Below are 112664 nucleotides of genomic sequence, written 5' to 3' on the forward strand. Positions count from 1 at the left end.
ACAACGTCGTCGACAACATCAGCCTCGTGCTCGGCGGCTTCGATCCCGCGACCAAGAAATATGTCGGCACCGAAGCCGTGATCAAGGCCCAGATCGCGCAAGTGCAGGCGGACAAGAAGATGCCGGCCAAGGACAAGAAGGAAGCGATCGACGAGCTCAACGAAGCGCTGAAGACGCCGGCGCCGCAGATCGAGAACAAGGCTAACATCGAGCTCGTCGGCAAGTACTACGACAAGCTGGTCGCCGCGCTCGGTGACGACGAGAATTGAGCGAGTTCCTGCATCGTCCTGGCGAAAGCCCGACTCGTTACCGAAAAATCGTCGTCGGGCGAACTGGCAATCACGAGTCTCCGCAAATTTGCTTCTGCGGTCATGGGCCTGGATCGGCACTGCTATGCTCGCTTGTCGAGGACGACGGAATGACTGGTCGGGTCGATCGACAAACGCAAAAGCCCCGGAAAACATCTCCGGGGCTTTCGTCGTTTCGGCGTTTGCAGCGCGATGCAGCTACGTCCGCGTCCGCATCCGCATCATGAAGCTGTCGAAGCTGAGCTCGGCGACCTGCATCCAGGCCAGCGACTCGCTGCGATAGGCGGTGAGGCTCGCATACATCTTGCCGAAATGCGGATTGCTCTTGGCGAGGTCGGCGTAGACCTCCCCGGCCGCCGTATAACAGCTCTCGAGCACTTCTTGCGGGAACGGCTTGAGGATGGCGCCGGCAACGAGCAGCCGCTTGAGTGCTGGTGGGTTGACCGCATCGTACTTGCCGGTCACCCAGGTGAAGGTATCGAGCGATGCACTCGAAATGGCCGCCTGATAATGCTTGGGCAGCGCATTCCACTTCTCGAGATTCATGATGTTGTGGCCCTGGCCGGTGCCTTCCCACCAGCCCGGATAATAATAGTACTTCGCCACCTTGACGAAGCCGAGCTTCTCGTCGTCATAGGGGCCCACCCATTCGGCCGCGTCGATCGTGCCCTTTTCCAGCGCGGGGTAGATGTCGCCTGCCGCGATCTGCTGCGGGACACCACCGAGCTTCGAGATGATGGTGCCGGCAAACCCGCCGACGCGGAATTTCAGTCCCTTGAGATCATCGACGGTCTTGATCTCTTTGCGAAACCAGCCGCCCATCTGGGCGCCGGTCGAACCTGTGGGCACGCCGATCGCGTTATGCTCCTTCAAGAGATCGTTCAGCATCTCCTGGCCACCGTTCCACAATAGCCAAGAGATGTGCTGGCGCGTGTTGAGCCCGAATGGCAGCGATGTGCCGAAGGTGAAGGCGGGATTCTTGCCCCAGTAATAATACAGCGCGGTGTTGCCGATCTCGACCGTGCCGTTCGAGACCGCGTCGAGCACTTGCAGGCCCGGCACGATTTCGCCGGCGGCGAAGGGCTGGATCTGGAATTTGTTGTCGGTGATCTCGGCGACCCGCTTACAGAAATATTCGCAGCCGCCATACAGCGTATCCAGAGATTTCGGCCAACTCGCCGCCAGGCGCCATTTCACCTCGGGCATCGATTGCGCGACAGCTGGCGCCGCGACTGCGCTTGCGGCGAGGCCCAGCCCGCCCGCCGTCAGGAATTTACGACGTTCCATGCGTTTCCCTCCTGTGATGTCGAGTCCTCGACGAGGGGATTGCGATCTTGGCGTCGCTTTGTCTTCGCCGGCGGCCGACGTTCCTTGGCGTCCGAAATTCGAATTCCGGATCGTGATCAGGATGACGAAAGGGCCGCAGCAAAGCAAGCGCACTTTGGTTGCGCTGCCGGCGACGCCCTCAATGCTGCGCTGCGAACGCGTCCTCCATGGCCTTGCGCGCCTTCACTGTCTCGTTGCCTGCATCGAACTCGACGTCGCTCCAGCGCACCACCGCGCCATGCGCGACGTCATGTTTCAGTTTCACACGATGCGCGAGACCGATCGGCAGCGCGCCGGCCTTCAGGCTCGCGGCCGCCGGTACCAGCTTGCCCCACACCGTGTAGCCGCCTTCGCCATCCAGCATCTCGCCGGCGCGCAGATTGCGTTTGGCCACAGCCGCGACGTCGCCGCGGAAGCCTGTGGCCTGTCCGGTCGGCTCGCTCCGCAGCGCCGCCGACAGCACCGAGATGTTCAGTTCGAGGCCGATCAGATGATAGGGCTTGTACATCGCCGCATAGCGCCCGCTGGCGTCGGTCTTCAGGCCGTATTGCCTGAAGCAATCGGCAGCATAGTCGTTCGGTGCCTCCAGCACGACATAGACGCCCCAGCGGAGGTCGCGAAACACCGGTCGGCCATCGCGCTCGAGCGAGGACACCACTTCCACCACGCCCGCTCGCTCCAGCACGCCGCCGCGTGAGCGCGGCCGCATGATATGTGGCAGATCGTCGACGCCGCAGGGCGGAAACAGTAGGCCGTCCGCGGGCACGTCGAGGGCGCAGGCATTGGCGATCGCGGCCATCTCGATCGCCGATTTGGTGCCGTCGAGGAAAGAGTTGAACATCTGCGGATTCATGCCGGCCGCCTGCGCTTCGCCCGGGGTGAGGCCGTAATGCTGCCAGACGCCGTCAGGCGTCACGTCATGATAGGCCGGCAGATATTTTGTGCCCTTGCCGGCGGCAACGACGCGGAAGCCGGTGGCCCGCGCCCAATCCACCATCTCCGCCGTCAGTGCCGGCTGGTCGCCATAGGCGAGCGAATAGACGACGCCGGCTCTTCGCGCTTCCTCGGCGAGCAGGGGGCCCGCCAGCACGTCGGCTTCGACATTGACCATCACGATATGCTTGCCCGCCGCAATCGCAGCGCGCGCATGCGTAATGCCGGCGGCGGGATTTCCGGTCGCCTCCACCACCACGTCCATCGCACCGCCGGCAATAGCGCGCACACCGTCATCGGTGAAGGTGGTCGCGGCGATGCGCTCGGCGGTCCAACCGACGGTGCGGCACGCCTCGCGGGCGCGATCGCGATCGATGTCGACGATGATGGGCACCTCCAGCCCCGGCGTGTGCGGCACCTGCGCCAAAAACATCGAACCGAATTTGCCGGCGCCGATCAGCGCGACACGAACGGGCTTGCCGGCGGACGCGCGGGCCTGGAGGAGGCGGAAAAGGTTCATGGGGTATGTCCGTAGTGTTAAAACCAAAGCTCGTCATTCCGGGGCGCGACGAAGTCGCGAGCCCGGAATCCATCGGGTCGGGCCGCAGAGACCGCGGATAAATGGATTCTCAGGTGCGCAATTGCGCACCGTAGTTCGCGCTTCGCGCGCCCCGGAATTTACTCCGCTGCCTGCCGCGGCGCACGCGCAAGCCGCAGCAGCGCGTCGTCCTCCACCGTCTTGATCGGTGTGAAATCGCGATGCGCGATGTAGTCCGGCCGCGTCGGGGTGCGGATGTAGTTCGAGACCGCATTCAGCGTCAAATACACGATTTTGCGCGGGTAGGGCGTGATGTTGCCGGCCGAGCCGTGCACGAGATTGCCGTGAAACATCAGCATGCCGCCGGGTTTGCCCGTGGGCGCAACGATGCCGCCCTGCTTGACGAGGCGTGTCACGGTGTCCTCGTCCAGCGTCCACAGCGGATAGGAGGTGGTGGCGAGGTCATGCGAGGCTTCGAGGTCGCCGGCATTCTGGCTGCGCGGCACCAGCATCAGGGGGCCGTTGATCGGCATCACCTCGTCGAGGAAGATTGCGATGTTCATCGCGCGCGGCTCCGGCATGCCGTCGTCGCGCTTCCAGGTGCCGTAATCCTGGTGCCACTGCCAGACGTCGCCGGTGAAGGCCGATTTAGCGTTGATCTTGAACTGGTGCATGTAGACCGGCTCGCCGAAGAGCTGCTCGACCGGCTCGATCATGCGCGGATGGGCGCCCAGGATGCGGAAGGCCTCGTTGTAGAGATGCGCGGCAAAGGCGGTGCGCGGCGCACCGCTCTTCTCGCGCCAGACCTCCGGCCGGTTGGTGTCATAGATGCCGACCGCCTCTCGCGCGAGCAGATCGACCTCCTCCTGGCTGAACAATTCGGGCAGGAACAGCCAGCCCTCGCGGTGGAAGAACTCCAATTGCTCCTGAGACAGTTTCATGGGTGGTCCTCCTGTTGTTTATTGTTGTCATTCCGGGGCGGTCCGCAGGACCGAACCCGGAATCCATTCATCCACAATCTCTGCCGCTCGATGGATTCCGGGCTCACACTTCGCGTGCCCCGGAATGACGGCGTTTGTGGTTACGCCGCCACCTCCTCAGTCGCCCGCAATCTCTCCTCGGTCATCCGTCCCGCCGTCTGCGCATGGGCCAGCGCCGCGCGTTCGGCAGCGTTCGCATCGCCCGCGAGAATGTGCTTGGCGATATTGGCATGCTCCGCCCAGGCGCTGGCGCGATAATCGAGCTCGGACAGCACGGTCGCCATCGAGCGGCGCATGTGTGGCCATTGCGGCGCCATCGTCTCCTCGATCACGGGATTGCCAGCGAGCTGGTAGATCGCGCGATGAAAATCGACGTCGAGCCCGATGAGTTCGGCCAGCGTCGTGTTACGGTCGATGGGGCGTCCGGCGGCAAGCGCCGCCTCCAGCCGCGCGCGACCCGCCGCGTCTGTGCCTGCACGCTCGGCAGCAAGCCGGGCGGCGAGCGCATCGATGGCGCCACGCACCTCGTAAAGCTGGCGGATGCGTGAAGGGTCAAGCTGGGTGACCTCAAAGCCGCGCTTGCCGCTCTCGGCGACGAGGCCCTGCCGGTGCAACAAATGCAGCGCGTGCGACACCGGCTGGCGGGAGACGCCGAGCTTGTCGGCGAGCTCGTTCTGCCGGATGCGCTGGCCAGGGGGAAGGGTGCGGTCGGAGATCGCCTCCAGGATCCGGGCATAGACCTGGTCGATCAAGTTCGGGAGTGGGTCGAGAGGGATCACGCCGGCAGCTCCGCGGGACATGAAAACGGAATACGGAATTCCGTATTCGAAGCTACGCGGTACGGCTGAGGGCGTCAAGCGGTCCTGGAGGATGGCCGCGTCTCATTTGGAAACGCGCTAAGCTATTGATATTGCTAGCACCGCCTACTGTGCATGGGGTTGTTTTTCGAGAAAAGGATCCGGCCCGGCGCCGTCCTACTTCATCTTGCCCTGCTCGATCAGCATCCGGCTCATCAGATAGAGCCGCGGCACGATCGAGTTGATGTCGATGAACTCGTCGCGGGCATGATAGCCGAAGCCGGCGAGGCCGAAACTCTCGACCACGACCGCCTTGCCGCTGCGGTTGGCGTAGCCGGCATCGGTGGCGCCTCCCGTCATCTCGGTGATGTCGAGCTTGCGGTCGATCTCGGCATAGATCGCCTGTCCCACCTCGGCCAGCGCGCGGCCGCGACCGCTCGCGACGAAGGGCGGGCGGCCTGCTGTGATCGTCACCTTGGTTTCGGTGTCGGGCACGAGCTTCTCCTTCACCTTCTCGTCGAGCGCCGCCTTCAACTTGGCGATGCCATCGGGAATGGTGAGGCGGATGTCGGCGCCGGCCTCGGCCTTTTCCGGAATCTGGTTGCGTACGGTGCCGGCCTGCGCCGTGGTCCAGTTGAGCTGCGTGCCGGGGATCGACTTGGCGAGGTCTTTGGTTTGCAGCAATTGATGGGCGAGCTCGATCAGCGCGTTGCGGCCGAGATCGGGCGCAGCGCCGGCATGCGAAGCGCGTCCTTTCACCTCCATCTTCGCCGTCGCGGTGCCGCTCGCCCCCAACAGCAAGGAGTCGTTCTTTGCCGGAGGCGAAGCCGCCGTCGGCTCGCAGGAGAGCACGACGTCGTGCTGGTCGGCGAGCTCCGCGATCATCTCGCCCGACCCGATCGACCCCACCTCTTCATCTGGATTGAACGACACGGTGAGCCTGGCATAATCGTGCCAGCCGGCATCCTTCAGTATCTTGAGCGCATGCAGCACCACGGCGATGCCGCCCTTGTCGTCGGCGACGCCGGGGCCATAGATGCGGTTGCCGTCGACGCGGTACGGCTCGCTCGCGAGGACGCCGCGCTGATAGACCGTGTCCATATGCGCGATCAGCATCAGGTTTCGCGTGCCCGAGCCCTTGAACGTGGCGATCACCATATCGGCGCCGGTGCCGGCGGTCGTCTTGCGTCGCTCGGTGGTGGCGCCGAGCGCCTTCAGGCGCGCTTCGGTGAAGTCGGCCATCTTCTTCAAGCCTTCGGCGTCGCCGCTGCCGCTCTCGATCATCACCATGTCACGCAGCGTCTCGATCAGCGGCGCCTTCTCCTGCTCGGCCGCGGCTTTCAGCTTCTCGTCGGCGGCCGCGACCGCGCTCGTAGCGCTGGCGGTGAGACCGAGCAGCGACAGAGCAAGCAAGGGAGTGAGGCGGAATGTCATGAGGTGTCCTTTCCCGTATCGAGCGGCGGCACCGCGCGATGCGACGGAACCGTAACACCTGGGCAATCCAGATGCCACGTTTGGCTAGCGCTCAAGCACCTCCACATCGAGCGCCGCAATCCGCTCGGCATCGGCCAGCGCCTCGATTCCCGCGATCCGGTCGCCATTGAAGGTGACACGAAGTGCGATGCGCAGATGTCCGTCGAGGATGACGGCGACGCCGATCTCGCCGTCGACCAGTGCGGTCCGTGCGGCCTGGGCGCGGCCCTTGTAGAGCTGCGCCACCGCATCGGCGCCGCGAATCTCGGGCAGCGAGCCGAGCCGCACCGCGGCTTGGTCGGCGCGGAATACGACGTCGGGATCGAGCACGGTCAGCAGGCCCTCGAAATCGCCTTCGCGCGACGCCTTGAGGAAGGCATCGACGATTCCGCGCTGGTGCGACAGGTCGGTCTCGGGCACCGGTGCGCCCTGCACCCGCCGCCGGGCGCGGCTCGCGAGCTGCCGCGACGCCTCGACCGAGCGGCCGACGATCGGCGCGATTTCCTCGAAGGGCACGGCGAACATGTCATGCAGCACGAAGGCGAGGCGCTCCGCCGGCTGCAAGGTCTCCAGCACGACCAACAGGGCCGCGCCGACGGAATCGGCCATCTCCGCCTCGCGCTCGCGCGTCTCGTCGATGGGCTCGGGCACGTGCGGGCCCATCGGATCCTCGCGGCGCGATTTCCGTGCGCGCAGCATGTCGAGGCAGATCCGCGCGACCACCGTCGTGAGCCAGCCGCGCAGGTTCGCGACATCGGACATGTCGTAGCGGCTGACCCGCAGCCAAGCCTCCTGCACGGCATCGTCGACCTCAGCACGCGACCCCAGCATCCGGTAGGCCACGGCGCGCAAATGGTCCCGGTTGGCCTCGAACTGATGGCTAAGAAAATTTTGTTCGGTCATCGGTCACATTCCCTCATTGCGATCCGTCATGCCCATGACGAAGCCAATCCGGCCGATGTGACCGGAACGTTCGAAATTCAACAGACGGAGACGCAAGATGATGCACGCTCGCATGAATCACCCGGTAATGGTCCTGCCTGAGGCCATGAACCATCTTCAATCCATTGGCAACCTGACCAAGCAGGGTCTGCCGGAAAAGCTCCTCGAACTGGTGCACCTGCGGGCCAGCCAGATCAATGGCTGCAGCGTCTGCGTCGATATGCACCCGAAGCTCGCCCGTAAGCTCGGGGAGACCGACGAGCGCCTGTTCGCCGTGTCCGCCTGGCGCGAAGCGCCCTATTTCACCGAGGCCGAGCGCGCCGCGCTGGCGCTGACCGAGGCGGTCACGCGCCTTGCCGATCGCGAAGATCCGGTGCCTGATGCGATCTGGAACGAGGCCGCAAAGCACTTTGACGAACGCGAGCTCGCAACGCTGATCCTCGCGATCGCGACGATCAACGTCTGGAACCGGCTGAATGCGACGATCAAGATGCCGGTCGGCGTTTGGAAGGTGTGAGGCCTCTTCCTTCCCCTTTCCCCGGACGCAGGGGAGGGGCGAAGAGAGCGCTCCTACTCCGCCAGGAACCTGTTCACCGCCTCGCCGAACTCCAGCGGCGCCTGTTCGAACATCCAGTGGCCGGCGTTCGGAATAACCGCCGTCTTGCTGCCCGCGATGTGCTCGGCGAGCACGCGCCACGTCACCGACAGGCTTCCCGTCGTCGCGCCGCCGCCGATCAGCAGCGTCGGCGTCCTGATCGCCTGCGCATCGGCGAGCGTGTAGGGCTTGCGCTGCTCGTTGATCTGGCCGAGGAAAGTGATCGCGTTGTCGCGCAGTTGCTGCTTGGCCGCCGCCGGTACGCGCCGCCAGGAGCCGTCGCCTTCGATGCCGTCGTAAAAATTCTGCAGCGCGCCCTCGATGTCGCCGGCGCGGATCATCTCGACGGAGCGCGCCGTGCGGGCGGCGAGCGGCGGATGCGCGGGCGTGCCTTCGGGAACCGGCAGGCTGGCATCGAGATCGCCGCCCGGCTCGGCCAACACCAGTTTTCGCAACAGATCAGGCCGTGTCTGCGCTACGCGGAAGGCGATGTGACCGCCGCGCGAATGCCCCATCAGGTCGACCGGTGCGGGCCTGACCTGCTCGATGAGGGCGATCACGTCGAGGACGTGCTGGGCCATCTTGTAATCGTCGCCGACGGCATCCAAATGCTCGGGAAAGAAGTGGCGCAGGCTGACCGAGATCACGCGATGATGCCTCGACAGCGGTCCGAGCACCGAATACCAGGTGCGGAAATCCCCTAACGTGCCGTGCACGCAGACCAGCGGCGGACCGTCTCCGACTTCGAGATAGGCCATGTCGTAGCCGTTGACGCGAAATGTCTGCATGATCAGCTCGCCAGAAAATCCAGGACCACTTCGGAGTATTTTTGCGGCGCTTGCTCGAACATCGGGTGCGTCGCGTTCGGGATGATCGCTGTCTTCGAATAGGGCACATGCGCCGCGAGCGCATGCAGCACCTTCGGCAGCAGGCCCTTGGTCCGCGCGCCCAGGATGAACAGCGTCGGCATTTTGATGGACTCCGCATCCGCCTTCGAGAACGGCGGGCGGTTGTCGCGGACCTGACCGATCAGCGTCATGGCGTTGTCGCGCAGATTTTGCTTCACCGTCGCCGGCAGCCGCGGCCAGGTGCCGGGGCCCTCCAGCGCGTCGACGAAGACGGCGAGGCCGCCGTCGACGTCGCCGGTCGCGATCCTCGCGGCCGACGCCGTAAAGCGCGCCAGCAGCGGCGAGGGGCCGCCGACATAATCGGGATCGAGGCTCGCATCGAGCTCGCCGCCCGGCTCGGCGAGGATCAGTCGCCGCAGCAAATCCGGCCTCCGCTGCGCCACGCGGAAGCAGATGTGCCCGCCGCGGGAATGGCCCATCAGGTCGACTGGGCCGAGGTCGAGCTGCTCGATGAAGGCGATGACGTCATCAACATGCTGGGCGATCGAATAGGTGTCCCCGACGCCGTCCCACCGCGCCGGGTAGAAGTGCCTCAAGCTGACAGCGATCACCCGATGTCGCTGCGACAACGGGCCGAGCACGCAACCCCAGACGCGGAAGTCGTTCAGCGAGCCGTGCACGCAGACCAGCGGCGGGCCGCCCTTGGCTTCGCCCACGTCCAGATAGGGCATGTCGTATCCGTTGACGTGGAGGCTTTGCATTCTGGGCCCGCGCGAAGGAACAGGAACTCTGTGCAAGATTCCCCGGAAACCGGGTGGATCGCAACTATTTCCAAGCCTAAATTCGAACGGACAACACAATCGGGCATGCGACAAGGACGCAGCCAGGAACCAAGCCATGACTGACCAGCATTTTGCCCTGTTCGACACCAGGATCGGCCTGTGCGCCATCGCCTGGGGCCCGCGCGGCATCAATGGCACGCAACTGCCGATGGGCGGCGAGCAGAAGATCCGCACCCGTATTCATCAGCGTCATGCCGAGGCGACCGAAGGCGAGCCCACCGCCGAGGTGCAACACGCGATCGATCGCATCGTCAAACTGCTCGCCGGCGAACCCGATAATCTCACCGACATCCTGCTCGACCTCGACGGCGTACCCGAGTTCAACCGCGGCGTCTACGACATCGCCCGCACCATCCCGCCGGGCAAGACCATGACCTATGGCGACATCGCCAAGCGGCTTGGCGGCGTCGAACTGTCGCGCGACGTCGGCCAGGCGCTCGGCCGCAATCCGTGCCCGATCGTCGTGCCCTGCCATCGCGTGCTCGCGGCCGGCAACAAACCGGGCGGCTTCTCGGCGAATGGCGGCGTGGTGACGAAGCTGAAGATGCTCGAGATCGAAGGCGCGCTGGTGAACCACACGCCGAGTCTGTTTGATTGAGGAGGCTGCCACCCTCCCCTGGAGGGTGAGCGCGCCCTAAATCTTCGCGACCGTGTTCGGCCAATATTTGTCGCGCAAGTGCCGCTTCACCAGCTTGCCCGTCGGCGTGCGCGGCAGCTCGGCTTCGAAATCGATCGAGCGCGGGCACTTGATGGCGGAGAGGCGGCGCTTGCAATAGGCGATCAGGTCGGCTTCGAGTGCTTTGCCGGCACGGCTCATGTCGTGCGGCTGCACCACCGCCTTCACCTCTTCGCCCATCTCCTCGTTCGGCACGCCGAACACGGCGACGTCGGCGACCTCGGGGTGGGTGATGAGCACGTCCTCGGCCTCCTGCGGATAGATGTTCACGCCGCCGGAGATGATCATGTAGGATTTGCGGTCGGTGAGGTAGAGGAAGCCGTCCTTGTCGAGATAGCCGACGTCGCCGAGCGTCGACCAGCCCTTGGCGTTGTAGGCCTTCTTCGTCTTCTCGGGGTCGTTGTGATAGGTGAAGGCCGGCGCGTCGGCGAAATAGACCGTGCCGATCTCGCCCACCGGCTGCTCCTCGTCGTTCTCGTCCAGAATCTTGATCGTGCCGACCACAGCGCGGCCGACGCTGCCGCGGTGCTCCAGCCATTGGTGCGAAGTGCAGACGGTGACGCCGTTGCCTTCTGAGCCGGCGTAATACTCGATCAGGATCGGTCCCCACCATTCGATCATCTTGGCTTTGACATCGACAGGGCAGGGCGCGGCGGCGTGGATCGCGCCCTTGAGCGTGGAGACATCGTATTCGGTGCGCACCTCGTCCGGCAGCTTCAGCATGCGCACGAACATGGTCGGCACCAGCTGCGACTGCGTGACCTTGTATTTTTCGACCAGCTTCAAAAATTCCTCGGCGTCAAAATGCTCCATGATGATGGAGGTGCCGCCGAGCACGATCGCCATCATGTTGAAGCGCAACGGAGCCGCGTGATAGAGCGGCGCCGGCGAGAGATAAATGCTTTCGGCGTTCATGCCGCACATGTCGGCGCAGAGCACGCGCAGAAACGGATTCGGCTCGTCGATCGCTTTGCCTTCGAAGGCCTTCTTGACACCCTTGGGCCGCCCGGTGGTGCCGGACGAGTAGAGCATATCGTAGCCGGCGACCTCGTCTGCGATTGGCGCCGTCGGCTGCGCGGCGGCTTCCTTATCGTAGGAGCGGAAGCCCGGTGAGGGCTCGTCCATCATGTAGAAGATCGGCTCGCCGGCGGCGCCCCTGATCAGGCCCTTGATCTGGTCGGCGCATTTCGGCGTGGTGATGACGACCTTGGCGCCGCAATCGTTCACGATGTAGTCGATCTCGTCCTGCTTCAAATAGCGGCTGATCGCGGTGTAATAGAGCCCGCTGCGTTGTGCTGCCCAGCAGATCTCCATGAAGGCGAGCCGGTTCTCCATCAACAGCGCGATGTGGTCGCCGGCCTTCAAGCCAAGCGAGCGGAACAGATGCGCGCCCTGGTTCGAGAGCTCGTCGAGCTCGCGATAGGTGATCGCCTTGCCGGTGCCGGCCATCCGATAGGCGATCTTGTTCGGCGTGGTGCGGGCGTGGATGGAGGGGTGAGTCATGGGCGTTTCCTCAAAACGCGAATGGCGAGTAGCGAATGGCGAGTAGGGAAGAAGGGCAAACCGCTCTTCGCCTGATCACCATTCGCTACTCGCCACTCACTACTCGCTTTTGTTTTTTTCTTACAGTCGTTCGACGATCGTCACGTTGGCCATGCCGCCGCCCTCGCACATGGTCTGCAGGCCGTAGCGCTTGCCGCGCTGGTGCAGGGCGTGGACCAACGTGGTCATCAGCTTGGTGCCGGAGCCGCCGAGCGGATGGCCGAGCGCGATGGCGCCGCCGTTGACGTTGAGACGCTCCGGGTCGGCGCCGGTGGTCTTCAGCCACGCGGTCGGCACCGAGGCGAAGGCCTCGTTGACCTCGAACAGGTCAATGTCACCGATTTTCATGCCGGCCTTCTCCAGCGCGCGCTTGGTCGCGTGCAGCGGGGCGTCCAGCATGATGACGGGATCGCCGCCCGTCATGGTCATGTGATGAATGCGCGCGAGCGGCTTGACGCCGAGCTGCTTCAGGCCGCGCTCGTTCACCACCATGACGCCGGAAGCGCCGTCACAGATCTGGCTGGCGCTGGCCGCGGTGAGCTTGCCGTTCTCGGCGATCAGCTTGACGCCCTTGATGCCGTCGAGGCTGACGTCGAAGCGGATGCCCTCGTCGATCTGATGGGTGTCCTTGCTGCCGTCCGCACGGGTAATCTCGAGCGGCACGATCTCCTGCTTGAAATGGCCGGCTTGCGTCGCCGCGATCGCGCGCTGATGGCTGTTGTAGGAATATTCGTCGAGCTCATCCTTGGAGAGGCCGTACTTCTCCGCCATCATCTCCGCGCCGGTGAACTGGCTAAAGACGATGTTCGGATACTTCTTCTCGATGCCCGGACTCTTGTAATTGCCAAAACCGTTCTTGGCCGGGAGCTGTGACGACAGGCCCATTGGCACCCGCGTCATCGATTCCACGCCGGCCGCGATCACGACGTCCATCGCACCGGACATCACGGCTTGCGCGGCGAAGTGCAGCGCCTGCTGCGAGGAGCCGCACTGGCGGTCGATCGACGTGCCCGGCACGCTCTCCGGCAGTTTTGAGGCCATCACCGCGTTGCGCGCGACGTTGTTGGACTGCTCGCCGACCTGCATCACGCAGCCCATGATCACGTCCTCGACCTGGGCGGGATCGACCTTGGTGCGGTCGACCAGCTCGTCCAGCACCTTGGCGGCGAGATCGGCCGGATGCCAGCCGGCGAGGCGGCCCCCCTTGCGCCCGCCCGCGGTGCGCGCAGCGGCGACGATGTAAGCCTCGGCCATGTCGGTTTCTCCCTGAATTCTTGATTGGGGTTGGTTGTCGGGGAGGGATTTAAGGGGCGTGAGATCGTTTAGTCAATCGATCAATTAACTCTTGTGATGCGGCGCGGCTTGGGCTTATCTGCGCGCCTCACGAGGCATGTTCAGGGATCTCTGTGGCTACCAGCGTACCGACCAAGCTCCCCAGCGGGAAGAATTCCACGGCAGAGAAATTGCTCGTGGCCGCAAGCGAGCTGATGATCGAACGCTCCTCGATCGAGATCTCGCTCTCCGATATCGCGCAGAAGTCGGGCGCCAACGCCGCATTGGTCAAATATCACTTCGGCAACAAGGACGGCCTGCTGCTGGCATTGCTCGCGCGCGATGCTGCGACCGAGCTGTCCAATCTCGAATACCTGCTGGCGCAGCCCATCACGCCGACGGCGAAGCTGAAACTGCACATCGGCGGTATCATCCGCGCCTATTACCGGTTCCCTTACATGAACCGGCTGATCCACTATCTGCTGCACGAGACCAGCGCGAGCTCCGCCGACGAAGTCTCGAAATTCTTCGTTGCGCCGCTGCTCGACTTTCACCGCCGCCTGCTCGCCGAGGGCGAGCGAAGCGGCGAATTCCGCGCCACCGATCCGGTGCTGTTCTACACCAGCCTGATCGGCGCCTGCGACCATCTGTTCTTCGGCCGGCACGCGATGTCTCGCGCGACCGGGGTCGGCCCGGTCACCGACGAAGTCTGCCGGCAATACATCAAGCACATGGAAACGCTGATCTGCGGCGGCATCCTCGCGCAAGCCGAGGAAGCTGTCGCGGCCGGATGATCCGGCCGAGCTTTCAAGTCCAGAGAAGAAACGCCCAAGGAAAGGTACAAGCGATGCAGTTGAAAGACGTAGCCGTTCTCATCACCGGCGGCGGTTCGGGGCTTGGTGCCGCGACCGCCCGGGCCATGGCCGCCAAGGGCGCCAAGATCGGCGTGATCGACCAGAGCAAGGAAAACGCCGAGAAGGTTGCCGCCGAGGTGAAGGGCGTCGCGCTCCATGCCGACGTCACCAGCGAAGAGCAGATCAAGGCGGCGATCGCCAAGGCAGAAGCCGCGCATGGCGTCGCGCGCGTACTGATGAACTGCGCCGGCATCGGCGGCTCGCAGCGTATCGTCGGCCGCGACGGCGTTTACCCGCTGGAAAAGTTCGCCCGCATCATCAACGTCAACCTGATCGGCACTTTCAACTGCCTGCGCCTGTTCGCCGAGCGCCTGGTCACGATCGAGCCGCTCGGTGAAGAGCGCGGCGTCATCGTCAACACAGCCTCGGTCGCCGCTTACGAAGGCCAGATCGGCCAGATCGCCTATTCGGCCTCGAAGGGTGGCGTCGTCGGCCTGACGCTGCCGGCCGCGCGCGACCTCGCCAGCCAGAAGATCCGCGTCAATACCATCGCGCCCGGCCTGTTCTTCACGCCGCTCTTGATGGGCCTGAACGAGGAAGCCCGCAAGAGCCTGGGCGCCCAGGTGCCGCATCCTTCGCGCCTCGGTGACGCCGCCGAGTACGGCATGCTCGCCGTGCACATCGTGGAGAACCCGATGCTGAACGGCGAGACCATCCGCCTTGACGGCGCGATCCGTATGGCGCCGAGGTAGACTCTCTTCTTTCCTTCTCCCCTTGTGGGAGAAGGTGGCGCGAAGCGCCGGATGAGGGGTCTCTATCCGCGGACGCAGACCCCTCACCCGAGCGAACTCGTGGCTACCGACGTGCATGCCCTCTCCCACAAGGGGAGAGGGCACAATAATAGGCACCTCACGCGCACATGCACGAGGCCCCAATGTCCCGACCGCTGCTGATCGAGCATGATGACGGCGTTGACCGGGTGACGCTGAATCGTCCTGAAAGCCTCAATGCGCTCGATCCGGCCTTGATCGATGCGCTCAATGTCTATTTCCAGCGCATTCAGCGCAATCGCGACACGCGCGTGGTCGTGCTGAAGGGCGCGGGCAAGAATTTCTGTGCCGGCCTCGATCTCAAGGCCGCGATGGCTCGTCGTGTCGGACAGCAGGAGCCGCCTGGCGTTACCGAGTCGCTGGATTCGCAGCGGCGCATCGCCGACATCGTGATGTTGATGCGGCGCTGTCCGCAGCCGATCCTGGCTCTTGTGCAGGGCGCCGCGGCCGGCGGCGGCTTTGCGCTGGCGCTTGCCTCCGACATCCGCATCGCCACGAAATCGGCGCGCATGAATTGCGCTTTCATCAAGCTCGGCCTCGGCGGCTGCGACATCGGCACTAGCTATTTCCTGCCGCGGCTCGTCGGGGTGTCCGTGGCGTCCGAGTTGATCCTGACGGGGCGTTTCATCGGCGCCGACCGCGCGCTCGCGGTCGGGCTCGTCTCGGAGGTCGTCGACGAGGACAGGCTCGATGATGCAGCCGCGCCTTATGTCAACGCGATGATGACGGCCTCGCCCGTGGGGCTGAGTCTCTCCAAGGAATGTCTCAACATGAGCGTCGATGCCGGTTCGCTGGAAGCTGCGATCGCAATGGAAGACCGCAACCAGGTCCTGTGCAGCCGTTCCGAGGAATTTTCGGAAGGCATCAGGGCCTTCCTTGAGAAGCGAAAGCCTGTCTATATCAAACGCTAAAGACAAAGATCCGCCAAGGACAAGAAATTCCGGGAGACGCAAAATGAGTGGAAGCGCGGCGGCGGTGATGACGAAACCCGCCTTTCGCAAGGTCGAGTGGCTCAAGCGCGACATCGCCGTCGAGCGCCGCGGCGACGGCACGGTGGTGCTGAAGTCGCGCATTCCGCTGCAGCCTTACGAGAAGCACATTCCGGCTTCGCTGGCGAAATGGGCGAAACAGGCGCCCGAGCGCATCTGGCTCGCGCAGCGCGGCGGAGCGAATCGCGAATGGCGCAAAGTGTCCTATGGCGAAGCCAAGCGCACCGTGGATGCGCTGACGCAAGCGCTACTGAACCTCAAGCTCGAGGGACGGCCCGTCACGATCCTCTCCGGCAATTCGATCGAGCACGCCCTGATGACGCAGGCCGCGATGCAGGCGCGCGTTCCGGCGGCGCCCGTGTCGCCGGCCTACTCGCTGATGAGCCACGATCATGTCAAGCTGAAATATCTGTTCGATTTGATCAAGCCGGCCGTGGTGATGGTGCAGGACGGCCCGATCTTCGAAAAGGCACTGAAGGCGCTCGACCTCACCGGCGTTACCGTCGTTCACGTCGCGCGTCCCTGCGACGGCATCAAGAGCGTCAGCTTTGCCGAGCTCGCCGCAACGCCGGTGACCGCCGAGGTCGAAGCGTCGATTGCACAGATCACGCCCCAGACCGTCGGCAAACTGCTGTTTACCTCCGGCTCGACCGGCATGCCAAAAGCCGTCATCAACACGCAAGAGATGATGTGCGCTAATGCGGCGATGATGATGCAGGTGCGGCCCCGTGATCCCACCGGTCCGATCTCGACCATGCTGGACTGGATGCCCTGGAACCACACCATGGGCGGCAATGCGGCGTTCCACCCGATCCTCGTCGAAGGCGGTACGCTCTATATCGATGACGGCCGGCCGATGCCGGGCCAATTCGAAGAGACGCTGCGAAACTTGCGCGAGATCTCGCCGACCTATTACGCCAACGTGCCGGCCGGCTATGCTGCGTTGGCGGCGGCGATGGAGAAGGACGACGCGCTGTGCCGCTCGTTCTTCAAGAACCTGTCGATCATGGCCTATGGCGGCGCGCGCCTGCCGGACGATCTCTACGATCGCATGCAGGCGCTCGCGGTGAAGACGACCGGTGAGCGCATCGTGTTCTACACCGGCTGGGGCTCGACCGAGACCGCGCCGACCTCGACCGGCACGTATTGGGAGACCGAGCGCGTCGGCCTGATCGGCCTCCCGTTCCCCGGGGTCGAATTGAAGATGGTGCCGTGCGGCTCGAAATACGAACTGCGACTGCGCGGCGTCAACGTCACGCCCGGCTATTTCGGTCAGCCTGAGCTAACGAAGAAGATGTTCGACGAGGAGGGTTTTTACTGCATCGGCGATGCCGGCATCTTCGTCGACGAGAAGGATCCGGTGCAGGGCATCATCTTTGCCGGGCGCGTGGTGGAGGATTTCAAGCTCACCACGGGCACCTTCGTGCATGTCGGCTCACTCCGTACAGATGCGATCGCGGCCGCAACGCCCGTCGTGCATGACGCGCTGGTCGCGGGACAGGATCGCCCGTTTATCGGCCTGCTGGCTTGGCCGAACCTGCACGCTTGTCGCCAACTCGTCGGCAATCCCGATCTGAGCTTTGCGGATGCGGTCAGGCACCCCGAGGTGATCGCCTGCTTCAGGCGCGGGCTGGAGACGCACAACCGGGAATGCGAAGGCGCCAGCAGCCGCATCATCGCGCGTGCCATGCTGATGGCCGAACCGCCCTCGATCGACGGCAACGAGCTCACCGATAAGGGCTACATCAACCAGCGCGCCGGCTTAGAGCGCCGCGCATCGCTGGTGGAGCGGCTTTATGCGGATGAGCCGGATGAAGATGTGATCGTACTGCGATGAATGCGCAACTCTCAACCTCGTCATTCCGGGATGGCCGAAGGGCCAGGCCCGGAATGACGGCTCAATGAGTACGACGAAAAGGTAGCCCGCCATGAACTTCGATTTCTCCGACGATCAGAAGCAGCTCCGCGACCAAGCGCGCAAATTCCTCGCCGAAAAGTGCTCGCCGAAAGCCGTGCGCGTCGTCCTCGACGGCAAGGCGCCCTATGACAAGGAGCTGTGGAAGGGCCTTGCCGAAATGGGGTTTCTCGGCGTCGCGATCCCGGAAGAGTTCGGCGGTGCGGGCGCCGGCCATCTCGAGCTCTGCGTGATCGCGGAGGAAATGGGGCGCGCGAACGCGCCGGTGCCGTTCTCCTCAACTGTCTACCTCGCCGCCGAAGCGCTGCTGATCGCCGGCAGTGACGCGCAAAAGAAAAAGTGGCTGCCCGCTATTGCCTCGGGCGAGGCGATCGGCACGCTGGCGCTGTTCGAAGGCAAGGGCAATCCGTCGCCGAAGAACGTCAAGCTGACCGCTTCGAATGGCGCGCTCAATGGAGTCAAGAAGCCGGTCGCCGACGGCGCCATCGCCAATTTCGCGGTGGTGGCCGCGCGCACGGGATCGAGCGGACGTGAGAATGACATCTCGCTGTTCCTGGTCGATCTCAGGGCCGGCGGCGCCGAAGTGAAAAGCCTCACCAACCTCGATCCGACCCGTGGGCAGGCCGAGATCACCTTCAAGGACTGTAAGGCCGAGCCGCTGGGGGGCGCCGGCGAGGGTTGGAGCATCCTCACCCAGGTGCTCGACCGCGCCGCGGTGCTGTGCGCGTTCGAGCAAGTAGGCGGCGCCGACCGCGCCCTGGAAATGGGCCGCGACTACGCCCTCGACCGCATCGCCTTCGGCCGGCAGATCGGCTCGTTCCAGGCCGTAAAGCACATGCTCGCCGACATGTATGTCTCGGCGACGCTGGCACGCTCCAACAGCTATTACGGTGCCTGGGCGCTCTCGACCAACGCAGCCGAATTGCCGGAAGCCGCCGCCGCCGCGCGCATCAGCGCGACGCAGGCGTTCCAGCACTGCGCCAAGAACAACATCCAGGTTCACGGCGGCATGGGTTTCACCTGGGAGTTCGACTGCCACATGTACTACCGCCGCGCCAACGCCATGGCGCTCGGGCTCGGCAGCCTCACCTATTGGGAAGACCAGTTGATCGACCGCATGCGCAAGAAGAACGCGGCCTGATGTGATTCCGGGACACGCGAAGCGCGAACCCGGAATCTCGATTTGAGTCGGTAACCTCTGGATTCCGGGTTCGATGCTTTGCATCGCCCCGGAATGACCGAAGAAGAGAAAGAGCCATGAACTTCGACGACACCCCGCAAGAGGCCGAATTCCGCGCCACCGCCCGCGCATGGATTGATGCGAACGCGCCCAAGCAATACGAAGAAGAGCTGCGCAAATCTTCGCTCGGCCGCACCCAGCTCAGGAACGCGAACATTCTCGAGGTCGCAAAGGCCTGGCAAAAGAAGAAGGCCGATGCCGGCTGGGCCTGCCTGCACTGGCCGAAGGAGTATGGCGGCCGCGGCTCATCGCCCATCGAGCGCGTGATCTGGCAGCAGGAGGAAGGTCCGTTCGGAAAGCTCTCCCACATGTTCATCATCGGCCACGGCATGTGCGGGCCGACCATGATGGCGTTTGCGCGCGAGGAACATAAGCGCACCTATCTGCCGCCGCTCGCTTCCGGCGAGAAGGTCTGGTGCCAGCTGTTCTCCGAGCCGGCCGGCGGCTCGGATGTCGCGGGGCTTCGTACTCGCGCGGAGAAGGACGGCGATGAATGGGTCATCAACGGCCAGAAGATCTGGACATCAGGCGCGCATTATTCGGACTACGGCATCCTCTTGACCCGCACCGATCCGACCGTGCCCAAGCACAAGGGCCTCACCATGTTCTTCCTGGACATGAAGAGCCCGGGCGTCGAGGTCAGGCCGATCAAGCAGGCGAGCGGTGCGTCCGATTTCAACGAGGTCTATTTCACGAATGTCCGCATCCCCGATCACCAGCGCCTTGGCGAGGTCGGTGACGGCTGGAATGTCTCGCTGACCACGCTGATGAACGAGCGCATGTCGATTGGCGCAGGCGTCTCGACCGGCTTTCCGGAGCTGTTCGAATATTGCTCCAGCCTGATGCTCGACGATGGTCCTGCGATCGATGATCGCGCCGTGCGCGCGAAGCTGGCGAATTGGGCGGCGAAGGCGAGCGGCCTGCGCTACACCAGCATGCGCGCGATCTCGGCGCTATCGAAGGGCGAGCGGCCGGGGCCGGAGAATTCCATCGGCAAGCTGGTGGCAGGCTCGATGATCCAGGACGTCGCGACCTACGCGCTCGAGTTGCAGGGTGCGGCTGGTGTCGTCAGCAGTCCAGAGGATGCCGAAGTCGCGGGCCGCTTCCAGGCGATGCTGCTGCGTGCACCGGGTACGCGCGTCGAAGGCGGCACCGACGAGATCATGCGCAACATCATCGCCGAGCGGGTGCTGGGCCTGCCGGGCGACATCCGTGTCGACAAGGACGTGCCGTTCAACAAGATCCCGACAAAGGGAAGAGGTTAATCATGTCCCGGACGCGGTACGGTACGAAGTACCGCTCCGCCGCGCCGGGACCCCGAGCTACAATGGGCCCCGGCTTGGCAGCGCACCGCTTTGCGCTGCGCGGCGTCCGGGTCAGGGAGAGGAGAGTTCGAAGATGAATTTCGACGACACCCCGCAAGAGGCCGCATTCCGCGAGACCGCGCGCAAATGGGTCGAGGCCAACGCACCGAAGGAACTCCATGCCGAGCTGTCAAAATCTTCGCTTGGCCGAATCCGCCTTGCCAAGCAAGACATCGTCGAGGTCGGCAAGGCCTGGCAGAAGAAGAAGGCGGAAGGCGGCTGGGCCTGCCTGCCCTGGCCGAAGGAATATGGCGGCCGCGGCGCGACGCCGATCGAACGCGTCATCTGGCAACAGGAAGAGGGCGTCTACGGCAAGCTGACGCAACCGTTCCAGATCGGCGAAGGTATGTGCGGCCCGACCGTGATGGCCTTCGGCAGCGAAGATGCCAAGCGCCGATACTTGCCGAAGCTCGCCTCTGGCGAGGAGATCTGGTGCCAGCTTTTCTCGGAGCCGTCGGCCGGCTCCGACGTTGCGGGCCTCCGCACCCGTGCCGAGAAGAAGGGCGATAGCTGGGTCGTCAATGGCCAGAAGATCTGGACCTCGGGCGCGCATTATTCCGATTACGGTCTCTTGATTGCGCGTACCGATCCGAACGTGCCGAAGCACAAGGGCCTCACCATGTTCTTCCTGGACATGAAGAGCCCGGGCGTCGAGGTGCGTCCGATCAAGCAAGCCAACGGCATGCAGGAATTCAACGAGGTCTATTTCACCGACGTCGTGATCCCCGACAGCCAGCGCCTCGGCGCCGTCGGCGAGGGCTGGAGCGTGTCGCTGACCACGCTGATGAACGAGCGCATGTCGATCGGCGCGCGGCTCGCAACCGGCGTGCCTGAGATATTCGAGTTCTGCTCGAATCTGATGCTGGAGGACGGACTTGCGATCGACGATCCCGCCGTGCGCTCGAAGCTCGCCAGTTGGGCCGTGAAGGCGAGCGGGCTGAAATACACCAGCTACCGCGCGATCTCGGCGCTGTCGAAGGGCGAGCGACCGGGCCCGGAGAATTCGATCGGCAAGCTGGTCTCGGGCATGATGCTCCAGGACATCGCGACCTACGCCATGGACCTCCAGGGCGCAGCCGGTGTTCTCACAGGCAGCGACGAGGAGACGGCGCAGGGCCAGTTCCAGCAAATGCTGCTGTCCTCGCCCTCGATGCGTATCGCCGGCGGCACCGACGAGATTTTGCGCAACATCATCGCCGAGCGGGTGCTAGGTCTGCCGGGCGACATCCGCGTCGACAAGGACGTGCCGTACAACAAGATCCCGACCAAGGGACGGTGATGCGGCATTGTAGGGTGGGTTAGCGCTGCGGATGCGCGAAGCGCGATCCGCTGGGCGTAACCCACCACTTCGGTGGCCGCGGAAACAAAAGAGGTGGGTTACGCCTTCGGCTAACCCACCTACGAGGAAAGCAACGCGAGCTGATCCATGGACGCACAAGTGAAACAAATCGACCGCATCGGCGTGCTCGAAGAGCTGCTCAACGAGCGCTACTCCGTTCGCGCTTTCCTCCCCAAGGAAGTCGACCGCGCCACGATCGAGCACGTGCTGAAGACGGCGCAGCGCACGGCGTCCTGGTGCAACAGCCAGCCCTGGCAGGTCGTCATCGCCAGCGGCGCGGCCAAGGAGCGCTTTCGCCAGGCGATCTATACGGAAGCCTCCGGCGGTCTTGGCGACGATTACGATTTCACCCCGCCGCGCGAATATGTCGGGGTCTATCTCGAACGCCGGCGCGAAAGCGGCTTTCAGCTCTACAACACGCTCGGCATCGCCCGCGGCGACAAGGCGGCCTATGCCAGGCAGGCGCTGGAGAACTACAATTTCTTCGGCGCGCCGCATGTCGCGATCATTCACACCAACGAGCCGCTCGGCATCTACGGCGCGATCGATTGCGGCGCCTATGTCTCCAACTTCATGCTGGCCGCGCAGGCGCTTGGGCTCGGCACCATTCCGCAGGCGGCGCTGGCGCGCCATTCCGGTCTGATCCGCCGCCACTTCAGCCTGCCCGACGATCGCCGGATCGTCTGCGGCATCTCGTTCGGCTATGCCGACCACGCGCACAAGGTCAACAGCTACCGCACCTCGCGGGCGAGTGTGGCCGATACCGTGACCTTCGTGGAGGAGTGATCGGCGCTGCGAGCTTGACGCCATCGGCGACGCGCAAAGGCGGCCGCGGAAGCGGCCGCCTTTGTTTGTCTCACCCAGTTGACGCCGCCGTCAGCCGCCGCTGCCGCCGATCACGGCCCTTACGGTCTCGTCGGGCCCAAAGTCCTCGGCGCCCTCGACATAGAGCAGCGCAGCGAGCTTCGAGCGGGCGCGGTTGACGCGGCTCTTGATGGTGCCGACCGCACAGCCGCAGATCGAGGCCGCATCCTCGTAGGAGAAGCCGGAGGCGCCGACCAGGATCAGCGCTTCACGTTGGTCCTGTGGAAGCTTGTCGAGCGCCGTACGAAACTCCTCGAATTCGAGATGCGCGTTTTGCGATGGTTGCGTCTTCAGCGTCTTGGCGTAGTTGCCTTCGGCGTCCTCGACCTCCCGCCGCCGCTTGCGATAGTCGGAGCGGAACAGGTTGCGCAGGATCGTGAACAACCACGCCGGCAGATTGGAGCCAGGCTGGAACGAGTCGATGTTGGCGAGCGCGCGAAGCAGTGTCTCCTGCACCAAATCGTCAGCGCGGTCCGCATTGCCGCTGAGCGAGATCGCGAACGCGCGCAGACTCGGCACGGCCGCCAGGATGTCGTTACGCAGGGAGTCGGTGAGAGGCATTAATCCCTCCCATTGCTGTTGTCGTTGGATCCGCCCTCATTTTCCACTTGGGAAGTCGCTCCTTGTGCATCAAGCTTCTTGATCAGTTCAGCGAACCGATCCGGAACCCCCTGCCGCACGACATCGTCGTACATGGCGCGCAGCTGATGCCCGATCCGGGATTGGATCTCCGGAGTGAGCCCTCCCTTGCCGGGGGTCGTGCTTTTGCTGGCTTGAGACTTAAGATCTTTCATGACCTGTTCCACGTTTCCCCGAGTTAAGTGACTGTAAAATCGAGAAATTTTCTCAACCGGGAGCCGTTCCCTGGATAGGCACAATGCGAGCTGCGAGAAAAAGTTCCGCGCAATGCGGAACTTTTCTGAAGCTGAGGCGTAAACAGCCGAGCAGGGGAACCCGGGCCCCCCGCGTAACGCCTGACCTAAGGGTGACCTCAAGGCTGGCCCGAAGATGAATGGAGTGGGGATGTCCCGTTCACAGCTCGTTGCTGAACACTTGCCGCTGTTGCGCCGGTATGCACGTGCCCTGACGGGCAGCCAGGCCTCCGGTGACGCCTATGTCGCCGCCATGTTGGAAGCCATGCTTGGCGATCCGTCGGTGCTCGACGAGAGCCATGGGCCGCGCGCCGGCCTGTTCCGGCTGTTCACCCAGATCTGGAATTCGGTCTCCGTCAACGACGATGCCGAGGTGACGACACTGCCGATGCCGCCGGAACGGCGGCTGTCGAACATCACACCCCTGCCGCGGCAGGCCTTCCTGCTGCTCTCGCTCGAGGGCTTTTCGGAAGAGGAAGTCGCCTTCATTCTCGGCACCGACGTGGGCGAGACGCGGCGGCTTGCGGACGCCGCCGGACGCGAGATGGCGGCCGAGATCGCCACCGACGTGCTGATCATCGAGGACGAGACCTTCATTGCCATGGACCTCGAGAGCTTGGTGAAGAATCTCGGCCATAACGTCGTCGGCGTCGCGCGAACCCATGCCGATGCGGTGGCGCTGGCCAAGAACAAGCGGCCCGGCCTGATCCTCGCCGACATCCAGCTCGCCGACGGTTCGTCCGGATTGGACGCCGTCAACGAGCTGCTCCGCACCTTCGAGGTGCCGGTGGTGTTCATCACCGCGTACCCCGAGCGATTCCTCACCGGCGAGCGCCCCGAGCCCGCGTTCCTGATCTCAAAACCGTTCCAGCCGGCGATGGTGTCTGCGGTGGCGAGCCAGGCGCTGTTCTTCCAGCGCAACTCGCGCAACCGCACGCCGAAGGCACCGGCGGCCTGATAGAGGCTCCCGCGCAAGATTGATCCGGCGTGCTGCAAGGGCACGCCGGATTTTTAGTGTTTGCGTGCCACGGCTTGACTGGCATCGAATTGGCCGCTCATACCTCGTGCATCGGACTTCCCTCGGAGGCGTGCACATGGACCAGCAACTCCTCGATCGCCTGGCCATCCGCGACCTCGTCGAGAACTGGGCGGTGTGGCGCGACGCCGGCGACTGGGAGCGCTTTGCCACGGTCTGGCATGATGAAGGCTGGATGTCCGCCACCTGGTTTCAGGGGCCGGCGCGGGATTTCATGCGCGTCAGCCAGGAGGGGTTCGCCAAGGGCGTGCGCATCCTGCATTTCCTCGGTGGCACCAGCATCGACCTCGAGGGCGAGCGGGCCATCGCCCAGACCAAAATGACGATCTCACAGCGGGCCCTGGTGCACGACGTGCTCTGCGACGTCGTCTGCACCGGACGCTTCTACGATTTCCTGGAGAAGCGGCACGGCCAATGGGGAATCGTCCGCCGCCAGCCGATCTACGAGAAGGACCGAATCGACCCCGTCGATCCCGCCGCGCCGCTTCAGCTCGACCAGAAAGCGCTCGCCGCCCTTCCCGAAGGCTACCGCCACCTCGCCTACATGCAGGAGCTGATCGGCTACAAGGTCAAGCGCGACATGCCGGGCCTCACCGGGCCTGAAGTCGAGAAGCTCTATGGTGAAGGGCGGGACTGGCTGGCGGGGACGGCCAAATAATGCGAAGCAAAAGTGAGCCCCAGACAAAAGTAAGGCGCGACTGGCATCACCACAGTCGCGCCCTACGTCGCCGGCTTATGGGGCAGGGGGGAATAGCCGGCTGCTGAGACGACTCCTGCCCGCGAAAGTCGTTCCACGCCTTGCAAAATATTTTGCGCGGCCGGCGACTTTTTTCGCACACGGTTAAGTGATCGTGACGGCCGAGAACCCCTGATCCTTCGTCAGCGTTGTTCCCGCGATCGCCATGGGGCGAGGGATCGACAGCCATGTCACAGACTCAAAAGGCATTTTTAGGCGCCGTCGCGATTGCCGCAACGCTGGGCGCGGTGCAATTGGCCTCCGGCCACGATCTGGCCGACCGCTGGCAGGCCGTCGCCGATATTCCCAGCCACAGCACCAACTACGCGCCAAGCCACAACGTCAACCGAACCGGCAAGGCCGACCGCCTTGGCGAGATCAAGCCGGCACCGGTTCCGACCCGAACCGTGTCGATGCGACTGAATGACCTTGCCGATACGTCGGTGCTGCTGCGGGTGCCGGCGGTGATCGAGACCGGCAATGCGAAGCCGCCGGTGCTGCTCCAAAACCAGAATCAGAGCCTGCAGAAGGCGCGCAGCAAGCCGACGATCGCCTGCGAGCCGATGGTCAGCTCTCTGACCGAGATCGCCAAGCTGCTCCAGCCCGGCCGCTGCGTGACCTGATCTGGGCATTCGTCCAGTCAAGGCAGGCTCTGCCGCGCCCCTTCACATCCTCTTGATCCGCCGTGTCGTCGCGCTATATCCGGGTTCCTCCCTTTGATTTGACCGGGTAAGCGCATGACGACGTTAGATACGGCTGTGCATACGCAGCCTTTCCAGGCCGAAGTTTCCGAACTGCTGCACCTCATGGTGCACTCTGTTTATTCGGAAACCGATATCTTCCTCCGCGAACTCATTTCCAATGCCTCCGATGCCTGCGACAAGCTGCGCTACGAGGCGATCGCAAGTCCGGCGCTGCTGGGTGAGGGCGACGCGCTCAAGATCCGCATCATCCCGAACAAGACAGCCGGAACGCTCACGGTCGCGGACAATGGCATCGGCATGGAGCGCCAGGAGCTGATCGATCATCTCGGCACCATCGCCCGCTCCGGCACCAAGGCGTTCGTGTCGAAGCTGAAGGAAGCCAAGGACGGCCTTGGCCTGATCGGTCAGTTCGGTGTCGGCTTCTATTCCGCCTTCATGGTCGCCGAGAAGATCGTCGTGATCAGCCGCCGTGCCGGTGAGAGTGACGTCTGGAGCTGGACGTCCTCCGGCGGCTCCGGGTTCGAGATCGCCCGTGCCAGCGACGAGGACGCGGCACGCGTGGCGCGCGGCACCGAGATCGTCCTGCACCTGAAGGACGACGCCAAAAAATACCTCGAGACCTACGAGATCGAGCGCATCGTCGGTGCCTATTCCGACAACATCCTGTTTCCCATCGAGCTCGTGCCTGGTGAGGGCGAGCCGCGCCAGATCAATTCGGCAAGCGCGCTGTGGCAGCGCTCGAAATCCGAGCTGACCGCAGACGACTACAAGAAGGCCTATCAGCAGATCGCCTCCGCCTTCGATGATCCCGCGATGACGCTGCATTACCGCGCCGAGGGCCGATATTCCTACGCCGTGCTGCTGTTCGCGCCATCGACGAAACCGTTCGACCTGTTCGAGCCGAACCGCAAGGGCCGCGTCAAGCTTTACGTCCGCCGCGTCTTCATCACCGATGATGCCGATCTGTTGCCGGGCTATCTCCGCTTCATCCGTGGCGTCGTCGACAGTGAGGATCTCCCGCTCAACATCTCCCGCGAGATGCTCCAGAACAATCCGCAGCTCGCGCAGATCCGCAAAGCCGTGGCGACCCGCGTTGTGTCCGAGCTCGAAAGCCTCGCCGAGAAGGATCCGGAGAATTTCGCCAAGATCTGGGATGCCTTTGGCGCCGTGCTGAAGGAAGGCATCTACGAGGATTTCGAACGTCGTGAAAAGCTGCTGGCGCTGTCGCGCTTTACCACGACGTCGGGTGAGAAGCGGTCGCTGAAGCAGGTGATCGCCGATTTCAAGCCGAACCAGACCGAGATCTACTATCTCGTCGGCGACAGCATCGAGCGGCTGAAGTCCAATCCGCGGCTTGAGGCCGCGACCGCGCGCGGCATCGAGGTGCTGCTGCTGTCCGATCCCGTCGACGCCTTCTGGACCTCGATGCCCTCGGAATTCGAGGGCAAGCCGCTGAAATCGCTGAGCCAGGGCGATCTCAACCTCGACCTGATCCCGCGCGTCGACGACAAGGACGAGGCGAAAAAGGATGAGCCTGAGGCGGATGAAGCCGCTACTATCGCGGTGATCAAGGCGGCGCTCGGCGAGCGCGTCAGCGACGTCAAGGCCTCGACGCGGCTCACCAGCTCCGCCTCGTGTCTCGTCGCCGACAGCCAGGGCCCGAGTCGCGAACTGGAGCGCATCCTGGCGCAGCAGAATCGCGGCATGAAAACCAAGCCGATCCTCGAGATCAATCTGCGCCATCCGATGGTGGGCGCGATCACCAAGGCGCAGGCGGGCTCGAAGGTGGTCGATGATCTCAGTCTGCTCCTGCTCGAACAGGCGCAGATCCTGGACGGCGAATTGCCGGAAGATCCGGCGGCGTTTGCGGCGAGGCTGAACCGTCTCGTGCTGCAGGGGCTCGGCGGCTAGCTTGCTCCACTCACCTTGCCGTCATCTGTCCCTGGGAACAGTCGCCTCTTGCGTGGTGTTATGCCATATGAGGCGGCTGGCATCCGCGCCGGCGCGCCTGACCAAATCGAGGATTTCGCCATGCGCCTGTCAATCTTGATGCTCATCGCGGTCGTCACGGTGCTGGGCGCGTCAGATGCCGGCGCCCAGACCTATGATCCGCGATACCCGGTGTGCATGCACGTCTATACGCCCGGCGGCTTCACCGGTGGCGGCGGTGACTATTTCGACTGCTCGTTCACCTCGCTGCCGCAATGCCGCGCCACGGCGTCGGGCCGCTCGGCCAGCTGCGACGTCAATCCTTATTACGCCTTCGATGAACCGCCGCCGCCGCGCCGCCGCCACAAGAAGGTGCACTAGCGCTTCCACGATGCGACCTCTGGGGACTGTCTTCATGCGCCACTCACTCGGCCTGATCATGACTTTCGGTGCCATGCTGGCGGCTGCGCCGCTGCATGCGCAGACCTTCGACCCCCGCTATCCCATCTGCATGCACGTCTATTCCGGCGCGAACGGCGGGGGCGGGGAGTGGTACGACTGTTCCTTCATCTCGATACCGCAGTGCCGCGCCACGGCGTCGGGCCGCGCCGCGACCTGCGACCTTAATCCGTACTATCCTGTCAACGCCCCGGCCTCGCGCCCGCGTTACAGGCTAAACGGTTAGCGCCGGGCGTATCGCCGCTCCGCCTCGCCTGGGGCTTACCGCTACACTTCCTGAACCCCGGCAACTCGACCACCTGCGCTAGCGATCGTCTCGGCCATCGGCATGCCGCCGATCCCTCCGGCTTGATCAAGGGTCACTAGCGTTAATCCCGTACTAACCGGGTTTACCCTGTCTCTTAACATCTGGGCAGGCTCGCAGGTCTAAGCTGCTGGATCAGCACACACGGCCTGAGAGAATGAACGGCATGACCACCAGTGTCATTGAGCAACCGAAAGTCGCGCGCGCGCCCTCAGCTTCGAAAATCTGGCTGAAGGCGATCGAGCTCACCGCGCGGATCGAGACTCTGCCGGGCCGTCTGTTCGCTGACGTCGTCGACGATTGGGCGCGACGCCAGCCCGATCGCGCAGCGCTGGTCACGGACGAGGCCACTCTCGACTACGAAGGTCTGTCGAAGAGGATCAACCGCTATGCGCGCTGGGCGCGCTCGGCTGGAATTGCCAAGGACGACACCGTTGCTCTGATCATGCCGAACGGCATCGACTATGTCGCGGCCTGGCTCGGCATCGGCCGTGTCGGCGGCGTGGCCGCGTTGATCAACACCAAACTCGTTGGGCAATCGCTCGCGCATTGCATCGATGTCGCAAAGCCGTCGCATGTCATCGTTGCGCATGAGCTGACGCGGATGCTGGATAGCGCCGCGCCGTATCTGAAGACCGAAGCAAAAGTCTGGACCCACGGCGATGCCCGCGGCGAACGCGCGATCGACGTGGCGCTGGCCGCGTTCGACGATGGAGCGCTCTCGCCGGACGAATATGGCAACGTCACCATCGATGACCGCGCGCTGCTGATCTATACCTCGGGCACCACCGGCCTGCCGAAGGCCGCCAGCATCAGCCACCGCCGCATCCTCAACTGGAGCTTTTGGTTCGCCGGCCTCACCGGGGCGACGCCGCAGGACCGGCTCTACGATTGCCTGCCGCTGTTCCACTCGGTCGGCGGCATTGTCGCGCCCTGCAGCATGCTGGCTGCCGGCGGGTCGGTGGTGATTGCGGAGAAGTTTTCGGCTTCGCATTTCTGGTCCGACATCGTCCGGCATGACTGCACGCTGTTCCAGTACATTGGCGAGCTCTGCCGCTATTTGCTCAAGGCGCCGCCGTCGGAATATGAGAACGCGCATCGTCTGCGGCTCGTCTGTGGCAACGGCCTGCGTGGCGACATCTGGGAAGACTTTCAGGCGCGCTTTTCCATTCCCCGCATTCTCGAATTCTATGCGGCGACCGAAGGCAATTTCTCGCTGTTCAACGTCGAGGGGCAGCCCGGCGCGATCGGCCGCATTCCACCGCTGCTCGCGCACCGCTTTCCCGCGAGCCTCATCAAGCTCGACCCCGACAGCGGCGCGCCGCTACGCAACGAAGAAGGCTTTTGCATCGCCTGCGCCCGCGGTGAGACCGGTGAAGCGATCGGCCGCATCGGTACCGCGGACCAGGGCGGCGGCCGTTTCGAGGGCTACACCGACGCGGGCGAGACCGAGAAGAAGATCCTGCGCGGCGTCTTTGCCCGCGGCGATGCCTGGTTCCGCACCGGCGACCTGATGCGGCTCGACGACAAGGGCTTCTTCCACTTCGTCGACCGCATCGGCGACACCTTCCGCTGGAAGGGCGAGAACGTCGCGGCGTCGGAGGTGAACGATGCCGTGCGCGATTTCACCGGCGTGATCGATGCCACCACCTACGGTGTCGGCATCCCCGGCACTGACGGTCGCGCCGGCATGAGCGCGCTTGTCGTGAACGAGGGCTTTGACATCGCCGCGCTGCCCGCGCATCTGGGACAGCGCCTGCCGCCCTATGCCCGCCCCGCTTTCATCCGCATCTGTTGCGAGATCGACGCGACCGAGACCTTCAAGCAGAAGAAGGGCGACCTCGCGCGCGACGGCTTCGATCCGGACGCGATAGCGGATCCGCTGTTCATGCTGGACCCGAAATCCGGCGCCTATGTCGCGCTCGACGCCGAGGCCTATGCGCAAATCGTGAACGGCACGATCAGGCTGTAACGCTGCGAAAATGCGCAGATAGGTCCAATTTTATCTGAATTGTCCAAGAAGCCATTTACTTCTGTCGGGTAAACAGGCGGTGATGGGGAGGCGGTCAGCAAGAGCCGCCGCAACGCGAACGATCGATAACAACAAGCGAGCCAGCCATGTCGGTAAGGTCTAAGGTCATTGAAGCGATCCAGCAGATCGCCAAGGAGCAGCACGTCACGCTTCCCGCACTCTCGGACGATCTGTCCCTGCACGAGACGGGCTTCGACTCGCTCGCCTTCGCGATCCTGGTCGCGCGCCTCGAGGACGAGACCGGCGTCGACCCCTTCACCATTTCCGAGGACGCAGCGTTCCCCGCCACCGTGGGCGATTTCGTGCGGGCCTACGAAAATGTCCCCGCGTGAGATCTTTGCGCTTCGCGACCATCTCGGCGCGGAGCTGAAGGGCCGCACGCTCTCGGACGCGCACCAAGTTGTGTCGCTGACGGACATCCTGTCGCACACCGTCCTGGGTGGCTGCCTGCGCGAATTGTCCGGCCGCTGCGTGCTCCTCAAGCTATCCGACCAGCTCCGGTCGGGCCTTGCCATGATCGAGCTCGACGGCATCGCCCGTCGCATGCTGTTGTGCCCGCCCGATCTCAATCCGGCGTATCTCGACACGTTGATCGCGGATGCCGGAATCGATGCTGTCGTCGCCGACGACGACGATGGCTGGACCAGCACCGATGTCGCGCTCATCGTCACGGCGAAATTGCCGCTCGAAGCGGCCGCGCCGGCGAAGACCGAACGTGCCACGGAATGGCTGATGCTCACCTCGGGCACCTCGGGCGTGCCAAAGATCGTCGGCCATACGCTGGAAGCTCTCACCGGCGCGATCGTCGCCGAAGGTCCGCCGCGCGGGCCTGCGCCGGTATGGGCGACGTTTTACGACATCCGCCGCTATGGCGGCCTGCAAATCTTCCTCCGCGCCATCCTCTCCGGCGGCTCCATGGTACTGTCGGATCCGCATGAGGCGTTGGCCGATCACGTCGCGCGGCTGAACGCGCGCGGCGTATCCCATATTTCCGGCACGCCCTCGCACTGGCGCAAGCTCCTGATGAGCGGCTCGACGACACAGTTCGCGCCGGCCTACGTCCGTCTCTCCGGCGAGATCGCCGACCAGGCGGTGCTGGACGGCCTGAAGGCGGCATTTCCCAATGCCTCGGTCGGTCATGCCTATGCCTCGACCGAGGCCGGCGTCGGCTTTGCTGTCAATGACGGGCTTGAGGGCTTTCCGGCCAACTATCTCGGCAACCGCAATGGCGTCGAGATGAAGGTGGTCGACGGCTCGCTGCGCATTCGCTCGACGCGCACCGCACATGCTTACATTGGCCGCGACGCTGCCGCGCTCACCGACGCGGACGGCTTTGTCGACAGCGGCGACATCGTTGAGTTGCGCGGCGATCGCTATTATTTCATCGGCCGCCGCGGCGGCATCATCAATATCGGCGGGCTGAAGGTTCACCCCGAGGAGATCGAGGCCGTGATCAACCGCCATCCCGACGTGCGGATGTCACGGGCCAAATCCCGCCGCAGCCCGATCACCGGCGGCATCGTTGTCGCCGACGTGATTCTCGCCGACGGCTGCGATCCTGCGCGCACGAAAGAGATCCGCGACCAGATTCTGGATCAGTGCCGCGCGCAATTCGCCTCACACAAGGTGCCGGCGGTCATCCGCTTCGTCGAGGCGCTCGATGTCACTCCGGCCGGCAAACTGGCGCGCACCGATGCATAACGTTCTGGTCACCGGCGGCAGCCGCGGCATCGGCCTTGCGATTGCAAGGCGCCTCGCCGGCGCAGGCTTCAACGTGATTGCGGCCGCACGGCGCGAGAGCGAGGAGCTCAAGGCCGGGATCGCGGCGTCCGAAGCACGCCTGCATTTCCGCGCCTGCGATCTCGCCGTGATCGATGCGATCCCGGCGTTCGCAAAGCTCATCCGCGACGAATTCGGCCCGATCTACGGCCTCGTCAACAATGCCGGCCTCGGCACCGAAGGCCTGCTCGCGACCATGCACAATTCCGAGATTGCGGCGCTGGTGCAGCTCAACGTGCTGTCGCCGATCATCCTCACCAAATACGTGGCGCGGCAGATGATGGCCGATGGCGCCGGCCGCATCATCAACATCTCATCCATCATCGCGACCACCGGCTATAACGGCCTCTCGGTCTATGGCGCCACCAAGGCCGCCGCCACCGGCTTCACCCGCTCGCTGGCGCGCGAGGTCGGCAAGCTCGGCATCACCGTGAACGCGATCGCGCCGGGCTTCATCGACACGGAGCTGACGCACAATCTCTCCGACGAGGGACGCAAGCGGATCGCCGGCCGCAGCGCGCTGCGCCGCCTGCCGGAGACCGAGGACGTCGCGCGCATGGTGGAATATCTGCTCGGCGAGGGCGGGCGCAACGTCACTGGCACCGTGTTCACGATCGACGCGGGGAATACGGCCTAAGTGGAACTCCGCTGCCGCCGTAGAGTTGATCCGGCCCAATTTCAATTCACCGGACGTGGTCGTAAGATGCTCGCAACCGGTTGGGTTACGTCAATCGATCTGCCCTAACCGACAGGGGGAGCAGTCCATGACCATGCCTGACATGACCGCTTCAAATCAGGGCCAGACGGAGCAATCCCGCGCGACGTCCGATGACGGCCATTGTCCGCCGATGACGCATCAGAATTCCGGTGGCAACGGCCATGAGATGTATCCGCAGCAATTCGTGCATCTGATCGGCTGTCATGACGCCTCTCTCGATGTCTTGCGCAAGCGTCAGGACGAGAAGCTGCACTAGCCGCTCACGTCCGGTGCTTCAAGGTCTTCGGCAAATCAATCAGCGACGGTGGCGGTCAGCCTTTCCGGCATCTTCACCGATTGCGGTCGAGGCCCGTATGCCGGCGTACGGCAATCATTTTCGATAGATCAAGAGTAAACACTATTTGCGATGCGCTGTTGATGTCGATCAAAGTGCGGCATTGCATCGCGGTGCGAGCTTGTTGTTCAGCTCCATTTGACCAATGATCGGGACGTCGCGGCGAGACCGGCCGGCGAACCCGGATCGGTCCTGCCGCGTACCTGTTTTGCAACGTGCCATCCCAACCATCCGGCATCTCCCGATGACATCAGGCGAATCCTTTTACAGCGGCATTCCGGTCTTCCGCGGTTTCACCAGCCTGATGGATCCGGTGCTGTATTCGCCGCTGCCGGACAATTGGAGCATCGGCGTTGCCGACATCGTCGATTCCACCAAGGCGATCGCGGCGCAGCGCTACAAAGCGGTCAACATGGCCGGCGCCGCCGTGATCGCGGCGGTGACGAACGCGTTGGAGGGGCGCGAATTCCCTTTCGTGTTCGGCGGCGATGGAGCGAGCTTTGCGGTCGCGCCTCACGATCTCGAACTTGCCCGCGACGCGCTGGCGGCAACCGCGACCTGGGTACGGGAGGAGCTCGATCTGAAGATGCGCGTCGCCCTGGTGCCGGTCAGTGCCATCCGTGCGCAGGGCCTCGACGTACGCGTCGCACGCTTCGGTCCGTCGGCGAACCTGTCCCATGCGATGTTCTCCGGCGGCGGCCTGGCCTGGGCGGACGCCGCGATGAAGCGCGGCGAGTTCGCGGTGGCTGAAGCGCCAAACGGTACGCAGCCCGATCTCTCCGGCCTGTCCTGCCGCTTCGAGGTAATGCCTGCGTCACGCGGATTGATTCTGTCGGTGCTGGTGATGCCGGCGCGCGGCGCTGACCCGCTGGCTTTCCGCAAGGTGATCGAGGACGTCATCCATCTCGTCGAGCGCAGTCCGGATGGCGGCCGTCCAGTGCCTGCGCAGGGGCCGCCGCTGAAATGGCCGCCGCAGGGGCTGGATTATGAAGCCCGCACCAAGCGCGGCGGCCCTCTGCTCGTGCGCCGCGCCACCGTCCTGGCCTACACGTTGTTCGCCTATCTGATCATGCGCTTCGACATCAAGGTCGGCGGCTTCGTGCCAAGCGTCTACAAGCGTCAGGTGGTCGAGAACTCGGACTTCAGGAAATATGACGACGGACTGCGCATGATCCTCGACTGCACGGCCGAGCTCGAACGCGCGCTGAGCGATCGTCTCGCTGCGGCCGCGCGCGATGGCATCGTGCGCTACGGCCTCTACCAGCAGGACGCGGCGATGATGACCTGCTTCACGCCCTCGGCGCTGCGCAGTGATCACGTCCATTTCATCGACGGCGCGCGGGGCGGCTATGCTTCGGCTGCCACGGCGTTGAAGGCGATGGTGGCGTGAACCGCTAGCGTCCCGCGCGCGTCCAGGTCTCGCCGCCGCAGAGTGCGCCGACGCAGCCTTCGACCCGCAACGAATCCGCGCCAGTCACCGTGACGCTGCTCGCATAGGTGCTGCCGTCATCGGCATTGTAGATCTGGCCCGACCATTTGTTCGGAGCTGACGGCTGCATGTCGCTGAACAATGGCAGGCCGATCATCGGACGCCTCGCGAGCGCGGGATTGGGATTCTTGCTGTCGGTCGCGGCCTGGCCGGTCGCGGTGTCATAGGGTTCGCGCAGCCAGACGATGTGGCCGCAGATGCCACCGCCGCATCTGCTGATCTTCACGCGCGCATCGCCTGCCTGGGTGAGCCACGTGCCGTCGGCGCTCTGCGCCTGGGCGCTCGTTGCGCCAAGCAGTGCAGCCAGGACGACGAAGGGAAGCGCGAATTTGCTGAACATGGAGAGTGCCCCGAAAATGAAGGCGCCTCCCATAGCAGGCCGGCAGGATAGTGCAACGCTGGATAGAATCACATTCCCGCGCTTATTGCCTGCGCCTATTCGCCTGCGCTCATTTGCCCCAGCGCACGAAGGCGACCGAGGCGGCAGTCGACAGCCCGAACACGACCATGGCGCCGCCGACCAGAGCGAACAAGGTCCAGGCCGGCGCCTGCACCATCATGAGGCTGACGCCGCCGACCGCGACGATCAGGAGCCGCGCCGTGGAGGCGAGCACGGGCCCGCCGACGCGCGCCGCGCCTTGTGAGGAGAAATACAACGATACGCCCATGCCGAAGAACACGAAAGCCGGACCTGCCCAGTAGAAATAGCTGTAGGCAGCGGCGGTTACGCCGGGATCCCGTGTGAAGAGCGCGACCCATAGCGACGGATCGAGCGCGATCACGAGGCCGATCAGGCCGACCGTGAGCCCGGAGGCGGCGGCCGCGGTCCAGGCCACGCGCCGCGCGCGCTTCAAATGTCCGGCACCGATCGCCATGCCGACCATCGGCACCGATGCGATGCCGAAGGCGAAGGTGATCGGGATCAGCAGGAATTCCAGCCGCGACCCGATGCCGTAGCCGGCCAGCATCTCGGTGCCGAAGGTCGCGAGGATTTTTGTGAAGATCAGAATGGTGAGCACGGTCTGGAGCGGCGACAGGCAGGCCACCGCGCCCACCTTGAGAATGTCCAGGAACATCGCCCGGTCGAAATGGAAGGCGCGGACGTCGAGCTGCAACCGGCTGCGGCCGGACAAGAGATACCAGAGCAAAAAGACCGCGGCGCAGCTGAACGCGATCAGTTGGCCGCTCGCGACGCCCGGCATGCCGAACTGCTTCACGCCGAACAGGCCGAGGCCCAGCGTGCCGCCGAGCGCGACCTGGAGCACGCTCGCCCCGATCAGCGTCATCGAAGGCAGACGCATGTCGCCGGTGCCGCGGATCGCCGAGGCCAGCGTGTTGACGAGCCAGATCGCGACCGCGCCGGAGAACAGCACCTGCGAATAGCCGCTGGCCTCCTCGAGCACGCGCTCGCGGCCCCCGAGCAGCGCAAAGAACGAGCGGCCGAACACGAGCATCATCACTGTGAAGAACAGCCCGCCGCAGAGGCCGATGATGGCCGCATGCAGCGCGAGCGTCGCGGCGCGGTCGCGATCTCCCGCCCCGAGCGCGCGGCTGATCGCGGAGGAGACGCCACCACCCATCGCGCCCGCGCTCATCATCTGCGTCAGCATTGCGAATGGAAACACCAGCGCGATCGCGGCGAGCGGGATCGTGCCGAGCCGGCCGATATAGGAGGTCTCGGCGATCGCAACCAGCGTGCTGCCGACCATCGCGATCATGTTGGGGATCGCGAGCCGCAGCAATGTCGGCAGGATCGGCGCCGTCAGCAGGCTGGCGATGGGGGAGACGACCGGCGCAATCGGCGGGACGGCGTCTGCAGAGGCGTCGATCGTCATGTTCACCGGGCGGGATTTTAAATGATGGCTGACATATTATAGGCGTGAGGCGGCCGGCGCAGCCCTCGCTCACGCAGGGCTCACCACGGCAGGCCGCATAGGTCGATGGTGCCCAGCGTCGGCGCGCGGACGATGTCGAAGACGTAGGGTGCCATGTAGTCGAAGCGGATTCGGCCCTCCGGCTGCTCGCAATAGACCTCGCCCTTGAAGGGCTGCCATCTGCGTGCCTCGTAGAACGCGAAATTGTGCGGCTCGCAGAACAACAGCGCGAAGCGCACCGCCTCGTTGGCGCGCATGGTGTGCACCGCTGCGTCCATCGCCATGGTGGCATAGCCGCGGCCGCGCCGGTCCTCGCGGGTGCAGACGCCGCCGATGCCGCCGACATGGACCTTCTGCCCGTTCCAGGTGACGGTTCGGAAGTAGACGCCGACATGGCAGACGAGACCATCCTCGGGCGTTTCGATCAGCACGCGGAGATCGGCATTGGCCCATTTGACATAAGCCCAGGGCTTATCCGCAACCATGTGCGGGCCCCAGACCGCCTGGTGCAGCGGCTCCGCGATCGGCCACGAGGCGTCGCCGTTCAGAATGTCGATTTCGATGCTCATGACTTTCTCTTTCGCGGTCGAAGCATTCGTTCTGCGATAAGCGCCTCAAAGGCAATGATATTTTGTACCAGGGCACCCAGCCGTGCGAATGCCCGTGCTGCGACGATTTTTGCAATCGTGCCAAGCGTCCGCCTCACGCATATTCGCAAATTGGCGGTATTTAACGGCGACGGAACCTTCTATAAGGGGTGACCGTTAGAACTCGTTCCCCACCAGTTGCGGACAAGAAGCCATGACCTTTACGCTGCCCCCCCTCCCTTACGCCTATGACGCCCTCGGCCAGTACATGTCGAAGGAGACGCTGGAATATCATCACGACAAGCATCATCAGGCCTACGTCACCAACGGCAACAACGCGCTCAAGGGGACCGAATGGGAAGGCAAATCCCTTGAAGAGATCGTCAAGGGCTCGTTCGGCAAGAACCCCGCGGTGTTCAACAATGCCGGCCAGCACTACAATCACATTCATTTCTGGAGCTGGATGAAGCCCAATGGCGGCGGCACCAAGCTGCCGGGCAAGCTCGAGAAGAAGATCAACGAGGACCTCGGCGGCTTCGAGAAGTTCAAGACCGACTTCCAGGCGGCCGGCGTCGGCCAGTTCGGCTCCGGCTGGTGCTGGCTCCAGGTCAAGAACGGCAAGCTTGAGATCTCCAAGACCCCGAACGGCGAGAATCCGCTGGTGCACGGCGCCACCCCGATCCTCGGCTGCGACGTCTGGGAGCACTCCTACTACATCGACTATCGCAACCGCCGTCCGGACTATCTCAAGGCGTTCGTCGAGAACCTCGTGAACTGGGAATACGTCGAGTCCCTGTTTGAGAAGGCGTAAGGTCTCACCTCGTTATCCGGGATGGTGCGCCAGCACCAGACCCGGAATCTCGAGATTCCGGGTTCGCACTTCGTGCGTCCCGGAATGACAGACAAGGCGGTCGCATGCGCGGCCGCCTTTTTGCTGTGCGGAATTCGTCTGCTCTGCGGAATTCGTTGGCGTCTCGCATGGCCCTGCGCAGGGCACGCAACGCGCCCGCCGCGCTAATGTTTGCATCGTGAGGACGGCGCCCCTAATCAGGACGGGCATCCCCTCGATCCGACCCAAGCCCGTTTGTCAGAACCTTCCCCGAAAGTCCCGGCGTCTGCCGAGGACGCGGACTCCGAGCCGCGGCCTGGGCGTGTGCGCAAGCCGATCGGCTGGTCGACCATCATCATCGCGGTCCTGGTGGTGGTGAGCGCCGCTCTGGTCTGGCGGCGTGACGGCACGGGCGGTGTTCTCGACATTCTCACACACGACCTTTCGCTATTCGGCGGCATCCTGCCGCGCGTGCTGGCCGGCTGTCTGCTCGGCGCCTTCATCTCGGAGATCCTGCCGCATGAAAAAGTCTCGCGCTCGCTCGGGCCGAAATCCGGCCTGATGGGGCTTCTGATCGGCACCGCCTTCGGCGCGATCCTGCCGGGCGGTCCCTTCACCGCCTATCCGGTCGCGAGCGCGCTGCTCGCGGTCGGCGCCGATTTCGGAGCCACCATCGCCATGGTCGTGAGTTGGACCCTGATCGGCTACGGTCGGGCTGTGGCGTGGGAAATCCCGATCATGGGCACCGATTTCACGCTGTGGCGGATCGTGATCTCGCTGCCGCTGCCGGTGCTTGCCGGCGCGCTCGGCCGCTTCGTCTATGTCCGGCTCTATCCGAAGCCGATCACGAAGGATGACGAGACGTGAGCGCCGCGTTTCTGATCGACATCTTGTTGTGGAGTTCGGTGTTCGGCGTCGGCCTGATCGCCTTCCGCCGCGGCCCTGCCGTGTTCAAGGCTTCGCTGCGCGAAGGCTCGATGGACTTCATCAACATCGTGCCGCGGATCGCGCTGGGAGTGATCGGCGCCGGCTACATCGCCGCCATCATCCCGCAGGAGGTGATCACCGGCTGGCTCGGGCCGGACAGCGGTTGGCTCGGGGTCGCATCTGCTGTGGTCGCCGGTGCCGCCACGCCGGGCGGACCTGTCATCGGCTTCTCCATCGGCACGGTGGCGCTGAAGTCGGGCGGCGGGGTGCCCCAGGTGGTTGCCTATGTCGTTGCCTGGGCCCTGTTCGCGTTCCAAAGGGTGATCCTGTGGAGATCCCGTTCATGCCGGCCCGTTTCGTCTGGTTCCGCTGCGCCGTATCGATGCCGTTCCCGTTCGTGGCGGCCGCCATCGCCATGCTGATCGGCAAGCCTTGAGCCCGGCGTGGACAGACGAAATGTTATAATATAACGTCCTGCCATGGTTCCCGCCGTGTCTCACGCCCGTCACCACGACCACTCCCACGACCACGTGCATTCGCACGGGCACGACCACACCCATGCCCATGTCCATGATCCCGCTTCGCCGCATCCGGCCCAGGCGGCCCCGTGGTCGATCCTGCGCATGACCATGGCCGGCCGCCTCGCGGCCGCGCTCGCCGTCTGCGCGGTGCTCTGGGGCATGGTCTTTCTGGCGATGAGGTGACCATGGCGGCGCTACACTTCCACAATGTCACGCTCGGCTATGACCGGCATCCGGCCGTGCACCATCTCAATGGCGAGGTCGCATCCGGCGCGCTCGTCGCAGTGATCGGCCCGAACGGCGCCGGCAAGTCGACGCTGCTGCGCGGCATCGTCGGCATCCTCAAGCCGCTCGACGGCAGCATCCATCTGGGCGGCCTCGACAGCAGGGACATCGCCTACCTGCCGCAGAGCGCCGAGATCGACCGCAGCTTTCCGATCTCGGTGTTCGATTTCGTCGGCACCGGGCTGTGGCGCGGGACCGGCCTGTTCGGCGGCATCGGCAAGGCTGCGCGGGACAAAATCCTGCGCGCAATCGCCGCCGTTGGCCTCAACGGTTTCGAGAACCGTCCGATCGGCACGCTCTCCGGCGGCCAGATGCAGCGCGTGCTGTTTGCCCGGGTGCTGCTTCAGGACGCGAGCCTGATCGTGCTCGACGAGCCTTTCAACGCCATCGACAGCAAGACCACGGCCGATCTGCTCGCGCTGGTGAAGGATTGGCACACCGAGGGCCGCACCGTGCTGGCCGCGCTGCACGACATGGAGATGGTGCGTACCCATTTCAGCGAGACACTGGTGCTGGCGCGCGGCCCCGTGGCCTGGGGGCCGACGGCCGAGGTGCTGACGCCGGAAAACCTGATGGTCGCGATGCGGATGTGCGAGGCTTTCGACGACAGCGCGGCGGCCTGCGCGGGCGACGACGGGCGGTCGCAGGCGGCGTGATTGCAAATGACCTATGACGCGCTGATCGGTCCGTTCACCGAATTCGAGTTCATGCGGCGGGCACTCGCCGCCGTGATCGCACTGTCGCTGGCAGGCGCGCCGATCGGCGTGTTCCTGATGCTGCGGCGGATGAGCCTCGTCGGCGATGCCATGGCACATGCGATCCTGCCGGGCGCCGCCGTCGGCTTCCTGCTCTCCGGGCTCAACCTGTTCGCGATGACCGCCGGCGGCCTGATCGCCGGCTTTGCGGTCGCGATCCTCGCCGGTGTGGTCGCGCGCTCGACCGGGCTGAAGGAGGACGCTTCGCTGGCCACCTTCTATCTGGCCTCGCTGGCGCTCGGCGTCACCATCGTCTCGATCAAGGGCACCAATATCGACCTGTTGCATGTGCTGTTCGGCAACATTCTCGCCATGGACGACCAGACGCTGCTGGTGGTGGCCTTCAACGCCACTGTGACGCTGCTCGTGCTGGCGGTGATCTACCGCCCGCTGGTGATCGAGAGCGTCGATCCCTTGTTCCTGCGCACGGTGAGCCGCGCCGGGGGCCCTGCGCATCTCGCCTTCCTCGCGCTCGTCGTGATCAACCTCGTCAACGGCTTTCAGGCGCTCGGCACGCTGCTTGCGGTCGGCCTCATGATCCTGCCGGCCGGCATTGCGCGATTCTGGTCGCGTGATCTCACCGCCATGATCTGCATCGCCGTGATGGCTGCCGCGGTCTCGGGTTATGCCGGCCTTGTGCTGTCGTTCCAGACCCGAGTGCCGTCGGGCCCTGCGATCATTCTGGTGGCGACGGTGCTCTACGTGGCCTCCGTCCTGTTCGGCCGCGTTGGCGGCATCGTCCGGCAATTGTTTCCCGGCCGGCATCTGGAAGCGTGACGATGCGGCTCATCCTGCTTTGCGTGCTGTTGCTGATCGCCTCGCCGCTGCACGCCGCCGAGCGGCTCAACGTGGTTGCGAGCTTCTCGATCCTGGCCGATTTCGTCCGCAATGTCGGCGGTAACAGGATCAATCTGACCACGCTGGTCGGCGCCGACAGCGACGTCCACGTCTACACGCCTGCGCCGAGCGATGCGAAGCGGATCGCCGATGCAAAGCTCGTCGTCGTCAACGGGCTCGGCCTCGAGGGATGGCTGCCGCGGCTCGTGCAGTCCTCGGGCAGCAAGGCGACGGTCGTGACTGCAAGCGCCGGTATCACGCCCCTGAAATTGGGTTCGGCCGCAGATCCGCACGCCTGGCAGTCCATCCCCAATGCCAAGATCTACGTCACCGACATCGCCAATGCGCTCGCCGCTGCTGCCCCGGATGACGCGGCGTTCTTCCGCGCCCGGGCCAAAGCCTATCTGGAAACGCTCGAAACTCTCGACAGTGAGGTCCGCGAAGCCGTGGCGAGAATCCCACTGGAGCGGCGCAAGGTGATCTCCACCCACGACGCCTTCGGCTATTTTTCCGCCGAATACGGTATCCAGTTCATCGCCCCCTTGGGCGTCTCCACCGAGACCGAGCCCAGCGCGCGCGACATCGCCGCGATCATCGGCCAGATCAAGGCCCAAAAAATCCCGGCTGTATTCCTGGAAAATATCAGCGACGACCGGCTGATCCGGCGGATCGCGGCCGAGACCGGCGCAAAGGTCGGCGGGACCCTGATTTCCGACGGTTTAACCGGCGAAAAGGGGCCTGCACCCACTTACATTGACATGGTCAGGCACAATATAAAGAGCCTGATCAGCGCGCTTGACCATTAGGGCAGGGGGCCACCCCGCCTCGCGTCGCGCGAAAGCCCGAAGTCCGGAGTTGTTATGTCTGAAGTGACCTCCCCAAAAATTCCCGTGACCGTCCTGACCGGCTATCTCGGTGCCGGCAAGACTACGCTTTTGAACCGCATCCTGTCGGAAAACCACGGCAAGAAATACGCTGTCATCGTCAACGAATTCGGCGAGATCGGCATCGACAACGATCTTATCATCGGCGCCGATGAGGAAGTGTTCGAGATGAACAACGGTTGCATCTGCTGCACCGTGCGCGGCGACCTCGTGCGCATCATGGACGGCTTGATGAAGCGCAAGGGAAAGTTCGACGCCATCATCGTCGAGACCACGGGCCTTGCCGATCCCGCGCCCGTCGCCCAGACCTTCTTCGTCGACGAGGACGTGCAGAAAAACGCGCGGCTCGACGCAGTGGTGACGGTCGCCGATGCAAAGTGGTTGTCCGACAGGCTGAAGGACGCGCCCGAGGCGAAGAACCAGATCGCGTTCGCCGACGTGATCGTGCTGAACAAGACCGATCTCGTCAACAAGGGCGAGCTCGCGGAGGTCGAGGCACGCATCCGCGCCATCAATCCCTATGCGAAGCTGCATCGCACCGAGCGCTGTTCGGTGGCGCTAGCTGACGTGCTCGATCGCGGCGCGTTCGACCTCGACCGCATCCTCGACATCGAGCCGGATTTCCTTGAGGCCGATGATCATGATCACGACCATGATCATCATCACCATGATCACGGCCATGGCCTGAAGCACTACCACGACGAGGACATGCAGTCGCTGTCGTTGAAAACCGACAAGCCGCTCGATCCGAACGTGTTCATGCCCTGGCTTCAGAACCTGGTGCAGGTCGAGGGCGGCAAGATCCTGCGCTCCAAGGGCATCCTCGCCTTCCACGATGACGATGACCGCTACGTCTTCCAGGGCGTCCACATGATGCTGGAGGGCAACCACCAGCGGAAGTGGAAGGAGGGTGAGCCGCGCGAGAGCCGCCTCGTCTTCATCGGCCGCGAACTGCCGGAAGAGGCCATCCGCAAGGGTTTTGAGAGCTGCATCGTCTCGTGATGAAAGAGTTTACGCCGGCTCCCGAGTCCGCCTCGATCGTCTCCGTCACCGACCGCGTCAAGCCGATCGCGCTCGGCATGGGCGTGACCTCGGCGCATTTCCTCGCCGATCGGGCCGCCTTCGTCGGCGGCGAGGAGAAAGTCGCGCTGGTCGACCCCAAGGGCGAGATCAGCACGGTCGCCGTGCACAGCGGCGGCATTCTCTCGACCGCCTCCGACGGCAAGCGCCTCGTCATGGGCGGCGACGACGGCAAGGTCGTCTCCCTCGATGCCAAGGGGGAGGTGACGCTGCTCGCCACCGACCCCAAACGGCGCTGGATCGATGCGGTGGCGCTGCATCCAGATGGCGCCTTAGCCTGGTCGGCCGGCAAGACGGCGAACGTCAAGAGCGGCAAGAACGAGGAGAAGTCGATCGAGGTGCCCTCGACCGTCGGCGGGCTTGCCTTCGCGCCAAAAGGCCTGCGGCTTGCGATCGCACATTACAACGGCGCGACGTTGTGGTTTCCCAACATGGCTGCCACAGCCGAATTCCTGCCGTGGGCCGGCTCGCATCTCGCCGTCACCTTCAGCCCGGACAACAAGTTCCTGGTCACCGCGATGCACGAGGCGGCGCTGCACGGCTGGCGGCTCGCCGATAACAGGCACATGCGCATGACCGGCTATCCCGGCCGCGTCCGCTCGATGTCCTGGAGCGCCGGCGGCAAGGCCCTGGCGACCTCGGGCGCCGACGCCGTCATCCTGTGGCCGTTCGCCAGCAAGGACGGTCCGATGGGCAAGGAGCCGGCCATGCTCGCGCCGCTGCAGGCCCGCGTGTCCGTGGTGGCCTGCCACCCCAAGAACGATATCCTTGCCGCCGGCTACAGCGACGGCACCGTGCTGATGGTGCGGCTGGAGGACGGCGCGGAGATCCTGGTCCGCCGCAACGGCACGCCACCGGTGGCCGCGCTCGCCTGGAACGCCAAAGGCACGCTGCTGGCGTTTGCGGATGAAAATGGGGACGGCGGCCTGCTGGAGCTTTAATCTGTCATGGTCCCGGCCGTATAGGGGGCCATGCGGTTTCTGACGACATTCCAAATTGCCGATTTCGCAGACACGCTGATCAGCCTGTTTACGGCCTTCGTGCTGGGGACGCTGATCGGCGCCGAGCGGCAGTACCGCCAGCGCACCGCGGGCCTGCGCACCAACGTGCTGGTCGCGGTCGGCGCCGCCGCCTTTGTCGATCTCGCCATGCATCTGGATGGCGCCGCCGGCGCGGTGCGGGTGATCTCCTACGTCGTCTCCGGCATCGGCTTCCTCGGCGCCGGTGTCATTATGAAGCAGGGCATGGACGTGCGCGGGCTCAATACGGCCGCGACGCTGTGGGCCTCCGCCGCGGTCGGCTCCTGCGCCGGGGCCGACATGGTCGCGCAGGCCGCGGCGCTGACCGTGTTCGTCATTGCCGGAAACACACTGCTGCGTCCGCTGGTCAATGCCATCAACCGCATTCCGCTGAATGAGCGGGCACTGGAGGCGACCTATTACTTCAAGCTGGCGGTGGCGGCCGACGCTCTGCCTGACATGCGCGACCGCCTCGTCGAGAGGTTGGAAGCCGCGAAATATTCGGTCGCTGATATCGACCTGGTAGAGATCGGCGAGGACATCCTGGAGATCGTCGCAAAGCTGGTAGCGACCGCGGTCGATCCGAACGAGCTGAACGCGGTCGCGACGGATCTCCAGCACCTTCCGGGCGTGCGCCACGCCACCTGGGAAGTCAGCACCACGGATTAAGCGCGGCGTTTTAGCGCGCAGGGGTGCAGTTCCCGCCCGGCCAAGCGCGGAACCCGCGCGCGGCCATTTCGTTGGTCCCGTGGACAAACGCGGTGATCGACATGACAGGCAATGACAAGCGCAGACTGAAACTCGACCTGATGATCGCCTGCACGCTGTTCGCCGCGGGCGTCGTGGTGTCGGGCCTGTCGCTGGCGCAGATTCGCGCCGAGAACCGGATGCAGATGGCGCAGGCAACGCCACCGCTCCAGGGCAGTCCTTCGGACGATCAGGGCAAGACGCCTGCGGAGTCCAAGCCCGGCGGTGATCGCCCGACCACGCCGGCTCCCGAGCCCGCACGGCCCGAATCCCAGACGCAAGGCGCGGCGACCAAGCCCGCGCTGCCGGCCGCGCCTGCGGAGAAGATCGCGCCGCCGATCAAAGAGAAATAACGACAGCCAGTTGCGGCGTCACGGGTGGGCTTGTCCCGGCCGTCCACGTTCTTGGCGTCCCGCGAAAGAAAGTGCGTCGATGCCCGGGACAGGCCGGACATGACAGCAGAGCCCTCACCGCACCAAAATATTCCGGAACTGCCACGGATCGCTCGTGTCGATATCTTCCGGGAACAGTCCCGGACGATCGGTCAGCGGCGTCCAATCGGTGTAGAAGCCCTTCACCGGGCCGAGATAGGGCAGCTGGATTTCCAAGAGACGTTCGAAATCCATCTCGTCGGCTTCGACGATGCCTTCGTTCGGATTCTCCAGCGCCCATACCATGCCGGCGAGCACGGCGGAGGTCACTTGCAAGCCGGTGGCGTTCTGGTAGGGCGCAAGCCTGCGGGTCTCTTCGATGGAGAGCTGCGATCCGTACCAATAGGCATTGTTGTCATGGCCGAACAGCAGCACGCCGAGCTCGTCGATTCCGTCGACGATTTCGTTCTCATCGAGGATGTGGTGCTTTTCCTGCATCTTCGCCGCGCGGCCGAACATTTCATGCAGCGAGAGCACGGCATCGTCGGCCGGATGATAGGCATAGTGACAGGTCGGCCGATAGATCGCGGTGCCCGATGCGTCGCGCACCGTGAAGTAATCGGAGATCGAGATCGACTCGTTGTGGGTGACGAGGAATCCATACTGCGCGCCGCGGGTCGGGCACCAGGTACGCACGCGCGTGTTGGCGCCCGGCTGCATCAGATAGATGGCGGCGCCGCAGCCCGCTTCGTGGGTCCGCGCATTCTCCGGCATCCATTTCTCATGGGTGCCCCAACCGAGCTCTGAGGGCTGCACGCCTTCCGACAGGAAACCTTCCACCGACCAGGTGTTGACGAAGACGTCAGGCTCTTTCGGGTTCCTGGAGCGCTGGGTGTCGCGTTCGGCGATGTGAATGCCCTTGACGCCGGCCTGCCGCATCAGGTCCGCCCATTCGGCCTTGGTCTTCGGCTTGGGGGCATTGAGCTTCAGATCCGCGGCGACGTTGAGCAGCGCCTGCTTGACGAAGAAGGAGACCATGCCAGGATTGGCGCCACAGCAGGAAACGGCCGTCGTGGAGCCCGCGGGGCGCGCCTTCTTGGCGGCCAGCGTCACTTCGCGAAGAGCGTAGTTGGAGCGCGCTTCCGGGCCCTTCGAAGCATCGAAATAGAAGCCGAGCCAGGGCTCGTTGACGGTGTCGATGTAGAGGGCGCCAAGTTCGTTGCAGAGCTCCATGATGTCGGTGGAGCCGGTGTCGACCGAAAGATTGACGCAAAAGCCCTGACCGCCGCCTTCGGTGAGCAGCGGGGTCAGCAACTCGCGATAATTGTCCTTGGTCACGCCCTTCTGGATGAAGCGTACATTGTGCTTCTCGCAATGCGCCTTGCGGCCCTCGTCCTTGGGATCGATCACGGTGACGCGCGACTTGTCGTAATCGAGATGCCGCTCGATCAGCGGCAACGTGCCTTTGCCGATAGAGCCGAAGCCGACCATGACAATGGGACCGGTGATCTTCGCGTAGATCTGCGAGGCGGGGCTCATGGGATGGTTTCTCCGGAACGTGATGGCAGACAAAGAGCGACGGTGTGGATCAGGCGCTGCGGCGCTTGGCGGTGACTTCGATCTCGACCTTCATCTCAGGCTTGTAGAGCGCCGAGACGACCAGAAGCGTTGCGGCCGGGCGGATGTCGCCGAGGACTTCGCCGCAGACGGCGAAATGGGCGTCAGCGTCTTTGATGTCTGTGAGGTAGTAGGTCGCGCGGACGATGTCGGCCATCTCGAAACCACCCTCCTTCAGGGCGGCTTCAATGGTCTTGAAGCAGTTGCGTGACTGGCTCGTGACGTCGGCCGGCATCGTCATCGTCGTGTAGTCATAGCCCGTGGTTCCCGCGACGAAGGCGAACTCGCCGTCGATCACGGCGCGGCTATAGCCGGCGGCCTTCTCGAATGGGGAGCCGGTGGAAATCAGGCGACGGGACATGCTCTCGGACCTCAACTGAAGAGGGGGATGTTTCGCGGGTTTAAAGGGCGTTTCTCGGGCCCGTGCAACCCCAAACGAACGCATCAAGTCAGCCGCAGCCGGGCATGGCCGCTGGCTGCGGCTTCGGTCGTTGCGATCACCGCAATGCCTTAGGCCGCGTGTGCCTGGAGAGCGCGAACCGCCCTCCGTTTGGGCAGGGCCGCTCCGGTCGGAACGATCATCCCTGCGGCGCCGTCGAGCGCACCTTCCGCAAACTCGATCGCCAGCAGCCGGTTGCGCTCGAACGGGCCGGGCAGCGACAACGCGCCGGTTTTCTCGGGCGAGAAGCCGAAGCGAGCGTAGTACGGGGCGTCGCCGAGCAGGATCACGGCACCATGCCCGCGCGCCCGGGCGGCGGCCAGCGCTTGATGCATCAGCGCGGCGCCGATCCCGAGCTCGCGGCAGGCAGGGTCGACCGCCAGCGGTCCGAGGACCAGAGCGGGCCTGCCTCCGGCGCTGACGTGCCACAGCCGCACGGTTCCCACGAGCTGTCCCTCGCGCACGGCCGACAGGGCAAGGCCTGCGGCGGGGGCGCGTCCGTCGCGCAGGCGCTGGCAGGTCCGGCCATGGCGGTTCTCGCCAAAGCAGGCATCGAGCAACGCTTCACGCATCGCGACGTCGGCAGCACGCTCCGCTCGGATCGCGAACGGAGCGGCTTTCGAAGTGAGGGCGATCTGTGGCTTCCGAGGAGCAGTCATGGCGCGTCAGTCCCCGCTTGAACGGACATGCGAGAGGCACATCGGTCCAAGACGTCGTCAGAAATCGAAATTGTGAGGGAGGAGCCGGCAAGCCGGCTCCCGGGTTCGTCAGGCCCCAAGAGAGAGGCGGATCAGATGTGGTACGTCTTCAGCGGCGGGATGCCGTTGAACGCCACCGACGAGTAGGTTGACGTATACGCCCCGGTGCCTTCGATCAGCACCTTGTCGCCGATCTCGAGCGTCACGGGGAGCGGATACGGGGTCTTCTCGTACAGCACGTCGGCGCTGTCGCAGGTCGGGCCCGCGAGCACGCACGGCGTCATGTCCGCACCGTCGTGACGGGTACGGATGGCGTAACGGATCGACTCGTCCATCGTCTCGGCGAGACCGCCGAACTTACCGATGTCCAGGTACACCCAGCGCACCTCGTCCTCGTCGCTCTTCTTCGAGATGAGCACGACCTCGGACTCGATGATGCCGGCATTGCCCACCATGCCGCGGCCCGGCTCGATGATGGTCTCCGGGATCTGGTTGCCGAAGTGCTTACGCAGCGCGCGGAAGATCGACCGGCCGTAGGTCACCACTGGCGGCACGTCCTTGAGGTACTTGGTCGGGAAGCCGCCGCCCATGTTGACCATGGAGAGATTGATGCCGCGCTCGGCGCAGTCGCGGAACACCTGCGAGGCCATCGCCAGCGCACGGTCCCACGCCTTCACCTTGCGCTGCTGCGAGCCGACATGGAAAGAGATGCCGCACGGCTCCAAACCAAGGCGCTTGGCGAGGTCGAGCACCTCGACCGCCATCTCCGGGTCGCAGCCGAACTTGCGCGACAGCGGCCATTCGGCGCCGGCGCAGTCATAGAGGATGCGGCAGAACACCTTCGCGCCGGGGGCGGCACGGGCGACCTTCTCGACCTCCGCGGCGCAGTCCACAGCGAAAAGCCGAATGCCCAGCGCGAAGGCGCGCGCGATATCGCGCTCCTTCTTGATCGTGTTGCCGAAGGAGATGCGGTCGGGCGTCGCTCCAGCGGCCAGCGCCATCTCGATCTCGGCGACGGTCGCGGTATCGAAGCAGGAGCCCATGGAGGCGAGCAGGGCCAGCACTTCCGGCGCCGGGTTCGCCTTGACGGCGTAGAACACGCGGCTGTCGGGCAGCGCCCTGGCGAAGCTCTGGTAATTGTCGCGCACGACCTCGAGGTCGACGACGAGGCACGGCTCGGTGTCGAGGCCATCCTTGCGGCGGTTGCGCAGGAATTCCTGGATACGTTCGGTCATGGCACTCTCCCAAACGGCCCAGCGACGGGCCCGTTCAAAACATGACGTCGGATAAGAGCGCTCTGGCCAAATCGCGCGATGGAGGCGCGACGAAGCCAAAAAACTCAAACCAGACTGTGCTGCCGTGGATTGGTTGGGAGTGTTCCCGCCCGCACACCTGGCAATGAAGGACAAGCCTTTTCAGTAGCCCGCGCCGGCGTTGGACTGCCGGTAGAGACCAAAAAAGCCCGATCCGTCGTTGCTTTAAGTCGCGTCCCCCGTTGAGAGCGGGGTGCGCCGGTTCGCCTCCGGCTGCCAGTCACGGTTGCAAAGAGTGAAGTCACCTTCGACAAGGCATCCCTTGAGAGAGATGCTGGGCGCTCCGGGTTTGCTTTCAGTCCGTCGACTTTTCAGTCTTTCGACTTTCAAGTCTTCCGGCTTCTGCACGTCCGAAGAGCCCCTCGGCTTCTTCACCCCTTGGCGGCTGTCCGGCCTCTTGTCCGGATACCTACCGACTGACACACGACCACAGGCACGTGCGAAATTGGGCAAGTCCGCACATAAGCGTTTTGAATCGGCTTCGCAAGAATTTTTTTAGGCTGAGAACAGAATTGCCTAACACCTGCTTGCGCAGTGTTGAGCGAGCGAGGCGGAAGATGAACGAGCGTTAAGTTTTTTCGTGCAGCGCGCGTATCTCGCGCGCGAAGACGCGTCAGCGGCGCTTCGTGAACGGCTCGATGCGCTGAGCTGTGCGGATGAACGCGGTCATCACCAGCACGCCGAGTGCGAACAGCACGGCCTGGAGGATGTGCGCGCCCTGGTCGCCGAGCCCGAACAGGATTGCGAGCGCCCAGCCGCCGGCAAACGCCGCGCCGAACACCTCCGCGCCGATCAGGATGGCGGCGCTGATGACGGTGATGACGCTCGGCCAGGCGATCTGGCGGGAAGAGGAGGCAGGCGCGTTCATGAGTTCAGGGACCCCGTGTCTTCGAGGGCCGCAATCTCCCCGAAAAGGCGGTCGGGAGCAAGGGCAAACGGCCCAAAAAAGCCCCATCGCGTGCTATAGCTGGCCACAACAAATCGGCTCAAAAACCGGGACTTGTGATGTCAGAACTCCGCCAAATTACGGACGCCGAGACCAACCCGCTGCTGAAGGCCTGGGTGACGCCGTTCGCGACCCCGCCTTTCGACGAGATCAAGCCGGAGCACTTCCTGCCCGCCTTCGAGCAGGCCTTCGCCGACCATGCCGCCGAGATCGCGGCGATCACCAACGATCCGGCCGCGCCCGACTTCGCCAACACCATCACGGCGCTGGAGCGCTCGGGCAAGCTCTTGAACAAGGTCGCGGCGGTTTTCTACGACCTCGTCTCGGCGCATTCCAACCCGGCCATCCTGGAGATCGACAAGGAGGTCTCCTTGCGGATGGCGCGGCACTGGAATCCGATCATGATGAACGCCGTGCTGTTTGGCCGCATCGCCCAGCTGCACGAGAACCGCGCCAATCTCGGTCTCACGCCCGAGCAGCTGCGCCTCCTGGAGCGCACCTACACCCGCTTCCACCGCTCCGGCGCCGGCCTCTCCGACGAGGCCAAGACGCGGATGGCGGAGATCAACGAGCGGCTCGCCCAGCTCGGCACCAGCTTCAGCCATCACCTGCTCGGCGACGAGCAGGACTGGTTCCTGGAGCTCGGGGAGGCGGACCGCGAGGGCCTGCCGGAGAGCTTCGTCGCCGGCGCCAAGGCTGCGGCAGAAGAGCGCGGCATGGAAGGCAAGGCCATCGTCACGCTGTCACGCTCCTCGGTCGAATCGTTCCTGAAGAGCTCGGCGCGGCGCGACCTGCGCGAGAAGGTCTACAAGGCCTTCATCGCGCGTGGCGACAACGGCAATTCCAATGACAACAACGCAACCATCGTCGAGATCCTGAAGCTGCGCGAAGAGAGCGCCAAGCTGTTGGGCTACCCGACCTTCGCCGCCTATCGTCTCGAAGACTCGATGGCCAAGACGCCGGAAGCGGTGCGGAGCCTCTTGGAGCGGGTCTGGACGCCGGCGAGGGCGCGCGCGCTCGCCGACCGCGACGACATGCAGGCATTGATCACGGCCGAAGGCGGCAACTTCAAGCTCGCCCCCTGGGACTGGCGCTTCTACGCCGAGAAGCTGCGTCTTCAGCGTGCCAATTTCGATGACGCTGCGATCAAGCCGTATCTTTCGCTCGACAACATGATCGCCGCCGCCTTCGACTGCGCCACGCGCCTGTTCGGCATCACCTTCGAGGAGCGCAGCGACGTTCCGGTCTGGCACCCGGACGTTCGGGTTTGGGAGGTGAAGGGCAGGGACGGCAAGCACAAGGCGCTGTTCTATGGCGACTACTTTGCCCGGCCCTCGAAGCGCTCGGGCGCCTGGATGACTTCGCTGCGCGATCAGCAGAAGCTCGACGGCGAGGTCGCGCCGCTGGTTCTCAATATCTGCAATTTTGCCAAGGGAGCCGGGGGCGAGCCTTCGCTGCTGTCGCCGGACGACGCCCGCACCCTGTTCCACGAGTTCGGCCACGGCCTGCACGGCATGCTCTCCAACGTCACCTATCCTTCGCTGTCGGGCACTTCCGTGTTCACCGACTTCGTCGAGCTGCCGTCTCAGCTCTACGAGCACTGGCAGGAGCGGCCCGAGGTGCTGCAAAAGTTCGCGCGCCACTACCAGACCGGCGAGCCGCTGCCGGACGACCTCCTGCAGCGCTTCCTTGCCGCGCGAAAATTCAACCAGGGTTTTGCCACTGTCGAGTTCGTCTCCTCGGCGCTGATCGACCTCGAATTCCACACTCAGCCGGCTTGCGCCGCGCAGGACGTGCGCGCCTTCGAGAGACGCGAGCTGGAGAAGATCGGCATGCCCGAGGAGATCGCGCTGCGTCACCGGCCCACGCAATTCGGCCACATCTTCACCGGCGATCATTATGCCGCCGGCTATTACAGCTACATGTGGTCGGAGGTGATGGACGCCGACGCTTTCGGCGCGTTTGAGGAGGCCGGCGACATCTTCGACCCTGCCGTTGCCAAGCGCCTGCACGACGACATCTACGCCTCGGGCGGATCGGTTGATCCGGAAGCCGCCTATGAGGCCTTCCGCGGCCGCCCGCCGGAGCCGGACGCGCTGCTGCGCCGGCGCGGCCTGCTCGACGCCGCGAAGGCGGCGTGATGGGCATGCGCGTCCTTCTCGGCCTGCTGCTCGCCGCCGGCCTGTCGCTCGCAGCGGGGCCGGCGCGCGCGCATCCGCATGTCTGGATCACCGCGACCAGCGAGTTGCTCTTCGCGGCCGACGGCACGATCACCGGCGTGCGCCACGCCTGGACCTTCGACGACATGTTCTCGGCCTATGCGGTGCAGGGGCTCGAGAGCAAGACCAAGGGCGCCTATACGCGCGAGGAGCTAACGCCGCTGGCGCAGACCAATGTCGAGTCGCTGAAGGAATACGCCTACTTCACCTTCGCGAAGGCCGACGGCAAGAAGGAGCGGTTCCAGGAGCCGGTCGACTACTTCCTCGACTACAAGGATACGGTGCTGACCCTGCACTTCACTTTGCCGCTGAAGAACCCCGTCAAGCCCAGGCAGCTGATGCTCGAAGTGTTCGACCGCTCCTTCTTCATCGACTTCCAGATGGCCAAGGACAATCCGGTCAAGCTGGTCGGCGCGCCCGCCGGCTGCCAGATGAAGCTGGAGCGACCGAACGACGGCACCGCGAGTGCGCAGAAGCTCAACGAGCAGACCTTCCTGAATGGCGAGAACTCGAATTTCGGCATGATGTTCGCCAACAAGATCACCGTGGATTGCCCTTGAAGCCGTATCTCTCCCCGTTCGCGCGCGGGCTGCTCGCCAGCGCCGCGGTTTGGTTCGTGGTGGCAGCTGCCGACGCCGCGCTCCACGATCTTCTTGCGCAAAATCCGTTCGGCGCGCCGCGGCCCACGCAGGCGGCGGAGCCTGAAGCCAGCGGCCTCATCGGCTGGCTGTTGGCAAAACAGTCGGAGTTCTATCGCCAGATGTCGGCGACCATCCGCGCCGCGAAGTCCGACGGCTCGGCGGTGTGGACGCTGCTCTTTATCTCGTTTGCCTATGGCATCTTTCACGCCGCCGGCCCCGGCCACGGCAAGGCGGTGATTGCCTCTTATCTCGTCGCCAATCGCGAGACCGCGCGGCGCGGCATCGCGCTGTCGTTCGCCTCCGCGCTGATGCAGTCGCTGGTGGCGATCCTGATTGTCGGGATCTCCGCCTGGATCCTGAATGCGACCGCCAAGACCATGTGCAAGGCGGAAGGCGCGATCGAGATCGCGAGCTATGGCCTGATTGCGCTGTTCGGCCTGCGCCTTGTCTGGGTCAAAGGCGGCGCCTTCATCCGCGCGCTTCAGGTAGCCCAGCCGGTGCCAGCGATGGCAGGCGTGCCGCATGACCATGGCCACGGCCATGATGCGGATGATCATCATGGCCACGATCATCATCACCATCACGATCGCAGCCACGCTCGCCATGAGCATGGGCATGGCCACGTCCATGACGAGCACTGCGGTCATTCCCATGGGCCCGCTCCGAGCGAACTCGCCGGCCCCGGCGGCTGGCAGCGCGGCTTTGCCGCGATCCTGACCGTCGGCATCCGCCCCTGCTCGGGCGCGATCCTGGTCCTGGTGTTCGCGCTGGCGCAGGGCCTGTTCTGGGCCGGCATCGCCGCGACCTTCCTGATGGGGCTCGGCACCGCGATCACGGTCGCTGCCATCGCGGTCGTCGCGGTCTCGGCTAAGAACATTGCCGCGCGCCTCAGCGCCGGCCGCGACGGGGGCGGCGCCCTCGTCATGCGCGGCATCGAGTTCGGCGCCGCCGGCCTGGTATTGCTATTCGGCGTCGGCCTGTTGTTCGGCTACATCGCCGCTGAACGGACAACGTGTTTTTGAGCCGCGCTCGCGTGCCCCGGCTCTGCGGAGCAGCGCATAGGGCGCCGGACCGCGTGCGGGCACGGCACCTTAAACCGGCAGAAACCGCTTTAAGGCCGGCATGAAGAAGATCCCGAGATTGATGGCAAAGCCGATGCTCCAGAGGATCGAGCGCAGCGTCGGGCGGTTGCCGAGATAGGTCAGCACATAGGCGATCCGCACGATCAGGAACAGTGCCGCGAGCTCATCGATCAGCCGCTGCGGCGAATCCCGGAATTCGGCGAGCAGCACCGCGAAGGCGAAGAACGGGAAGGTCTCGATGCCGTTCAGGTGCGCGCCGAGCGCGCGCTGCGCGAGGGCGTCCTCGAAGAAGGCGGGGTCGCGCGGCTGGGAATTGTCGAACGTGCGAAACCTGGCCCATTTGATCGAGACGATCGTTGCAAGGTAAAGCAGCAGCGCTCCCAGGACGCACCATTCCGCGAGTGTCATCTTCCCTCCCGCTTGGGTGCGACCCTAGCGAAATCGGCCTCATCTTGACAAGTTCGGAGCAACGCGCGACCCACGGAGCCATGACCAGCGTCGTTCCCATCGAAAGCGCGAAACCGGCAGCTCAATCCGCTCTGCCCCGCGTTGGCGTGCTTCTGATCAACCTTGGAACGCCCGATACTGCTGACGCGTCCGGCGTGCGGGTCTATCTGAAGGAGTTCCTCTCGGATGCCCGCGTCATCGAGGACCAGGGCCTGGTCTGGAAGCTGGTGTTGAACGGGATCATCCTGCGCAGCCGCCCCCGCACCAAGGCGCTGGACTACCGCAAGATCTGGAACAACGAGCGGGACGAGTCGCCGCTGAAGACCATCACGCGCTCGCAAGCCGACAAGCTCGCGATCGCGCTGTCGGATCGCAGTCATGTCGTCGTGGACTGGGCGATGCGCTACGGCAACCCGTCGATCCAGGCGGGCATCGACGCGCTGATCGCAAAAGGCTGCGAGCGCATCCTCGCCGTCCCGCTCTATCCGCAATATTCCGCCTCGACCTCGGCGACCGTCTGCGACGAGGTGTTCCGCGTGCTCGCCCGCCTGCGGGCGCAGCCGACGCTGCGGGTGACGCCGCCTTACTACGCGGACGCGGCCTATATCGAGGCGCTCGCAACCTCGGTCCAGACGCATCTGGCGAGCCTGCCGTTCAAGCCGGAGCTGATTGTGGCGTCCTTCCACGGCATGCCGAAGTCCTACGTCGACAAGGGTGATCCATACCAGAACCACTGCATCGCCACGACGGAGGCGCTGCGCCGCCGGCTCGGCATGGACGAGACAACGCTGCTGCTGACCTTCCAGTCGCGCTTCGGCAATGACGAGTGGCTTCAGCCGTATACGGACAAGACCATGGAGCGTCTGGCGAAAGACGGCGTGCGCCGCATCGCGGTGGTGACCCCGGGCTTTGCCGCCGATTGCCTGGAGACGCTGGAGGAAATCGCGCAGGAGAATGCCGAGATCTTCAAACATAATGGCGGCGAGCAGTTTTCCGCGATCCCCTGTCTCAACGACAGCGAACCCGGCATGGACGTGATCCGCTCCCTGGTGCTGCGCGAGCTTCAGGGCTGGATTTGACGTTTACGATGGGGCGGCAAATCCAACCTTTGGCGCTAGGTCCGCGCCGCATCCTTTCAAGAGCGCCCTCGCAAATACATAATCGTTGCCATTCCCGTTCTGTACGTCTTGTGCAGAATCGCGCCGGTACCGACGTTAGTCGCGACCGCTGAACCGGTAGGGTTGCGATCCCGACCAATGACAGCGCGGGAAAGGGCCTTTTCCCGTTTGGAGGAGATATGAGCGGTTTCGACATTTTCGCGATTGTTCTGGTGTTGCTCGTCATCGTTACGCTGGTGGCGGGCGTGAAGACGGTGCCGCAGGGCTATGATTGGACTATCGAACGTTTCGGCAAATACACGCAGACGCTGAGCCCCGGGCTCAATCTGATCGTGCCGTATTTCGATCGCGTCGGGCGCAAGATCAACATGATGGAGCAGGTGATCGACATTCCCGAGCAGGAGGTGATCACCAAGGACAACGCCACGGTGACGGTGGACGGCGTCGCCTTCTATCAGGTGTTCGACGCCGCGAAAGCGAGCTACGAGGTTTCCAACCTCACCCAGTCCATTACCGTCTTGACCATGACCAACATCCGCTCGGTGATGGGGGCTATGGATCTCGATCAGGTGCTTTCGCACCGCGACGAGATCAACGAGCGCCTGCTCCGCGTCGTCGATGCCGCGGTCTCGCCCTGGGGTCTCAAGGTCAACCGCATCGAGATCAAGGACATCGTGCCGCCAGCCGACCTCGTCGAGGCCATGGGCCGGCAGATGAAGGCCGAGCGCGTCAAGCGCGCCGACATTCTCGCCGCCGAAGGCCAGCGCCAGTCGGAAATCCTGCGCGCTGAGGGCGCCAAGCAGGGCCAAATCCTCCAGGCCGAAGGCCGCAAGGAAGCTGCGTTCCGCGACGCCGAGGCCCGCGAGCGGTCGGCGGAGGCCGAGGCCAAGGCAACCCAGATGGTCAGCGAAGCGATTTCCAAGGGCGATGTCGCCGCGCTGAACTATTTCATCGCCGACAAGTATATCAAGGCGTTCGGGCAATTGGCCGACTCGCCAAACCAGAAGGTCATCATGCTTCCGGTCGAAGCTATGAGCATGCTGGGTTCGCTCGCCGGCATCGGCGAGATCGCCAAGGCGACGTTCGGCGAGAGCGCCGCGTCCGCTGCACTCGCTCGCCGTCCCGGCTCGGTGCCGCCGACCGGCAGCACGCCGCCGGCCGCGCCGCCGCAGGGATAATCAAAGAGGTCGTATCATGGCCGACATGTTGGTATCGCTCGGCACCTGGAATTGGCTGATCTTCGGTTTCATCCTGATGGCGCTGGAGGTGCTGGCGCCGGGCATCTTCCTGTTCTGGCTCGGGCTCGCCGCGCTGCTGGTCGGCCTGATCTCGTTCACTGTCACCGTGTCCTGGCAGATCCAGCTCGTGATGTTCGCAGTCTTCGCTGCCGCCGCCGTGCCGGTGTGGCGCCGCCTGGCGCGGCCGAAGCCGGACGCCAGCGCCAGCCCCTTCCTCAACAAGCGCACCGAGGCGCTGTTAGGGCGCGAGTTCACGCTGGAGAAGCCGATCATTGACGGCGCAGGCACCGTCCGCATCGGCGACACGGTGTGGCGCGTGGCTGGCCCTGACACTCCGGCCGGGACGCGCGTGAAAGTCGTGCAGGTCGATGGCGCGAATCTTACTGTGGCCGCGGCGTAGCTTCCTTGCCCACCCCTCCAGGGGAGGTAAACAAGATCGCTACCTTTTCCATCGCTCGGCAAAACGGTGCAATGGCATGAATGTCTCGCACAGCTCGCGTCCGAGCGGCGTCAATGCGTAACCTCCGCCTTCGCCAAGCTCGACGAATCCCGCTGCGCGCAGCTCCGTCAGCCGCGCCTGCAGCACCGTCGGCGAGGCTTCGTCGCAGGCGCTGCGCAGCGCGCGCGAGGTGAGGGGCTCGCCGCGCAACTCCCACAATATCCGCAGGCTCCAGCGCCGGCCGAGCAGGTCCAGCAGCGCCATGATCGGCCGCCCGGTGCGCGAGCCGCGGACGCGGCGTTCTGATGCTGGCTGCTTTGCCATACCGGCCTGTTGCGTAGCGCTACAGATAATGTAGCGTATTGCTACGATAATTGTAGCAACGGAAGCAGTCCATGTCTTCTGCCATGTCACCCTCCTCGCCGCGTATTGCGCCGCTCGATCCGCCTTATCCCCCGGAGATCCAGGCGCAGTTCGAGCGCATCATGCGCGGCGCACCGCCCCTGGTGCTGTTCAGGGTGATGGCAAGCCACAGCCGCGCTTGGGACAAGTTTCGCGCCGGCGGCCTGCTCGATCCCGGCCCGCTGTCCCTGCGCCAGCGCGAGATCATCATCGACCGCACCTGCGCGCTGAACGAATGCGAGTATGAATGGGGCGTGCATGTCGCCATCTTTGCCGGGCCGGCAAAGCTCACGGAGGATGAGGTGCGTGCGACGGTGCTGGGCGACGCCATGTCACCGTGCTGGTCGCCGGCCGAGCAGGCGCTGATTGCGGCCGTCGACGCGCTGCATCATCGTGCGACGCTTGATGACGAGGAGTTCGCCGCGCTGTCCGCGCATTACGACGAGGCGCAGATCCTGGAAATCATGCTGCTGTGCGGCTTCTATCGCACGGTGTCGTATCTGGCGAACGGGCTGCGCTTGCCGCTGGAGGAGAACGCGGCGCGGTTTCCGGCGTAGGTCTCTCCGCCGTCATTGCGCGCCACACCCTCGGTGTCATTCCGGGGCACGCGAAGCGTGAACCCGGAATCCATTGGGCAGCGATCTCGGAGATGAATGGATTCCGGGTTCGCGCCCAAACGGGCGTGCCCCGGAATGACTCCCTGGAGTGTGTGCGCCTTACGCCACGCCCGCCCGCAACAGATCGTGCAGATGCACGATGCCGACCACCTTGCCCGCTTCGGTCACGACCAGGGTTGTGATCTTGCGTGTGTTCAGCACCTCGATCATCTCGGTCGCGAGCATCGACGGCGGCACCGTCTTCGGTTCAGTCGTCATGATCTCATCGACCGACGCAGCCAGCAGGTCGGGGCGCATGTGGCGGCGCAGGTCGCCGTCGGTGATGATGCCGACGGCCTCATCCGCATCATTGACGATACAGACGCAGCCAAGCCCCTTGGCTGACATCTCGACCACGGCCTCCGACATCTTGGTGCCGAGCGGCTTGACCGGAATTTCCGTGCCGGTGCGCATGTAGTCACGGACGAATTTCAGCATCGCGCCCAGCTTTCCGCCGGGGTGGAAATGCGCGAACTCCAGCGCGGTGAAGCCGCGGCCTTCGAGCAGCGCGATCGCGATGGCATCGCCAATCGCGGCCTGCATCAGCGTCGAGGTGGTCGGCGCCAGATTGTGCGGGCAGGCTTCGCGTGCCTTCGGCAGCTCGATCACGATGTCGGCGGACTGGCCCAGCGAGGACGCCGCGCTCGACGTCACTGCGATCATGGGAATCGCAAAGCGCGCAGAATAATTCACGAGGTTCTTCATCTCCGGCTGCTCGCCTGACCAGGACAGCGCCATGATGACGTCGTCGGACGTGATCATGCCGAGATCGCCATGGCCGGCCTCGGCCGCGTGCACGAAGAAGGCGGGGGTGCCGGTCGAGGCCAGCGTCGCCGCGATCTTGCGGCCCATATGGCCTGATTTGCCGAGCCCGGTGACGATGACGCGGCCCTTGGCGTTGCGGATCAGGTCCACCGCTCTCGCAAATGTCGCACCCAGCGGGCCGCGCAGGGCGGCGGCGAGCGCGTTGATGCCGCCGCTCTCCGTCTCCAGCGTGCGGAGCGCGGATTCGACGCTATCAGCAATGGGGCCGGATGATGCGGTCATCAGCGGTTTCGAACTCGGCATGTTCAGGTCCAGGGAGGAGGAGCGTTCGCCCGTTGGCACCTGCTTAGCACGCCCGGGCAGGCGAGGCGACGCGCCGGCCAAATCCCTCAACTGGTCATTAACCATAATTGTTTTAAGTCCATTAACGATGGTTCCCGCCAAGCGGTGGGAGCTCGTCGTGAAAGTAGTTGATTTCGTTGGAGTTCTTCCATCGTGGGGTCGCCTCCAGGCACCGGCCGGAGCAAACGCGCGCATTTCCTGCGCGCCGTATTGCCGTGCCTGATGCTGACGGCCCTCGAGCGTGCACCGGCTCTGGCCCAGAGCCTCACGCCTGATCTGTTCAATCCCAACCGCGGCGGCTTCGCTGCGCCCGAGACGCTGCCGACACGGCGCACCGCCGGCGTGCCGCAGGCGCCATCGGACGCGCTGCCGACGCTGCCCGATCCCAACGATCCGCGCAGGCGCCAGCAGCCCCCAGCGATCTCGCGCGCCGGCCAAAGCCCGACCGGTCAGGTCCCGACCTATGGCCTGCCCGCGGCCAACGGCGCGAGCGGCTCCGGCTACGATTCGCTCAACCGCAAGCGGCAGCAGCCAAAACTCTATCCCGGACAGCCGAAGCCGAAGCGCCCCGTCGGCCCCGGCTCAAAGGTCGCGCCGGCAACGCTGGAGCGGACGCTCGGCCCGCCGCGCATCGCGCCGCCACCCTCCGAAACCGCGCACAGGACGCCAGTGCCGCCGGCGATGGCCGGCAACGTGCCCGGCCAGCCGCTGCGCCGCCGCCTCAAGCTGGACGAGGATCCGTTCGGCGCGGTCGGGGACTATGCCGGCAGCTTCCTGATCAAGGGCGGGCTCGAGCTCTCCGCCGGCTACGACACAAATCCAGCGCGTCTCAACAAGCCTGTCGGTTCGCCGGCCTATGTGGTCGCGCCTGATCTGCTTGTGGTGTCCGACTGGGAGCGCCACGCGCTGGTCGCCGATCTGCGCGGCTCGTTCTCGGGCTACACCAACAACATGCCGGCGACCATCAACGGCTTCGCCTCGCCGTCGCCGGTCGAGGTCGATCGCCCCGATTTCACCGGCCATGTCGACGGCCGCCTCGACGTCACCCGCGATTTCAGGTTGACCTCGCAGCTCCGCCTGCGGCTCGCCACCGACAATCCCGGCAGCCCGAATGTGCAGGCGGGTCTTCAGAAATTTCCGGTCTACGCCGCCTATGGCGCGACCGTCGGCTTCGACCAGACCTTCAACCGTTTCCAGGTCGCCGCCGGCGCCACCGTCGATCGCACCGCCTACACCGATTCAAAGCTCATCGACGGGTCGACCTTTGCCAATACCGACCGCGACTTCAACCAATATGGCGGCGTGGGCCGGTTCTCCTACGATCTGAAGCCGGGCCTCAAGCCCTTCCTGGAAATCCAGGGCGACACCCGCGTGCACGACCAGGCCGCCGACCGCAACGGCTACTTCCGCGATTCAAACGGCGGCTATGCCAAGGTCGGCTCCTCCTTCGAGTTCTCGCGCATCCTCACCGGCGAGATCTCGATCGGCTATTCCGCGCGCAACTATGTCGACCCGCGCCTCAGCCAGCTCGCGGGCTTCCTCACCACGGGCTCGCTGATCTGGAATGCGAGCGGCCTGACAACCGTGAAGTTCTTCACCGACACGCAGATCGCCGAGACCACGATCCCGGGCTCTTCCGGCGTCCTGGTGCGCACCTATTCGGCCGAAGTCGACCACGACTTCCGCCGCTGGCTCACCGCCGTGGGCAAGTTCACCTACGGCACGCTCGACTACCAGAACCAGAATCGCAACGATAAGACTTACTCGCTCGAAAGCAATCTGATCTACAAGCTCAACCGCAACATCTGGATCAAGGGCACGCTGCGCCACGACATTCTGGATTCGAACGTCGCGGGGGCGAGCTCGTCGGGGACGGTAGTGATGCTGGGGGTGAGGCTGCAGAACTAGGTAAGACGGGGCGCGTCGCTCGAGGCCACGCTCTCTCGTCCCCACTCCGCTGTCATGCCCCGCGCAGGCGGGGGCATCCAGTGCGCCGCGGCGGATCTGGTGAGTGCGTGCTCTCTAAGGAGAGCCTCTGGAAATACTGGATCGTCCGCCTTCGCGGACGATGACAGCGTCATTTGAAGCTGGCTGCAGCGCGAGCCGGCGACTAGCGCGGCAGATCCGTCTTCCCCATCAGGAACGTGTCGATCGACCGTGCGCACAGCCGCCCCTCGCGGATCGCCCAGACCACCAGCGATTGGCCGCGGCGCATGTCGCCGGCGGTGAACACGTTCGGGCGCGAGGTCTGGTAGTCCAGTGTGTTGGCCTTGACGTTGCCGCGAGCGTCGAGCTCGACCGCGAGCAGCTTCAAGAGGCCCTCGTGCACGGGATGCACAAAGCCCATCGCGAGCAGGACGAGCTCGGCATCGAGCACGAACTCCGTGCCGGCAATCGGTTTGAACTTGTCGTCGACGCGCACGCAGTGCAGCTTCTTGACCTTGCCGTTCTCGCCCGAGAACCTCTGCGTCAGCACGGCGAATTCGCGGATGGCGCCTTCGGCCTGGCTGGAAGAGGTGCGCATCTTCAGCGGCCAGTTCGGCCAGGTCAGGCCCTTGTTCTCGCGCTCGGGCGGGGCGGGCATGATCTCGAGCTGGGTCACCGAGAGCGCGCCCTGGCGCAGCGAGGTGCCGATGCAGTCAGATCCGGTGTCGCCGCCGCCGATGACGACGACGTGCTTGCCGCCGGCCAGGATCTCCTGGACGCCGCCGAGCGGCTCCTCGGAGACGCGGCGGTTCTGCTGCGGCAGGAAGTCCATCGCGTAGTGAATGCCTTCGAGATCGCGGCCGGGGATCGGCAGGTCGCGCGGAGCTTCGGCGCCGCCGGTCAGTGCGACAGCGTCGTACTCGTTGAGCATCTCGCGCGGATCGACATTGCCGTCGGCGCCGACATGGCTGTTGTAGTGGAAGGTGACGCCTTCGGCTTCCATCTGCTTGACGCGGCGGTCGATGATGCCCTTCTCCATCTTGAAGTCGGGGATGCCGTAGCGCAGCAGGCCGCCGGCCTTGGCGTACTTCTCGAACAGATGCACGTCGTGGCCGGCGCGGGCGAGCTGCTGCGCGCAGGCCATGCCGGCCGGACCCGAGCCGATCACGGCGACCTTCTTTCCGGTCTTGACGGTAGCCACTTCCGGCGTCACCCAGCCATTGTCCCAGGCGCGATCGACGATTGCGCATTCGATGGTCTTGATGGTGACGGGATTGTCGTCGATGTTGAGCGTGCAGGAGGCTTCACACGGCGCCGGACAGATGCGCCCCGTGAACTCCGGGAAATTGTTGGTCGAGTGCAGGTTGCGCGAGGCTTCTTCCCAGTTGCCCTGATAGACAAGATCGTTCCAATCAGGGATCTGGTTGTTGACCGGGCAGCCCGGCGTGCCGGGCGCGACCGAGCCTGTGCCGTGACAATAGGGAATGCCGCAGTTCATGCACCGCGCGGCCTGGTCGCGCACCTCCTTCTCGGAGAGGGGAACGACGAACTCGTGAAAATGCTTCACGCGCTCGGCGACCGGGATGTACTTGCGGTCATGCCGTTCGATTTCAAGAAAACCGGTGATCTTGCCCATTAAACCCGTAGTCCCTGCCGCTTAGTCGTTTGCTCTCTCACTCCTCATCCTGAGGGGCGGCGCCCTTTCGCGCCGCGTCTCGAAGGATGAAGGCCCGGATGGTGGCCTCATGGTTCGAGACGGCGCTCCGCGCCTCTTCACCATGAGGTTATTCTCTACGCCCCGATTGCGATCTTCGGCTCGGCGTCCGCATTGGCGGCCATTTCGCGCAGCGCGCGCCGGTACTCGACCGGCATCACCTTGCGGAATTTAGGCAGCCATTCCTTCCAATTGGCAAGGATGTCGGCGGCGCGCTTGGAGCCGGTCGCTTTGGCATGGCGAGAGATCAGCACGTGCAGCCGCTCGACGTCGGAGGCGAGCAAGTTCTTGAACACGTCGACCCGGCCATGCGCCTCGAGGTCACCGGCATGGTGATAGGTGCCGGCATTGATCAGCTCTTCCGACAGCACCGGCTCGAGCTCGACCATCGACAGGTTGCACAGCCGGTCGAAATCGCCGGCCTCGTCCAGCACGTAGGCGATGCCGCCGGACATGCCCGCCGCGAAGTTGCGCCCGGTCTTGCCGAGCACGACCACGATGCCGCCGGTCATGTATTCGCAGCAATGATCGCCCGCGCCCTCGACCACCGCGACCGCGCCCGAGTTGCGCACGGCAAAGCGCTCGCCGGCGATGCCGCGGAAGTAGCATTCGCCCTCGATCGCGCCGTACATCACGGTATTGCCGACGATGATGCTCTCTTCCGGCACGATCGCAGAGTTCCTCGGCGGCTTGACGATGATCTTGCCGCCCGAGAGGCCCTTGCCGACATAGTCGTTGGCCTCACCCTCGAGCTCGAAGGTGACGCCGTGGGCCAGCCAGGCGCCGAAGGCCTGTCCGGCAGTGCCCTTGAGGCTGACATGGATGGTGTCGTGCGGCAGGCCGGCATGGCCGTAGATCTTGGCGACCGCACCCGACAGCATGGCGCCGGCGGAACGGTTGGTGCTGTTGATCGCGGCCTCGATCTTCACCGGCGCGCCGCGGTCGAGCGCAGGCGTCGCCTTCTCGATCAGCGTGCGGTCGAGCACGGCCTCCAGATGATGGTTCTGGCGCTCGGAATGATAGATCTTCTGGCCGTTCTCTTCCTTCTGCTTGACGAACAGCTTTGAGAAGTCGAGGCCCTTGGCCTTCCAGTGTGCGACCAGCTTGGTCTGGTCGAGCAGCTGCACCTGGCCGACCATCTCGTTGAAGGTGCGGAAGCCGAGCGAAGCCATGATCTCGCGGACTTCTTCCGCGACGAAGAAGAAGTAGTTGATCACGTGCTCGGGCTGGCCGGTGAAGCGCTTGCGCAGCACCGGATCCTGCGTCGCGACTCCGACCGGGCAGGTGTTGAGATGGCACTTGCGCATCATGATGCAGCCGGCCGCGATCAAGGGCGCGGTGGCGAAGCCGAACTCGTCGGCGCCCAGCAGCGCGCCGATCACGACGTCACGGCCGGTGCGGAAGCCGCCGTCGACCTGGACCACGATGCGGCTGCGCAGCCGCTCGCGCACCAGCGTCTGATGGGTCTCGGCGAGGCCGATCTCCCAGGGCGAGCCGGCGTGCTTGATCGAGGTCAGCGGCGAAGCGCCGGTGCCGCCCTCGAAGCCCGCGATGGTGACATGGTCGGCGCGCGCCTTGGCGACGCCCGCGGCGACCGTGCCGACGCCGATCTCGGAGACGAGCTTGACCGAGACGTCGCCCGCCGGGTTGACGTTCTTGAGGTCGTAGATGAGCTGCGCCAGATCCTCGATCGAGTAGATGTCGTGGTGCGGCGGCGGCGAGATCAGGCCGACGCCCGGCGTCGAGTGCCGTACCCTGGCGATGGTCGCGTCGACCTTGTGACCGGGCAGCTGGCCGCCTTCGCCGGGCTTGGCGCCCTGTGCCATCTTGATCTGCATCATGTCGGAGTTGACGAGATACTCCGTGGTGACGCCGAAACGGCCCGAGGCGACCTGCTTGATCGCCGAGCGCATGGAATCGCCGTTCGGCATCGGCTTGAAGCGGTCGGCTTCCTCGCCGCCTTCACCGGTGTTCGACTTGCCGCCGATCCGGTTCATCGCGATCGCGAGCGTGGTATGGGCCTCGCGCGAGATCGAGCCGAAGCTCATCGCACCGGTTGCGAAACGCTTGACGATCTCCTTGGCCGGCTCGACCTGGTCGAGCGGCACCGGCTTGCGCTTCTCCTCCTCCGCGTTCTTGATCCGGAACAGGCCGCGCAGCGTCAAAAGGCGCTCCGACTGCTCGTTGAGGATTTTTGCGAAGGTGCGATAGCGCTCCTGCGAATTGCCGCGGGCGGCGTGCTGGAGCAGCGACACTGACTCGGCGGTCCATGCGTGGTCCTCGCCGCGGCTGCGATAGGCGTATTCGCCACCGACGTCGAGCGCGGTCTTGTAGACCTGCGCCTCGCCGAACGCGTCGGCATGGCGGCGCACCGCTTCTTCGGCGATCTCGGAAAGACCGACGCCCTCGATGCGGGTGTGCGTGCCGGCGAAGAACTTTGCGACGAAGTCCGCCTTAAGGCCGACTGCGTCGAAAATCTGCGCGCCGCAATAGGACTGGTAGGTCGAGATGCCCATCTTGGACATCACCTTGAGCAGGCCCTTGCCGATCGACTTGATGTAGCGCTTGACGATCTCGTAGTCGTCGAGCGAGCCGGGCAGGCGGTCCTTCATCGCGATGATGGTCTCGAACGCGAGGTAAGGATTGATCGCTTCGGCGCCGTAGCCGGCAAGGCAGGCGAAGTGATGCACTTCGCGCGGCTCGCCGGATTCGACGACGAGGCCGACCGAGGTGCGCAAGCCGGTGCGGATCAGGTGGTGATGCACGGCGGCGCAGGCCAGCAGCGACGGGATCGGCACCCGGTCGGTGCCGACCATGCGGTCGGACAGGATGATGATGTTGACGCCCTCGCGCACGGCGCTCTCAGCGCGCGCGCAGAGCTCGTCGAGCACCTGGTCCATGCCGGCCGCCCCGAGGCCAGCGTGGAAGGTGGTGTCGAGCGTGCGCGACTTGAAGTGCGACTCGGCGACGTCGGAGATCGAGCGGATCTTTTCCAGGTCCGCGTCGGTCAGGATCGGCTGGCGCACTTCGAGGCGCTTGGTCGTGGCCATGCCTTGCAGATCGAACAGGTTCGGCCGCGGCCCGATGATCGAGACGAGGCTCATCACCAGCTCTTCGCGGATCGGGTCGATCGGCGGGTTGGTGACCTGCGCAAAGTTCTGCTTGAAGTAGGTGAACAGCGGCTTGGCCTTGTCCGACAGCGCCGAGATCGGCGTATCGTTGCCCATCGATCCCGCGGCTTCCTCGCCGGTGGCCGCCATCGGCGTCATCAGGATGGTGATGTCTTCCTGGCTGTAGCCGAACGCCTGCTGGCGATCGAGCAGCGACAGGTTGGAGCGCACGCCGGTGGTCGGCACCTTCGGCAACTCCTCCAGCACGATCTGGGTCCGCTCCAGCCACTCCTTGTAGGGATGGCTCTTGGCAAGCTCGGCCTTGATCTCGTCGTCGGGAATCAAGCGGCCTTGTTCGAGGTCGACCAGCAGCATCTTGCCCGGCTGCAAGCGCCACTTGGTGATGATCTGGTCCTCGGGGATCGTCAGCACGCCCATCTCGGACGCCATCACGATGCGGTCATCCTTGGTCACCAGATAGCGCGCCGGCCGCAATCCGTTGCGGTCGAGCGTGGCGCCGATCTGGCGGCCGTCGGTGAAGGCGATCGCGGCGGGGCCATCCCACGGCTCCATCAGCGCGGCGTGATATTCGTAGAAGGCGCGGCGCTTCTCATCCATCAAGGGATTGCCGGCCCACGCCTCCGGAATCATCATCATGACGGCGTGCGGCAGTGAGTAGCCGCCCTGCACCAGGAATTCGAGCGCGTTGTCGAAGCAGGCGGTGTCCGACTGTCCCTCATAGGAGATCGGCCAGAGCCGGTTGATGTCCTTGCCGTAGAGCTCGGAGCTCACCGAGGCCTGGCGCGCCGCCATCCAGTTGACGTTGCCGCGCAGCGTGTTGATCTCGCCGTTATGCGCGATCATGCGGTAGGGATGCGCCAGCGACCAGGCCGGGAAGGTGTTGGTCGAGAAGCGCTGGTGAACGAGTGCCAGCGCGCTCTCGAAGTCCTTCTCGTGCAAATCGGGATAGTACTTGCCGAGCTGGTCGGCGAGGAACATGCCCTTGTAGATCACAGTGCGGCAGGACATCGAGCAGGGGTAATAGCCCGCAAGTCCGCGGTCGCGGCGCTGGTAGATCGCTTGCGAGATCGACTTGCGCAGGATGTAGAGCCGGCGCTCGAATTCGTCCTCGGTCTTGGCGGTGCCGTTGCGGCCGATGAACACCTGCATGCAGGCCGGCTCGGTTGGTTTCACGGTGATGCCGAGCGAGGAATTGTCGGTCGGCACGTCGCGCCAGCCGAGCAGCGTCAGGCCCTCTTCCTTGATCTGGTCGGCGATGATGCTCTTGATGACGTTGCGCCAGGCGGTGTCGCGCGGCATGAACAGCGCGCCGATGGCATATTCGCCCGGGTTCGGCAGCGCGAAGCCGAGCTCCTTCGCCTTGCGGCTGAAGAAGGCGTGCGGGATCTGCACGAGGATGCCGGCACCGTCACCGGCGCGCGGATCGGCGCCGACGGCGCCGCGATGCTCCAGGTTGCAGAGGATGCTCAGCGCGTCCGCGACGATCTCGTGCGACTTCTTGCCCTTGATGTTGGCAATGAAGCCGACGCCGCAGGAGTCCTTCTCCAGGCTCGGATCGTACAGGCCTTCGGCTTTGGGGCGCGAATTGTGTTCCTGAATCGGATCGGTCGTTTTCGAGGCGACCGTCGCCGACAGCTGTTCTGCCACGATGTTTGCGCGCCCGAATTGCGACCCGTTCATTGTCCTGTCCTCTCCATGCGGCAAGCTGCCTCACCGCCATCTTCGGCGCACCTTGGGCGTTCCGCGGCACCCGCCTCTGGGTCACCGCTCGTCCGCTAGCGAGCCGCATTTTCTTAAATTCAGGCCTAGGCGTTCTTCGTCCCCGAGAACGGCTTTGCCTGCTACCTTCCGGCGCTCGAGAGCACCGCTTTCGCTGCAATCCCCATGCCGGGACCGCAAGCAAAATTGAGACAGCTTTCCTGTCCTAACCATCACCTTGCCAAATTTTTGTCTAGCACACAAGCGCGCACAAGTCCCGATTCCCGAGGTGTCATTTCCCTCTTTCATAGGGCCGCAGCCCCGGTTTTGAAGCAGACGTGCCCCGATCCGGCCCCGCGGCCGCCGAAATCCCAAATGAAGCTTCGGATCAACCCTTCGGAAGGCGCGCCACGCCGCGCGAAGCGAAAGAGGGCCGCCGTCGGGGGGCCTGACAGGAGCGTCTCGACCATGAAGTTTTTCACAGGATGTGTGGCTGCCGCCCTGGCTCTGGCCGCAAGTGCGGGCCATGCGCAGGTTCCCCCGAACGGTATCGCGAGAGGGGCCGTTATCGCAGTGTCGGATTTCGACGGACCCTATGCGCCGCCGGAGGCCGCGCCGCCATCGCCGCCGCGTTACGGCTATGGCTACGGCTCCGAGGGGCGCGGTCCGGCCCCGGTGCTGCTGCCGTCGAGCGAGGTCTATGCGGTGCTGCGCGAAAACGGCTTCTCGCCGCTCGGCATCCCGCGCCTGCGCGGCAGCGTCTACACCATCGCAGTGATCGACCCTCGCGGCGACGATGGCCGGCTGGTGATCGACGCCCGCGACGGACGGATCATCCGCTTCATGCCCGCCAGTGACGCCTACGGCATGGCGCCCGCCTATGACGAGCGCGCGGTCGCGCCTTACGGGCCGCAAAGCGCGCTGCCGCCGCCGATCGTGATCCGCAGCGGCCCGCCGCGCCCGCCGGCTTCGATTCCGCATGTCGCCAGCCGCACCGTGCCGCTGCCCAAGGCCGCCCCGCGGCTCGGGGCGAGCCCGGTGGCCGCGGCGAAGCCGGCCGAACCCGCGCGGCAGGAGGCTCAGGCGCCGCCGCCGGCACAGGCACAGCGCGCGCAGCAGACCACTGCCGTGGCCGCAAAGCCTGCCGAGGCTGCTCCGCAGGCGGCCCCGCCAACCGCCGCTCAGGCCAAGCCGGCGCCGGCGATCATGCCGACCCAGGAGATGCCGGCCGCACAGGGTCTGGATTAGCGAGCTGCTGCTTGAGCGACGGCCCGTGTCCTCGGTGTTGTCCTGGCTTGACCAGGACGCTGCGGAGAGATGTGGGAAAAAATAAAGGCGCCCGACAATCTCGGGCGCCTTTGCATCAGGCCATCGTTCCTCAGCTATGCCCATACCCCGCCGCGTTCAGGATCAGCTTCGCCACTTCCCTCGGATGCGACACCAGCGAGAGGTGGCCGGCATCGAGCTCGATCGTGGTGGCGTTCATGCGCTTGGCGAGGAAACGTTCGAGATCGGGATTGATGGTGTAGTCGTTCTTCGACACCGCGTACCAGGTCGGCTTGCTATGCCATGCAGCTTCCGTGGTGCGGCCGGCGAAGATTGAGGCGGCGGTTGGCCATTGCACCGCGTAGAGCTCCTTGGCCTGCTCCGGCTTCACGCCATTGGCGAAATATTTCAGGAAGGCGTCTTCCGAGAGTTTTGTGTAGCCGTCGCGCTCGACAATGCCTGCGCGGGCAGGTCCCGCCGGAAACTGCTTGGACAGCGCGACGAAATCTTCGTTCGCGTCGGGAGCACGTGCAGCGACATAGACGAGGCCGGTGACCTTCGGGTCAGTGCCGACCTGGCTGATCACGGTGCCGCCCCAGGAATGCGCGACCAGCACAGTCGGTCCGTCCTGTTCAGCCAGTACGCGCTTGGTCGCCTCGACCGAGTCCGCCAGCGACGACAGCGGATTCTGCACGGCGGTCACGTGCAGGCCTGCGGCCTGGAGGATCGGGATCACCTCCGACCAGCTCGAGCCGTCGGCCCAGGCGCCGTGCACCAGCACGACGTTGTTGGCTTTCACCGTTTGCGGTGTCTGCGCGTCGGCAAGGCTGATGGGGGCCGCCAAAAGGCTCGCGGCGACGAAAAGGCTGCGCCAGAGTGTCATGATCGTTTTCCGTCTCGTTTTGGTTTCGATGATCATAGGACGGAGGGAAGGGTGGCCGCGTTACGCGACTTCACTGCTCTGTGATGCGGTGCAATAGCGGCACAGAAAACGGTGTCGTGGCGAAGGCCAGAACCCATAGGTCATCGGCCGAGGTGAGGTGTTCGTGCCGGACGGCGAGTCTTCGCCAATCGTCTCGCTGGGGTGTGGGTCGTCGCCTTCGCCAGAACGACGGCGGGAGGCGTGACCACGAACGAAAAAACGCCCCGGGGCACCGGGGCGTTTTCGTAACTTGGAAGTGACGTGCCTTTACGCGGCGGCTTGCGCGGAGCTCTCGATCACCTGCGCCTTCGGGGCGCTGGTGTTGATCGCGATCTGGCGCGGCTTCTTGGCCTCGGGAATCTCGCGTACGAGGTCGACGTGAAGCAGGCCATTCTCGAGCGAGGCGTCCTTCACCTGCACGAAATCGGCAAGCTGGAAGGCGCGCTCGAAGGCACGCGCGGCGATGCCGCGGTAGAGCACTTCGGATTGCGAGTTCTCGTTGGCGACTTTCTCGCCCTTGATCGTCAGCGTGTTTTCCTTCGCGAGGATGGAGAGCTCATCCTTGGCGAAGCCCGAGACCGCAACGGTGATGCGGTAGGCGTTCTCGCCGGTGCGCTCGATGTTGTAGGGGGGATAACCGGGGCTGCCGTCCGATGTTGCCTGGTCGAGCAGGCTGAAGAGGCGGTCGAAGCCGACGGTGGAACGATAGAACGGGGTGAGATCATAGCTACGCATGGTCAAGTCCTCCAAAGAGCGACTGTTGGGTAACCCGCCCGCCAATCGGGCCGGGCTTTCGTCTGTGTGCAGCCTGATGTTCCGGTTCCGAAACACTGGTAGCGGCCTGCACGAAAATGATATGGGTGGAACGAGACGGCGTTCAAGAGGGCGGCATTTGCGCCTTTTCGGCGCTTTAGCCCCTTGATTTGCAGTACTTCCCGCCTATGACGCTGGTCTCGATCCCGTCCAATCCCGTCCCCGAAAACGTCGTCAGCGGCACCATCAAGACCCCCGATGGTGCCGAGTTGCGCTTTGCACGCTGGGCGCCGCCGGCGGGCCGCAAGGGCACGGTCTGCATCTTCACCGGGCGCAGCGAGCAGATCGAGAAATATTTCGAGACGGTCCGGGATTTGCGCGACCGCGGCTTTGCGGTGGCGATGATCGACTGGCGCGGACAGGGCCATTCCTCGCGCCGCCTGCGCGATCCGCGCAAGGGCTATGTGCGCGACTTCACCGATTTCGAGGTCGACGTCGAGACCTTCGTGCAGCAGGTGGTGTTGCCGGATTGCCCGCCGCCGTTCTTCGCGCTCGCCCATTCCATGGGCGGCACGGTGCTGCTGCGGGTCGCGCATGCCGGCAAGCGCTGGTTCGACCGCATGGTGCTGTCGGCGCCGATGATCGACCTGCCTGGCCGCACCACGTCGTTTCCGGCCCGCGCGCTCATAAAGACGATGCGCCTGTTCGGGCAGGGCAGCCGTTATGTCCCCGGCGGCAGCAGCCGCATCACCGGGCTCGATCCCTTCATCAACAATCCCTTGACCAGCGATCCCGTGCGCTATGCGCGCAATGTCGCGATCCTGGAGGAGGATCCGACGCTGGGACTGGCGTCCCCGACGGTGGCCTGGGCCGACGCTGCCTTCAGCGCGATGCAAACCTTCAAGCGCGTGAAATATCCGTCAGAGATCCGCCAGCCAATCCTGATGCTGGCGGCCTCCAGCGACACCGTGGTCTCCACCGCTGCGATCGAGGAGTTCGCCTATCATTTGCGCGCCGGCTCGCATCTCGTCATCGCGGGCTCCAAGCACGAGATACTCCAGGAGCAGGACCGTTACCGCTCCCAGTTCTGGGCCGCCTTCGACGCCTTCGTGCCGGGCACGCCGCTGTTCAAGTGAGAGCCCTGCTTCCGCAAGAGTGGTGCGAGGTGTGGACCTGCAGAGAATCCTCATTCTCCGCCATGCGGGGAGCTCTTGCGACGAAGCAAATGGCGGTGCTCACAGCGTCTTCAAATACTCGATCAAATCGTAGCGCTCTGCATCGTCCTTGAACGCGCGGCCGATGACGCCGGGGCGTTTCGGATCGCCTTCCTTGCGCTCGAAGGAATGGCCGAGCACGCTGTTGCCCTGGATCGGCTTGCCGTCCGATCCCGTCGCAGAAAATTCCGTTTCGCCGGTCTTGCAACGCTCGTTGGCGGTGACTGCAAAACCGACGGTCTCCGGATCATAGTCGCGGCGGCCCATGCAGAATTTTTGCGGGCGCTCGCCCGCCGGCTTCAGCAACCAATACAGTGAAGGTACCGAACCGTTGTGCAGGTAAGGTGCGGTGGCCCAGATGCCGTTCAGTGGCCGCGCGCGATAGCGCGGATCAGGCGCCGGATTGAGACAGTTCTTGCGCGCGAGATTCCACAATTTCGCCCGCTCGTGCTCCGGCATCTTCTCGTCGTCCATCCATTTGCGGGCGACGAGATCGACCACCGTCATGAGGCCGAGCGCATAGACCATCTCGTTGGGCGAGGTGCTTGCGGTCGGGATGTCGCATTGCCACCATTTCTGGAGATCGGCCGTGTTCACCTTCAGGAAGCCGGGCACATCGACGGTCCTCTTGCTGAGGACAAGGGACTGTTCGGGATCCGTCTTGATCTCGTCGAGGGGGATCGTCACCGCGTTCAGGACCTTGCTGTCGCCGCTCGGCTCCCAATGCTTCGATGACCAGAAGGCCGGGCTGTCGATGGCGGGCAGATGGCATCCGGAGCACATTTCGGTGTAGATCGCACGGCCACGTTCGACGCGATCAGGCTTCAGCCTCCAGGCATCGCCGAGGATCTGCGAGGGCCATTTCGGCGCGAGCAGGCCGCCGAACTTCGGACCGGAGGAAGGATCGACGGCCTTGAACGGATCGGGGCCTCTCAGCATGTCCTCGATCCAGCCGAGTGTCGTGATGTTCACCGAGGAGCGCCACAGCCTGTCCTCTGGATAGGCATCGGACAGGTTAAGCAGGGCCGTCACGCCGAGGGCTTCGCCGGCGTTGCGGATCAGCGGCTGCTCGATCGAGGCGTCGTACTGGGCGAACTTGAACCACGGCACGGTCCAGATCGCGGGATAGCTGACCGGCGCGTCCTGGGCGTGCAGGTTCTTCTCGAATCCCTTGACGCCGCTCAGAGCGAGATCTTGCGAAAAGACCTGATTGCCGATGCGGTTGAGGGCATCGAGCCGGCCGAACCCTTCCTCGGTATCCTTCTGCTGCTTGCCGTCCCAGGTCGTCTTGCCTTCGATCGTTTGTTGCTGGGTTTTTGCCCAATCGATCAGGAAGGTGCCGATCGTGCTGAGCTTCTGCTTGAGCGCGGCGCGGTCCGTCTTGCTGGCCTCAGCGCCGAGCACGCGATCGGCGAAGCGCTGAAAGCGGAACGGAACGTGCAGCGTGTAGGCGATCGACAGGCCCGTCGCGAGCTCGAGCTTCTTCAGGTCGGTCATCGCCGGACCGCCGTCGAAGCGGACGTCGACGCCCTGATAATGGATCTGGCCGGTATGACAGGCCGCGCAGGTCAGCCCGATCTTATCCTCTTCGCGGCGGCCCGTCGCGGGATCGACGACACCGGTCATCCGCGCGAAGCCAACCGGCAGGCCGTCGACGTTCTCCGCCGGCGTCCATCTCGTCGACCAGTCCGACACCTGCGTCGTTTCGTAGACATTGGCGTAGCCGAACCGGCGCAGCGTCGCCGTGTCGGTCAGGATCGACTGCGGGCTCGGGATGAAGCCGAAGCGCTCGAGATAGGCGCTGTCCTTCATCATGCCCGGCTTCGAGAACAGATGAAGGCGCGGTTGCTCCAGCGCCACGAACCACTCATAGGGCACCGGGAAGGTGGCAGTGCCCTGGCTGGCATGATGGAACCAATGCCGGTCCTTCAACGACCAGTTCTGCTCAAGCCAGTAAGCGGCCTTGGTTTCGTGGATCGCCGGCAAGGGTGGCGGCAGAAGATTCACGAGAATGCCCTTCTGCGGCAGCATGGCACGGATCTGGTTGGGGAATTCGGCGACCGCGATGAGGGCGAGGAGACCGAGACCGATCACGACCGCTGCGAGCGCGACGGCCCAGCGAAAGCCGAGCTGGCAGGCCGACAGCAGCGGCTGCGACACGATCCGCTGGCTGATACGGTCCGGGAATTTGCGCTGCTCGAACAGTGTGCGCACGTCGGCCACGCTGAGATAATGCTCCTCGCCCTTCTTACCCTTGCCCATGATCTTCAGGAGGATGGGCCATTCGAACCTCATCAGCAGCGGGTCGTACCAGCGTGCGGCGTTGCCGGCGCGCTGGAGGTTGTCGCGCATGAAGGTCTTGATTTCGACGGCGTTGAGGCCAACCTCGCCGATGCCGGTGTTGGGATCGGTGTAGGTCCGGCCGAAGCTCGCGAGCCGCGTGATCTCGTCCTCGTTGACCTTGCCGTCAACGCCGAGGATGCGCGAGCCGGCCCCTCGCTTGTCGAGCGGACCGCCGCGCAACGCGTCGAGCTGCGCGCCCGACCAGATGGTCTTCAGGACGTGACTGATACCGTTGGCAATGAGCGCAACGCCGCGAACCTGGATGCGGGCCGAGATCTTCTTCACCCCCGTCTCGCCGCTCGCATTCGCAATGGTCTGCGATAGCGTGTTGAGCGGGACGGTCTTGCCGTCGATGAAGCCTTCGCCGACGAGGCCGCGAAGGAACGGACAGGGATTATTTGGCGAAACCTGGATCGAAGGGTCAAAGGGCGGCTTCGAAGCGGCGTGATGCATGGCCCAAATCCGAATCGTGAAAAAGCAGGCGCGCCGTTAGAGCGCGAAAGTTCTAACAAACCGACAGCACGATATACGACTTCAGCGTGTGACGAAGTGTGGCGGATTTCACTGTCTTGGAAACAAGAGCAGACGTGAGGCTGCCAATGGACTACAATGGACCCGTGGCCCTGTCAGGACTCGGCGGCGCGCTTGACGTCGCTCTGCACCAGGGTCAGCTTGCCGAGCGGCACGCCAGCCTTCAGCAGACCCTCGCGGTAATGGGCGATGTCCTCAGGCCGCTTCCAGTGGAAGTTGCGCAAGTGCCTGTCGACATTCAGGGTTGGATAGTTTGTCATCAGCACGCCGACGGCCTCGCTCGCCTCGCCGCTCCGTCCCATTTGGGCCAATGCCGCGGCGCGGATCGCCAGCGCCTGCATGTGGTTCGGGTTGATGTAGAGCTGCTCGCGCGCCCATGACAGGGTCGCGTCATATTGGCGCAACAGATAGTGACTGAAGGCGTTCAGCGCCGCCCATTGGTAGCGCGGGTCGCTGTTGTCGCGCTGCGCCGCCATCGAGAACAGCTCGATCGCCTCACGGTGTTCGCCGATAACGAAATGGCAGATGCCAAGCACGCCCCGCGCGCCGTTGTCGTAGGGGTTGAGTGCGACCGCGCGCTTGGCGGCGTCCATCGCGGCGTCGTAATGCCCCTCCATGGCGTGGGCCCAGGACAGGAGCGAGAACGCGAAGGAGGAGCGCGGGTCGAGCCGGACGCTGGTCTCGGCGAGGTCCATCGCCTCGGCCCACATCTCGCGCGTGCCCTTGACCCAGCCGAACTGGATGCTCTGGATCTGGATCGTGCCGAGATAGGCATGCGCGATCGACAGTTTGGGGTCGAGGCTGATGGCCTCGCGGAACAGCTCGACGGCGATGGCCAAATCCTCCTTGGTCTGCCGATAGTAGTGCGACAATCCCTTGAGGAAGCGGTCCCAGGCGCTCACGTCGGTCGAGAGCCGCGCCGGCGCCGAGGCTTCGGCGCGGACGATCTCGGTGGCGATGGCGGCGGACAGGTTGGTGGTGATCTCGTCCTGCATCGCGAACAGGTCGCCAATGTCGCGGTCGTAGCGGCCGGTCCAGAGCTGCTCGCCGCTCTCCGGAGCGATCAGCTCGGCGGTGACGCGGATCTTGGCACCGGCGCGCCGCACCGAGCCCTGGATCAGATAGGTGGCATCGATCTCGCGCGCGATCAGCCGGGTGCTCGTGTTCTTGCCCTTGAAGGCGAAAGTCGAGTTGCGGCTCAGCACGCGGTAGAAGGATTGCAGCGACAGCGCGTGGATCAAATCCTCAGTGAGTCCGTCGGAGAAATATTCGTCCTGGGCATCGCTGAGATTGGCGAAGGGCAGTACGCCGACGATCGCGGTGCGGTACTGCTGCGAAAGGGCGGACGCCTCCCTCAGCTCGGGCGCGAGCGGCGGCGCGCCCTCGGGCGTCCAGGTCCAAACTCCGACCGCATCCTTGATGTTCTTGAAGCGATGGTTGCCGGCGTCGGTGAGCGGCACGGTGAGATGCTTGCTCGCCTCGCGATAGGCCTTCGCCGAGATGGCGAAGCCGCCCGGGCTCGCCACCGATTCCAGGCGGACGGCAATGTTGACGTCGTCACCGAACACTTCGTCCTCATCGGCGATGACGTCGCCCATGTGGATGCCGAGCCGGAACTGCATGGCGCGGTCGGCGGGCAGATGATGGTTTCGCTCCGCCATCAGCGTCTGCATCGCGATCGCCGCCTCGGTGGCGCCGACGATCGAGGGAAACTCGAGCAGGAAGCCGTCGCCGGTGTTCTTCACGACACGGCCGCCGTGATTGAGGATGATGGGGTGGATCGCGCTGCGATGGGCCTTGAAGGCAGCATGGGTGCCGGCCTCGTCGCTGCCCATCATGCGCGAATAGCCGGCGACATCGGCGCAGACAATGGCGGCCAGACGTCTTTCCATATCCCAGGAGCTCCAAGGGACCTGCGATCGGCCACGGCGTGGCAGTCGCCCCGAATCCCGCATTTCAAGAACCCTGCCTTTATAAAGCAGATGGGGCCGCGCGAAAGTATGATCCGCATTGCAAATTCGAGTTAATTCCACGCAATTGCGGCAGTGGACGGGGAGGGGCGAACCGACTAAGCCGCTTCAAGGCCGACGGGGGGCATCACATGCTGGGCATTCACGAGATCTGGCTCTTCATCCTGTCGGGCGTGCTGCTCAACATCACGCCGGGCCCTGATACCGTCTATGTCATCGGCCGCAGCATGCAGATGGGCTGGCGGGGCGGCGCCGCCGCCGCGCTGGGCATCAGTTGCGGCTGCTTTTTCCATGTCGCGGGCGCCGCGATCGGCCTTTCGGCCCTGCTGATGGCCTCATCGACTGCGTTCTCGATCCTGAAGCTGGTCGGCGCGGCCTATCTGGTCGTCACAGGACTTCAGATGCTGTGGTCGCGCCCGGCGCTGGCGGCGGTCAGGGACGAGGGCGAACGGAGTTCGCTGCGGCGCGTCTTCCTCCAGGGCGTCTTAACCAACGCGCTCAATCCCAAGGTCGCGCTGTTCTTCCTCGCCTTCCTGCCGCAATTCGTCGCAGCCGATTCACCGCACAAGCCGCTCGCCTTCCTGACCCTCGGGTTGGTCTTCATCTGCACGGGGACGCTGTGGTGCCTGGTGCTGGCCGCCTTTGCGGCAAGGGCGGCCCATCGCTTGCGGAGCTCCGAGGGCGCGATCGCCTGGGTCAACCGCGCGCTCGGCGGCCTCTTCATCTATCTCGGCATCCGCGTCGCCATGCTGGAGACGCGGTGACTTCCGTCAGGCAAATTCCTTCGCCAGCGCGCTGCCGGCAAGATAAAGGCCGAGCAGGATCATTGCGATCAGGAACCAGCGGCGGAACGCCTCCGCTGGCATCCGCGCCCGTACCGACTGGCCGATGAACATGCCGGCAAAGGCCATGGCGAGTCCCACGGCGCCAGGCACGGCGTTGGCGGGCGTCAGCAATCCGACGGCGGTCAGGTTGAAGGCGAGCGCCAGCGTCGCCGTTGTGAAGAACACGCCGAGCGCCTGCACCAGTTCGTCCTTCTCCATGCCGATCGCCTGCATGAACGGCATCGAGGGGATCACCTGCACGCCGGTCGAGGCCGAGATCACGCCGGTGACGACACCGACCACGCCGCCGACCCATTTCTCGTTCTTAGGCGCGACGCGGAACTGGAATTTGTTCAGGCCGATCACCGCGTAGACGACGAGCAGGGCGCCGAGCACGATCGTGCCGTAGCGCGCATGCGGGCCGGTCAGCGCGCCCGCATTGAGCCAGCATCCAATCACGGTGCCGATCATCAGCGGCCAGAGCCGCCTCAGGATGTCGCGCAAATGAGGGCCGACGAAGGTCTGCCAGATGTTGGTGATAATCGCGGGCACGATGACGATGGCGATCGCGCGGCTCGGCGCCATGCTCACCGCGAGCAGGCCCATGGACACCGTCGGCAGGCCGAGCCCGACGACGCCCTTAACGAATCCGGCGATCAGGAACACGGCGGCGACGGCAATGAGAAGGGGGTCGAACATATCCGCACATTGACCTAAGCCTTGCGCCGGCACAATCTGGAGGTTACGGAGACAGCCTTCGCTGAATACGAAGGCTGAGGAGAAACCGTCATGCGCTTCGACCTTGTCGACCTCCAGCTCTTCATCGCGGTCGCCGATCAGCGCAGCATCACCCGCGGCGCGGAGCGGTCGCACCTGGCGCTTGCCTCGGCCAGCGCGCGCATCAAGGGCCTCGAAGATGCACTCGGCGTCGCGCTGCTCAAGCGCGGGCGCCGCGGCGTCGAGCTGACCGCGGCGGGCGAGAGCCTGCTTGATCACGCGCGCCTCGTCATCCACCAGATCGACGCCATGCGTGGCGATCTCGCCGGCTTTGCCAGCGGCGTGCGCGCCAGCGTGCATTTCCTCGCCAATACCTCAGGGCTCTCGGAGCACCTGCCGAAGGCGCTGGCCGGCTTCCTGCGCGAACATCCCGACGTCGCCATCGACATCGAGGAGCGCGAGAGCACCGATATCGCGGCGGCGATTACCGCGGGGGCCGCCGACCTCGGCTTTGCCGCCGAGCACGCGCTGCCAGAGCATATCGAGCGCTTCCCCTTCAGCGAGGATCGGCTGACGCTGGTGACGTCGCGCCGCGGCCCGTTCGCGGGCCGCCGCCAGATCGACTTTCAGGAAGCGGGCGCCTGTGACTTCGTCGGGTTGACCAGCGCCACTGCGCTTCAGATGCATATTTCGAAACATGCGGCGCGGCTCGGCATGCGCCCGCATTTCCGCGCGCGGCTGCGCGACTTCGATGCGATCTGCCAGATGGTCGCCGCCGATGTCGGCGTGGCGCTTGTGCCCGAAGCCGCCGCCCGCCGCTGCGCCAAGACCATGCCGCTCTCCATGGTCCGCCTGCGCGATGCTTTCGCCAACCGGAAGCTCGTGATCTGCGCGCGTAGCTTCAAGACGCTGCCAAGACCGGCGAAGATGCTGGTGGAGCATTTGCGGGCCACGGCGGCATGAGTCGGGTGTTGCCGCGGAATTGCGGTGCGCGACAAGGCGAGCTGAGTTGTCTGCATCGCGCCCGCGCCACCTATGAGGTGGCCGTCCGGAAGTCTCTCTGCGAAATGGTTCTGGCGCTTGCCGCGTAGTCGACAAGCCGAGCCTGCCAAGAGCGGGCAAAAACGATCCTTGCAGCAGATTGCATCTCCAGTGCGTGGACGACAGACGCATCGCCGCGTCGAACGTTCCTACTTCGTCGAGAAGATCGACATGGAGCAGGCGTTGGTGCCAACCAGCGTCTTGGCCGTTTAACGCAGGTTGGTCTCGATGGATTGGCTGCTTCGATGCGCAAGCCTCGCGCCGCGGAGGCGCGATCGTCATAGGAACGCTTGCGCGAGAGATGGCTTGTTTCTCGCGGCAAAAGTGCCGGTTCGCGCACGGGTCATCAATGCAAGGCATCAGATGCTGCTCGCGACAGCGCCGGCATTCAGGGTCATCTTATTCGGTCTCTTGCTGGATGATCTTCTGCAGTTGCGTTGCTCTGTGCCGATCTGACGGAGGAGGTGACCATGGTGGAGTTCAGGCTTCCAAGAAACTCCCGCATCGGGCAAGGAACGGTCTGGCCAAAGCCGCGCAGCAAAAGCTTGCGCGAGTTTCACATCTATCGCTGGAATCCCGACGATGGCCGCAATCCCCGGCTCGACACCTACTTTGTCGACACGACGGATTGCGGGCCGATGGTGCTGGACGGCCTGATCTGGATCAAAAACAACGTCGACTCGACCTTGACGTTCAGGCGATCCTGCCGCGAGGGCGTGTGCGGCTCATGCTCGATGAACATCGCCGGCCAGAACACGCTGGCCTGCACCAAATCCATGAGCGAGGATATCCGGGATGGTGAGCCGCTCCGCGTGCTGCCCTTGCCGCATCAGCCCGTGGTGAAGGATCTGGTGCCGGACCTGACGAACTTCTATGCGCAACTCGCCCTCATCGAGCCGTGGCTGCAGACCAGTTCGCCCATGCCTCAGAGGGAATGGCGGCAAAGCCTCGAGGATCGGGCAAAGCTCGATGGCCTGTACGAGTGCATTCTCTGTGCCTGCTGCTCGACGTCGTGCCCGAGCTACTGGTGGAATTCCGAGCGCTTCCTGGGCCCGGCGGCCCTGATTCAGGCCGCGCGATGGATCAACGACAGCCGGGACGAAGCCACAGGCGAGCGCCTCGACATGCTCGAGGACCCTTTCAGGATCTATCGCTGCCACACCATCCTCAATTGCGCCAAGGCATGTCCGAAAGGTCTCAACCCGGGAGAAGCCATCGCCGCCCTGCGCCTCAAGATGGTCGAGCGGAAGTTCTGATCGCTGCAGACGCCACTCCGCAGACAGGAACCATGCCTGCGGCGCTTGCTTATCAATCTCCGAACGGAGGAGTTTGATGGGAAAGAAGCAGTTCGCCGCTTTGCCGTTTCGTCTGGATAATTCCGAACTGCGCGTGATGCTGATCACGACCAGGCGCAAGCGCAGATGGAGTGTCCCCAAGGGATCGCCGATGCGCAACAAGGAGCCGCATCTCACGGCTGCGCTGGAGGCCTACGAGGAGGCGGGTCTGGTCGGCATCATTGCGACACGCGCGATGGGCAGCTTCAAGCATCGCAAACGGAAGGGCGACCGCAAGCGGACCATGGACGTTGCCGTCTTCCCCATGAAGGTCCATGGTCAGGAGCGTTGGTGGCCCGAAAAAGGGGAGCGGGAAGCGATCTGGGTCTCCCCGGAAACGGCGGCGCGTCTGGTGCACAAAGCGGAGCTCCGGCGGTTGATTGCCCGCTTCGCGGCGCGAACGGAAAAGGGTGCGTCCTCGCTGCTGAGCGGCAGGCGGGCTTTCTTGTCCAGGAACCAGCGTCCCGCGCAATCATTCAAGCTAGATGAAGCAAAGACCGACAAGGCTTGCATCTGAGGAGCGGCCGCCTCACGAAGTTCTGGCTGCGGCCATAGAACGACGTCGCGCGGTGCTGTTCGTCGGCGCCGGCGTCTCGATGGCCGTCGGATTGCCATCCTGGCAGTCCCTGATCGAGCATCTGCTCGACGATCTCGGCCTCGAACGGGACGTCCTCGAGGGAATGCACGGCGGCTATCAGATGCTTGCGGAGTATTACCGGCTGAAGCGTGGGGGCATCGGCCCGCTCCGCAGCTGGCTCGATCGCAATTGGCGCGTCGATCCAGAGAGAATCGCCACCTCGGAGCTCCACCGGATCATCGTCGAGCTCGATTTTCCGGTCATCTACACAACGAACTACGATCGCAATCTCGAGACTGCCTTCGATGTTCTGAAAAAGCCATACGCGAAGATCAGCAACGCGAAGGAGATCGCGAGCGCTGGCGCCGGCGTCACGCACATCATCAAATTCCACGGCGACTTCGACGATGATGCCTCGCTCGTTCTGACCGAGACCGACTTTCTCAACCGGCTCGCATTCAATTCCCCGCTCGATATCCGTTTTCGCGCCGATGCTTTGGGAAGCACGCTGCTCTTCGTCGGCTACAGCATGTCCGATCCAAACATACGGCTGCTGCTGCACCGGATTTGGCAGATTTGGGATGAATCCGGGCACCGACAGGACCGGCCGAAATCCTTCGTGTTCGTCGCCCAGCGCAATCCGGTGCAGGAAGCCGTATTGGCGAACTGGGGCATCACGACCATTGCGCCGCCTGAGGGAATGGCCGCCGACGATGGTCTGACCCGATTTCTCCTCGACGTGCGTCAGCGTATCGATCGAAGCTCCTAGAGCGATCGCTATCGCCGGCGCACGGTGCAGATCCCGTTCCGGATCGGAGCGACGCTTGCTGCATATTGCATATCCAGAAGGCCCGCCCGCCACCGCTGCGCCACCGCTTCCGAAAGATCAAAGGATTTTTCAGGTCCGGCCTCTTCGCGACCCTGGCGGTAGCCCTGGAGATCGACGAGGTCGTCGCAAACAAGGTCCTGCAGCTCCGCGCGAAGCTGGCGGGCTTCCAGGGCATGGCCCAGGCGCTGAAATGTCTGGTTGCCGTAGGTCAGGTCGCTTTTGCGCTCGGCTGCAGCTTCATCGCCGAGCCACCGGCCGGCAATCTGCACTGGCGCGAACTCAGGGAGGAAGCCGCAACTGGCCAGAATGTGATCCATTTCGATCCGTTACGGCGGTGAGCTGGCGCTCTGCTGTCTCGGCGCCGCTCGGCTCAGCGGCGCGGTCAGTCAAGGCGGGCCCCGGTTGTCGGTCTGATTCAGGCTGATCACCGGTATCCCCTGTGGCGGCGTGCGTAGGCATGTCGAGGGTTGATGCCGCAATAGGCCTGCGTGCCCGATGCGGTCGCCATGCACTGAGCGTAGCTGGCGAACTGGCAATTGCCCGGATAGCCCCAAATCCGGCCCTGGAGGCAGTAGCGATCCTGTGCGACCGCCGTCGCAGGGCCGAAGCTCGTCACAAACGACAGGACGGCGGCAATCATCAGCAAACGATGTTTCATTGAAATCTCCAATTTCGACAATGAACGCGGCCGGTGAGGCTGCGTTCCAAAAGGGCGCGCAGCACGCGCGTCCCAGGGATTCAAGCGTGCGATTAACCTGTATGAAGCCGCTCGCAGTGGATCGCGGCTAGGGTAATCGCTGCAACGTCTCGATCGGAAGCAGGATACCCGAACAGTCTTCGAGCCTCAGAACTTCAGCATCAATTTGGTCCTCAGCATCCGCGACCAATAGCGTGCTGCGGCTCGTGCTCGCGCTCGACAGCGAGGTCGCCGCGCGCGTCGATCCCCATATCGGATTTGCTGCGTCGAGGCAGCGAGAAGCTGATAGAGGCCAAGGCATACCTCCACGCAATTCCGTATTTCGACCGGCTCGACAAACTATTTCCGGCGTCTGTGGGCTTTACTTTGCCGTCTCCACGCCGGCGTCCTTGATCACCTTCGCCCACTTCTTGGTCTCATCCGCGATGAAGCTGCGAAAATGCTCCGGCTCATCGCCGATCAGCGTCGCGCCTTGGGCTGCGAGCTTCTCCTTCACCGCCGGATCGGCCATCGCCTTCGTCGCAAGAGCATGCAGCGCGGCGACGATCTCGTTCGGTGTGCCCTTGGGGGCGACCATGCCGTACCAGTTCTCGATACGTAGCGCGGGAAATCCCGCTTCCGCGGTGGTCGGCACGTCGGGCGCGGTCGGTGCGCGCTCGGCCGAGCCGACCGCAATGGGGCGCAAGGCGCCGGCCTTGACCTGCGGCAGCAGCACCGGCAGGTCGAGGAACGTCATCTGCACCTGCTGTCCCAGAAGATCGTTCACCGCCGGCGCGGCGCCGCGATACGGCACGTGCACGATGTCGATCTTCGCCGTCAGCTTGAACAATTCGCCGGCGAGATGCGGTAGGCTGCCGGGGCCGGAGGAGGCGAAGTTGAGCTTTCCCGGCTGCGCCCTGGCGAGCGCAATCAACTCGCCGATGTCCTTGGCGGGCACGTTGGTCGCGACCACCAGCATTTCCGGCACGGTCGCAACCAGCGTCACCGGCGTGAGATCGTTGAGCGTGTCGTAGGCGACCTTCTCCATACTCGGGCTGATCGCCAGCGCGCCGGCTGAGGAGATCGCGACGGTGTAGCCGTCGGGCGCGGCCTTGGAGACGGCGTCAGTGCCGAGCACGCCGCCCTGGCCGCCGCGATTGTCGATCAGCACCGGCTGTCCCGACAGTTTCGACATGCGCTGGCCGATCACCCGGGCGATGATATCGTTGGGACCGCCGGCCGGGAACGGCACGATCAGCTTGATCGGCTTGGCCGGAAAATTCTGCGCGGAGGCGAGCGTCGGCAGTAGAAGCAGGAACAATCCGAGGAGCAGCCTGCGTGAGACGGTCATGCAAGCCCTCCGCTCGCGTTGTTATTGGTTCAATAGCTTGAGTGCTTCTTCGTGGACCCTGGGGTCGCCAGCCGCGATGATGCGGCCGCCCCCCTGGGCCGGCTTGCCTTCCCAGGTGGTGACGATGCCGCCGGCGCCGGTCACGATCGGGATCAGCGCCGCGATGTCGTAGGGCTTCAGCTCGGTCTCGACCACGAGGTCGACATGGCCGGCCGCGAGCATGCAATAGGAATAGCAATCGCCGCCATAGCGCGACAGCCGCGCGCCCTGCTCGATGCGGCCAAAGATGGCGCGGTCGCGCTCGTTCATCAGCAGCGGGCTGGTGGTGTAGGTCGTGGCTTGCGAGAGCGAGGCGCAGCGCCGGACCTGGAGCCGCCGCTCGCCGGAGGGCCCCTTGTAATTGGCCAAGCCGTTGTCGCCGGAGAAGCGTTCGCCGATGAAGGGTTGGTGCATCATGCCGAACACTGGCGCGCCCTTGTGCAGCAGCGCGATCAGGGTGCCCCAGATCGGAAAGCCGCCGATGAAGGATTTCGTGCCGTCGATGGGGTCGAGCACCCAGACATAGTCGGCGTCGTCGCGCTCATTGCCGAACTCCTCGCCGACGATGCCGTGCTGGGGAAAGCTGGCCTTGATCAGCCGCCGCATCACTGCCTCCGCGGCGCGGTCGGCTTCCGTCACGGGATCGAAATCCTTGGTCTTGCTCTTGTCGTCGACCGACAATGAGGTGCGGAAGAACGGCAGGATGGTTTCGCCGGAGACGGTGGCGAGCCGTCCGATGAAAGCTGAGAAGTCGATCACCGTCACGGCGTATCCTCGAAAGCGAAAGTCGAATGAAGCTCGCTTCTGCCTAGCTCAAATCGGCACAATCTTGCAGCGCTGTCTTTGAATGCTCCCTGGTATTTTGAATGCCGCAAGCCGGCTGCCTCATCTCAGTCATCTCTTGGCCAAATATCGATCACAGCGTTGAAAACTTAGTTCCAATGATGCCTCGTTCGTATGCAAACACCTATCAACCCATTGAATTTCCTTATCAATGGAAGTGAATCTGGGTTTCCATAGAAGCAACTGAGCCATGTGTGTTTTGCATGGGAAATCGCTCAAAAGCCCTTGCACTTTGTGCGGCGCGGTCGCATATTGTTGCGGTGCGGTAGCGCTTTGCGTTACCGCTGCCCTCCTTGGGCGTTTCCTCCCTAGACTTGGGCCGCTTCTTCATCAGAAGCGGCCCTTTTTTCTTTCGGAGCCTGTTTTCGTTTTCAGCGCGCCGGCGATGCGAAGCGAAACGCGCCCGCCGTTGCTCACGGCCCGGATCGTTCCGGAAAAATCCAAGCTATTCCGCTGCGGCCTGGAACGGGCCGAGATCGCCGAACGGGATCGTGGCCGCCAGCACGTCGGCGAGGATGGCGAAGTCGCTTGCGACTTGCGCAAAGCGCGGACCGCGCTCGCGCCGCCGTTCGTCCATGTAGATCGCGCGATTGAGCTCGAGCTGCACGGCGTGCAAGCCGCTTGCGGGGTTGCCGTAATGCTCGGTGATGAAGCCGCCGGCATAGGGCTTGTTGCGGCCGATCGAATAGCCGAGCCCCGTCATGGTCTCCTCGACGCGGTCGGGAAGCAGCGGCGTGCAGCTCGTGCCGTAGCGGTCGCCGATCACGATATCGGGCCGGCGCGGCTCGTCGCGGGAGACGCCGACCGAGGGCATCGAGTGGCAGTCGACCAGCACCACGGTGCCGAACATCTGGTGTACCTTGTTAATCAGCCGGCGCAGCGCGCGATGGTAGGGCTTATACAGCGTCTCGATCCGCCCCAGCGCGTCGTCGACCAGGATGCGGTCGCGGTAGATCTCCTGTCCGTCACCGACCACGCGCGGAATGGTGCCGAGACCCCCGGCGACCCGCATCGAGCGGGTATTGGCAAAGCTTGGCAGACGGCCTGTGAACATGCGCGGGTCGAGCTCATAGGGCTCGCGGTTGACGTCGACATAGGAGCGGGGAAAGTTGACCCGCACGGTGGGAAAGCCGCGATCGCTCAAATGGCCGATCAGCTCGTCCATGAAGGAATCTTCGGACCGCCGCAGCGTCGGCAGATCGATTCTGGAGGCGCTGAGGAATTCGTCCGGATAGGTCGAGCCGGAATGGGGCGAGTTGAAGATGACCGGGGCACGCCATTGCGCGGGCTCCACGATCTCAAAGGCTGGCGACGTCGCGCCGTCAAACCGGGTCATCTTCTCAGGCTTCGTCCCTTCGCGCCGGGATCTGGCGTGGTCCAGATCGCATTGATTCGGCCGATCGAGCGGCTCTTATGTGTCGTCATTGTCCGGAATCGCAACCATTCTGCCAAGCGAAAAGATGCGATGGCCGTTGGAACACGTCTTAACCGTGCGGGCAGGGAGGTGGGGATGCGTCGGCGGCTCGATTGATTCGATCTGCATTCCGGTTCACAAGGGACCGGCAGTGGCAGCTGTCTCAGGGTTAAGATTTTCACCCCAAATTTACCCTCTGTCGGGCTTAGTGACCTCTGCTGATATCCTCTGGGGATTCGACGTTTCCTGCCATGCCAAAGATCCTGCTCGCCGAAGACGACAACGACATGCGCCGCTTCCTGGTCAAGGCGCTGGAAAACGCCGGTTTTCAGGTCTCGTCCCACGACAACGGCATGGCCGCCTATCAGCGGTTACGGGAAGAACCGTTCGAGATGCTGCTGACCGACATCGTGATGCCGGAGATGGACGGCATCGAGCTCGCCCGCCGCGCCTCGGAACTCGACCCCGACATAAAAATCATGTTCATCACCGGCTTCGCCGCGGTGGCCCTGAACTCGGATTCGGACGCCCCCAAGAATGCCAAGGTACTGTCCAAACCCGTCCATCTGCGCGAATTGGTCAGCGAAGTGAACAAGATGCTGGCGGCCTGAATCGGCCCCTTCCGTCCTTGCACAGGCTCCCCTGAGCCGTTATAGGGACCCCACCCGATCTAGACGACCTCTAGGGCACGTAGCTCAGCGGGAGAGCACTACCTTGACATGGTAGGGGTCACAGGTTCGATCCCTGTCGTGCCCACCATCCTTCGCTCGCGAAGCGAGAGAAGGATGCCACGCCGAAGCCCAAAGGGCGCAGGCGGGCTTATCGCCGGCAAGCCACGATTCAACGGATACTAACGCGAAGCGTAGACGGACTGGGGTGTCCCTGGAACAGTCCGATGCCATCGGTATTGGTCCGCCATGCCGAAAACCTTCAAGCGCGGCGACCACGTCAGCTGGAATTCGGAGGCCGGCCGCGTGCGCGGCCGTATCCTGCGCGTGCACACCGCGAACGTCGACTACAAGGGCTACGTCCACCACGCCACGCCGGACGATCCGCAATACGAGATCAAGAGCGATAAGACCGATCACGTCGCCCTGGACAAGGGCAAGGCGTTGCGATTGTTGCAGAGCTGACGAACGTGAGGTGGGCAAGGCATCCCCATGGCTCATCCCTTCTTCACCATCGGTCATGCCACGCGTTCGATTGGGGAATTCGTCGAGTTGCTGCGAGGCAGCTCGATCACATATCTGGCCGACGTTCGCACCGTTCCCCGCTCGCGCACCAATCCGCAGTATAATCGCGACACGCTGCCGGAGTCGCTCGCGGCCGTTTCGATCGGCTACGAGCATATCGCCTCGCTCGGCGGCCTGCGCAGCCGCAAGGGCGAGGTGCCGCGCGAGACCAATGCTTTCTGGCAGAACGGCAGCTTTCATAATTATGCCGACCACGCCATGAGCGCGGCCTTTCACGATGGTCTGGCTCATTTGCGCGATCTCGGGCAGACGCAGCGCTGCGCCATCATGTGCGCGGAAACATTATGGTGGCGATGTCACCGACGCATCATCACCGATTATCTGCTCGCCGCCGGCGAAACCGTGTTTCACATTCTGGGACCAGGGCAGGTCAAACCGGCCGAGATGAACCCGGCGGCGCGCGTTATGGCTGACGGCAGCTTGGTTTATCCTGCGGAAAGTTAGCCAATCGTCGCTATCGCGGCTATTCTTGCCGCAGTCGTAGATCCTCTGCGGTGATGGTCGTCACCGTCACTCATAAATCTACGGCCTTGATCCAAGACGCGAGGCTGCCCATGAGCGTGTCCGTCATCGAACAGGCAAAAATCCAGGCGCAGGTGCTGGTGCCGCTGGTCAAGGCATTGCAGGCCGAGCTCGGCGAGGCGCGCGCCAACGCGCTGGTGCGCAAGGCGCTCGGCGATCTCTATCGCGGCTTCGGCGAGGAATTCTGGAAATCGAAGAACCTGAACAAGAACGAGACAGACCTCGGCCAGGCGGTCGGGTCCGCCTTCACGACCTATGCCCGCGGCGACGCGCTCGCCTATGACGTCATCGAGCAGTCCAAAGACGTCTTCGCCTTCGACGTGAAACGATGCGCTTATGCCGAGTTCTACAAGGCGCTCGGCGAGCCCGAGCTCGGCTTTCTCCTGATCTGCACCGCCGACTTTGCGACAGCAGATGGCTTCGGCCCTGACATCACGCTCACGCGCACGCAGACCATCATGCAAGGCGCCGATCATTGCGACTTCCGCTACCGACGCGACTCCGGCGAGCGCCGGTGAAGGGAGCGCCTCTCACGCCGACGCGTCTTTTGCCCCAGCAGCAGGTCTTTCAGCCCGGTCGGAAACAGGCTCGGGGCACCTTCCACGTCGAGATCGGCGAGATCGAACCAGCGGGCGACGACGTGCGCGCCGTTGTCCTCCCTGAAATCGATGTGGTCGTGATCGCGGAATGCAGCATCGGGAAACTCGACCTCGGAGATGAACATCACCTCGTGCCCGGTTGCTCCCTCGTGCGCGAAGATATTCTCCAGCATCAAGGGCTCGCCTTTGAGGACGACGTCGATGCCGAGCTCTTCGTTGAATTCGCGCGCCAGGGCAGCCCGCCAGCTTTCGCCGAACTCGATCTCGCCGCCGAGCGGGCGCACGCCCTTGATCCGGCCTGCATCGTCACGAACCTCGGCCGCCAGCAGGCGTCCGTCCCGCCAATGCAGGCCGATCGCGACGACCCTGATATGGGCATGAGGACGCCATCTGGTCATGGGGCACCGTTAGTCCGCCTCCGGCCTCTGTGCAACGCGCCGTGTTGCTTTCGCTTCGTCGTTGCGAGCACACCGCAATCATCAGCCGCCTCAAGGAGGGCCTTCATCGATTGGCGCCAGAGCAGCTTGCGGGGGCCGCTGGATCTAAACGCGGCGGCTCCTTAGGTGTCGGCAACAAGCGGTTGTCTCCTCTTAAGGGGACGGCGCCATTGCGAGCATCCGATCGCGCCACTCCAGCCAGGGTTCCGTTTGCCAGTTCCGGACGAAGCAGCCGATGGGCAGGCCGTCGATGACGAGATCGCAGGCGGGCATGCGCAGGAAGCCTGTGCCTTCGAGGAGAGGCGCAAAATGATCGGGGTGGACGGAAACCACGACATAGAACCTTAGATTGCGCTCGGTCGCCCAAAGGGTGGAGTGACAAATCTGCAAGGCGTTCATCGCCGGATTCAATCCGCGTCTTTCGCCCTCCGGTATCGTAAACCTGGACATCAACGATACGGCTATCCCATCCGGATCATGAAGTCCGTCGCCCAGCACCCCGCACACGGCATCCACGACCGGATCAATCGCGGCGCTGCGGTCGTCCAGTCCGCCGAGCCGCAGCACCAAGGTCACCCCACAAACCATGCCATCGCGTTGGCGCGCCACGAGCGCGCGGGTGGCGCTGTGTCGGCTCCAATGTTCAAACAACACGCGTTCGGCGGGCGGCAGCGCACCATCACGCAAGCGTGCGATGCCGCTCGAGTCAGCTTCCGTCGCTGGACCCACTGTTATGCTACCCATCGTGGGATAGTCGAAGTAGCGCTGCATCAGCGGCGAATGGCGGCCAAGGAACTGTAATTCGACTCCGGTCCGCAAGATGTCCCGGCCGTCGCGGAGGCGCCGAATCAAATGCCGACTGATCGAATGTTGAAGTCGTCGTAAGGCCTGAGGGTCTCGCCAACGCAGTTCTTCATCAATCGCCGCCCGCACCAGTTCATGCGGCTGAAGGCCGTGGGGGCTGACTCGCACATAATTCTGCATAGCGAGCCACTCGAACAGCATGGGCGCACTTGCCGAATCCACGACGTCGGACAACAACGGGGCCGTCGTTGTCAATGCCTGTGCACAGACTTCAAGCGCTGTCCGGTGCTGCGGGGTTGGGGCTTCGGCGACGCAGCGGCGGGTTAACTCCCGGACAATATCCGGACCCAATCCTTGAGGGACATGATCCGCGCGCCGAACCTCGGCAGCGAGCATGACCAAAGCTAGCGGATGTCCGTGGCAGAGATCGAGGATCGCGGCATGCGCGTCCTCCCCGACACCGTAAGCCGTGAGCAGATGCGCCGAATCCGTGCGGGAAAGAGAATCCAGGCCGATGCATTGCATTGCTGTGCACCACAGGGGATGCGCGGTCCAATGCGAGTCAGGCGGTTGACGTCCGGCCAACACCACGGTCGTTTGCGAAGGCAAGCTTGGGAGCAACGTATCGCGCACCCAGCCGCTGGCGGGCTCAAGGTGTTCAAACGAATCGATCACCAGCACGTTGCGACCGGATACCAGCCGGCCTGAAGCAAGCACGTCGATACCGTCGGCCTTACTGTCCGGTTCAATTGCGCTTCTTGCGGCACCAATGAGCGCCTCCGGTCTCGGTGGAATACCCGCGGCATCAATCATGAAAAAGCCGACGTCGCTTGTGACCGCTTCGGCGCGCAGCCGCTCCAGCAAGGTGGTCTTTCCGATGCCGCCGGGCCCGTGGATGAAATACAGCGACGTGCTCGGTGCGCTAGGTGAAATGGATGCGCGAAGCGCGCCAAGTTCGGTCTCGCGCCCGACGAAGCGTCTCAAGGCTACGCCACGGAGGCGATCTCCCATGCTGATGACGCTTGCACCTGCGGGGTCTTGCGGAGTAGCGGCATCGGTGCCGCGCTCAACCGTGACCAGCATATATCCACGGCGCGGGAGAGTTCGCAGCGCCGTGCGGCCGAACTTCCCGAGTGCCTGGCGAACGTCTCCGATGGCCTGAACAAGCGAGTCCTCGGTAACCTCGCAGTCGGACCAGACCTCGTCCAGCAATTCGCTCTTGCCGACCAGACAACCGACGCGGAGTGAGAGGAGCTTGAGCACGAGCCAGGCCCTCGGTCGCAACGGAACAGGCTCGCCGTGGACGTCGAGCAGCAGCTCGCGTGATAAGTCCACGGTGTAGTCACCGATCACAACCGTCTGTGGAGATGGCTTCACGAGTTGTCGCCGGCAGTTTCGGAAAATTTCGTCCCATTTTCGGGACTTGGCACTACTCATACCGCATTATTACGTCGCGGATAAAGCATGGAGGCGTACATGAAACGTTCTCTCGTTGCTGCAGCCTTATTGGTTACGGCACTGCATTCGCAGGCATTTTCCCAAAAGAGCTACGGACCCGGGGTAACTGATACCGAGATCAAGATCGGGCAGACTGTGCCCTATAAGGGACCTCTATCGGCGCTCGCCATATTTGGCCGCGTCGAAGTGGCTTACTTCAGGAAGATCAACGAGACCGGCGGGATTAACGGCCGCAAGGTCACACTGATCTCACTCGATGATGCTTTCTCGCCGCCAAAGACGGTCGAGCAAACGCGGAAGCTGGTGGAGGACGACCGCGTTCTTGCGATTGTGGGGTCGACCGGCACTCCGACCAATCTTGCGACCGTCAAATATCTCAACACCAACAAGGTTCCGCAAATCCTGATCCTGGCCAGCTCGCCGAAACTTCATGATCCGGAGAACCTGCCGTGGACCACCACATTCTTCATGTCGCAGGCCGTCGAGACCAAGTTTTATGCTGACTACCTGTTGAACTCGAAGCCAGCAGCAAAGGTCGCAGTGCTCTATCAGAACGATGACCTCGGTAAAGGCAACGTCACTGCGTTTCGGACGGCACTTGGAGCCAAAGCATCCGGCATGATCGTAAGAGAAGCCGCCTATGACGTGATGGACCCGACCGTCGACTCGCAAATCGTCGCACTCAAGGCATCAGGGGCAGACACCCTGTTCCATGCCTCGTCGCCAAAGTTCGCGGCACAATCGATCCGCAAGGCACACGAGCTTGGCTGGAGCGTCGAGCACATCCTGCTCTCGGGAGTGAGCGACATTCCGACGGTCCTTCGGCCTGCGGGGCTCGAAGCATCTCGCGGTGCCGTAACGGCACGCTGGATCAAGTCGATCGACGATCCCACATGGGCCGACGATCCTGCCGTGAAGGATTACCTCGCCTTCCTGAAGCAATGGATGCCCGGGGAGACGAATGACGATCCAAGCGCGATTCTGGCCTATTCGACGGCGCAAATGATCGAGGAAGTGCTGAGGCGTTGCGGTGACGACCTCTCGCGTGAAAATCTGCTGAAGCAGGCGACAAACGTCCGAGATCTTCAGCTTCCAATGTTTCTGCCCGGCGTGAGAGTGAACATCTCACCTGGCGACCGCATCCCGTGGCGCCAAGCGCGAATGGCGCGCTTTGACGGCAGCCGCTGGGTGTTCTTCGGCGACATCGTTGGCGTCTCCACTTCCACCGACTGAGGTATGCAATGAGCAGCACTGAAGGAGACGGCCGGCAGGCCGGAGCCTGGCGCATGCCAAGACGATCCCATCGTCCCATCATTGTGGCGCTCCTCCTCGTCCCTTACATCGTCCTGTTCGCGAGCGACGCGAGATCTCAATGCACGGCACGAGATGTCTTGCACAACCAACTGACGCTGAAGAAATCGCCGCTATCAAGCGCGCGACGAGCTCCAATCCGATCCGCCGTCGATGTTCCTGTGTGGAAAACGATCGCCATAGGGACGTTTGCAGATGTGTCTGCTCTCACCAATGCGTTGAATGCAGTAGGTTGTGGCATCGGAGACTCGGCTGGGGAAATTCTCGCGCGACCAGCCTTTTCGCTTAGCGTCACGAAGCGCAGCGTAGATCTATTTGCGGTGTCGGTCACCGAATTGGGCTTTCAGGCCGATACTGTGTCGCTATCGAATATATACGCACGCGCTCAGCAGCTTGGTTTTGGACTTGCGACGGCGGAGATTGCTCCACAACTGAGACTTCAATATTTTGATCAGCCGGTCGGTGAATTTCTAACCGTCGGAATGGCGCCAATTCAGACATGGAAGGGTGAGCCTGTCATCTTGACAGTAGCCAACGGTGGAGCGGGACTCATCGTCATTGGCCAGGATGGCAATCCGGATGCACAAGTCCCGGTGACGTCACGTTTTCTCTTTGTAAGGCCCGGGTCTTCCGATTGGCCCGATGAGGCCGCGGTCACTCATCCGCCGTCGGCGGGGGCAAGTGTCCTCGTGCGTGGAGACCAGTCGGCTAGCGCCCCAAATTCCAGCGATCGAGGAAAGCGATGAGCCGACGGCTCGAAGTTGCGATCACTGGCGCGGGCATTGGCGGATTGACGGCCGCCCTCGCGTTGCGGGCCCGAGGCTTGAAAGTGAAAGTCTTTGAGCAGGCGCCCGCAATTCGGGAAGTTGGGGCCGGCCTCACGTTGGGCCGCAATGCAGTGCGCTTGCTTAGGAGGATCGGACTGGAAGACCAACTCCAGCGCATCGGTTCGGCAAATATGGGTCTCACGCTATTGAACTCTCATGGGGCGCCCATCGGCATGTCTCCACTGCCTGCAAGGGCACGGCTTCCAGGCGAGTTCGACAGTTACTCCGTCCTAAGGGCGGAATTTGTTAGTCTGCTGGCAGAGGCACAACCGCCGGGAACGCTCCATTTCGGCCATAGATGCGTCGAGGTAGATGAGACGGGCGCCGGCGTGCGACTGACATTTGCGAACGGGGCCTGCGTCGAGGCAGACTTGTTCATTGGGGCCGATGGTATCCACTCCTTTAGCCAGCGCGAGATCGGTGTCAAAACGCAGCCGACGAGCGGAGGGACCATGGCCTACCGGGGCTTGGTTCCCGTCGAATGCCTACCCTGGGCGCGCGACCTGCGTTCATTAAGGATGTGGATCGGACCAGGCCGAAGTTTCATCTGCTATCCAGTCTCGCGCGGACGCCTCATCAACATCGTAGCCTTTGTGCCTGCGGATCGGTATGGCACCGAATCCTGGTCGGCCCCCGGTGATCTTGGGAGTCTGGCGGCGGAATATGTGGGCTGGGATGCTCACGTTTTGCAGATGATTGCCGCGCTTGATGAAACATTTCTTTGGGGCATCTATGATCGGGATCCACTGCCTTATTGGTCAACGGCACGAAGGTCGCTGCTTGGCGACGCTGCTCATCCAATGCTCCCGCACCTTGGACAAGGTGCCGGACAGGCCATCGAGGATGGCTTTGCGCTTGCCGTTTTACTGGAGAATGCCGGCACTGCTCAAATTCCGGAACGGCTGAAGGCCTATGAGCGACTACGGCATGCACATACGAGCCAGGTGCAGGCAGCTTCACGCGAAGCGGGCCGATTCTTTCATTCCGAAGATGGGGACGCCCCGCGCAGAGCGCAGCAACTGGCGAGTTGGAGGGCCGCGGGCAGATGGATCAACGAGTACGACGTCGAAACAGCCGCGACAGAACTGCTACATGAGGTGGCGTAAGCTGAGTCTCGATCGGATCAAACGGTGCTTGATAGAAGGCAGATTTGGCTCATGGCTGACAAAGCGTAACGTTCGCCAATCGCGTCGCTGTTGGCGACACAGCAAACCTCGGCGAAGGGGACCCAAGGCCTCGCCCTGCCTACATCCCTCCGCGCGAGTGGAAGAAGCGAAACAAGCGACGCTGGCCTTTCGATCACCCGACCAGATACTTCCTCACTGCCGCCTCGTCCCACGCAATCCCGTTGCCGGGCTCCTCGCTCGGCAGCGCAAAACCGTCCTTGATCGCGAGTCGCGTCGACAGCACCGCGTCCGCCCAGTCGACATATTCCAGCCAATGTGCGGTCGGCGTCACGCACAAGAGGTGCGCGCTGACTTCCGAGAACAGATGCGTCGACATCTCGATGCCGGCGGCGTGCGCCAGCGAGGCAGCGCGCAGCCAGCCGGTGACGCCGCCGATGCGCTGGACATCAGGCATCACGTAGTCGCAGGCTTCCGCTGAGAGCGCCGCCTGCATCGAAAACGCGCTGTCAAAATTCTCGCCGATCTGGACCGGGGTGTGCAGCGCGTCGGCAATGCGGGCGCAGCCGGCATAGTCGTCGTGGCGGATCGGCTCCTCGATCCAGCTCAAGCCCTCGTCGTCGAGCATCTCGCCGCGGCGGATGGCTTCCGTGACCGTCAGCGCCTGATTGTAGTCGCACATCAGCGTCACCTGATCGCCGACGGCCTTGCGCACCGCGCGCACGACGGCGAGATCCTCCCGCGCATCGGGCCGACCGACGCGGATCTTTGCCGCCCGAAAACCCTCGGCCAGCAGCTTGTGCGCTTCATCCACCGCGGCGCCTGCAGGCATGAGGCCGAGCCCCTTCGAATTGTAGGCCTTGACCGGCTTCGGCGCGCTGCCGAGCAGGCGGGCCAGGGGCAGGCCGCGTATGCGCGCGAGAGCGTCCCAGGCCGCCATGTCGATGCCGGATTGCGCCAGCCGTTGCAGGCCGGCGAGGCCCAGCAGCGTGAAGCGCTGGGCCAGCTTGCGCTCGATCTCGAACGGCAGCAGTTCGTCGCCGGCGACGAGGTCTGACATCTCCGTGACCATGGTCGTCAACGGCTTCAAGGCCGACGGCGTGATCGAGAACAGATAGGCGTGGCCGCGCACGCCTTGGTCGGTCTCGCAGTCGATCAGCACCAGCGGCGCTTTTGCGATTGCCCCCGTCGAGGTCTGGAGCGGCAGGTTCATCGGCACGATGACCGGCCGCGCATGGAAGCGCCTGATGCGGATAGTCTCGGTCATGGGTCTCTCCCGGCGGAGCGGATGCAGGAAGGCGCCGATCTTAAGCATTCGCGATCAAACGAAAAGGTGCCTGCTGCGACTCTCATGCAATGAGGTTGCGCCACCGCAGTGGTAAAGTCCGGTAATCCAGCGCGGGTCCGCTCGCTGCTGGAAAGCGCGCTGGCTTCGCTGAAGCCGGCGTGAAGGTTCGATCAGGCTTGTCTGATTGAGCCCCGTTGTGGCCGCGAGGAAGGTCTGCCCCCTCTCCCGCTTGCGCTACCAGATTCACACATCTCGAAAATGGAATCATCCTCAATGACTTAGCAAAAGCCAGGTTTTGGACGCTCACGCGCTGCAGAATCGAGACAAGTGACTCGGATGACTCACTTTTTGGGCTTAATCGGCGAATGGCTCCGACAGAGATGCGTGAATACGGTAGCTCGCTTGCGGGAGAGGGTTGGGGAGAGGGTGTCTCCTCAACGGGACAATCCCCAAGCGGAGAGAGCCCTCACCCGGCGCTTCGCGCCGACCTCTCCCGCAAGCGGGAGAGGTTTTAGCCCGGGGGGCCATATGTACCTCACTCACGCCTGAGGCGCCTCACCGCGCCGCGCCTTCGGTGAAGGCGGTCTCGATCACGTCGCCAAAAGGCTGCCAGGAACGGCCGTCGAACTGGACGAGCCGCATCTGCTTGATCGGCAGATAGCTATTGGGCGAGGTATTCATCCTGATGTCGGGCAGCGCAACGGAGGGGTGATGACCCCTAATCGACGCCGCCTGACGCATGATGTTCTCGCGCGAGAAGTCGTCGCCGCATTGCTTCAGCACGAGCGTCAGCGCCTCGGCCGCGGCGTAGCCAAAGACGGCCGCGCTGTTGTTCGTGCTTTCGACTTGATGGTATTTGTCCATGAAGGCGAACCATTCCTTCATGGCGGAATCGTCCTTCCATGCGGGATCGCTCGGATCCTTCAGAAAGACCGCGGAGATCACGCCGGCGGAGTTCTCGAGGCCCGCTGGCGCCATTGCATTGGCGATCGAGGCGGCGGCATCGTTCACGATGAACACCGGATGCCAATTAAATGAGGCCGCCAGCTTGATCACCTTGGAGGCCGTCGACGGCACGCCGAGAAAGATGAAGATGTCGGCGCCCGCGCGCTTAAGAATCGAGACGTGCCCGTCGAGATGCTCGTCGGCAATGTCGAAGGCGATGTCGACGAGGACATGACGGTTCAAATCGCCAAGGCCTTCCTGGACGCCCTTGTAGAGCATGCGCCCGAACTGGTCGTTTTGCCAGAGCACCACGATCTTCTTCCGGGGATAATAGGGTTGGATGTAGTTGGCGTAGATGCGTCCCTCGGACCGGAACGACGGCTGCCAGCCCATGGTCCAGGGAAACGCGCTTGGCTGGCTCAGCTCCTCGTCGCCGGAGGCGACGAACAGTTGCGGGATCTTCTTCTCGTTGAGATACCAGCGCGTGGCGAGATTGCCGGGCGTACCGAACGACCCAAACATCAGGTGCACGTCGCCGGTCTCGACCAGGTTGCGCGTCAGCTCCAGCGCCGTCGCCGGATCGGAATTGTCGTCGCGCGAGATGAAGCGGATCTTGCGGCCGTTGATGCCGCCACGCGCGTTGATCATGTCGAAATAGGCGGCCTCCGCCTGGCCGATGGCGCCGAACTCCGACAGCGGTCCCGAATACGGCATGACATTGCCGATGCGGATTTCCTTGTCGGTCGTGGGTTGCTCCGCATGTTGCTGCGACATCGCCCCGAGGGAGGCGTAGGCGAGGATCAAAACGAACGATAGTCTGCCGGTGATGCGCATGGTCGGCACCTCAACGTTGGCCCCGGAGAGGTCGGCTCGATCCCCACCAAGGCTGGTTGGTGTAGGTCAAGCGTTTGACGATCGTATGGCTTGATCGTCCGCATCAACGCAACTTAGGGACCGAATGAAATGGCAGGCCTGCTGTCACGCCCGCTATGGCAGTCCCCGCGCCTCGAGCTGATGCACCAGCAGCAGCGTCGGCTCGGCGAGGCTGTCGCCGGAGCCGTCGAGGCCGAAGGCGCTCGCGATGCCGTCGCGGCTGCGCAGTAGCGCACTGCGCGGGCAATGGCCGGCGCCGCAGAGCGTCTTCTTCAGGGTCTCGCCCTGCGCCACAACACCGGCGGAATCGTCCGCGGCCCAGGCCAGCACGATCGGCACGTCGACATTGAGGATGCCGGGGAAGACCGAGCGCTTGTTATATTGGCTGGCGTCGCTGCCGAGATAGGCCTTCTCGCTGTCGCTGGCGTCCTTGCCCGCACGGTAGATGCCGGACACCAGGATCACGGCGGCGACGTCGGCGCGGTCGGCCTGAAGCTCGGGATGCGCCAGCAGGGTGGCGACATGGAAGGCGCCGGCGCCGTAGCCGACCGCGACGATCTCGCGGGCATCGCCGTTGAACAGGTCGATATTGCCGTGGACCCAGGACAGTGCCGCCGCCACGTCGCTCGCGCCGGCGGGCCAGGTCGCGCCGGGCGCCAGACGATAGCCCACGCGCACCCCGATCATATCGTTGCGCGCGGCAAAGCACATCGCCTGGTCCTGGATCTGGCGGGCCAGCTCCGGCGCGGCGCGGTCGCCGGTGAAGGTGTCGCCGGCCACGAACAGCAGCACCGGCCGCGGGGTATCCGCCTTCGTCGCGCTGGTCGCGACGTCGAGCACATTGGCCTCGCTCTCGCCATAGCGCAGGCCGCGCGAGAAGGTAACCTGCTCGCACAGCCGCGCGGTGCCGCCGGCGGTCGTGTCGGAATCGGTGAGGCCCACTTGGACGAGATCGGAGGGCGGCGACGGCCGCGCCGGCAAGGGTCCGTGCGCGGAGGCCGAGGTCATGGTCAGAGTTAGGAAAAATGCCAGATAATTCTTCATGGTGATGCCGGCTTTGCGTGCCTCATATTGGCTTGCCGGTTTGGCCTGTCTATTCAATTCGCCGCATTAGTTGGCTCGGCTTGAGGCGATTTCACGGCACCTCGGTCGGCACGGGACGGACATCCCGCCCGGCCTGCAGCCGCTCTTGGAACGCAAGTTGACGGGCCGGAGGACGATTTGCGCGGCGCAGCCGTTTTATCTCGATCCGTCAAGCCGTTGCCCAGCGCCGCAAAGCCTCGAGCCGGAAACGGCTTTCTACTGTGCATGGGGTTGTTTTCGCAGTTTTTGTTTTGGACGGCCTGTCAGGCCCGCTTCATGGTTCGGAAGGTGATCGAATAGCGGCGCGCCTCGACCGGCGGAATGCTGTGCTCCCATTGCGACCGTGCCTCGCCGTCCATGATGTAGAGCGAGCGCGGCATGGCTTCGAGCGCGTGGCGCTCCCATCGGTCGCCGTTGCGGCGGCGAAAGCGGAATTTGCAGGGCGCGCCGAGCGACAGGCCGAGGACCTTGTCGAAATGCGGCTTGTCGCGGTGCCAGCCGATGCCGACGCCAACCTCATATTCGGTGCAGAGCACCTGCCGGATGTCGCCCGACGGCAGTCCCGCCCATGCCTCGACCTGGCGCGCGACGGGCGCCACCCAGTCCGGGATTGGCTCCGCCTCGGCCAGACGTTGCAGGGAGTAGTCGTAGCGATAGCCGAACGAGGCCACCCGGCGATTGCCCTCGAAGGCGCCGAACTGGAAGCGCTGGAGCGGCAATGCCGCGATGCGGCCGATCAAGGCCTGCTCAACGGCCGCCTCGATAAAATTGTCCGTATAGCGAAGCCCAGCGGGCCCTACTTGTGGTTCTGCGAACAAGCCTAGCTGCGTCATTCCTCGCACGTCCGTGATGGAACCTTATGGCGGCTGATGCGACTTACATAGGACGCGGGGAGTAATGTGCGAGGCTGTCATGGCAGAGAAGCATTCCGCCGATCCGGCAGAGATCATGCGGGCGACCGGCCATCCGGAGCTGGAATATGCCGCCGGCTGGACCATCGCCGGTCTGGTCACCATCGGCACCATCGTCGCCGCCTGGGTGTTCGCCATCTAGGCTACAGGGAATAGGCGACAGGGAATTGAAGTTCGAAAGCCGCGCCCTGGTCGGCCGGCTCGAGCCGGATTGCCATGGCTCGCCATTACCGTCTGTGCCATCGCCAACCCCATCCCGGTGCCGCCCTGTTGCGGGCGGCTGGTGCAGAAGGCGTCGAAAATCCGGCCGCGGTTGCGCAAGAAGATCGGCTCGCCGCAGGTCGAGTGCGGCATAATTGAACAGCACCGGCACCTAAGCAGTTCGCGATCGTCAAGAGCGAGAACGGCCAGTCAGCCAGCGCGGCCAGCGCAGTGCGAGGAGCAGCGCGTACCGCCCCGTAGAGGGGGGCGGTTGAACTCAGTGCGCACGCGTTCGCCAGATTCCTATTCGGCCTGCTCCAGTGCGGCGGGCATCTTCGCCACCGACATCAGCGACCGCGCCACTTGATTGAGCAGGAGATCGGCATTCTCTTCTTCGGCGAGCGACTTCGAGAGCAAGGCGACGACCGCGCTGTGACGGAGCTGCTGGGCCAGATTGCGTGCCGTGGTATAGCCGGACATCTCGTAATGCTCGACGCGTTGAGCCGCTGAGATCAGCGCGAGGTCGGCGGCTGCGTCTTCCTTCTCTTCGCCTTCCTTCATGACCTCCTGGCCTTCCTCGATCAGGCCCATCATGCCTTTGCAAGGCTTGGCCCGAGCGTTCTCGCCGAGGAGCTCGAAGCATTCGTTGATGCGTTCGACCTGGTTCTCGGTCTCGGCGAGATGCTGCTCGAACAGTTCCCGCAACTGGTCGAAACGCGCGGCCTGCGCCATCTTCGGAAGCGCCTTGGTCAACTGCTTCTCGGCATGGAGAATGTCACGTAGCTCGTGAAGCAGAAGATCGGTCAGGCCGGCTTCGTCGACGGGCGGCGAGCTCTCCGTGACGATCGTTGTGGTAGCGCCGGGCTCCGCGGACTGCAGTGCCGGGGACTCGGTGAACACCCAGTCTTCGCCTTCGTTCCACGGACCGCGGGTGTCGATTTCGCCGTGGTCACCGCTGCCGGTGGAGTCGTTGAAGTACTGGTTCACGAGGCCAGGAGTCGGAGCGATCCGGCCGACACTGAAGGCCGGTTTGGACAGGCTTTCGAGTGCGCGCGCGAAGGCCTTCATATGCGTAATCTCGCGCGTCATCAGGAATTGTAGTGCGTCTTTGCTGCCGGCGTCGTCGCAGAAATTGATCAGACGCTCGTAGACGATCTTGGCTCGCGCTTCGGCGGCGATGTTGCTGCGCAGGTCGACGTCGAGCTCCCCGGTGATCTTGAGATAGTCGGCGGTCCAGGGATTCCCCTGCGAATTGAACAGATTGATGCCACCGCCGCCGGCAATGGCAATGAGCGGATCGGCTTCCGCCGCCTGACGGTCGTTCTTTGAAGGCGCAAGATGCATCCGCGCCAGGCAGCCGACGACCTCGAGATGACTGAGCTCTTCGGTGCCGATATCCATCAACAGGTCTTTGCGGTCGGGGTCCTCGCAATTCAGCCCCTGAATCGAATATTGCATCGCGGCCGCGAGTTCGCCATTGGCGCCGCCGAACTGCTCGAGGAGCATATTGCCGAAGCGCGGATCGGGTTCGTCGACGCGCACGGTGAACATCAGCTTTTTGACGTGGTGATACATGGGGGGCTCGCGCTCTGGAAGGAAAGATACGCGACAACGAGGCGTCCGGACGTTCGTTCCTAAGCCCTCTCCAAGATTCAAGCTGTAGTTGCCCGAGGCATTGCCGCAGAAGCGATCGCTCTGATCTCGCGGCGAGGAGTATTACGGCGTCACCGCGCCGCGTTCGACCGCGCGGGGGGCGGTGAGCTTCTTCCAGGTCGAATTGGCCAGATGTACCGGCGAGAATGGCGGCCGCTCGACATAACGGCCGTCGCCTGCCTTGGCGCGCAGATCGCCATCTTTCCAGACGATGCGGCCACGGGACAACGTCGCGGCCGGCCCGCCGGTGCAGGAAAAGCCCTCGAACACGTTGTAATCGATCCGACTCATCTGCCGCTTGGCACTGATGGTCCTGGTTGCCTTGGGATCCCACACCACGATGTCGGCGTCCGATCCGGCGGCGACGGCGCCTTTCCGCGGATAGATGTTGAGAATGCGGGCGATGTTCGCCGAAGTCACCGCGACGAATTCTTCTTTGGTCAGCCGCCCGGTGGCGACGCCCGCGGTCCACAGCAGCGCGAGGCGGTCTTCGAGCCCGCCGGTGCCGTTCGGAATCTTCCTGAAGTCGCCGAGGCCGAACCGTTTCTGCGCGGTGGTGAAGGCGCAATGGTCCGTCGCGACGACCTGGAGCGAGCCGGCTTGCAGGCCGGCCCACAGGCTGTCCTGATGCGATCTGTCGCGGAACGGCGGTGACATCACGCGCTGGGCGGAGTGATCCCAGTCCTTGTTCTGGTACTCGCCGGCATCGAGCAACAGGTGCTGGATCAGCGGTTCGCCATAGACGCGCTTGCCGGCCGCGCGCGCCCGCGCAATCACCTCATGCGCTTCGCGGCAGCTGGTGTGCACGATGTAGACCGGCGTGCCCGTCATGTCCGCGATCATGATGGCGCGGTTGGTGGCTTCGCCCTCGACCTCCGGCGGTCGCGAGTAAGCGTGGCCTTCGGGGCCGGTGACGCCGCGTGCGATAAGCGCCTCCTGCATCAGGGCGACGACGTCGCCGTTCTCGGCATGGACCACCGGCATGGCGCCCAGATGAGCGCAGCGCGCGAACGAGTTGTAGAGCTCGTCATCGTTCACCATCAGCGCGCCCTTGTAAGCCATGAAATGCTTGAACGTGTTGATGCCGTAGGTTTTGACCACGGTCTCCATCTCGTCATGGATTTGCTTCGACCACGATGTCACCGCCATGTGGAAACCATAGTCGGCAGCCGCCTTCTCGGATTTGCGGCGCCAGTCCTGATACGCCGCGAGCATCGACTGGCCGGGATCGGGCAGGCAGAAATCCAACACCATCGTGGTGCCGCCGGCGAGCGCCGCTTTGGTTCCCGATTCGAAATCGTCGGCGGTGACGGTGCCCATGAACGGCATTTCGAGATGGGTATGCGGGTCGATGCCGCCCGGGAGGACGTAGGCGCCGCCGGCGTCAATCACTTCAGCGCCCGCGGGTGCATCGAGTGAGGCTCCGACCGCGACGATGGTCTCGCCGTCGATCAGCACGTCAGCACGGCGCGAATAATCGTGATTGACGACGGTGCCGCCGCGGACGAGGAGGGGCATAGAGAACTCCGGGGTGGGGCGAGGGGATAGGGCTGCGTGAAGGCTAAGCGCGGCAATCGCGATGCGACAGGCGAAATTTTAGTCAGCCACCGCCAACGGTTTTCGCCGCGCTGGCTCTACTCTGCGAGGGCGACTAGCCCAACCAGCATTGCGCGTACGAGGCCTGCGATTTCCTTGCGCAGCGCCGGCAGGGGCACGGCGACCAGCTTCTGTTCCAACCCCAGCGCCACCATGCCATGGACCGCCGAGAACAGGCTGCGCGCGGTGATGCTCAGTTCTTCCGGGCTGCGTGTTGGAAGCAGCGCGGACAGCGGCTGGTAGATGTGGCGGAACAGCTGCATCTGGTCCTCGATCGACCAGTCGGGGACGATCTTGTCGGCCTCCATGCGGTGCTCGAACAGCGCGCGCCAGAGCTGGAGATTTTCCGCGGCAAAATCACAATAGGCGATCGCGATGCGGACCAGGGCTTCTTGTGGCGATGGCTCGCTCGCGCTTTCGGCGGCGCTGAGCGCCTTGTCGAGCCGAAGCAATGTGCGCGAGCCGACCCGCAGGATCAATTCGTCGACGTCGGCGACGAGATTGTAGATCGCGCCATTGGCGCAGCCGATCTCGCGGGCAAGATCCCGGGTCTTCAGGCCAGCCAATCCCCGTTCGGCGATCATTCGTTCCGCCGCCAGAATTAGGTCTGATCGCAGTTTCTCTCGACGTTCCGAGGTTTTAGACATTTGTTTACCAAATTCGTGAGCGCCGCTCATAAATATCTTGAGCAATGCTCAAGATATGCTACAAAGCACGTGTGAGCAACGCTCATAACAGGGAGCAACAAATGTTCAAGACCGTGGTGACCCTTTTCCGCGGCAGCGTAGCCGCTGCGGGCGAGGAGCTGGAAGACCGGACCGCCCTTCTCATCCTCGATCAGCAGATGCGTGATGCGGCCGCGGCCGTCGAGCGCAGCAAGCGCACGCTGGCGCTGGCGATCGCGCAGGACCAGCAGGAGGGCCGCAAGCTCGAAGCGACGAATGCCCGCATCGCCGATCTCGAGACCCGTGCCGTTGCGGCGCTCGACGGCGGCCGCGAGGACCTCGCCAAGGACGCGGCGGAAGCCATCGCGAGCCTCGAGGCCGATCGCGATGCGTCGATGACGGCACGCGCGCTGTTCGCGACCGAGATCGCGCGGTTGAAGCGCCATGTCGCGAGCGCGCAGGCCCGCATCACCGACCTCGATCGCGGCCGCCGCATTGCCCGCGCATCGGAAGCGGTGCGCTCGCTTCGTCGCAGTGGCATCGAGGCTGCGCGTCCCTACGAATCCACGCTGCCGGAGGCGGAGGGCACGTTGAGGCGTTTGCGCGAGCGGCAGATGGAGGCCCAGGCCGCCGACGATGCCCTGGTGGAGCTCGACGCGACCACCGGTCCGCTCGCCACTGCCGAGAGACTCGCCGAACAGGGCTTTGGTCCCCGGCTCAAGACGACCGCAGACGATGTGCTGGCGCGGCTGAAGTCCAAGCGCATGCCGACTGCCTGATCTCAACCCCAATCTCCCGAACCAATCATCATTCGAACGACAGGAGACCACCATGAACAAGAACGGCCAGCCGCACAGCAGTGCTTGGGTGAGCTTCACTTACGCGTCCTTCGCAGCCTCCGCTTTCCTCGTCGCCATCGGCATCTTCTTCCTGCCGATCGACCTCTGGGTGAAGGGCTATCTCACCATGGGCATCGTCATGCTGATCCAGACCTGCATCACGCTGACCAAGACCGTGCGCGACAATCACGAGAGCAGCCGCCTCGTGAACCGCATCGAGGACGCCAAGGCCGAGCGGCTGCTGATGGAGGTGTCCAAGGCGGCTTGAGGAGAGGGGCGCGGAAGAGGAGCGCTCTATGGCGGGCGGCTGATGCTGAGCATCGCCCCCGCCGTATCTCCGGTCATTTGCAACAATCGTGGCATCGCCTGCAAAATGCAGTCGAACCATGATGGCGGGGTGTTGCGCTCATATGTTGCCGAGATCCTTTACATGCTGAGGCTTGCTACCTGGTTGTCCAGGTCAGAGCAGGCTTTGCCGATTGTGATTTGAACGCAGGTGCGATATGGCTCTCGCGCTTTCCAGAGGCGGAGACGAGCATTGTCGAAACAATCGTTGCGTGAGGAGGCCGAGCGCCTGATCCGCGAATCGATGGAAAAGAGATCCATCGTCGTCAAGCAGGGCACCACCCGCATCGAGGCCGTCTGCGGCAAGTGCGGCGCGCCGAACCGGATGCAGGCGGAAAAGGGCCAGACCCGCGTCAAGTACGCCTGCAAGGATTGCGGGCACAAGCAAGAGACGCTGTAGGCGGGCTGATCTCACGGTGCTGTCGTGCTCCAGCTCCTCAGCATGAGGGTCTGATAGTCAGTCGCCCTCCACAAACGTCTTGAACGCATCCGCGTAATCCGAGTGCCACCGCGACAGCGGAGGGCGGTTCTCGATGATGTCGCCGACGGCCCACAGCATGCGCTTCTCGTCGAGTGCGCGCGGCACGTCGTTGTCCGGGCACAGGATGTAGAAGTCGCCGGCCTCGATCCGCGCCAGCATGAAGTCGACGGTCTGCTCCGGCGTCCAGGCGCCTGCGGGCTTCTCGGTGCGGCCCTTCGCGGTAAGGCCGGTGAAGACGAAACCGGGGATGAGCAGATGCGCGGTGATGTGGCAGCCCTTCGTGTTGCGCAGCTCGTGCTGGAGCGCTTCCGTAAAAGCTTTCACGCCGGCCTTGGAGACATTGTAGGCGGGATCGCCCGGCGGGGTGGTGATGCCTTGCTTCGATCCGGTGTTGATGATGAGGCCTGGTTTGCCGCGCGCGATCATGCCCGGCGCGAAGATGCGCGAGCCGTTGATGACGCCCCACATGTTGACGCCGATGATGCGCTGCCAATTGTCCGGCCCGGCGAACAATGTGCTGCCGGGCTGGATGCCGGCATTGTTCATCAGAATGTCGGTGCCCCCGAAGCGTTCGCCTACGGCGCCTTCGAGTTCCGTCACGCTCTCGGCCTTGCTGACATCGGCGGTAAACGTCATCACATTCGCAGCACCTGCGACGGATGACAGTTTTGTTGCGGCCTCGGCCAGCCGCACCTGATCGAGATCGGCGATGCACAGCTTCATGCCGATGCGCGCGAACGCCGTGGCGGCGGCAAATCCGATCCCGGACGCGCCTCCTGTGATCACGGCAACGTTGTCTTTGACGATGGCGGGATGTGACATGGCGGCCTCCGGCGAAGCTACGTTGCGTTCCGCCGCGTTATAGCACGTGTCTCGTGCCACCCTGCACAAGTCGGCATGGGAGGTCTTCGCTCCGCGCCGCCTTTACGCCTCTCCGGCGCCGCTGTATTTTGTGGGACGAACGATCCCGCCCAGATCGAACCAATCAATCACCTGACAGGGAGTGCAGCCATGGCTGTGTCGCAGGCTATTCCGATCACGCGCCATCCATTCGCCAATGGGTCCTACAAGCAGATGCTGGTCGACGGGAAGTGGGTCGACGCTGCCTCAGGCAAGCGTTTCGAAACCCGCAATCCCGCCACCGGCGAGCTGCTCGCAACCGTCGCCGAGGGAGACAAGGAAGACATCGACCGTGCAGTCGCCGCGGCCCGCCGCGCCTTCGAAGGACCCTGGAGCAAGGTCAAGCCGTTCGAGCGGCAGAACCTGCTGCTCAAGCTCGCCGATCTCGTCGAGAAGAATTTCGACGAATTGTCGCAACTCGACACGCTCGACATGGGGGCCCCCGTCAGCCGGACCCGCGCCTATCGCCTGCGCGCCATCGGCATGCTGCGTTACTACGCCGGCCAAACCACCGCTATCCATGGCGAGACCATCGAGAACTCGCTGCCTGGCGAGATCTTCTCCTACACGCTGAAGGAGCCGGTCGGTGTCGTCGGTGCCATCATCCCCTGGAACGGGCCGCTGACGGCGACCATCTGGAAGATCGGTCCGGCGATCGCGACCGGCTGCACGGTGGTGCTCAAGCCTGCCGAAGAAGCGCCGCTGACCTCGCTGCGCATCGCCGAGCTTGCGATGGAAGCGGGCGTGCCGCCCGGCGTCATCAACGTCGTTCCCGGCTATGGCGAGACCGCGGGCGCGGCGCTCGCCTCCCATCACGACGTCGACAAGGTCGCCTTCACCGGCTCGCATGTCACGGGCCAGTCGATCATCCGTGCGTCGGCCGGCAACCTCAAGCGCGTCTCGCTCGAGCTCGGCGGCAAGTCGCCGGACATCGTGTTCGCCGATGCCGATCTCGATGCTGCGGTACCGGGCGCCGCGATGGCGGTGTTCGCCAATTCGGGGCAGATCTGCAGCGCCGGAACGCGCCTGTTCGTCGAGCAGTCGATCTACGAGGAGTTCGTCGGCCGCGTTGCGGAGTTCGGCAAGAAGCTGCAAGTCGGAAACGGCCTCGATCCCAACACCCAGATCGGCCCACTGGTATCCGAGCAGCAATTGGAGCGTGTCACCGGCTATCTCGATATCGGCCAGAAGGAAGGCGCCAAGGCGCTTGCCGGCGGCGGACGTGTCACCGAAGGCGCTCTGTCGAAAGGCTTCTTCGTCTCACCCACGGTGTTCGCGGGCGTCCAGGACAACATGCGCATCGCGCAGGAGGAGATCTTCGGTCCCGTCATCTCCGCGATCGCGTTCAAGGACATGGATGAGTTGGTCAAGCGCGCCAACAACACCACTTTCGGCCTCGGCTCGGGCCTATGGACCCGCGACGTCAGCAAGGCCCATGCGGTAGCGAAGAGTCTGCGCGCCGGGTCGGTGTGGGTGAACTGCTACCAGGCGATGGACCCGGCTGTGCCCTTCGGCGGCTACAAGATGAGCGGCTACGGCCGCGAGTCGGGCAAGCAGCACGTCGAGGAATATCTCAACGTGAAGGCCGTCTGGATCAAGACGGCGTAGTTTCCCTCCTCCGTTTCGCAAGGAGGAATATTGCCTTCGTGGGGCGGCGCCCTTCCGGTAGCCGCCCCGCTATATGATCGTCAGCCATTCGTAGCCATTTGAGGCCAGCATGAAATTCGAGGCGTTGTTTCGACCGTTGCAGGTCGGTCCGTACAAGCTCGCGCACCGCGTCGCGATGGCGCCGCTGACGCGCATGCGGGCGGAGCGCGAAACTTTCGCGCCGCGGCCGCTCAACGCCGAATATTACGGCCAGCGCGCGACGCCGGGCGGCTTGATCATCGCGGAAGCCTCCCCTGTGCTCTCGCACGGCCGCGGCAATCCGGCGACGCCGGGTATCTATTCGGAGGCGCAAGTTGCGGGCTGGCGCAAGGTGGTCGACGCGGTGCACGCCAAAGGCGGCATCATCTTCCTCCAGCTTTGGCATGTCGGCCGCGTCTCGCATTCCTCCTTCCACGGTGGCGCGCTGCCGGTGTCGGCCTCGGCGATCCCGATCAAGGCCGAAGGCATGAAGGCGATGACCGCCGACGGCAAGATTTCGGACTACGAGACACCGCGCGCGCTGGAGACCGAAGAGGTCAAGGACATCGTCGAGGCATTCCGGCAGGGTGCCAAGAATGCGCTCGCCGCCGGCTTCGACGGAGTCGAGATCCACGGCGCCAACGGCTATCTGCTCGAGCAGTTCCTGCAATCGCGCAGCAACCAGCGCACTGATCAGTATGGCGGATCGGTCGAGAACCGTGCGCGGCTGCTGTTCGAAGTGACGCAGGCCGCGATCGATGTCTGGGGAGCGAACCGCGTCGCCGTCCGGCTGTCGCCTCACGGCATCGCCAATGATTCCGGCGAGCCCGATCCGATGCCGCTCTATACCCATATCGTGACGGCGCTCGACAAGCTCGGTCTTGCCTATTTGCACTTCATCGAGCCGCGTTCCAGCGGCGCGGGCCGCGCCGATGTGCATTGGGAGAACGTGCCCTCCGCGATGGTGCTGTTCCGCCCGCTCTACAGCGGCGTGCTGATGACCGCCGGCGGCTTCACCGGCGGGAGCGCGAATGCCGCGATCGCCGACGGATATGCCGACATCATCGCCTTCGGTCGCATCTTCATCTCCAACCCCGACCTGCCGCGGCGTCTTCGGCACGGCTTCCCGATCACGCCGTACAATCGTGCGACGTTCTACGGTGGGGAGGAGAAGGGGTACACGGATTATCCGGCGTATGACGAACTGACGCCGGCCTGAACTGTTTCCGTCATTCCGGGGCGACGCAACGCCTCGAGCCGGGAATCCATGTCGCATCCTGGCGTGCGCCTGATGGATTCGGGCTCGCGACTTCGCCGCGCCCCGGAATGACAATCGTGTATTCTCGTCCTCGCAATGACGACGGAGAGAATCCCCATGGCCAAAGCCGCCGCCGCCGCAGGAATTGCCACCGGGCAATGTCTCTGCGGCAAGGTCAGCTTCGAGATCGACGTGCCTGCGCGCTGGGCCTGGCATGATCATTCCGCCGCCAGCCGCCGCGCCCATGGCGCGGCCTACGCGACCTACGTCGGGAGCTGGAAGAAGCGCTTTCGCATCACCGCTGGCAAGACTGCGCTCACGCGGTACGAGGACAAGGCCACGAACACCACCCGCAGCTTCTGCTCGCATTGCGGCACGCCGATCGCCTATGAGCGCCCGCGCGGGCCGCACATGGTCAACATCCCCCGCGCGCTGTTCAACGAGCGCACCGGCCGTCAGCCGCTCTATCACATCGCGATCGAAGAGCTGCAGGAATGGGCCTATGCCGGCGAGCCGCTGGTCCCGCTGAAAGGCTTTCCGGGCGTGGTCTGGCAGCGCTCGAAAAGGAAGAAGCGGGCGAGGGGCGAGGATCCGTTCGAATTGGGCCGGGAGGAGCTGTAGCGCACCGCGCACACAGCTCTCGTGCCCTGGACGCAGCGCAGCGCCCCTTCGGCGGTGCGCTGCTGAGCCGCGGCCCATGCTACCAACCATCGTCGTGCGAGTTCTGGGTCCCGGCTCTGCGTCGCAACGTTACACGTTTGCGCCGCGTCCGAGACACGGAGTGGCGCTCGCGCAACGCAGCCATGACCGCGCTTCCTTGCACGCTTCCTCCGACTTCGGCCATCATACGCCCGTCCTTGCGGCAACGTCCGCTCCTGGAGGAAACATGAAGAACAAGATCACCGGCCGCTCCGCCTTTCTCGCGCTGCTCAAGGACGAAGGCATCACTCATCTGTTCGGCAATCCCGGCACGACCGAGTTGCCGATCATGCATGCGCTGAAGGATCACCCTGATCTCACCTATGTGATGGCGATGCAAGAGAGCCTGGTCGTCGCGATCGCCGATGGTTACAGCCGCGCCTCCGGAAAGCTCGTCGCTTGCAACGTCCATGTCGCGCCCGGCCTCGGCAACGCGATGGGCTCGCTCTACAACGCCCAGTTCACGGGCACGCCGATGATCCTCACCGCCGGCCAGCAGGAGCAGGGCCACGGCTTGATGGAGCCGGTGCTGTACGGTCCCTTGGTACGCATGGCCGAGCCGCTGGTGAAATGGGCGGTCGAGGTGACGCGGCTCGAGGACCTGCCGCGCATCGTGCGCCGCGCGGCAAAGGTCGCGACCACGCCGCCGACCGGCCCCGTGTTCATCTCGCTGCCTGGCGACATTCTCAATAGCGAGGCGGGCATCGATCTCGGCCGTTCCACCCGCATCGACGCGCGTACCAGACCATCAGATGGCGCGCTCAGGGCCTTTGCTGCCCGGCTGCTGAAAGCCGAGCGTCCTGTGATCGTCACCATGGACGAAGTGGTCAAGAGTGACGCGCTGAAGGAGGCGGCTGAATTGGCGGAGTTGCTCGGCGCCGCCGCGTTTCAATCCTCGACAGCTTATGGTGCGCACTTCCTCTCGGAGAGCCCGAGCTTCGTCGGCACGCTGGCGCGGGTTCAGAAAGCGGCGCGCGATACGCTCGCGCCCTACGATCTCCTGATTGCGCTTGGCGGCGATCCGCTGCGGATGTCGGTCCATAGCGAGCTCGATGCGCTGCCGGATGGTCTCGGCATCGTGCAGATCGGTCTCGTCGATTGGGAGATCGCCAAAAATTACGGCGCCGAGATCGCGCTGAAGGCGGATTTGAAGGAAACGCTGCGCGCGCTGATCCCGGTGCTGAAAGAGATGGGCGGCGTAACACTCGCGAGCCGCGCCAAGCAGCGCCTCGCCGAGCTCGTGCCGAAGAATTGGACTGCGCGCCGCGCCGCGCTGATCGAGCAGATCAACAAGAGCGCCGGCCGCACACCGATCGACCCGGACTTTCTGGTGCTGCAAATGATCCAGGCCATGCCCGACCATGCCATTCTCGTGGACGAAGGGCTCACCTCCAGCCGCCAGATCACCAACCTGCGCCCGCATCGCGAACGCTACGGCTATCACGGTCTCGCCTCCGGCGGCATCGGCTGGGGCCTGCCTGCCTCGGTCGGCGTCAGCATCGCCAATCCGGATCGCCCCGTCGTCTGTTTCTCTGGCGATGGCAGCGCGATGTATTCGATCCAGGCGTTGTGGACGGCGGCGCATCACAAGCTGCCGCTCAACGTCGTCATCGCCAATAATGGCGGCTACCGCATCATCAAGCAGCGCCTGCTCGCATTCCATGGCGATGACAATTACGTCGGCATGGATTTCGTCGATCCGCCGGTGGATTTTGCGGGCGTCGCCAAGGCGCTCGGCTGCGAGGCGATCAAGGTCAGCGATCCCCGCGAGCTGAAGGCGACGCTGTCGTCGGCGCTTGGCCGGCCGGGGACGAAGCTGATCGAGGTGCTGGTGGACGGGAGGGTGTAAGTGGCAGCGCTGCCTCCAAGTTCTCAGCTGTCATCGTCCGCGAAGGCGGGCGATCCAGTATTCCAGA

General features: G+C 64.0%; 109 protein-coding genes, 1 tRNA gene and 2 pseudogenes (1 of these 112 running past the window's edge). 67 read left to right on the forward strand and 45 right to left on the reverse strand.

What is annotated here, in order from left to right; genetic code table 11:
* Positions 1-269 carry the 3' portion of a hypothetical protein gene (locus IVA98_RS01355; protein WP_247299105.1) on the forward strand. Its footprint begins 322 nt before the window's first position, so 269 of the gene's 591 nt are visible here — the last part of the coding sequence; the start codon falls outside the window, past its left edge; it ends in the stop codon at positions 267-269.
* Positions 270-506: 237 nt separating this feature from the next.
* On the opposite strand, the gene IVA98_RS01360 is transcribed toward IVA98_RS01355, so the two are convergent.
* The 6 genes from IVA98_RS01360 to IVA98_RS01385 form a co-directional block, all read right to left on the reverse strand.
* A complete protein-coding gene (locus IVA98_RS01360) occupies positions 507-1595 on the reverse strand; it encodes a TRAP transporter substrate-binding protein (RefSeq protein WP_247299107.1) in 1089 nt (362 codons plus the stop codon).
* 178 nt (positions 1596-1773) lie between these two features.
* Positions 1774-3087: an NAD(P)H-dependent oxidoreductase gene (locus IVA98_RS01365; RefSeq protein ID WP_247336567.1), complete on the reverse strand. Its 1314-nt coding sequence runs from the start codon at positions 3085-3087 to the stop codon at positions 1774-1776.
* 158 nt (positions 3088-3245) lie between these two features.
* Positions 3246-4046, reverse strand: a complete 801-nt coding sequence (locus IVA98_RS01370; protein ID WP_247336564.1) for a phytanoyl-CoA dioxygenase family protein — start codon at positions 4044-4046, stop codon at positions 3246-3248.
* Positions 4047-4186: 140 nt separating this feature from the next.
* The gene (locus tag IVA98_RS01375; RefSeq protein ID WP_247299113.1) at positions 4187-4864 is read right to left on the reverse strand and encodes a GntR family transcriptional regulator; all 678 of its coding nucleotides are present in this window, start codon (positions 4862-4864) and stop codon (positions 4187-4189) included.
* A 195-nt stretch (positions 4865-5059) separates the two neighbouring features.
* Entirely contained in the window at positions 5060-6316 is a 1257-nt protein-coding gene (locus tag IVA98_RS01380) for a M20/M25/M40 family metallo-hydrolase (protein WP_247299115.1), read from the reverse strand.
* An 84-nt stretch (positions 6317-6400) separates the two neighbouring features.
* Positions 6401-7258 carry a sigma-70 family RNA polymerase sigma factor gene (locus IVA98_RS01385; RefSeq protein WP_247299117.1) on the reverse strand — a complete coding sequence of 286 codons (858 nt, stop codon included), beginning with the start codon at positions 7256-7258 and terminating at the stop codon, positions 6401-6403.
* A gap of 100 nt (positions 7259-7358) precedes the next feature.
* On the opposite strand from IVA98_RS01385, the gene IVA98_RS01390 reads away from it, so the two are divergent.
* Positions 7359-7814, forward strand: a complete 456-nt coding sequence (locus IVA98_RS01390; protein WP_247299498.1) for a carboxymuconolactone decarboxylase family protein — start codon at positions 7359-7361, stop codon at positions 7812-7814.
* Positions 7815-7867: 53 nt separating this feature from the next.
* Here the strand turns inward: IVA98_RS01390 and IVA98_RS01395 are convergent, their stop codons facing one another.
* On the reverse strand, positions 7868-8680 hold the full coding sequence (locus IVA98_RS01395) for an alpha/beta fold hydrolase (protein ID WP_247299120.1): 813 nt from the start codon (positions 8678-8680) through the stop codon (positions 7868-7870).
* Between the two features lie 2 nt (positions 8681-8682).
* Positions 8683-9501 (reverse strand): alpha/beta fold hydrolase, encoded by an 819-nt coding sequence (locus IVA98_RS01400; RefSeq protein ID WP_247299122.1) that lies wholly within the window; start codon positions 9499-9501, stop codon positions 8683-8685.
* 136 nt (positions 9502-9637) lie between these two features.
* Here IVA98_RS01400 and IVA98_RS01405 point away from each other — a divergent pair, with 136 nt between their 5' ends.
* A complete protein-coding gene (locus tag IVA98_RS01405; protein WP_247299123.1) occupies positions 9638-10180 on the forward strand; it encodes a methylated-DNA--[protein]-cysteine S-methyltransferase in 543 nt (180 codons plus the stop codon).
* Between the two features lie 36 nt (positions 10181-10216).
* Here IVA98_RS01405 and IVA98_RS01410 read toward each other — a convergent pair whose 3' ends face one another.
* Positions 10217-11761: an acyl-CoA synthetase gene (locus IVA98_RS01410; protein ID WP_247299126.1), complete on the reverse strand. Its 1545-nt coding sequence runs from the start codon at positions 11759-11761 to the stop codon at positions 10217-10219.
* 120 nt (positions 11762-11881) lie between these two features.
* Positions 11882-13054 (reverse strand): acetyl-CoA C-acetyltransferase, encoded by a 1173-nt coding sequence (locus IVA98_RS01415; protein ID WP_247299128.1) that lies wholly within the window; start codon positions 13052-13054, stop codon positions 11882-11884.
* Positions 13055-13206: 152 nt separating this feature from the next.
* On the opposite strand from IVA98_RS01415, the gene IVA98_RS01420 reads away from it, so the two are divergent.
* From IVA98_RS01420 to IVA98_RS01455, 8 genes are all read left to right on the forward strand, one after another.
* Positions 13207-13866, forward strand: a complete 660-nt coding sequence (locus IVA98_RS01420; protein ID WP_346657673.1) for a TetR family transcriptional regulator — start codon at positions 13207-13209, stop codon at positions 13864-13866.
* A 53-nt stretch (positions 13867-13919) separates the two neighbouring features.
* On the forward strand, positions 13920-14678 hold the full coding sequence (locus tag IVA98_RS01425; protein WP_247299132.1) for an SDR family NAD(P)-dependent oxidoreductase: 759 nt from the start codon (positions 13920-13922) through the stop codon (positions 14676-14678).
* A 182-nt stretch (positions 14679-14860) separates the two neighbouring features.
* A complete protein-coding gene (locus IVA98_RS01430) occupies positions 14861-15667 on the forward strand; it encodes an enoyl-CoA hydratase/isomerase family protein (RefSeq protein WP_247299134.1) in 807 nt (268 codons plus the stop codon).
* A gap of 43 nt (positions 15668-15710) precedes the next feature.
* Positions 15711-17582, forward strand: coding sequence for an AMP-binding protein (locus IVA98_RS01435; RefSeq protein WP_247336561.1), 1872 nt, complete (start codon positions 15711-15713; stop codon positions 17580-17582).
* Positions 17583-17673: 91 nt separating this feature from the next.
* Positions 17674-18801: an acyl-CoA dehydrogenase family protein gene (locus IVA98_RS01440; protein WP_247299138.1), complete on the forward strand. Its 1128-nt coding sequence runs from the start codon at positions 17674-17676 to the stop codon at positions 18799-18801.
* Between the two features lie 116 nt (positions 18802-18917).
* Positions 18918-20165, forward strand: coding sequence for an acyl-CoA dehydrogenase (locus IVA98_RS01445; protein ID WP_247299140.1), 1248 nt, complete (start codon positions 18918-18920; stop codon positions 20163-20165).
* Between the two features lie 133 nt (positions 20166-20298).
* Positions 20299-21543, forward strand: coding sequence for an acyl-CoA dehydrogenase (locus IVA98_RS01450; RefSeq protein ID WP_247299142.1), 1245 nt, complete (start codon positions 20299-20301; stop codon positions 21541-21543).
* Positions 21544-21690: 147 nt separating this feature from the next.
* Complete coding sequence (locus IVA98_RS01455) at positions 21691-22389, forward strand: nitroreductase (protein ID WP_247299145.1); 699 nt, start codon at positions 21691-21693, stop codon at positions 22387-22389.
* A gap of 90 nt (positions 22390-22479) precedes the next feature.
* On the opposite strand, the gene IVA98_RS01460 is transcribed toward IVA98_RS01455, so the two are convergent.
* Both IVA98_RS01460 and IVA98_RS01465 read right to left on the reverse strand, forming a co-directional pair.
* Entirely contained in the window at positions 22480-23028 is a 549-nt protein-coding gene (locus IVA98_RS01460) for a sigma-70 family RNA polymerase sigma factor (RefSeq protein ID WP_008543571.1), read from the reverse strand.
* Positions 23028-23261, reverse strand: coding sequence for a NepR family anti-sigma factor (locus IVA98_RS01465; protein ID WP_247277731.1), 234 nt, complete (start codon positions 23259-23261; stop codon positions 23028-23030). Before IVA98_RS01465 ends, IVA98_RS01460 begins: the two co-directional genes overlap by 1 nt.
* Before the next feature lie 229 nt (positions 23262-23490).
* Here IVA98_RS01465 and IVA98_RS01470 point away from each other — a divergent pair, with 229 nt between their 5' ends.
* The 12 genes from IVA98_RS01470 to IVA98_RS01525 all read left to right on the forward strand — a co-directional run bounded on the left by IVA98_RS01470 (position 23491) and on the right by IVA98_RS01525 (position 34760).
* Positions 23491-24297 carry a response regulator gene (locus IVA98_RS01470; protein ID WP_247299147.1) on the forward strand — a complete coding sequence of 269 codons (807 nt, stop codon included), beginning with the start codon at positions 23491-23493 and terminating at the stop codon, positions 24295-24297.
* A 136-nt stretch (positions 24298-24433) separates the two neighbouring features.
* Positions 24434-25033: a nuclear transport factor 2 family protein gene (locus IVA98_RS01475; protein ID WP_247299149.1), complete on the forward strand. Its 600-nt coding sequence runs from the start codon at positions 24434-24436 to the stop codon at positions 25031-25033.
* A 266-nt stretch (positions 25034-25299) separates the two neighbouring features.
* The gene (locus IVA98_RS01480; protein WP_247299152.1) at positions 25300-25734 is read left to right on the forward strand and encodes a hypothetical protein; all 435 of its coding nucleotides are present in this window, start codon (positions 25300-25302) and stop codon (positions 25732-25734) included.
* 114 nt (positions 25735-25848) lie between these two features.
* Positions 25849-27726: a molecular chaperone HtpG gene (htpG, locus tag IVA98_RS01485; RefSeq protein WP_247299154.1), complete on the forward strand. Its 1878-nt coding sequence runs from the start codon at positions 25849-25851 to the stop codon at positions 27724-27726.
* Positions 27727-27846: 120 nt separating this feature from the next.
* Positions 27847-28125 (forward strand): DUF3551 domain-containing protein, encoded by a 279-nt coding sequence (locus IVA98_RS01490; RefSeq protein WP_247299156.1) that lies wholly within the window; start codon positions 27847-27849, stop codon positions 28123-28125.
* Positions 28126-28159: 34 nt separating this feature from the next.
* On the forward strand, positions 28160-28429 hold the full coding sequence (locus IVA98_RS01495) for a DUF3551 domain-containing protein (RefSeq protein ID WP_247299158.1): 270 nt from the start codon (positions 28160-28162) through the stop codon (positions 28427-28429).
* 235 nt (positions 28430-28664) lie between these two features.
* Positions 28665-30479, forward strand: coding sequence for a long-chain-acyl-CoA synthetase (locus tag IVA98_RS01500; RefSeq protein ID WP_247299159.1), 1815 nt, complete (start codon positions 28665-28667; stop codon positions 30477-30479).
* Positions 30480-30625: 146 nt separating this feature from the next.
* Positions 30626-30871, forward strand: a complete 246-nt coding sequence (locus IVA98_RS01505; protein WP_015688794.1) for an acyl carrier protein — start codon at positions 30626-30628, stop codon at positions 30869-30871.
* Complete coding sequence (locus IVA98_RS01510) at positions 30858-32240, forward strand: class I adenylate-forming enzyme family protein (RefSeq protein ID WP_247354231.1); 1383 nt, start codon at positions 30858-30860, stop codon at positions 32238-32240. Before IVA98_RS01505 ends, IVA98_RS01510 begins: the two co-directional genes overlap by 14 nt.
* Positions 32233-32955, forward strand: a complete 723-nt coding sequence (locus IVA98_RS01515; protein WP_247299162.1) for an SDR family NAD(P)-dependent oxidoreductase — start codon at positions 32233-32235, stop codon at positions 32953-32955. The genes IVA98_RS01510 and IVA98_RS01515 overlap by 8 nt, the downstream gene beginning before the upstream one ends.
* 127 nt (positions 32956-33082) lie before the next feature.
* Positions 33083-33292, forward strand: a complete 210-nt coding sequence (locus tag IVA98_RS01520) for a hypothetical protein (RefSeq protein ID WP_247299164.1) — start codon at positions 33083-33085, stop codon at positions 33290-33292.
* 322 nt (positions 33293-33614) lie between these two features.
* A complete protein-coding gene (locus tag IVA98_RS01525; protein WP_247299166.1) occupies positions 33615-34760 on the forward strand; it encodes a DUF3095 domain-containing protein in 1146 nt (381 codons plus the stop codon).
* Positions 34761-34764: 4 nt separating this feature from the next.
* Here the strand turns inward: IVA98_RS01525 and IVA98_RS01530 are convergent, their stop codons facing one another.
* From IVA98_RS01530 to IVA98_RS01540, 3 genes are all read right to left on the reverse strand, one after another.
* Positions 34765-35199 carry a DUF2147 domain-containing protein gene (locus tag IVA98_RS01530; RefSeq protein WP_247299168.1) on the reverse strand — a complete coding sequence of 145 codons (435 nt, stop codon included), beginning with the start codon at positions 35197-35199 and terminating at the stop codon, positions 34765-34767.
* Between the two features lie 109 nt (positions 35200-35308).
* A complete protein-coding gene (locus tag IVA98_RS01535) occupies positions 35309-36694 on the reverse strand; it encodes an MATE family efflux transporter (RefSeq protein ID WP_247299500.1) in 1386 nt (461 codons plus the stop codon).
* Positions 36695-36774: 80 nt separating this feature from the next.
* A complete protein-coding gene (locus tag IVA98_RS01540) occupies positions 36775-37302 on the reverse strand; it encodes a GNAT family N-acetyltransferase (RefSeq protein WP_247336546.1) in 528 nt (175 codons plus the stop codon).
* A 232-nt stretch (positions 37303-37534) separates the two neighbouring features.
* Here IVA98_RS01540 and IVA98_RS01545 point away from each other — a divergent pair, with 232 nt between their 5' ends.
* The 11 genes and pseudogenes from IVA98_RS01545 (at position 37535) to IVA98_RS01595 (ending at position 45557) form a co-directional block, all read left to right on the forward strand.
* Positions 37535-38131 (forward strand): superoxide dismutase, encoded by a 597-nt coding sequence (locus tag IVA98_RS01545; protein WP_027573470.1) that lies wholly within the window; start codon positions 37535-37537, stop codon positions 38129-38131.
* A gap of 273 nt (positions 38132-38404) precedes the next feature.
* Entirely contained in the window at positions 38405-39016 is a 612-nt protein-coding gene (locus IVA98_RS01550; RefSeq protein ID WP_247354232.1) for a permease, read from the forward strand.
* Positions 39013-39512 (forward strand): annotated as a pseudogene (locus IVA98_RS01555) (hypothetical protein). The gene IVA98_RS01550 and the pseudogene IVA98_RS01555 overlap by 4 nt, the downstream one beginning before the upstream one ends.
* Before the next feature lie 43 nt (positions 39513-39555).
* Complete coding sequence (locus IVA98_RS01560) at positions 39556-39780, forward strand: hypothetical protein (RefSeq protein ID WP_247299173.1); 225 nt, start codon at positions 39556-39558, stop codon at positions 39778-39780.
* Positions 39781-39782: 2 nt separating this feature from the next.
* Positions 39783-40538 (forward strand): metal ABC transporter ATP-binding protein, encoded by a 756-nt coding sequence (locus tag IVA98_RS01565; protein ID WP_247299175.1) that lies wholly within the window; start codon positions 39783-39785, stop codon positions 40536-40538.
* A 6-nt stretch (positions 40539-40544) separates the two neighbouring features.
* A complete protein-coding gene (locus IVA98_RS01570) occupies positions 40545-41414 on the forward strand; it encodes a metal ABC transporter permease (protein WP_247354233.1) in 870 nt (289 codons plus the stop codon).
* 2 nt (positions 41415-41416) lie between these two features.
* The gene (locus IVA98_RS01575) at positions 41417-42280 is read left to right on the forward strand and encodes a metal ABC transporter solute-binding protein, Zn/Mn family (RefSeq protein ID WP_247299179.1); all 864 of its coding nucleotides are present in this window, start codon (positions 41417-41419) and stop codon (positions 42278-42280) included.
* Positions 42281-42334: 54 nt separating this feature from the next.
* Entirely contained in the window at positions 42335-43360 is a 1026-nt protein-coding gene (locus tag IVA98_RS01580; protein ID WP_247299180.1) for a CobW family GTP-binding protein, read from the forward strand.
* Complete coding sequence (locus IVA98_RS01585; RefSeq protein WP_247299182.1) at positions 43360-44379, forward strand: WD40 repeat domain-containing protein; 1020 nt, start codon at positions 43360-43362, stop codon at positions 44377-44379. The genes IVA98_RS01580 and IVA98_RS01585 overlap by 1 nt, the downstream gene beginning before the upstream one ends.
* Positions 44380-44409: 30 nt before the next feature.
* Positions 44410-45126 (forward strand): MgtC/SapB family protein, encoded by a 717-nt coding sequence (locus IVA98_RS01590; protein ID WP_247336543.1) that lies wholly within the window; start codon positions 44410-44412, stop codon positions 45124-45126.
* 101 nt (positions 45127-45227) lie between these two features.
* Positions 45228-45557, forward strand: coding sequence for a hypothetical protein (locus IVA98_RS01595; RefSeq protein WP_247354252.1), 330 nt, complete (start codon positions 45228-45230; stop codon positions 45555-45557).
* A 114-nt stretch (positions 45558-45671) separates the two neighbouring features.
* On the opposite strand, the gene IVA98_RS01600 is transcribed toward IVA98_RS01595, so the two are convergent.
* The 5 genes from IVA98_RS01600 to IVA98_RS01620 form a co-directional block, all read right to left on the reverse strand.
* Positions 45672-47114, reverse strand: coding sequence for a homospermidine synthase (locus IVA98_RS01600; protein WP_247277706.1), 1443 nt, complete (start codon positions 47112-47114; stop codon positions 45672-45674).
* A gap of 49 nt (positions 47115-47163) precedes the next feature.
* Positions 47164-47553 (reverse strand): RidA family protein, encoded by a 390-nt coding sequence (locus tag IVA98_RS01605; protein ID WP_247277705.1) that lies wholly within the window; start codon positions 47551-47553, stop codon positions 47164-47166.
* Between the two features lie 149 nt (positions 47554-47702).
* Positions 47703-48290 (reverse strand): GNAT family N-acetyltransferase, encoded by a 588-nt coding sequence (locus IVA98_RS01610; protein WP_247299187.1) that lies wholly within the window; start codon positions 48288-48290, stop codon positions 47703-47705.
* 131 nt (positions 48291-48421) lie between these two features.
* Positions 48422-49564 (reverse strand): type III PLP-dependent enzyme, encoded by a 1143-nt coding sequence (locus IVA98_RS01615; RefSeq protein WP_247299188.1) that lies wholly within the window; start codon positions 49562-49564, stop codon positions 48422-48424.
* A 691-nt stretch (positions 49565-50255) separates the two neighbouring features.
* On the reverse strand, positions 50256-50510 hold the full coding sequence (locus IVA98_RS01620; RefSeq protein WP_247299190.1) for a hypothetical protein: 255 nt from the start codon (positions 50508-50510) through the stop codon (positions 50256-50258).
* Positions 50511-50647: 137 nt separating this feature from the next.
* Here IVA98_RS01620 and IVA98_RS01625 point away from each other — a divergent pair, with 137 nt between their 5' ends.
* The 3 genes from IVA98_RS01625 to IVA98_RS01635 are packed head-to-tail and all read left to right on the forward strand — an operon-like array spanning position 50648 to position 54470.
* Positions 50648-52729, forward strand: a complete 2082-nt coding sequence (locus IVA98_RS01625; RefSeq protein WP_247336541.1) for a M3 family metallopeptidase — start codon at positions 50648-50650, stop codon at positions 52727-52729.
* Positions 52729-53367: a DUF1007 family protein gene (locus IVA98_RS01630; protein ID WP_247299193.1), complete on the forward strand. Its 639-nt coding sequence runs from the start codon at positions 52729-52731 to the stop codon at positions 53365-53367. The genes IVA98_RS01625 and IVA98_RS01630 overlap by 1 nt, the downstream gene beginning before the upstream one ends.
* A complete protein-coding gene (locus IVA98_RS01635; protein ID WP_247299195.1) occupies positions 53364-54470 on the forward strand; it encodes a nickel/cobalt transporter in 1107 nt (368 codons plus the stop codon). Before IVA98_RS01630 ends, IVA98_RS01635 begins: the two co-directional genes overlap by 4 nt.
* Positions 54471-54539: 69 nt before the next feature.
* On the opposite strand, the gene IVA98_RS01640 is transcribed toward IVA98_RS01635, so the two are convergent.
* Positions 54540-54938, reverse strand: coding sequence for an MAPEG family protein (locus tag IVA98_RS01640; protein ID WP_247299197.1), 399 nt, complete (start codon positions 54936-54938; stop codon positions 54540-54542).
* A gap of 80 nt (positions 54939-55018) precedes the next feature.
* On the opposite strand from IVA98_RS01640, the gene hemH reads away from it, so the two are divergent.
* The 3 genes from hemH to IVA98_RS01655 all read left to right on the forward strand — a co-directional run bounded on the left by hemH (position 55019) and on the right by IVA98_RS01655 (position 57733).
* The gene (hemH, locus tag IVA98_RS01645) at positions 55019-56056 is read left to right on the forward strand and encodes a ferrochelatase (RefSeq protein ID WP_247299199.1); all 1038 of its coding nucleotides are present in this window, start codon (positions 55019-55021) and stop codon (positions 56054-56056) included.
* 218 nt (positions 56057-56274) lie between these two features.
* Positions 56275-57273: an SPFH domain-containing protein gene (locus IVA98_RS01650; protein ID WP_247299201.1), complete on the forward strand. Its 999-nt coding sequence runs from the start codon at positions 56275-56277 to the stop codon at positions 57271-57273.
* Between the two features lie 16 nt (positions 57274-57289).
* Complete coding sequence (locus tag IVA98_RS01655) at positions 57290-57733, forward strand: NfeD family protein (protein WP_247299202.1); 444 nt, start codon at positions 57290-57292, stop codon at positions 57731-57733.
* Between the two features lie 39 nt (positions 57734-57772).
* Here the strand turns inward: IVA98_RS01655 and IVA98_RS01660 are convergent, their stop codons facing one another.
* Positions 57773-58096: a winged helix-turn-helix transcriptional regulator gene (locus IVA98_RS01660; protein ID WP_247299204.1), complete on the reverse strand. Its 324-nt coding sequence runs from the start codon at positions 58094-58096 to the stop codon at positions 57773-57775.
* Between the two features lie 83 nt (positions 58097-58179).
* On the opposite strand from IVA98_RS01660, the gene IVA98_RS01665 reads away from it, so the two are divergent.
* Positions 58180-58731, forward strand: coding sequence for a carboxymuconolactone decarboxylase family protein (locus IVA98_RS01665; protein ID WP_247299504.1), 552 nt, complete (start codon positions 58180-58182; stop codon positions 58729-58731).
* 159 nt (positions 58732-58890) lie between these two features.
* Here the strand turns inward: IVA98_RS01665 and IVA98_RS01670 are convergent, their stop codons facing one another.
* Complete coding sequence (locus tag IVA98_RS01670) at positions 58891-59898, reverse strand: KpsF/GutQ family sugar-phosphate isomerase (protein WP_247299206.1); 1008 nt, start codon at positions 59896-59898, stop codon at positions 58891-58893.
* Between the two features lie 192 nt (positions 59899-60090).
* Between IVA98_RS01670 and IVA98_RS01675 the strand changes: the two genes are divergently transcribed.
* Positions 60091-61845, forward strand: a complete 1755-nt coding sequence (locus tag IVA98_RS01675) for an outer membrane beta-barrel protein (protein WP_247336535.1) — start codon at positions 60091-60093, stop codon at positions 61843-61845.
* A gap of 202 nt (positions 61846-62047) precedes the next feature.
* Here IVA98_RS01675 and gltD read toward each other — a convergent pair whose 3' ends face one another.
* Together gltD and gltB are read right to left on the reverse strand one after the other, a co-directional pair.
* A complete protein-coding gene (gene gltD, locus IVA98_RS01680; protein ID WP_247299210.1) occupies positions 62048-63499 on the reverse strand; it encodes a glutamate synthase subunit beta in 1452 nt (483 codons plus the stop codon).
* A gap of 155 nt (positions 63500-63654) precedes the next feature.
* Positions 63655-68388, reverse strand: a complete 4734-nt coding sequence (gltB, locus tag IVA98_RS01685) for a glutamate synthase large subunit (protein ID WP_247299212.1) — start codon at positions 68386-68388, stop codon at positions 63655-63657.
* Between the two features lie 486 nt (positions 68389-68874).
* Here gltB and IVA98_RS01690 point away from each other — a divergent pair, with 486 nt between their 5' ends.
* Complete coding sequence (locus IVA98_RS01690) at positions 68875-69654, forward strand: hypothetical protein (RefSeq protein ID WP_247299216.1); 780 nt, start codon at positions 68875-68877, stop codon at positions 69652-69654.
* A 130-nt stretch (positions 69655-69784) separates the two neighbouring features.
* Here the strand turns inward: IVA98_RS01690 and IVA98_RS01695 are convergent, their stop codons facing one another.
* Entirely contained in the window at positions 69785-70555 is a 771-nt protein-coding gene (locus IVA98_RS01695; RefSeq protein WP_247299218.1) for an alpha/beta fold hydrolase, read from the reverse strand.
* 306 nt (positions 70556-70861) lie between these two features.
* Positions 70862-71329: an Hsp20 family protein gene (locus IVA98_RS01700; protein ID WP_247299220.1), complete on the reverse strand. Its 468-nt coding sequence runs from the start codon at positions 71327-71329 to the stop codon at positions 70862-70864.
* 206 nt (positions 71330-71535) lie between these two features.
* On the opposite strand from IVA98_RS01700, the gene IVA98_RS01705 reads away from it, so the two are divergent.
* Positions 71536-72483, forward strand: coding sequence for an alpha/beta fold hydrolase (locus IVA98_RS01705; RefSeq protein ID WP_247299222.1), 948 nt, complete (start codon positions 71536-71538; stop codon positions 72481-72483).
* Between the two features lie 99 nt (positions 72484-72582).
* Here IVA98_RS01705 and IVA98_RS01710 read toward each other — a convergent pair whose 3' ends face one another.
* Together IVA98_RS01710 and IVA98_RS01715 are read right to left on the reverse strand one after the other, a co-directional pair.
* Positions 72583-75357, reverse strand: coding sequence for a di-heme-cytochrome C peroxidase (locus tag IVA98_RS01710; RefSeq protein ID WP_247336530.1), 2775 nt, complete (start codon positions 75355-75357; stop codon positions 72583-72585).
* A 173-nt stretch (positions 75358-75530) separates the two neighbouring features.
* Complete coding sequence (locus IVA98_RS01715; protein ID WP_247299226.1) at positions 75531-77327, reverse strand: adenylate/guanylate cyclase domain-containing protein; 1797 nt, start codon at positions 77325-77327, stop codon at positions 75531-75533.
* 209 nt (positions 77328-77536) lie between these two features.
* Here IVA98_RS01715 and IVA98_RS01720 point away from each other — a divergent pair, with 209 nt between their 5' ends.
* Positions 77537-78169 (forward strand): LysE family translocator, encoded by a 633-nt coding sequence (locus IVA98_RS01720; RefSeq protein ID WP_247299228.1) that lies wholly within the window; start codon positions 77537-77539, stop codon positions 78167-78169.
* A 6-nt stretch (positions 78170-78175) separates the two neighbouring features.
* Here IVA98_RS01720 and IVA98_RS01725 read toward each other — a convergent pair whose 3' ends face one another.
* Positions 78176-78928 (reverse strand): sulfite exporter TauE/SafE family protein, encoded by a 753-nt coding sequence (locus IVA98_RS01725; RefSeq protein ID WP_247299230.1) that lies wholly within the window; start codon positions 78926-78928, stop codon positions 78176-78178.
* 90 nt (positions 78929-79018) lie between these two features.
* On the opposite strand from IVA98_RS01725, the gene IVA98_RS01730 reads away from it, so the two are divergent.
* The 4 genes from IVA98_RS01730 to IVA98_RS01745 all read left to right on the forward strand — a co-directional run bounded on the left by IVA98_RS01730 (position 79019) and on the right by IVA98_RS01745 (position 82667).
* Positions 79019-79909, forward strand: a complete 891-nt coding sequence (locus IVA98_RS01730; RefSeq protein WP_247299232.1) for a LysR family transcriptional regulator — start codon at positions 79019-79021, stop codon at positions 79907-79909.
* Between the two features lie 548 nt (positions 79910-80457).
* A complete protein-coding gene (gene sdhB / locus IVA98_RS01735; RefSeq protein WP_247354234.1) occupies positions 80458-81243 on the forward strand; it encodes a succinate dehydrogenase iron-sulfur subunit in 786 nt (261 codons plus the stop codon).
* 76 nt (positions 81244-81319) lie between these two features.
* Positions 81320-81838: an NUDIX hydrolase gene (locus IVA98_RS01740; protein WP_247299236.1), complete on the forward strand. Its 519-nt coding sequence runs from the start codon at positions 81320-81322 to the stop codon at positions 81836-81838.
* On the forward strand, positions 81807-82667 hold the full coding sequence (locus tag IVA98_RS01745) for an SIR2 family NAD-dependent protein deacylase (protein ID WP_247299238.1): 861 nt from the start codon (positions 81807-81809) through the stop codon (positions 82665-82667). The genes IVA98_RS01740 and IVA98_RS01745 overlap by 32 nt, the downstream gene beginning before the upstream one ends.
* 8 nt (positions 82668-82675) lie before the next feature.
* Here IVA98_RS01745 and IVA98_RS01750 read toward each other — a convergent pair whose 3' ends face one another.
* Positions 82676-83044, reverse strand: a complete 369-nt coding sequence (locus tag IVA98_RS01750) for a hypothetical protein (RefSeq protein WP_247299240.1) — start codon at positions 83042-83044, stop codon at positions 82676-82678.
* Positions 83045-83151: 107 nt separating this feature from the next.
* Positions 83152-83385, reverse strand: coding sequence for a DUF3551 domain-containing protein (locus IVA98_RS01755; protein WP_247299242.1), 234 nt, complete (start codon positions 83383-83385; stop codon positions 83152-83154).
* Positions 83386-83520: 135 nt separating this feature from the next.
* Between IVA98_RS01755 and IVA98_RS01760 the strand changes: the two are divergent.
* A pseudogene (locus tag IVA98_RS01760) lies at positions 83521-83772 on the forward strand (NADH-quinone oxidoreductase subunit D); the annotation flags it as partial.
* Positions 83773-83785: 13 nt separating this feature from the next.
* Here IVA98_RS01760 and IVA98_RS01765 read toward each other — a convergent pair.
* From IVA98_RS01765 to IVA98_RS01775, 3 genes are all read right to left on the reverse strand, one after another.
* The gene (locus IVA98_RS01765; RefSeq protein ID WP_247299244.1) at positions 83786-84754 is read right to left on the reverse strand and encodes a Bug family tripartite tricarboxylate transporter substrate binding protein; all 969 of its coding nucleotides are present in this window, start codon (positions 84752-84754) and stop codon (positions 83786-83788) included.
* 21 nt (positions 84755-84775) lie between these two features.
* Positions 84776-85558 (reverse strand): histidinol-phosphatase, encoded by a 783-nt coding sequence (hisN, locus tag IVA98_RS01770; protein ID WP_247299246.1) that lies wholly within the window; start codon positions 85556-85558, stop codon positions 84776-84778.
* 523 nt (positions 85559-86081) lie between these two features.
* Positions 86082-86972 (reverse strand): N-formylglutamate amidohydrolase, encoded by an 891-nt coding sequence (locus tag IVA98_RS01775; RefSeq protein WP_247299248.1) that lies wholly within the window; start codon positions 86970-86972, stop codon positions 86082-86084.
* Between the two features lie 329 nt (positions 86973-87301).
* Here IVA98_RS01775 and cpdR point away from each other — a divergent pair, with 329 nt between their 5' ends.
* From cpdR to IVA98_RS01800, 5 genes are all read left to right on the forward strand, one after another.
* Positions 87302-87661: a cell cycle two-component system response regulator CpdR gene (cpdR, locus tag IVA98_RS01780; protein WP_007597092.1), complete on the forward strand. Its 360-nt coding sequence runs from the start codon at positions 87302-87304 to the stop codon at positions 87659-87661.
* Positions 87662-87734: 73 nt separating this feature from the next.
* A tRNA-Val gene (locus IVA98_RS01785) sits at positions 87735-87809 on the forward strand.
* A 158-nt stretch (positions 87810-87967) separates the two neighbouring features.
* A complete protein-coding gene (locus IVA98_RS01790; RefSeq protein ID WP_247299250.1) occupies positions 87968-88183 on the forward strand; it encodes a hypervirulence associated TUDOR domain-containing protein in 216 nt (71 codons plus the stop codon).
* 27 nt (positions 88184-88210) lie between these two features.
* Complete coding sequence (locus IVA98_RS01795; RefSeq protein WP_247299251.1) at positions 88211-88747, forward strand: DUF488 domain-containing protein; 537 nt, start codon at positions 88211-88213, stop codon at positions 88745-88747.
* Positions 88748-88857: 110 nt separating this feature from the next.
* Positions 88858-89343, forward strand: a complete 486-nt coding sequence (locus IVA98_RS01800) for an L-2-amino-thiazoline-4-carboxylic acid hydrolase (RefSeq protein WP_247336515.1) — start codon at positions 88858-88860, stop codon at positions 89341-89343.
* Here IVA98_RS01800 and IVA98_RS01805 read toward each other — a convergent pair.
* Both IVA98_RS01805 and IVA98_RS01810 read right to left on the reverse strand, forming a co-directional pair.
* Positions 89313-89822: an NUDIX hydrolase gene (locus IVA98_RS01805; protein WP_247299253.1), complete on the reverse strand. Its 510-nt coding sequence runs from the start codon at positions 89820-89822 to the stop codon at positions 89313-89315. The two genes, IVA98_RS01800 and IVA98_RS01805, sit on opposite strands and share 31 nt — an antisense overlap.
* A gap of 192 nt (positions 89823-90014) precedes the next feature.
* Entirely contained in the window at positions 90015-92018 is a 2004-nt protein-coding gene (locus IVA98_RS01810; RefSeq protein WP_247354235.1) for an AAA family ATPase, read from the reverse strand.
* Positions 92019-92141: 123 nt separating this feature from the next.
* Here IVA98_RS01810 and IVA98_RS01815 point away from each other — a divergent pair, with 123 nt between their 5' ends.
* Genes IVA98_RS01815 through IVA98_RS01825 form a run of 3 tightly spaced genes read left to right on the forward strand, consistent with a single transcriptional unit; the run spans position 92142 to position 95367 of the window.
* Positions 92142-93356 carry an ABC transporter substrate-binding protein gene (locus IVA98_RS01815; protein WP_247336791.1) on the forward strand — a complete coding sequence of 405 codons (1215 nt, stop codon included), beginning with the start codon at positions 92142-92144 and terminating at the stop codon, positions 93354-93356.
* 53 nt (positions 93357-93409) lie between these two features.
* Positions 93410-94180, forward strand: a complete 771-nt coding sequence (locus tag IVA98_RS01820) for a hypothetical protein (RefSeq protein WP_247354253.1) — start codon at positions 93410-93412, stop codon at positions 94178-94180.
* Positions 94177-95367 (forward strand): FAD-dependent monooxygenase, encoded by a 1191-nt coding sequence (locus tag IVA98_RS01825; protein WP_247299259.1) that lies wholly within the window; start codon positions 94177-94179, stop codon positions 95365-95367. Before IVA98_RS01820 ends, IVA98_RS01825 begins: the two co-directional genes overlap by 4 nt.
* A 193-nt stretch (positions 95368-95560) precedes the next feature.
* Here the strand turns inward: IVA98_RS01825 and IVA98_RS01830 are convergent, their stop codons facing one another.
* From IVA98_RS01830 to IVA98_RS01845, 4 genes are all read right to left on the reverse strand, one after another.
* Positions 95561-96652 (reverse strand): enolase C-terminal domain-like protein, encoded by a 1092-nt coding sequence (locus IVA98_RS01830; RefSeq protein ID WP_247336793.1) that lies wholly within the window; start codon positions 96650-96652, stop codon positions 95561-95563.
* Between the two features lie 576 nt (positions 96653-97228).
* Positions 97229-98452 carry an ABC transporter substrate-binding protein gene (locus IVA98_RS01835; RefSeq protein WP_247354236.1) on the reverse strand — a complete coding sequence of 408 codons (1224 nt, stop codon included), beginning with the start codon at positions 98450-98452 and terminating at the stop codon, positions 97229-97231.
* 153 nt (positions 98453-98605) lie between these two features.
* Positions 98606-99535 carry an alpha/beta hydrolase gene (locus IVA98_RS01840; RefSeq protein ID WP_346657674.1) on the reverse strand — a complete coding sequence of 310 codons (930 nt, stop codon included), beginning with the start codon at positions 99533-99535 and terminating at the stop codon, positions 98606-98608.
* A 302-nt stretch (positions 99536-99837) separates the two neighbouring features.
* Entirely contained in the window at positions 99838-100407 is a 570-nt protein-coding gene (locus IVA98_RS01845) for an alpha-ketoglutarate-dependent dioxygenase AlkB (RefSeq protein WP_247354237.1), read from the reverse strand.
* 79 nt (positions 100408-100486) lie between these two features.
* Here IVA98_RS01845 and IVA98_RS01850 point away from each other — a divergent pair, with 79 nt between their 5' ends.
* The gene (locus tag IVA98_RS01850) at positions 100487-100627 is read left to right on the forward strand and encodes a hypothetical protein (protein ID WP_212327277.1); all 141 of its coding nucleotides are present in this window, start codon (positions 100487-100489) and stop codon (positions 100625-100627) included.
* Positions 100628-100989: 362 nt separating this feature from the next.
* Here the strand turns inward: IVA98_RS01850 and IVA98_RS01860 are convergent, their stop codons facing one another.
* The 3 genes from IVA98_RS01860 to IVA98_RS01870 all read right to left on the reverse strand — a co-directional run bounded on the left by IVA98_RS01860 (position 100990) and on the right by IVA98_RS01870 (position 104582).
* Positions 100990-102261, reverse strand: coding sequence for a DUF892 family protein (locus IVA98_RS01860; RefSeq protein WP_247299266.1), 1272 nt, complete (start codon positions 102259-102261; stop codon positions 100990-100992).
* 141 nt (positions 102262-102402) lie between these two features.
* The gene (gene hydA / locus IVA98_RS01865) at positions 102403-103857 is read right to left on the reverse strand and encodes a dihydropyrimidinase (RefSeq protein ID WP_247354238.1); all 1455 of its coding nucleotides are present in this window, start codon (positions 103855-103857) and stop codon (positions 102403-102405) included.
* Positions 103858-103973: 116 nt separating this feature from the next.
* Positions 103974-104582 carry a TetR/AcrR family transcriptional regulator gene (locus tag IVA98_RS01870; protein WP_247299268.1) on the reverse strand — a complete coding sequence of 203 codons (609 nt, stop codon included), beginning with the start codon at positions 104580-104582 and terminating at the stop codon, positions 103974-103976.
* Positions 104583-104683: 101 nt separating this feature from the next.
* On the opposite strand from IVA98_RS01870, the gene IVA98_RS01875 reads away from it, so the two are divergent.
* From IVA98_RS01875 to IVA98_RS01890, 4 genes are read left to right on the forward strand one after another with little or no spacing between them, the layout of a single operon-like run.
* The gene (locus IVA98_RS01875; protein WP_247336799.1) at positions 104684-105379 is read left to right on the forward strand and encodes a PspA/IM30 family protein; all 696 of its coding nucleotides are present in this window, start codon (positions 104684-104686) and stop codon (positions 105377-105379) included.
* 52 nt (positions 105380-105431) lie between these two features.
* The gene (locus IVA98_RS01880) at positions 105432-105707 is read left to right on the forward strand and encodes a YiaA/YiaB family inner membrane protein (protein WP_247299270.1); all 276 of its coding nucleotides are present in this window, start codon (positions 105432-105434) and stop codon (positions 105705-105707) included.
* A 42-nt stretch (positions 105708-105749) separates the two neighbouring features.
* Positions 105750-105929: a hypothetical protein gene (locus IVA98_RS01885; protein ID WP_247299271.1), complete on the forward strand. Its 180-nt coding sequence runs from the start codon at positions 105750-105752 to the stop codon at positions 105927-105929.
* Positions 105930-105977: 48 nt separating this feature from the next.
* On the forward strand, positions 105978-106184 hold the full coding sequence (locus tag IVA98_RS01890) for a hypothetical protein (protein ID WP_247299272.1): 207 nt from the start codon (positions 105978-105980) through the stop codon (positions 106182-106184).
* Positions 106185-106241: 57 nt separating this feature from the next.
* Here IVA98_RS01890 and IVA98_RS01895 read toward each other — a convergent pair whose 3' ends face one another.
* On the reverse strand, positions 106242-107087 hold the full coding sequence (locus tag IVA98_RS01895; RefSeq protein ID WP_247354239.1) for an SDR family NAD(P)-dependent oxidoreductase: 846 nt from the start codon (positions 107085-107087) through the stop codon (positions 106242-106244).
* Positions 107088-107276: 189 nt separating this feature from the next.
* On the opposite strand from IVA98_RS01895, the gene IVA98_RS01900 reads away from it, so the two are divergent.
* The 4 genes from IVA98_RS01900 to IVA98_RS01915 all read left to right on the forward strand — a co-directional run bounded on the left by IVA98_RS01900 (position 107277) and on the right by IVA98_RS01915 (position 112597).
* Positions 107277-108773, forward strand: a complete 1497-nt coding sequence (locus IVA98_RS01900) for an aldehyde dehydrogenase family protein (RefSeq protein ID WP_247277660.1) — start codon at positions 107277-107279, stop codon at positions 108771-108773.
* Between the two features lie 109 nt (positions 108774-108882).
* Positions 108883-110010 (forward strand): alkene reductase, encoded by a 1128-nt coding sequence (locus IVA98_RS01905; RefSeq protein WP_247336805.1) that lies wholly within the window; start codon positions 108883-108885, stop codon positions 110008-110010.
* 156 nt (positions 110011-110166) lie between these two features.
* A complete protein-coding gene (locus IVA98_RS01910) occupies positions 110167-110670 on the forward strand; it encodes a GFA family protein (RefSeq protein ID WP_247299276.1) in 504 nt (167 codons plus the stop codon).
* 265 nt (positions 110671-110935) lie between these two features.
* Positions 110936-112597 carry a thiamine pyrophosphate-binding protein gene (locus IVA98_RS01915; protein WP_247299278.1) on the forward strand — a complete coding sequence of 554 codons (1662 nt, stop codon included), beginning with the start codon at positions 110936-110938 and terminating at the stop codon, positions 112595-112597.
* Positions 112598-112664: the final 67 nt, after the last annotated feature.

The sequence above is a fragment of the Bradyrhizobium sp. 160 genome (genome assembly GCF_023073735.1).
In the GTDB taxonomy this organism is placed as follows: domain Bacteria; phylum Pseudomonadota; class Alphaproteobacteria; order Rhizobiales; family Xanthobacteraceae; genus Bradyrhizobium.

Coding starts and splice junctions, on each gene's coding strand:
- IVA98_RS01710 (WP_247336530.1), bottom strand. CDS start 75,357: ATGCATCACGCCGCTTCGAAGCCGCCCTTTGACCCTTCGATCCAGGTT.
- IVA98_RS01380 (WP_247299115.1), bottom strand. CDS start 6,316: ATGACATTCCGCCTCACTCCCTTGCTTGCTCTGTCGCTGCTCGGTCTC.
- htpG (WP_247299154.1), top strand. CDS start 25,849: ATGACGACGTTAGATACGGCTGTGCATACGCAGCCTTTCCAGGCCGAA.
- IVA98_RS01525 (WP_247299166.1), top strand. CDS start 33,615: ATGACATCAGGCGAATCCTTTTACAGCGGCATTCCGGTCTTCCGCGGT.
- IVA98_RS01795 (WP_247299251.1), top strand. CDS start 88,211: ATGGCTCATCCCTTCTTCACCATCGGTCATGCCACGCGTTCGATTGGG.
- IVA98_RS01620 (WP_247299190.1), bottom strand. CDS start 50,510: ATGAACGCGCCTGCCTCCTCTTCCCGCCAGATCGCCTGGCCGAGCGTC.
- IVA98_RS01720 (WP_247299228.1), top strand. CDS start 77,537: ATGCTGGGCATTCACGAGATCTGGCTCTTCATCCTGTCGGGCGTGCTG.
- IVA98_RS01545 (WP_027573470.1), top strand. CDS start 37,535: ATGACCTTTACGCTGCCCCCCCTCCCTTACGCCTATGACGCCCTCGGC.
- IVA98_RS01640 (WP_247299197.1), bottom strand. CDS start 54,938: ATGACACTCGCGGAATGGTGCGTCCTGGGAGCGCTGCTGCTTTACCTT.
- IVA98_RS01440 (WP_247299138.1), top strand. CDS start 17,674: ATGAACTTCGATTTCTCCGACGATCAGAAGCAGCTCCGCGACCAAGCG.
- hydA (WP_247354238.1), bottom strand. CDS start 103,857: ATGCCCCTCCTCGTCCGCGGCGGCACCGTCGTCAATCACGATTATTCG.
- IVA98_RS01385 (WP_247299117.1), bottom strand. CDS start 7,258: ATGACCGAACAAAATTTTCTTAGCCATCAGTTCGAGGCCAACCGGGAC.
- IVA98_RS01430 (WP_247299134.1), top strand. CDS start 14,861: ATGTCCCGACCGCTGCTGATCGAGCATGATGACGGCGTTGACCGGGTG.
- IVA98_RS01500 (WP_247299159.1), top strand. CDS start 28,665: ATGAACGGCATGACCACCAGTGTCATTGAGCAACCGAAAGTCGCGCGC.
- IVA98_RS01610 (WP_247299187.1), bottom strand. CDS start 48,290: ATGACTGCTCCTCGGAAGCCACAGATCGCCCTCACTTCGAAAGCCGCT.
- IVA98_RS01665 (WP_247299504.1), top strand. CDS start 58,180: ATGTCACCCTCCTCGCCGCGTATTGCGCCGCTCGATCCGCCTTATCCC.
- IVA98_RS01650 (WP_247299201.1), top strand. CDS start 56,275: ATGAGCGGTTTCGACATTTTCGCGATTGTTCTGGTGTTGCTCGTCATC.
- IVA98_RS01730 (WP_247299232.1), top strand. CDS start 79,019: ATGCGCTTCGACCTTGTCGACCTCCAGCTCTTCATCGCGGTCGCCGAT.
- IVA98_RS01870 (WP_247299268.1), bottom strand. CDS start 104,582: ATGTCTAAAACCTCGGAACGTCGAGAGAAACTGCGATCAGACCTAATT.
- IVA98_RS01435 (WP_247336561.1), top strand. CDS start 15,711: ATGAGTGGAAGCGCGGCGGCGGTGATGACGAAACCCGCCTTTCGCAAG.
- IVA98_RS01565 (WP_247299175.1), top strand. CDS start 39,783: ATGGCGGCGCTACACTTCCACAATGTCACGCTCGGCTATGACCGGCAT.
- IVA98_RS01885 (WP_247299271.1), top strand. CDS start 105,750: ATGCTGAGCATCGCCCCCGCCGTATCTCCGGTCATTTGCAACAATCGT.
- IVA98_RS01495 (WP_247299158.1), top strand. CDS start 28,160: ATGCGCCACTCACTCGGCCTGATCATGACTTTCGGTGCCATGCTGGCG.
- IVA98_RS01595 (WP_247354252.1), top strand. CDS start 45,228: ATGACAGGCAATGACAAGCGCAGACTGAAACTCGACCTGATGATCGCC.
- IVA98_RS01510 (WP_247354231.1), top strand. CDS start 30,858: ATGTCCCCGCGTGAGATCTTTGCGCTTCGCGACCATCTCGGCGCGGAG.
- sdhB (WP_247354234.1), top strand. CDS start 80,458: ATGGTGGAGTTCAGGCTTCCAAGAAACTCCCGCATCGGGCAAGGAACG.
- IVA98_RS01790 (WP_247299250.1), top strand. CDS start 87,968: ATGCCGAAAACCTTCAAGCGCGGCGACCACGTCAGCTGGAATTCGGAG.
- IVA98_RS01860 (WP_247299266.1), bottom strand. CDS start 102,261: ATGTATCACCACGTCAAAAAGCTGATGTTCACCGTGCGCGTCGACGAA.
- IVA98_RS01520 (WP_247299164.1), top strand. CDS start 33,083: ATGACCATGCCTGACATGACCGCTTCAAATCAGGGCCAGACGGAGCAA.
- IVA98_RS01590 (WP_247336543.1), top strand. CDS start 44,410: ATGCGGTTTCTGACGACATTCCAAATTGCCGATTTCGCAGACACGCTG.
- IVA98_RS01750 (WP_247299240.1), bottom strand. CDS start 83,044: ATGGATCACATTCTGGCCAGTTGCGGCTTCCTCCCTGAGTTCGCGCCA.
- IVA98_RS01535 (WP_247299500.1), bottom strand. CDS start 36,694: ATGACGATCGACGCCTCTGCAGACGCCGTCCCGCCGATTGCGCCGGTC.
- IVA98_RS01585 (WP_247299182.1), top strand. CDS start 43,360: ATGAAAGAGTTTACGCCGGCTCCCGAGTCCGCCTCGATCGTCTCCGTC.
- IVA98_RS01820 (WP_247354253.1), top strand. CDS start 93,410: ATGCCAAGACGATCCCATCGTCCCATCATTGTGGCGCTCCTCCTCGTC.
- IVA98_RS01395 (WP_247299120.1), bottom strand. CDS start 8,680: ATGCAGACATTTCGCGTCAACGGCTACGACATGGCCTATCTCGAAGTC.
- IVA98_RS01800 (WP_247336515.1), top strand. CDS start 88,858: ATGAGCGTGTCCGTCATCGAACAGGCAAAAATCCAGGCGCAGGTGCTG.
- IVA98_RS01480 (WP_247299152.1), top strand. CDS start 25,300: ATGTCACAGACTCAAAAGGCATTTTTAGGCGCCGTCGCGATTGCCGCA.
- IVA98_RS01715 (WP_247299226.1), bottom strand. CDS start 77,327: ATGGAAAGACGTCTGGCCGCCATTGTCTGCGCCGATGTCGCCGGCTAT.
- IVA98_RS01915 (WP_247299278.1), top strand. CDS start 110,936: ATGAAGAACAAGATCACCGGCCGCTCCGCCTTTCTCGCGCTGCTCAAG.
- IVA98_RS01530 (WP_247299168.1), bottom strand. CDS start 35,199: ATGTTCAGCAAATTCGCGCTTCCCTTCGTCGTCCTGGCTGCACTGCTT.
- IVA98_RS01540 (WP_247336546.1), bottom strand. CDS start 37,302: ATGAGCATCGAAATCGACATTCTGAACGGCGACGCCTCGTGGCCGATC.
- hemH (WP_247299199.1), top strand. CDS start 55,019: ATGACCAGCGTCGTTCCCATCGAAAGCGCGAAACCGGCAGCTCAATCC.
- IVA98_RS01600 (WP_247277706.1), bottom strand. CDS start 47,114: ATGAGCCCCGCCTCGCAGATCTACGCGAAGATCACCGGTCCCATTGTC.
- gltB (WP_247299212.1), bottom strand. CDS start 68,388: ATGAACGGGTCGCAATTCGGGCGCGCAAACATCGTGGCAGAACAGCTG.
- IVA98_RS01700 (WP_247299220.1), bottom strand. CDS start 71,329: ATGCGTAGCTATGATCTCACCCCGTTCTATCGTTCCACCGTCGGCTTC.
- IVA98_RS01740 (WP_247299236.1), top strand. CDS start 81,320: ATGGGAAAGAAGCAGTTCGCCGCTTTGCCGTTTCGTCTGGATAATTCC.
- IVA98_RS01370 (WP_247336564.1), bottom strand. CDS start 4,046: ATGAAACTGTCTCAGGAGCAATTGGAGTTCTTCCACCGCGAGGGCTGG.
- IVA98_RS01880 (WP_247299270.1), top strand. CDS start 105,432: ATGAACAAGAACGGCCAGCCGCACAGCAGTGCTTGGGTGAGCTTCACT.
- IVA98_RS01840 (WP_346657674.1), bottom strand. CDS start 99,535: ATGAAGAATTATCTGGCATTTTTCCTAACTCTGACCATGACCTCGGCC.
- IVA98_RS01875 (WP_247336799.1), top strand. CDS start 104,684: ATGTTCAAGACCGTGGTGACCCTTTTCCGCGGCAGCGTAGCCGCTGCG.
- IVA98_RS01450 (WP_247299142.1), top strand. CDS start 20,299: ATGAATTTCGACGACACCCCGCAAGAGGCCGCATTCCGCGAGACCGCG.
- IVA98_RS01690 (WP_247299216.1), top strand. CDS start 68,875: ATGAAGTTTTTCACAGGATGTGTGGCTGCCGCCCTGGCTCTGGCCGCA.
- IVA98_RS01360 (WP_247299107.1), bottom strand. CDS start 1,595: ATGGAACGTCGTAAATTCCTGACGGCGGGCGGGCTGGGCCTCGCCGCA.
- IVA98_RS01745 (WP_247299238.1), top strand. CDS start 81,807: ATGAAGCAAAGACCGACAAGGCTTGCATCTGAGGAGCGGCCGCCTCAC.
- IVA98_RS01390 (WP_247299498.1), top strand. CDS start 7,359: ATGCACGCTCGCATGAATCACCCGGTAATGGTCCTGCCTGAGGCCATG.
- IVA98_RS01825 (WP_247299259.1), top strand. CDS start 94,177: ATGAGCCGACGGCTCGAAGTTGCGATCACTGGCGCGGGCATTGGCGGA.
- IVA98_RS01725 (WP_247299230.1), bottom strand. CDS start 78,928: ATGTTCGACCCCCTTCTCATTGCCGTCGCCGCCGTGTTCCTGATCGCC.
- IVA98_RS01905 (WP_247336805.1), top strand. CDS start 108,883: ATGAAATTCGAGGCGTTGTTTCGACCGTTGCAGGTCGGTCCGTACAAG.
- IVA98_RS01845 (WP_247354237.1), bottom strand. CDS start 100,407: ATGACGCAGCTAGGCTTGTTCGCAGAACCACAAGTAGGGCCCGCTGGG.
- IVA98_RS01670 (WP_247299206.1), bottom strand. CDS start 59,898: ATGCCGAGTTCGAAACCGCTGATGACCGCATCATCCGGCCCCATTGCT.
- IVA98_RS01505 (WP_015688794.1), top strand. CDS start 30,626: ATGTCGGTAAGGTCTAAGGTCATTGAAGCGATCCAGCAGATCGCCAAG.
- IVA98_RS01490 (WP_247299156.1), top strand. CDS start 27,847: ATGCGCCTGTCAATCTTGATGCTCATCGCGGTCGTCACGGTGCTGGGC.
- IVA98_RS01815 (WP_247336791.1), top strand. CDS start 92,142: ATGAAACGTTCTCTCGTTGCTGCAGCCTTATTGGTTACGGCACTGCAT.
- IVA98_RS01365 (WP_247336567.1), bottom strand. CDS start 3,087: ATGAACCTTTTCCGCCTCCTCCAGGCCCGCGCGTCCGCCGGCAAGCCC.
- IVA98_RS01415 (WP_247299128.1), bottom strand. CDS start 13,054: ATGGCCGAGGCTTACATCGTCGCCGCTGCGCGCACCGCGGGCGGGCGC.
- IVA98_RS01910 (WP_247299276.1), top strand. CDS start 110,167: ATGGCCAAAGCCGCCGCCGCCGCAGGAATTGCCACCGGGCAATGTCTC.
- IVA98_RS01455 (WP_247299145.1), top strand. CDS start 21,691: ATGGACGCACAAGTGAAACAAATCGACCGCATCGGCGTGCTCGAAGAG.
- IVA98_RS01765 (WP_247299244.1), bottom strand. CDS start 84,754: ATGACCGTCTCACGCAGGCTGCTCCTCGGATTGTTCCTGCTTCTACTG.
- IVA98_RS01425 (WP_247299132.1), top strand. CDS start 13,920: ATGCAGTTGAAAGACGTAGCCGTTCTCATCACCGGCGGCGGTTCGGGG.
- IVA98_RS01445 (WP_247299140.1), top strand. CDS start 18,918: ATGAACTTCGACGACACCCCGCAAGAGGCCGAATTCCGCGCCACCGCC.
- IVA98_RS01615 (WP_247299188.1), bottom strand. CDS start 49,564: ATGACCGAACGTATCCAGGAATTCCTGCGCAACCGCCGCAAGGATGGC.
- IVA98_RS01630 (WP_247299193.1), top strand. CDS start 52,729: ATGGGCATGCGCGTCCTTCTCGGCCTGCTGCTCGCCGCCGGCCTGTCG.
- IVA98_RS01470 (WP_247299147.1), top strand. CDS start 23,491: ATGTCCCGTTCACAGCTCGTTGCTGAACACTTGCCGCTGTTGCGCCGG.
- IVA98_RS01660 (WP_247299204.1), bottom strand. CDS start 58,096: ATGGCAAAGCAGCCAGCATCAGAACGCCGCGTCCGCGGCTCGCGCACC.
- IVA98_RS01895 (WP_247354239.1), bottom strand. CDS start 107,087: ATGTCACATCCCGCCATCGTCAAAGACAACGTTGCCGTGATCACAGGA.
- IVA98_RS01775 (WP_247299248.1), bottom strand. CDS start 86,972: ATGACCCGGTTTGACGGCGCGACGTCGCCAGCCTTTGAGATCGTGGAG.
- IVA98_RS01515 (WP_247299162.1), top strand. CDS start 32,233: ATGCATAACGTTCTGGTCACCGGCGGCAGCCGCGGCATCGGCCTTGCG.
- IVA98_RS01830 (WP_247336793.1), bottom strand. CDS start 96,652: ATGACCGAGACTATCCGCATCAGGCGCTTCCATGCGCGGCCGGTCATC.
- IVA98_RS01655 (WP_247299202.1), top strand. CDS start 57,290: ATGGCCGACATGTTGGTATCGCTCGGCACCTGGAATTGGCTGATCTTC.
- IVA98_RS01465 (WP_247277731.1), bottom strand. CDS start 23,261: ATGAAAGATCTTAAGTCTCAAGCCAGCAAAAGCACGACCCCCGGCAAG.
- IVA98_RS01835 (WP_247354236.1), bottom strand. CDS start 98,452: ATGCGCATCACCGGCAGACTATCGTTCGTTTTGATCCTCGCCTACGCC.
- IVA98_RS01900 (WP_247277660.1), top strand. CDS start 107,277: ATGGCTGTGTCGCAGGCTATTCCGATCACGCGCCATCCATTCGCCAAT.
- IVA98_RS01605 (WP_247277705.1), bottom strand. CDS start 47,553: ATGTCCCGTCGCCTGATTTCCACCGGCTCCCCATTCGAGAAGGCCGCC.
- IVA98_RS01475 (WP_247299149.1), top strand. CDS start 24,434: ATGGACCAGCAACTCCTCGATCGCCTGGCCATCCGCGACCTCGTCGAG.
- IVA98_RS01850 (WP_212327277.1), top strand. CDS start 100,487: ATGGCAGAGAAGCATTCCGCCGATCCGGCAGAGATCATGCGGGCGACC.
- IVA98_RS01560 (WP_247299173.1), top strand. CDS start 39,556: ATGGTTCCCGCCGTGTCTCACGCCCGTCACCACGACCACTCCCACGAC.
- cpdR (WP_007597092.1), top strand. CDS start 87,302: ATGCCAAAGATCCTGCTCGCCGAAGACGACAACGACATGCGCCGCTTC.
- IVA98_RS01625 (WP_247336541.1), top strand. CDS start 50,648: ATGTCAGAACTCCGCCAAATTACGGACGCCGAGACCAACCCGCTGCTG.
- IVA98_RS01460 (WP_008543571.1), bottom strand. CDS start 23,028: ATGCCTCTCACCGACTCCCTGCGTAACGACATCCTGGCGGCCGTGCCG.
- IVA98_RS01805 (WP_247299253.1), bottom strand. CDS start 89,822: ATGACCAGATGGCGTCCTCATGCCCATATCAGGGTCGTCGCGATCGGC.
- IVA98_RS01405 (WP_247299123.1), top strand. CDS start 9,638: ATGACTGACCAGCATTTTGCCCTGTTCGACACCAGGATCGGCCTGTGC.
- IVA98_RS01705 (WP_247299222.1), top strand. CDS start 71,536: ATGACGCTGGTCTCGATCCCGTCCAATCCCGTCCCCGAAAACGTCGTC.
- IVA98_RS01755 (WP_247299242.1), bottom strand. CDS start 83,385: ATGAAACATCGTTTGCTGATGATTGCCGCCGTCCTGTCGTTTGTGACG.
- gltD (WP_247299210.1), bottom strand. CDS start 63,499: ATGGGCAAGATCACCGGTTTTCTTGAAATCGAACGGCATGACCGCAAG.
- IVA98_RS01400 (WP_247299122.1), bottom strand. CDS start 9,501: ATGCAAAGCCTCCACGTCAACGGATACGACATGCCCTATCTGGACGTG.
- IVA98_RS01410 (WP_247299126.1), bottom strand. CDS start 11,761: ATGACTCACCCCTCCATCCACGCCCGCACCACGCCGAACAAGATCGCC.
- IVA98_RS01695 (WP_247299218.1), bottom strand. CDS start 70,555: ATGACACTCTGGCGCAGCCTTTTCGTCGCCGCGAGCCTTTTGGCGGCC.
- IVA98_RS01570 (WP_247354233.1), top strand. CDS start 40,545: ATGACCTATGACGCGCTGATCGGTCCGTTCACCGAATTCGAGTTCATG.
- IVA98_RS01575 (WP_247299179.1), top strand. CDS start 41,417: ATGCGGCTCATCCTGCTTTGCGTGCTGTTGCTGATCGCCTCGCCGCTG.
- IVA98_RS01580 (WP_247299180.1), top strand. CDS start 42,335: ATGTCTGAAGTGACCTCCCCAAAAATTCCCGTGACCGTCCTGACCGGC.